Origin of the sequence: Phyllobacterium sp. 22229, from assembly GCF_052056495.1 — a bacterium.
Taxonomy (GTDB): domain Bacteria; phylum Pseudomonadota; class Alphaproteobacteria; order Rhizobiales; family Rhizobiaceae; genus Phyllobacterium; species Phyllobacterium myrsinacearum.
The window spans coordinates 1-111,315 of the sequence record NZ_JBQEPA010000018.1 but is presented as its reverse complement, the minus strand read 5'-3'; the positions used below and the strand labels follow the sequence as shown (position 1 = coordinate 111,315).

At 60.8% G+C, this 111,315-nt stretch carries 115 protein-coding genes and 3 tRNA genes (1 of these 118 only partly in view); 60 read left to right on the top strand and 58 right to left on the bottom strand.

From position 1 onward, the window contains the following. The 6 genes from prmC to ACTJJ7_RS20775 form a co-directional block, all read right to left on the bottom strand. Positions 1-613 carry the 5' portion of a peptide chain release factor N(5)-glutamine methyltransferase gene (gene prmC, locus ACTJJ7_RS20800; protein ID WP_440968687.1) on the bottom strand. The gene continues 251 nt to the left of window position 1, outside the view, so the window shows 613 of its 864 coding nt (coding positions 1-613); its start codon is at positions 611-613; its stop codon lies beyond the left edge, outside the window. Positions 614-618: 5 nt separating this feature from the next. Beyond that, entirely contained in the window at positions 619-1,698 is a 1,080-nt protein-coding gene (gene prfA, locus ACTJJ7_RS20795) for a peptide chain release factor 1 (RefSeq protein ID WP_105734571.1), read from the bottom strand. Between the two features lie 24 nt (positions 1,699-1,722). Continuing rightward, positions 1,723-3,963, bottom strand: a complete 2,241-nt coding sequence (gene ptsP / locus ACTJJ7_RS20790; RefSeq protein WP_105734570.1) for a phosphoenolpyruvate--protein phosphotransferase — start codon at positions 3,961-3,963, stop codon at positions 1,723-1,725. Between the two features lie 153 nt (positions 3,964-4,116). Beyond that, positions 4,117-5,370 carry an aspartate kinase gene (locus tag ACTJJ7_RS20785; protein ID WP_105734569.1) on the bottom strand — a complete coding sequence of 418 codons (1,254 nt, stop codon included), beginning with the start codon at positions 5,368-5,370 and terminating at the stop codon, positions 4,117-4,119. Positions 5,371-5,556: 186 nt separating this feature from the next. Continuing rightward, the gene (locus ACTJJ7_RS20780; protein ID WP_440968686.1) at positions 5,557-5,868 is read right to left on the bottom strand and encodes a type II toxin-antitoxin system RelE/ParE family toxin; all 312 of its coding nucleotides are present in this window, start codon (positions 5,866-5,868) and stop codon (positions 5,557-5,559) included. Between the two features lie 3 nt (positions 5,869-5,871). Further along, on the bottom strand, positions 5,872-6,132 hold the full coding sequence (locus ACTJJ7_RS20775) for a type II toxin-antitoxin system ParD family antitoxin (protein ID WP_130270777.1): 261 nt from the start codon (positions 6,130-6,132) through the stop codon (positions 5,872-5,874). 156 nt (positions 6,133-6,288) lie between these two features. Here ACTJJ7_RS20775 and ubiG point away from each other — a divergent pair, with 156 nt between their 5' ends. Continuing rightward, a complete protein-coding gene (ubiG, locus tag ACTJJ7_RS20770; protein ID WP_105734653.1) occupies positions 6,289-7,032 on the top strand; it encodes a bifunctional 2-polyprenyl-6-hydroxyphenol methylase/3-demethylubiquinol 3-O-methyltransferase UbiG in 744 nt (247 codons plus the stop codon). On the opposite strand, the gene ACTJJ7_RS20765 is transcribed toward ubiG, so the two are convergent. The 5 genes from ACTJJ7_RS20765 to ACTJJ7_RS20745 all read right to left on the bottom strand — a co-directional run bounded on the left by ACTJJ7_RS20765 (position 7,022) and on the right by ACTJJ7_RS20745 (position 10,372). Continuing rightward, on the bottom strand, positions 7,022-7,921 hold the full coding sequence (locus ACTJJ7_RS20765; RefSeq protein WP_440968685.1) for a DMT family transporter: 900 nt from the start codon (positions 7,919-7,921) through the stop codon (positions 7,022-7,024). The genes ubiG and ACTJJ7_RS20765 overlap by 11 nt on opposite strands. Before the next feature lie 58 nt (positions 7,922-7,979). After that, positions 7,980-8,393 (bottom strand): DUF1178 family protein, encoded by a 414-nt coding sequence (locus ACTJJ7_RS20760; RefSeq protein ID WP_105734567.1) that lies wholly within the window; start codon positions 8,391-8,393, stop codon positions 7,980-7,982. Beyond that, entirely contained in the window at positions 8,390-9,259 is an 870-nt protein-coding gene (locus tag ACTJJ7_RS20755) for a carbon-nitrogen hydrolase family protein (protein ID WP_440968684.1), read from the bottom strand. The genes ACTJJ7_RS20760 and ACTJJ7_RS20755 overlap by 4 nt, the downstream gene beginning before the upstream one ends. Before the next feature lie 10 nt (positions 9,260-9,269). Further along, a complete protein-coding gene (grxC, locus tag ACTJJ7_RS20750) occupies positions 9,270-9,539 on the bottom strand; it encodes a glutaredoxin 3 (RefSeq protein WP_105734565.1) in 270 nt (89 codons plus the stop codon). 77 nt (positions 9,540-9,616) lie between these two features. Next, complete coding sequence (locus ACTJJ7_RS20745; RefSeq protein ID WP_130270785.1) at positions 9,617-10,372, bottom strand: ComF family protein; 756 nt, start codon at positions 10,370-10,372, stop codon at positions 9,617-9,619. A 64-nt stretch (positions 10,373-10,436) separates the two neighbouring features. On the opposite strand from ACTJJ7_RS20745, the gene ACTJJ7_RS20740 reads away from it, so the two are divergent. After that, complete coding sequence (locus tag ACTJJ7_RS20740; RefSeq protein ID WP_440968683.1) at positions 10,437-11,327, top strand: methyltransferase domain-containing protein; 891 nt, start codon at positions 10,437-10,439, stop codon at positions 11,325-11,327. A 9-nt stretch (positions 11,328-11,336) separates the two neighbouring features. Here ACTJJ7_RS20740 and ACTJJ7_RS20735 read toward each other — a convergent pair whose 3' ends face one another. From ACTJJ7_RS20735 to ACTJJ7_RS20715, 5 genes are all read right to left on the bottom strand, one after another. Continuing rightward, complete coding sequence (locus tag ACTJJ7_RS20735; protein WP_440968682.1) at positions 11,337-11,657, bottom strand: hypothetical protein; 321 nt, start codon at positions 11,655-11,657, stop codon at positions 11,337-11,339. 114 nt (positions 11,658-11,771) lie between these two features. Then, positions 11,772-12,188, bottom strand: a complete 417-nt coding sequence (gene mutT, locus ACTJJ7_RS20730) for an 8-oxo-dGTP diphosphatase MutT (protein ID WP_105734561.1) — start codon at positions 12,186-12,188, stop codon at positions 11,772-11,774. Beyond that, a complete protein-coding gene (locus tag ACTJJ7_RS20725; protein ID WP_440968681.1) occupies positions 12,185-12,865 on the bottom strand; it encodes a GNAT family N-acetyltransferase in 681 nt (226 codons plus the stop codon). The genes mutT and ACTJJ7_RS20725 overlap by 4 nt, the downstream gene beginning before the upstream one ends. 20 nt (positions 12,866-12,885) lie before the next feature. After that, positions 12,886-14,127, bottom strand: a complete 1,242-nt coding sequence (gene argJ, locus ACTJJ7_RS20720) for a bifunctional glutamate N-acetyltransferase/amino-acid acetyltransferase ArgJ (RefSeq protein WP_440968680.1) — start codon at positions 14,125-14,127, stop codon at positions 12,886-12,888. Positions 14,128-14,291: 164 nt separating this feature from the next. Next, positions 14,292-15,212, bottom strand: coding sequence for a peptidylprolyl isomerase (locus ACTJJ7_RS20715; RefSeq protein WP_440968679.1), 921 nt, complete (start codon positions 15,210-15,212; stop codon positions 14,292-14,294). A 267-nt stretch (positions 15,213-15,479) separates the two neighbouring features. Between ACTJJ7_RS20715 and secA the strand changes: the two genes are divergently transcribed. The 3 genes from secA (at position 15,480) to bspF (ending at position 21,028) form a co-directional block, all read left to right on the top strand. Beyond that, entirely contained in the window at positions 15,480-18,197 is a 2,718-nt protein-coding gene (gene secA / locus ACTJJ7_RS20710; RefSeq protein ID WP_105734558.1) for a preprotein translocase subunit SecA, read from the top strand. Between the two features lie 135 nt (positions 18,198-18,332). Beyond that, entirely contained in the window at positions 18,333-19,745 is a 1,413-nt protein-coding gene (locus ACTJJ7_RS20705) for a lipopolysaccharide biosynthesis protein (protein WP_440968678.1), read from the top strand. After that, positions 19,745-21,028 carry a type IV secretion system effector crotonyl transferase BspF gene (bspF, locus tag ACTJJ7_RS20700; RefSeq protein ID WP_105734557.1) on the top strand — a complete coding sequence of 428 codons (1,284 nt, stop codon included), beginning with the start codon at positions 19,745-19,747 and terminating at the stop codon, positions 21,026-21,028. The genes ACTJJ7_RS20705 and bspF overlap by 1 nt, the downstream gene beginning before the upstream one ends. A gap of 18 nt (positions 21,029-21,046) precedes the next feature. Here bspF and ACTJJ7_RS20695 read toward each other — a convergent pair whose 3' ends face one another. From ACTJJ7_RS20695 to ACTJJ7_RS20670, 6 genes are all read right to left on the bottom strand, one after another. Continuing rightward, complete coding sequence (locus ACTJJ7_RS20695; protein WP_105734556.1) at positions 21,047-21,400, bottom strand: CAP-Gly domain protein; 354 nt, start codon at positions 21,398-21,400, stop codon at positions 21,047-21,049. A 48-nt stretch (positions 21,401-21,448) separates the two neighbouring features. Next, a complete protein-coding gene (locus ACTJJ7_RS20690; protein WP_105734555.1) occupies positions 21,449-21,685 on the bottom strand; it encodes a BrnA antitoxin family protein in 237 nt (78 codons plus the stop codon). Positions 21,686-21,717: 32 nt separating this feature from the next. Next, a complete protein-coding gene (locus ACTJJ7_RS20685; RefSeq protein ID WP_440968677.1) occupies positions 21,718-22,971 on the bottom strand; it encodes an adenylate/guanylate cyclase domain-containing protein in 1,254 nt (417 codons plus the stop codon). Positions 22,972-23,170: 199 nt separating this feature from the next. Further along, positions 23,171-23,860, bottom strand: coding sequence for an alpha/beta hydrolase (locus ACTJJ7_RS20680; RefSeq protein WP_130270796.1), 690 nt, complete (start codon positions 23,858-23,860; stop codon positions 23,171-23,173). Between the two features lie 446 nt (positions 23,861-24,306). After that, on the bottom strand, positions 24,307-24,582 hold the full coding sequence (locus ACTJJ7_RS20675) for a hypothetical protein (RefSeq protein WP_440968676.1): 276 nt from the start codon (positions 24,580-24,582) through the stop codon (positions 24,307-24,309). Between the two features lie 696 nt (positions 24,583-25,278). Then, positions 25,279-25,363, bottom strand: a tRNA-Leu gene (locus tag ACTJJ7_RS20670). Positions 25,364-25,646: 283 nt separating this feature from the next. Here ACTJJ7_RS20670 and ACTJJ7_RS20665 point away from each other — a divergent pair. Continuing rightward, positions 25,647-26,237 carry a YqaA family protein gene (locus ACTJJ7_RS20665; RefSeq protein ID WP_105734551.1) on the top strand — a complete coding sequence of 197 codons (591 nt, stop codon included), beginning with the start codon at positions 25,647-25,649 and terminating at the stop codon, positions 26,235-26,237. A gap of 34 nt (positions 26,238-26,271) precedes the next feature. Beyond that, on the top strand, positions 26,272-26,778 hold the full coding sequence (locus ACTJJ7_RS20660) for a disulfide bond formation protein B (protein ID WP_105734550.1): 507 nt from the start codon (positions 26,272-26,274) through the stop codon (positions 26,776-26,778). Positions 26,779-26,812: 34 nt separating this feature from the next. On the opposite strand, the gene ACTJJ7_RS20655 is transcribed toward ACTJJ7_RS20660, so the two are convergent. Together ACTJJ7_RS20655 and ACTJJ7_RS20650 are read right to left on the bottom strand one after the other, a co-directional pair. Continuing rightward, entirely contained in the window at positions 26,813-27,370 is a 558-nt protein-coding gene (locus tag ACTJJ7_RS20655; protein ID WP_105734549.1) for an HNH endonuclease, read from the bottom strand. A gap of 109 nt (positions 27,371-27,479) precedes the next feature. Next, positions 27,480-28,124 carry a DNA-3-methyladenine glycosylase family protein gene (locus ACTJJ7_RS20650; RefSeq protein ID WP_105734548.1) on the bottom strand — a complete coding sequence of 215 codons (645 nt, stop codon included), beginning with the start codon at positions 28,122-28,124 and terminating at the stop codon, positions 27,480-27,482. Between the two features lie 73 nt (positions 28,125-28,197). Between ACTJJ7_RS20650 and gluQRS the strand changes: the two genes are divergently transcribed. Beyond that, positions 28,198-29,073: a tRNA glutamyl-Q(34) synthetase GluQRS gene (gene gluQRS, locus ACTJJ7_RS20645; protein WP_440968675.1), complete on the top strand. Its 876-nt coding sequence runs from the start codon at positions 28,198-28,200 to the stop codon at positions 29,071-29,073. Between the two features lie 74 nt (positions 29,074-29,147). Next, the gene (locus tag ACTJJ7_RS20640; RefSeq protein WP_105734547.1) at positions 29,148-30,032 is read left to right on the top strand and encodes a DMT family transporter; all 885 of its coding nucleotides are present in this window, start codon (positions 29,148-29,150) and stop codon (positions 30,030-30,032) included. Here the strand turns inward: ACTJJ7_RS20640 and ACTJJ7_RS20635 are convergent. After that, positions 29,999-30,853, bottom strand: a complete 855-nt coding sequence (locus tag ACTJJ7_RS20635) for a YihY/virulence factor BrkB family protein (RefSeq protein ID WP_105734546.1) — start codon at positions 30,851-30,853, stop codon at positions 29,999-30,001. The genes ACTJJ7_RS20640 and ACTJJ7_RS20635 overlap by 34 nt on opposite strands. 101 nt (positions 30,854-30,954) lie before the next feature. Here ACTJJ7_RS20635 and ACTJJ7_RS20630 point away from each other — a divergent pair, with 101 nt between their 5' ends. The 11 genes from ACTJJ7_RS20630 to ACTJJ7_RS20580 all read left to right on the top strand — a co-directional run bounded on the left by ACTJJ7_RS20630 (position 30,955) and on the right by ACTJJ7_RS20580 (position 40,771). Continuing rightward, positions 30,955-31,788, top strand: coding sequence for an SDR family oxidoreductase (locus ACTJJ7_RS20630; RefSeq protein WP_440968674.1), 834 nt, complete (start codon positions 30,955-30,957; stop codon positions 31,786-31,788). A gap of 28 nt (positions 31,789-31,816) precedes the next feature. Then, on the top strand, positions 31,817-32,014 hold the full coding sequence (locus tag ACTJJ7_RS20625; protein WP_105734544.1) for a twin transmembrane helix small protein: 198 nt from the start codon (positions 31,817-31,819) through the stop codon (positions 32,012-32,014). 14 nt (positions 32,015-32,028) lie between these two features. Next, positions 32,029-32,610 (top strand): cob(I)yrinic acid a,c-diamide adenosyltransferase, encoded by a 582-nt coding sequence (locus tag ACTJJ7_RS20620; RefSeq protein ID WP_105734543.1) that lies wholly within the window; start codon positions 32,029-32,031, stop codon positions 32,608-32,610. Between the two features lie 17 nt (positions 32,611-32,627). After that, positions 32,628-33,389, top strand: coding sequence for a rhomboid family intramembrane serine protease (locus tag ACTJJ7_RS20615; protein WP_440968673.1), 762 nt, complete (start codon positions 32,628-32,630; stop codon positions 33,387-33,389). 188 nt (positions 33,390-33,577) lie between these two features. After that, positions 33,578-34,327 carry an electron transfer flavoprotein subunit beta/FixA family protein gene (locus ACTJJ7_RS20610; protein ID WP_105734541.1) on the top strand — a complete coding sequence of 250 codons (750 nt, stop codon included), beginning with the start codon at positions 33,578-33,580 and terminating at the stop codon, positions 34,325-34,327. Positions 34,328-34,348: 21 nt separating this feature from the next. After that, entirely contained in the window at positions 34,349-35,278 is a 930-nt protein-coding gene (locus ACTJJ7_RS20605) for an electron transfer flavoprotein subunit alpha/FixB family protein (protein WP_440968672.1), read from the top strand. 100 nt (positions 35,279-35,378) lie between these two features. Then, the gene (locus tag ACTJJ7_RS20600; protein ID WP_105734539.1) at positions 35,379-36,260 is read left to right on the top strand and encodes a 3-hydroxybutyryl-CoA dehydrogenase; all 882 of its coding nucleotides are present in this window, start codon (positions 35,379-35,381) and stop codon (positions 36,258-36,260) included. Between the two features lie 186 nt (positions 36,261-36,446). Then, positions 36,447-37,487, top strand: coding sequence for a TerC family protein (locus tag ACTJJ7_RS20595; RefSeq protein WP_105734538.1), 1,041 nt, complete (start codon positions 36,447-36,449; stop codon positions 37,485-37,487). A gap of 21 nt (positions 37,488-37,508) precedes the next feature. Further along, positions 37,509-38,147 carry an exopolysaccharide biosynthesis protein gene (locus tag ACTJJ7_RS20590; protein WP_105734537.1) on the top strand — a complete coding sequence of 213 codons (639 nt, stop codon included), beginning with the start codon at positions 37,509-37,511 and terminating at the stop codon, positions 38,145-38,147. A 2-nt stretch (positions 38,148-38,149) separates the two neighbouring features. Next, positions 38,150-38,626 (top strand): YaiI/YqxD family protein, encoded by a 477-nt coding sequence (locus tag ACTJJ7_RS20585; RefSeq protein ID WP_105734536.1) that lies wholly within the window; start codon positions 38,150-38,152, stop codon positions 38,624-38,626. A gap of 210 nt (positions 38,627-38,836) precedes the next feature. After that, positions 38,837-40,771 carry a DEAD/DEAH box helicase gene (locus ACTJJ7_RS20580; RefSeq protein WP_440968671.1) on the top strand — a complete coding sequence of 645 codons (1,935 nt, stop codon included), beginning with the start codon at positions 38,837-38,839 and terminating at the stop codon, positions 40,769-40,771. Between the two features lie 611 nt (positions 40,772-41,382). Here ACTJJ7_RS20580 and tlpA read toward each other — a convergent pair. Further along, positions 41,383-42,063 (bottom strand): thiol:disulfide interchange protein TlpA, encoded by a 681-nt coding sequence (gene tlpA, locus ACTJJ7_RS20575; RefSeq protein ID WP_440968670.1) that lies wholly within the window; start codon positions 42,061-42,063, stop codon positions 41,383-41,385. A 46-nt stretch (positions 42,064-42,109) separates the two neighbouring features. Between tlpA and argH the strand changes: the two genes are divergently transcribed. From argH to ACTJJ7_RS20555, 4 genes are all read left to right on the top strand, one after another. Next, complete coding sequence (gene argH / locus ACTJJ7_RS20570) at positions 42,110-43,510, top strand: argininosuccinate lyase (protein WP_130270818.1); 1,401 nt, start codon at positions 42,110-42,112, stop codon at positions 43,508-43,510. Positions 43,511-43,589: 79 nt separating this feature from the next. Then, the gene (gene lptM / locus ACTJJ7_RS20565) at positions 43,590-43,778 is read left to right on the top strand and encodes an LPS translocon maturation chaperone LptM (protein WP_158531337.1); all 189 of its coding nucleotides are present in this window, start codon (positions 43,590-43,592) and stop codon (positions 43,776-43,778) included. Positions 43,779-43,789: 11 nt separating this feature from the next. Beyond that, positions 43,790-45,055 carry a diaminopimelate decarboxylase gene (gene lysA / locus ACTJJ7_RS20560; protein WP_440968669.1) on the top strand — a complete coding sequence of 422 codons (1,266 nt, stop codon included), beginning with the start codon at positions 43,790-43,792 and terminating at the stop codon, positions 45,053-45,055. Positions 45,056-45,184: 129 nt separating this feature from the next. Beyond that, the gene (locus ACTJJ7_RS20555) at positions 45,185-47,734 is read left to right on the top strand and encodes a TIGR02302 family protein (protein WP_440968668.1); all 2,550 of its coding nucleotides are present in this window, start codon (positions 45,185-45,187) and stop codon (positions 47,732-47,734) included. 10 nt (positions 47,735-47,744) lie between these two features. Here the strand turns inward: ACTJJ7_RS20555 and hpt are convergent, their stop codons facing one another. Both hpt and ACTJJ7_RS20545 read right to left on the bottom strand, forming a co-directional pair. Beyond that, complete coding sequence (hpt, locus tag ACTJJ7_RS20550) at positions 47,745-48,281, bottom strand: hypoxanthine phosphoribosyltransferase (protein ID WP_105734529.1); 537 nt, start codon at positions 48,279-48,281, stop codon at positions 47,745-47,747. A gap of 114 nt (positions 48,282-48,395) precedes the next feature. Continuing rightward, the gene (locus tag ACTJJ7_RS20545) at positions 48,396-48,740 is read right to left on the bottom strand and encodes a hypothetical protein (protein WP_440968667.1); all 345 of its coding nucleotides are present in this window, start codon (positions 48,738-48,740) and stop codon (positions 48,396-48,398) included. Positions 48,741-48,965: 225 nt separating this feature from the next. Here ACTJJ7_RS20545 and ftsE point away from each other — a divergent pair, with 225 nt between their 5' ends. The 4 genes from ftsE to ACTJJ7_RS20525 all read left to right on the top strand — a co-directional run bounded on the left by ftsE (position 48,966) and on the right by ACTJJ7_RS20525 (position 52,255). Beyond that, positions 48,966-49,589: a cell division ATP-binding protein FtsE gene (gene ftsE / locus ACTJJ7_RS20540; RefSeq protein WP_245421113.1), complete on the top strand. Its 624-nt coding sequence runs from the start codon at positions 48,966-48,968 to the stop codon at positions 49,587-49,589. Further along, positions 49,582-50,580, top strand: a complete 999-nt coding sequence (locus tag ACTJJ7_RS20535) for a cell division protein FtsX (protein WP_440968666.1) — start codon at positions 49,582-49,584, stop codon at positions 50,578-50,580. The genes ftsE and ACTJJ7_RS20535 overlap by 8 nt, the downstream gene beginning before the upstream one ends. A 68-nt stretch (positions 50,581-50,648) precedes the next feature. Further along, positions 50,649-51,401, top strand: coding sequence for a YdcF family protein (locus tag ACTJJ7_RS20530; RefSeq protein ID WP_245421101.1), 753 nt, complete (start codon positions 50,649-50,651; stop codon positions 51,399-51,401). Between the two features lie 68 nt (positions 51,402-51,469). Next, positions 51,470-52,255 (top strand): lysophospholipid acyltransferase family protein, encoded by a 786-nt coding sequence (locus ACTJJ7_RS20525; protein ID WP_440968692.1) that lies wholly within the window; start codon positions 51,470-51,472, stop codon positions 52,253-52,255. 3 nt (positions 52,256-52,258) lie between these two features. Here the strand turns inward: ACTJJ7_RS20525 and ACTJJ7_RS20520 are convergent, their stop codons facing one another. Continuing rightward, on the bottom strand, positions 52,259-52,786 hold the full coding sequence (locus tag ACTJJ7_RS20520) for a gamma-glutamylcyclotransferase (protein WP_440968665.1): 528 nt from the start codon (positions 52,784-52,786) through the stop codon (positions 52,259-52,261). 64 nt (positions 52,787-52,850) lie between these two features. On the opposite strand from ACTJJ7_RS20520, the gene ACTJJ7_RS20515 reads away from it, so the two are divergent. Continuing rightward, positions 52,851-53,870 (top strand): DUF2125 domain-containing protein, encoded by a 1,020-nt coding sequence (locus tag ACTJJ7_RS20515; RefSeq protein ID WP_440968664.1) that lies wholly within the window; start codon positions 52,851-52,853, stop codon positions 53,868-53,870. 26 nt (positions 53,871-53,896) lie between these two features. Here the strand turns inward: ACTJJ7_RS20515 and ACTJJ7_RS20510 are convergent, their stop codons facing one another. Both ACTJJ7_RS20510 and hisC read right to left on the bottom strand, forming a co-directional pair. After that, positions 53,897-54,829 carry a prephenate/arogenate dehydrogenase family protein gene (locus ACTJJ7_RS20510; protein ID WP_105734522.1) on the bottom strand — a complete coding sequence of 311 codons (933 nt, stop codon included), beginning with the start codon at positions 54,827-54,829 and terminating at the stop codon, positions 53,897-53,899. Between the two features lie 3 nt (positions 54,830-54,832). Further along, complete coding sequence (gene hisC, locus ACTJJ7_RS20505) at positions 54,833-55,939, bottom strand: histidinol-phosphate transaminase (RefSeq protein ID WP_440968663.1); 1,107 nt, start codon at positions 55,937-55,939, stop codon at positions 54,833-54,835. On the opposite strand from hisC, the gene ACTJJ7_RS20500 reads away from it, so the two are divergent. The 3 genes from ACTJJ7_RS20500 to metW are packed head-to-tail and all read left to right on the top strand — an operon-like array spanning position 55,938 to position 57,930. Next, positions 55,938-56,135 carry a hypothetical protein gene (locus tag ACTJJ7_RS20500; protein WP_440968662.1) on the top strand — a complete coding sequence of 66 codons (198 nt, stop codon included), beginning with the start codon at positions 55,938-55,940 and terminating at the stop codon, positions 56,133-56,135. The genes hisC and ACTJJ7_RS20500 overlap by 2 nt on opposite strands. Continuing rightward, positions 56,132-57,319: a homoserine O-acetyltransferase MetX gene (gene metX / locus ACTJJ7_RS20495; RefSeq protein WP_162800221.1), complete on the top strand. Its 1,188-nt coding sequence runs from the start codon at positions 56,132-56,134 to the stop codon at positions 57,317-57,319. The genes ACTJJ7_RS20500 and metX overlap by 4 nt, the downstream gene beginning before the upstream one ends. Beyond that, entirely contained in the window at positions 57,316-57,930 is a 615-nt protein-coding gene (metW, locus tag ACTJJ7_RS20490; protein WP_440968661.1) for a methionine biosynthesis protein MetW, read from the top strand. The genes metX and metW overlap by 4 nt, the downstream gene beginning before the upstream one ends. A gap of 2 nt (positions 57,931-57,932) precedes the next feature. Here the strand turns inward: metW and ACTJJ7_RS20485 are convergent, their stop codons facing one another. Next, on the bottom strand, positions 57,933-58,685 hold the full coding sequence (locus ACTJJ7_RS20485; RefSeq protein WP_105734517.1) for a class I SAM-dependent methyltransferase: 753 nt from the start codon (positions 58,683-58,685) through the stop codon (positions 57,933-57,935). Positions 58,686-58,796: 111 nt separating this feature from the next. On the opposite strand from ACTJJ7_RS20485, the gene gloB reads away from it, so the two are divergent. Together gloB and ACTJJ7_RS20475 are read left to right on the top strand one after the other, a co-directional pair. Further along, entirely contained in the window at positions 58,797-59,567 is a 771-nt protein-coding gene (gloB, locus tag ACTJJ7_RS20480) for a hydroxyacylglutathione hydrolase (RefSeq protein WP_105734516.1), read from the top strand. Continuing rightward, positions 59,567-60,001 (top strand): cupin domain-containing protein, encoded by a 435-nt coding sequence (locus ACTJJ7_RS20475; RefSeq protein ID WP_440968660.1) that lies wholly within the window; start codon positions 59,567-59,569, stop codon positions 59,999-60,001. Before gloB ends, ACTJJ7_RS20475 begins: the two co-directional genes overlap by 1 nt. Here ACTJJ7_RS20475 and yddG read toward each other — a convergent pair. Together yddG and ACTJJ7_RS20465 are read right to left on the bottom strand one after the other, a co-directional pair. After that, positions 59,998-60,831 carry an aromatic amino acid exporter YddG gene (yddG, locus tag ACTJJ7_RS20470; RefSeq protein ID WP_440968691.1) on the bottom strand — a complete coding sequence of 278 codons (834 nt, stop codon included), beginning with the start codon at positions 60,829-60,831 and terminating at the stop codon, positions 59,998-60,000. The genes ACTJJ7_RS20475 and yddG overlap by 4 nt on opposite strands. Positions 60,832-60,904: 73 nt before the next feature. Further along, the gene (locus ACTJJ7_RS20465; RefSeq protein ID WP_105734513.1) at positions 60,905-61,708 is read right to left on the bottom strand and encodes a DUF3108 domain-containing protein; all 804 of its coding nucleotides are present in this window, start codon (positions 61,706-61,708) and stop codon (positions 60,905-60,907) included. Positions 61,709-61,976: 268 nt separating this feature from the next. Here ACTJJ7_RS20465 and rpmB point away from each other — a divergent pair, with 268 nt between their 5' ends. Further along, positions 61,977-62,276: a 50S ribosomal protein L28 gene (gene rpmB, locus ACTJJ7_RS20460; protein ID WP_105734512.1), complete on the top strand. Its 300-nt coding sequence runs from the start codon at positions 61,977-61,979 to the stop codon at positions 62,274-62,276. An 88-nt stretch (positions 62,277-62,364) separates the two neighbouring features. Further along, positions 62,365-63,015 (top strand): VUT family protein, encoded by a 651-nt coding sequence (locus tag ACTJJ7_RS20455; protein WP_440968659.1) that lies wholly within the window; start codon positions 62,365-62,367, stop codon positions 63,013-63,015. Here the strand turns inward: ACTJJ7_RS20455 and ACTJJ7_RS20450 are convergent. The 4 genes from ACTJJ7_RS20450 to ACTJJ7_RS20435 form a co-directional block, all read right to left on the bottom strand. Next, on the bottom strand, positions 62,988-64,004 hold the full coding sequence (locus tag ACTJJ7_RS20450) for an esterase-like activity of phytase family protein (protein ID WP_440968658.1): 1,017 nt from the start codon (positions 64,002-64,004) through the stop codon (positions 62,988-62,990). The genes ACTJJ7_RS20455 and ACTJJ7_RS20450 overlap by 28 nt on opposite strands. Before the next feature lies 1 nt (position 64,005). After that, positions 64,006-65,904, bottom strand: coding sequence for a cobaltochelatase subunit CobT (gene cobT / locus ACTJJ7_RS20445; RefSeq protein WP_440968657.1), 1,899 nt, complete (start codon positions 65,902-65,904; stop codon positions 64,006-64,008). Positions 65,905-65,917: 13 nt separating this feature from the next. After that, positions 65,918-66,904 (bottom strand): cobaltochelatase subunit CobS, encoded by a 987-nt coding sequence (cobS, locus tag ACTJJ7_RS20440; RefSeq protein WP_105734508.1) that lies wholly within the window; start codon positions 66,902-66,904, stop codon positions 65,918-65,920. Between the two features lie 94 nt (positions 66,905-66,998). Continuing rightward, the gene (locus ACTJJ7_RS20435; protein WP_105734507.1) at positions 66,999-67,652 is read right to left on the bottom strand and encodes a J domain-containing protein; all 654 of its coding nucleotides are present in this window, start codon (positions 67,650-67,652) and stop codon (positions 66,999-67,001) included. 143 nt (positions 67,653-67,795) lie between these two features. Here ACTJJ7_RS20435 and ACTJJ7_RS20430 point away from each other — a divergent pair, with 143 nt between their 5' ends. Further along, a complete protein-coding gene (locus ACTJJ7_RS20430; RefSeq protein ID WP_223613568.1) occupies positions 67,796-68,098 on the top strand; it encodes a BolA family protein in 303 nt (100 codons plus the stop codon). An 8-nt stretch (positions 68,099-68,106) separates the two neighbouring features. Here ACTJJ7_RS20430 and ACTJJ7_RS20425 read toward each other — a convergent pair whose 3' ends face one another. From ACTJJ7_RS20425 to ACTJJ7_RS20410, 4 genes are all read right to left on the bottom strand, one after another. Then, positions 68,107-68,631 carry a TerB family tellurite resistance protein gene (locus tag ACTJJ7_RS20425; RefSeq protein WP_440968656.1) on the bottom strand — a complete coding sequence of 175 codons (525 nt, stop codon included), beginning with the start codon at positions 68,629-68,631 and terminating at the stop codon, positions 68,107-68,109. A 74-nt stretch (positions 68,632-68,705) separates the two neighbouring features. After that, complete coding sequence (locus ACTJJ7_RS20420; RefSeq protein ID WP_105734504.1) at positions 68,706-69,995, bottom strand: HlyC/CorC family transporter; 1,290 nt, start codon at positions 69,993-69,995, stop codon at positions 68,706-68,708. Continuing rightward, positions 69,992-71,107, bottom strand: a complete 1,116-nt coding sequence (gene aroB, locus ACTJJ7_RS20415; protein WP_440968655.1) for a 3-dehydroquinate synthase — start codon at positions 71,105-71,107, stop codon at positions 69,992-69,994. Before aroB ends, ACTJJ7_RS20420 begins: the two co-directional genes overlap by 4 nt. Beyond that, positions 71,104-71,691 (bottom strand): shikimate kinase, encoded by a 588-nt coding sequence (locus tag ACTJJ7_RS20410; RefSeq protein WP_425350463.1) that lies wholly within the window; start codon positions 71,689-71,691, stop codon positions 71,104-71,106. The genes aroB and ACTJJ7_RS20410 overlap by 4 nt, the downstream gene beginning before the upstream one ends. 155 nt (positions 71,692-71,846) lie before the next feature. Here ACTJJ7_RS20410 and ACTJJ7_RS20405 point away from each other — a divergent pair, with 155 nt between their 5' ends. From ACTJJ7_RS20405 to ACTJJ7_RS20385, 5 genes are all read left to right on the top strand, one after another. After that, a complete protein-coding gene (locus ACTJJ7_RS20405; protein WP_130270850.1) occupies positions 71,847-72,008 on the top strand; it encodes a histidine kinase in 162 nt (53 codons plus the stop codon). Between the two features lie 4 nt (positions 72,009-72,012). After that, positions 72,013-72,939 carry a site-specific tyrosine recombinase XerD gene (gene xerD / locus ACTJJ7_RS20400; RefSeq protein ID WP_440968654.1) on the top strand — a complete coding sequence of 309 codons (927 nt, stop codon included), beginning with the start codon at positions 72,013-72,015 and terminating at the stop codon, positions 72,937-72,939. 35 nt (positions 72,940-72,974) lie between these two features. Continuing rightward, positions 72,975-73,520 (top strand): hypothetical protein, encoded by a 546-nt coding sequence (locus ACTJJ7_RS20395; RefSeq protein ID WP_440968653.1) that lies wholly within the window; start codon positions 72,975-72,977, stop codon positions 73,518-73,520. A 212-nt stretch (positions 73,521-73,732) separates the two neighbouring features. Next, positions 73,733-74,686 (top strand): acetyl-CoA carboxylase carboxyltransferase subunit alpha, encoded by a 954-nt coding sequence (locus tag ACTJJ7_RS20390; RefSeq protein ID WP_105734499.1) that lies wholly within the window; start codon positions 73,733-73,735, stop codon positions 74,684-74,686. A 212-nt stretch (positions 74,687-74,898) separates the two neighbouring features. After that, positions 74,899-74,975, top strand: a tRNA-Arg gene (locus ACTJJ7_RS20385). 113 nt (positions 74,976-75,088) lie between these two features. Here ACTJJ7_RS20385 and ACTJJ7_RS20380 read toward each other — a convergent pair. Then, positions 75,089-75,217 carry a hypothetical protein gene (locus tag ACTJJ7_RS20380; protein ID WP_280952408.1) on the bottom strand — a complete coding sequence of 43 codons (129 nt, stop codon included), beginning with the start codon at positions 75,215-75,217 and terminating at the stop codon, positions 75,089-75,091. Between the two features lie 256 nt (positions 75,218-75,473). Here ACTJJ7_RS20380 and ACTJJ7_RS20375 point away from each other — a divergent pair, with 256 nt between their 5' ends. The 3 genes from ACTJJ7_RS20375 (at position 75,474) to ACTJJ7_RS20365 (ending at position 78,557) form a co-directional block, all read left to right on the top strand. Beyond that, the gene (locus ACTJJ7_RS20375; RefSeq protein WP_440968652.1) at positions 75,474-76,409 is read left to right on the top strand and encodes a hypothetical protein; all 936 of its coding nucleotides are present in this window, start codon (positions 75,474-75,476) and stop codon (positions 76,407-76,409) included. 215 nt (positions 76,410-76,624) lie between these two features. Then, the gene (locus ACTJJ7_RS20370; protein WP_091879951.1) at positions 76,625-76,774 is read left to right on the top strand and encodes a DUF1127 domain-containing protein; all 150 of its coding nucleotides are present in this window, start codon (positions 76,625-76,627) and stop codon (positions 76,772-76,774) included. Between the two features lie 217 nt (positions 76,775-76,991). Beyond that, entirely contained in the window at positions 76,992-78,557 is a 1,566-nt protein-coding gene (locus ACTJJ7_RS20365) for a VOC family protein (protein WP_440968651.1), read from the top strand. Between the two features lie 47 nt (positions 78,558-78,604). Here the strand turns inward: ACTJJ7_RS20365 and ACTJJ7_RS20360 are convergent, their stop codons facing one another. Beyond that, on the bottom strand, positions 78,605-79,558 hold the full coding sequence (locus ACTJJ7_RS20360) for a ring-cleaving dioxygenase (RefSeq protein ID WP_105734496.1): 954 nt from the start codon (positions 79,556-79,558) through the stop codon (positions 78,605-78,607). A gap of 168 nt (positions 79,559-79,726) precedes the next feature. Here ACTJJ7_RS20360 and ACTJJ7_RS20355 point away from each other — a divergent pair, with 168 nt between their 5' ends. After that, positions 79,727-80,701 (top strand): LysR family transcriptional regulator, encoded by a 975-nt coding sequence (locus ACTJJ7_RS20355; RefSeq protein WP_440968650.1) that lies wholly within the window; start codon positions 79,727-79,729, stop codon positions 80,699-80,701. Between the two features lie 171 nt (positions 80,702-80,872). Then, positions 80,873-81,148: an HU family DNA-binding protein gene (locus ACTJJ7_RS20350; RefSeq protein WP_091880272.1), complete on the top strand. Its 276-nt coding sequence runs from the start codon at positions 80,873-80,875 to the stop codon at positions 81,146-81,148. 34 nt (positions 81,149-81,182) lie between these two features. On the opposite strand, the gene ACTJJ7_RS20345 is transcribed toward ACTJJ7_RS20350, so the two are convergent. Together ACTJJ7_RS20345 and ACTJJ7_RS20340 are read right to left on the bottom strand one after the other, a co-directional pair. Beyond that, on the bottom strand, positions 81,183-81,725 hold the full coding sequence (locus ACTJJ7_RS20345) for a GNAT family N-acetyltransferase (protein ID WP_130270862.1): 543 nt from the start codon (positions 81,723-81,725) through the stop codon (positions 81,183-81,185). Continuing rightward, on the bottom strand, positions 81,718-82,170 hold the full coding sequence (locus ACTJJ7_RS20340) for an SRPBCC family protein (RefSeq protein ID WP_105734493.1): 453 nt from the start codon (positions 82,168-82,170) through the stop codon (positions 81,718-81,720). Before ACTJJ7_RS20340 ends, ACTJJ7_RS20345 begins: the two co-directional genes overlap by 8 nt. A gap of 319 nt (positions 82,171-82,489) precedes the next feature. Here ACTJJ7_RS20340 and ACTJJ7_RS20335 point away from each other — a divergent pair, with 319 nt between their 5' ends. Both ACTJJ7_RS20335 and ACTJJ7_RS20330 read left to right on the top strand, forming a co-directional pair. Then, a complete protein-coding gene (locus ACTJJ7_RS20335; protein WP_130270864.1) occupies positions 82,490-83,761 on the top strand; it encodes a L,D-transpeptidase family protein in 1,272 nt (423 codons plus the stop codon). 33 nt (positions 83,762-83,794) lie between these two features. Beyond that, positions 83,795-84,019, top strand: a complete 225-nt coding sequence (locus tag ACTJJ7_RS20330; RefSeq protein ID WP_105734491.1) for a sulfurtransferase TusA family protein — start codon at positions 83,795-83,797, stop codon at positions 84,017-84,019. Here the strand turns inward: ACTJJ7_RS20330 and ACTJJ7_RS20325 are convergent. Together ACTJJ7_RS20325 and ACTJJ7_RS20320 are read right to left on the bottom strand one after the other, a co-directional pair. Continuing rightward, on the bottom strand, positions 84,016-85,176 hold the full coding sequence (locus ACTJJ7_RS20325; protein WP_440968690.1) for a CobW family GTP-binding protein: 1,161 nt from the start codon (positions 85,174-85,176) through the stop codon (positions 84,016-84,018). The two genes, ACTJJ7_RS20330 and ACTJJ7_RS20325, sit on opposite strands and share 4 nt — an antisense overlap. A 34-nt stretch (positions 85,177-85,210) precedes the next feature. Beyond that, a complete protein-coding gene (locus ACTJJ7_RS20320; RefSeq protein ID WP_440968649.1) occupies positions 85,211-86,326 on the bottom strand; it encodes a D-alanyl-D-alanine carboxypeptidase family protein in 1,116 nt (371 codons plus the stop codon). Positions 86,327-86,505: 179 nt separating this feature from the next. Between ACTJJ7_RS20320 and ACTJJ7_RS20315 the strand changes: the two genes are divergently transcribed. Together ACTJJ7_RS20315 and ACTJJ7_RS20310 are read left to right on the top strand one after the other, a co-directional pair. Beyond that, complete coding sequence (locus tag ACTJJ7_RS20315) at positions 86,506-87,675, top strand: M20 aminoacylase family protein (protein WP_130270870.1); 1,170 nt, start codon at positions 86,506-86,508, stop codon at positions 87,673-87,675. Positions 87,676-87,764: 89 nt separating this feature from the next. Continuing rightward, positions 87,765-87,841: transfer RNA gene (locus tag ACTJJ7_RS20310), tRNA-Arg, on the top strand. A gap of 15 nt (positions 87,842-87,856) precedes the next feature. On the opposite strand, the gene ACTJJ7_RS20305 is transcribed toward ACTJJ7_RS20310, so the two are convergent. From ACTJJ7_RS20305 to ACTJJ7_RS20285, 5 genes are read right to left on the bottom strand one after another with little or no spacing between them, the layout of a single operon-like run. Further along, a complete protein-coding gene (locus ACTJJ7_RS20305) occupies positions 87,857-89,005 on the bottom strand; it encodes a glycosyltransferase family 4 protein (RefSeq protein ID WP_440968648.1) in 1,149 nt (382 codons plus the stop codon). Beyond that, positions 89,005-90,246: a glycosyltransferase family 4 protein gene (locus ACTJJ7_RS20300; RefSeq protein ID WP_440968647.1), complete on the bottom strand. Its 1,242-nt coding sequence runs from the start codon at positions 90,244-90,246 to the stop codon at positions 89,005-89,007. Before ACTJJ7_RS20300 ends, ACTJJ7_RS20305 begins: the two co-directional genes overlap by 1 nt. Then, positions 90,243-91,019 (bottom strand): polysaccharide deacetylase family protein, encoded by a 777-nt coding sequence (locus ACTJJ7_RS20295; RefSeq protein ID WP_130270926.1) that lies wholly within the window; start codon positions 91,017-91,019, stop codon positions 90,243-90,245. Before ACTJJ7_RS20295 ends, ACTJJ7_RS20300 begins: the two co-directional genes overlap by 4 nt. Continuing rightward, positions 91,012-92,340: an O-antigen ligase family protein gene (locus ACTJJ7_RS20290; protein ID WP_440968646.1), complete on the bottom strand. Its 1,329-nt coding sequence runs from the start codon at positions 92,338-92,340 to the stop codon at positions 91,012-91,014. Before ACTJJ7_RS20290 ends, ACTJJ7_RS20295 begins: the two co-directional genes overlap by 8 nt. Before the next feature lie 17 nt (positions 92,341-92,357). Continuing rightward, positions 92,358-93,836, bottom strand: a complete 1,479-nt coding sequence (locus tag ACTJJ7_RS20285) for a GumC family protein (RefSeq protein ID WP_440968645.1) — start codon at positions 93,834-93,836, stop codon at positions 92,358-92,360. A 158-nt stretch (positions 93,837-93,994) separates the two neighbouring features. Here ACTJJ7_RS20285 and ACTJJ7_RS20280 point away from each other — a divergent pair, with 158 nt between their 5' ends. After that, complete coding sequence (locus tag ACTJJ7_RS20280; protein ID WP_440968644.1) at positions 93,995-95,302, top strand: lipopolysaccharide biosynthesis protein; 1,308 nt, start codon at positions 93,995-93,997, stop codon at positions 95,300-95,302. A gap of 113 nt (positions 95,303-95,415) precedes the next feature. Then, positions 95,416-96,516: a GNAT family N-acetyltransferase gene (locus tag ACTJJ7_RS20275; protein ID WP_440968643.1), complete on the top strand. Its 1,101-nt coding sequence runs from the start codon at positions 95,416-95,418 to the stop codon at positions 96,514-96,516. A gap of 2 nt (positions 96,517-96,518) precedes the next feature. Here the strand turns inward: ACTJJ7_RS20275 and ACTJJ7_RS20270 are convergent, their stop codons facing one another. From ACTJJ7_RS20270 to ACTJJ7_RS20260, 3 genes are all read right to left on the bottom strand, one after another. Then, positions 96,519-98,684 (bottom strand): glycoside hydrolase, encoded by a 2,166-nt coding sequence (locus tag ACTJJ7_RS20270; protein ID WP_440968642.1) that lies wholly within the window; start codon positions 98,682-98,684, stop codon positions 96,519-96,521. A 33-nt stretch (positions 98,685-98,717) separates the two neighbouring features. Beyond that, positions 98,718-99,716, bottom strand: a complete 999-nt coding sequence (locus ACTJJ7_RS20265) for a glycosyltransferase (RefSeq protein WP_440968641.1) — start codon at positions 99,714-99,716, stop codon at positions 98,718-98,720. Positions 99,717-99,801: 85 nt separating this feature from the next. Next, the gene (locus ACTJJ7_RS20260; RefSeq protein WP_440968640.1) at positions 99,802-100,926 is read right to left on the bottom strand and encodes a GNAT family N-acetyltransferase; all 1,125 of its coding nucleotides are present in this window, start codon (positions 100,924-100,926) and stop codon (positions 99,802-99,804) included. A gap of 146 nt (positions 100,927-101,072) precedes the next feature. Here ACTJJ7_RS20260 and ACTJJ7_RS20255 point away from each other — a divergent pair, with 146 nt between their 5' ends. The 3 genes from ACTJJ7_RS20255 (at position 101,073) to ACTJJ7_RS20245 (ending at position 103,981) form a co-directional block, all read left to right on the top strand. Further along, positions 101,073-102,269, top strand: a complete 1,197-nt coding sequence (locus ACTJJ7_RS20255) for an FAD-dependent oxidoreductase (protein WP_105734476.1) — start codon at positions 101,073-101,075, stop codon at positions 102,267-102,269. A gap of 99 nt (positions 102,270-102,368) precedes the next feature. Further along, positions 102,369-102,743 (top strand): YciI family protein, encoded by a 375-nt coding sequence (locus ACTJJ7_RS20250; RefSeq protein WP_440968639.1) that lies wholly within the window; start codon positions 102,369-102,371, stop codon positions 102,741-102,743. Continuing rightward, entirely contained in the window at positions 102,740-103,981 is a 1,242-nt protein-coding gene (locus ACTJJ7_RS20245) for an RNA polymerase sigma factor (protein ID WP_440968638.1), read from the top strand. The genes ACTJJ7_RS20250 and ACTJJ7_RS20245 overlap by 4 nt, the downstream gene beginning before the upstream one ends. 30 nt (positions 103,982-104,011) lie before the next feature. Here ACTJJ7_RS20245 and ACTJJ7_RS20240 read toward each other — a convergent pair whose 3' ends face one another. After that, on the bottom strand, positions 104,012-105,061 hold the full coding sequence (locus ACTJJ7_RS20240; protein ID WP_440968637.1) for a DUF475 domain-containing protein: 1,050 nt from the start codon (positions 105,059-105,061) through the stop codon (positions 104,012-104,014). Between the two features lie 180 nt (positions 105,062-105,241). Then, on the bottom strand, positions 105,242-106,459 hold the full coding sequence (cbiE, locus tag ACTJJ7_RS20235) for a precorrin-6y C5,15-methyltransferase (decarboxylating) subunit CbiE (RefSeq protein ID WP_440968636.1): 1,218 nt from the start codon (positions 106,457-106,459) through the stop codon (positions 105,242-105,244). Between the two features lie 139 nt (positions 106,460-106,598). Between cbiE and cobG the strand changes: the two genes are divergently transcribed. Genes cobG through cobJ form a run of 4 tightly spaced genes read left to right on the top strand, consistent with a single transcriptional unit; the run spans position 106,599 to position 111,070 of the window. Further along, positions 106,599-108,017: a precorrin-3B synthase gene (cobG, locus tag ACTJJ7_RS20230; protein ID WP_440968635.1), complete on the top strand. Its 1,419-nt coding sequence runs from the start codon at positions 106,599-106,601 to the stop codon at positions 108,015-108,017. Then, positions 108,010-108,636 carry a precorrin-8X methylmutase gene (locus tag ACTJJ7_RS20225; protein WP_105734470.1) on the top strand — a complete coding sequence of 209 codons (627 nt, stop codon included), beginning with the start codon at positions 108,010-108,012 and terminating at the stop codon, positions 108,634-108,636. The genes cobG and ACTJJ7_RS20225 overlap by 8 nt, the downstream gene beginning before the upstream one ends. Further along, the gene (locus ACTJJ7_RS20220) at positions 108,636-109,376 is read left to right on the top strand and encodes a precorrin-2 C(20)-methyltransferase (RefSeq protein WP_440968634.1); all 741 of its coding nucleotides are present in this window, start codon (positions 108,636-108,638) and stop codon (positions 109,374-109,376) included. Before ACTJJ7_RS20225 ends, ACTJJ7_RS20220 begins: the two co-directional genes overlap by 1 nt. Further along, the gene (cobJ, locus tag ACTJJ7_RS20215; RefSeq protein ID WP_440968633.1) at positions 109,373-111,070 is read left to right on the top strand and encodes a precorrin-3B C(17)-methyltransferase; all 1,698 of its coding nucleotides are present in this window, start codon (positions 109,373-109,375) and stop codon (positions 111,068-111,070) included. The genes ACTJJ7_RS20220 and cobJ overlap by 4 nt, the downstream gene beginning before the upstream one ends. The last annotated feature ends 245 nt before the right edge of the window (positions 111,071-111,315 follow it).

Below are 111,315 nucleotides of genomic sequence, written 5' to 3'. Positions count from 1 at the left end.
AGTTCGCGATATCGTTCGACCGGATATAGGGCGGATTGGAAATTATCATGTCAAATCCGCCAGTTACCTCAGCAAACCAGCTGGAATGCAGCGCGGCGAACCGATTGGACACACCATTAAGATGGGCATTGTCACGTGCCGTTACAAGGGCACCGGGTGCAATATCCACCCCGACGGCACGCAGATGCCTGATCTGGCCCAGCAAGGCAATGGCAATAGCGCCTGTGCCTGTTCCCAGATCAATGAGATCGGCAACCCCGTTCTCCGCCACCCGTTGCTGCAGGAACGGCAGCGCAAGTTCGACCAGCGCTTCCGTGTCCGGCCGGGGCTCCAGCGTATCGGCGGAAAGCGAGAATTCCAGCCCGAAAAAGGCGCGCCGCCCAATGATCCGGTGCACTGATTCGCCGTTGATTCGCCGGTTAAGCACCGCATCAAGCCGGGCCAGGACATCTGCCGCGATGCCACCATGCGGATTACGGATCGTTTCAAGCCGGTCAAACCCGGTGACCCACTCCACCAGAAGCCGCGCATCCAGCTCCGCATTTTCAATCCCGGCCGTGGTCAGCAGGGATCGCGCATGACGGTGGACGTCAGCGAGACGGGCCTCAGCCATTACGATCAGTACCCGTCATTCATCTGGGCCAGAAGAGCTGTCTGGTAATCGGAAATCAGCGCGCCGATCAGTTCGTCCAGATCGCCCTCCATGATGCGGTCGAGCTTGTACAGCGTCAGGTTGATGCGATGGTCCGTAACGCGGCCCTGCGGGAAATTATAGGTGCGGATTCGCTCCGAACGGTCGCCGGAGCCAACCTGGCTGCGCCGCGCTTCCGAACGCTCGCTGTCGGCCTTCTGCCGCTGCATGTCAAACAGCCGTGACCGCAGCACCTGCATGGCGCGGGCGCGGTTCTGGTGCTGCGATTTTTCCGCCTGCACCACGACGATGCCCGAGGGTATGTGGGTGATGCGCACCGCCGAGTCCGTCGTATTGACGTGCTGGCCGCCCGAACCCGAGGCACGCATCGTGTCGATGCGGATGTCTTCGGGACGGATATCGATGTCGATTTCTTCGGCTTCCGGCAGAACGGCAACGGTGGCGGCGGAGGTATGGATGCGGCCGCTCGCTTCCGTATCCGGCACACGCTGCACCCGGTGCACGCCCGACTCGAATTTCAGCTTGGCAAAAACCCCCCTGCCCGAAACCATGGCGATGACTTCCTTGTAGCCGCCGGCCTCGCCGTCGCTGGCCGAGATCAGCTCGACCCGCCAGCCATTGGCCGATGCGTAACGCTCATACATGCGGAACAGGTCGCCGCCAAACAGTGCGGCTTCCGAGCCGCCCGTTCCCGCGCGGATTTCCAGAATGGCATTGCGCTCGTCGGCAACATCCTTCGGCAGGAGCAGGACCTGAATGTCCTGTTCCAGCGCTTCGATGCGCTCGTTGATATCAGGCAGCTCCGCCTCGGCGAGATCGCGCATATCCTTGTCGGTCGCCGCATCGTTGAGCATGGTTTTCAGATCGCCGGCTTCGCTGCGCGATGCCACGAGATCGCGAATCTTGGCAACCACCGGCTCCAGCTCCGAATATTCCGACGCGAGCTTCACATAGGTATCGGAATCCGGATTGCTCGCCATTTGTGTTTCAATCATGGAAAAGCGCTTCAGCAGCTGATCCATACGATCCTGCGGAATGGACATCATTTCAGTGTGCTACCTCTGCAGATTTCACAGCGCAACGCCTGTACGCTCTGCGAACTTGTTCAGGACATGCCGCAGCGAACCGGTATCGCCGTGATTGTCGATGGCATCGGTCAATTGCGCATGCAGTTCCCCGACATCGAGTGTGCCCAGCATCGCCTTGATCGGACCGATGGACGCCGGCGACATGGAAATGGAGCGGAAACCCAGCGCGATCAGGGCCATGGCCGAAAGCGGTTTGCCGGCCATTTCCCCGCACAGCGTCACGTCGGTATTGTTGCGCACACCGGCCTGCGCGATCTGGCGCAGCACCCGCAGGAACGGCACCGACAGATTGTCAAACCGATCGGTGATCATCGAGTTGCCGCGATCAACCGCCATGACGAACTGGAACAGGTCGTTGGACCCGACCGAAACGAAATCCACCACCGACATCAGCTCATCGAGCTGCCAGAGCAGCGACGGCACTTCGACCATCGCGCCGATCTTCACCCGCGTCGGCAGGTTGTGGGCAAAGCGCGAGAGGTGCTGCACTTCACGATTGATCAACTCGCTCGCCTTGCGCACCTCAGCCACTTCCGTGACCATCGGGATCATCAGCCGCAATTCGCGCCCGCCAGCGGCCTTCAGCAGGGCGCGCACCTGCGTGCGCAGCAGACCCGGACGGTCGAGCGTCAGGCGGATCGCCCGCCAGCCCATGGCCGGGTTTTCCTCATTCACATTGCTGCGGAAATAGGGGAGAACCTTGTCGCCGCCGATATCGAGCGTGCGGAATGTCACCGGCCGGTCGCCCGCCGCATCGAGCACCGAACGGTAAAGCCGCTCCTGCTGCTCGGCCCGCGGGAAGGTCGACGCCACCATGAATTGCAGTTCGGTGCGGAACAGGCCAATGCCCGCCGCCCCGGCTTCCGCCAGCTGCGGCAAGTCCACGAGCAGCCCGGCATTCATCAGCAGCGAAATCGCCACACCGTCCTTGGTCACCGAAGGCTTGTCGCGCAATTCGCGGTAAAGCGCCTGCCGCTTGGCGCGGAAGCGGACCTTTTCCGAATAGGCCGCCTCGACATCCGCCTGCGGCCGCAAATGCACCCGGCCATCATCGCCATCGACAATGACCGCATCATTGTTTTCAGCCATGGACACCACGCCCTTGACCTGTCCCGCCACGGGAATACCCATGGCGCGGGCCACGATCACCACATGGCTGGTCGCCGCGCCGTCTTCAAGAACCAGGCCGCGCAGGCGTTCGCGCGGATAATCCAGAAGTTCGGCAGCCCCCATGGACCGGGCAATGATGATGGCATCCTTGGCCAGCGAACCGGCCATCGTCTTCACGTCGCGGCCCATCAGCTGACGCAACAACCGGTTGGCAAGATCGTCGAAATCGCTGAGGCGCTCGCGCATATAGGGATCGGTCAGATGCATCATCCGCGCGCGGGTGTCGCTCTGCACCTTCTCCACGGCCGCTTCCGCCGTCAGGCCGTTGCGGATTGCTTCTTCAAGGCGCCGCACCCAGCCGGTGTCATGCGCGAACATGCGATAGGCTTCCAGCACTTCACGGTGCTCGCCCTCGAACGCCACATCGCGGCGCGACAGCATGTCATCGATGGAAATACGCAGCGACCCGAGCGAACTCTCCAGCCGGTCGATTTCCGTATCGATGTTTTCGTTGAAAAGATTGGTGACGACGATGCGCGGCTCGTGCAGCACGACATGGCCAAGACCGACGCCATCATTGAAGGCGCTGCCGGAAAAGCTCATCGGCTTGCCGAGATCAAGCTCGACACCCGGCCGTGCCAGACGGGTCAGGCTACCCGCGGCGACCATTTCCGCCAGCACCATCGCCGTGGTTTCCAGCGCTTCGACCTCATCTTCGCGATAGACGCGCTTGGTCCGGTTCTGCACGACGAGAACGCCGAGCGTGCGCCCGGCCCGCAGGATCGGCACGCCGAGGAAGGAGTTGTAGATTTCTTCGCCCGTTTCCGGCAGGTAGGCGAAGGCGGGGTGGGTCTGGGCATCCGTCAGGTTGAGCGGCCGGGCGCTCGAGGCAATCGTCCCGACAAGGCCCTGGCCAAGCCGCAACTGCGCCAGGTGAACCGCGGACGGATTCAAACCTTCGGTTGCATAGAGTTCGAGAACGCCGTCCGAGCGCAGGACGTAAAACGAGCACACTTCCGCGACCATGTTCTGCGCGATCTCGCGAACGATCCGGTCAAGCCTCTCCTGCGGCTCAAGAGCCTCCGCCATCAATTCGCGGAGGCGCTTCAGCATGACACGAGGACCTGATATCTGCTCGCGCGTGGGCACCCATCTGCTCCATATTATTATTGGCAAGACCGGAATGGTCTTGCCAATCAACTCTTTGATTCATCATGTCAGTCGAGACGTTCACCGACAAACAGAATCTCTGTCTTAGATCGTAAATTAATGCTTATCCAGACCGTAGACAGAATGCAAAGTCCGAACCGCAAGTTCCGCATAGGGGCCATCGATCAGAATGGAAATCTTGATCTCCGACGTGGTGATGGCGCGAATGTTGATGCCCTTGTCCGCCAGCGCGCGGAATGCCGTTGCCGCAACGCCCGCGTGGCTTCGCATACCGATGCCGATCACCGAGACTTTGACCATGCCGGCTTCCGACTGGATCACGTCGAAACCGATATCGGCCTTGACCTTTTCCAGGACGACCAGCGCCTTGTCGAGATCGCCCGAGGGAACCGTAAAGGTCATGTCGGTCTTCGACCCGTCCTCGGAGATGTTCTGCACGATCATGTCGACATTGATGTGGGCTTCGGCCAGCGGGCCGAAAATGCCGGCGGAAATACCGGGACGGTCTGCAACACGGCGCAAGGAAATCTGGGCTTCGTCCTTGGCGTAGGCAATTCCTGTGACAACCTGCTGTTCCACGATTTCTTCCTCGTCGCAAATAAGTGTACCGGGCGGATTGATCAGATCACCCATGCCCGGCGCATCGGGGTCTTCGAAACTGGATCGCACAAATGTGCGTACTTTGTGCACCATCGCAAGCTCGACGGACCGCACCTGCAGAACTTTCGCCCCTAGGGACGCCATCTCGAGCATTTCTTCAAATGAAATGCGTGACAGTCTGCGGGCTTTCGGTTCCACGCGGGGATCGGTGGTGTAGACACCGTCGACATCCGTGTAGATGTCGCAGCGATCGGCCTTGACCGATGCTGCAATCGCCACGGCGCTCGTATCCGAGCCGCCACGGCCGAGCGTCGAAATGCGATTGTCCGGGCCAATGCCCTGGAAACCGGCGATAACGGCAACCTGGCCTTCCCTGAACCGTTCGATCAGGAAAGAACCATCGATATCGACAATGCGCGCCGCGCCATGGGCATTGTCGGTCTTGATCGGGATTTGCCAGCCTTGCCAGGACCGTGCATGCACGCCCATGTGCTGCAGGGCAACCGCAAGCAGTCCGGCAGTCACCTGCTCGCCGGAGGCGACGATGGCGTCATATTCGCGTGCGTCGTGCATCGGCGAGGTCTGACGGGTCCAGGCGACGAGTTCATTGGTTTTCCCTGCCATTGCGGAAACGACGACTGCGACTTCGTGCCCTGCATCAACTTCACGTTTGACATGCCGGGCCACATTACGGATGCGGTCGATATCGGCCACCGAAGTGCCGCCGAATTTCATCACAATGCGTGCCATGGGAAATACCGTTCTGGAAAGGCCTGAAAATGGGATCGAAAACGATCCGCCCTGTCGAAAGCGGAGCGCGGTTTCCCATAACGAAATTATGACGCAACTGCAAGAACGCGAGATCAAGCCCGTCAGGTTTTTGGACGCAGTCTATCGTTGAAGGTCACTTGGTTCTCCGACAACGAAACGTGAAATTCAATCACGATTCTGCAAGAGATCGGCGGTGATGTCGCGCCCACCATAGAAAACGCCCAAAATCAGCACACTGTCCGATGTCACCGCAAACGCGATGCTGACGCTGCGCCTGTACCCGATGATGCGCACGCCCGCCATGATATCGTCCCGAACGCTGCCGCGTTTGGGAAAGGTCGCCAGCCCAAGACACCAGTCCCGGATACCGGCCAGAACCGCTTGCGCACGCTCGGGGTTGGCATTGGCGCGGATATAGTCGTAAAGCTCAACCAGTTCCTGCTCGGCCCGTGGATGAAATACGACCTTGTAATCCATGGGCTATCTGGCTTTCACGCCACGGCCCCGTGCCTCGAGAGCAGCGAAGACCTTCTCGGCAGGAATACCCATCGCCGGATCCTTTTGCAGTTCCTGCAGACGGTTGGGAATTTCTTTGCGCAGCCAGTTTTCCCGCGCCTCTTCAAAATCTTCCAGCATACGCAGACCTGCCCGCACAACCTCACTGGCATTGTTATAACGGCCGGTTTCGAGCTGTTTCCTGATGAAACGCTCGTAATGGTCCCCGAGTGCAATGCTTGTCATGGCATCCATTCCTCAACGCTGTCGTGACCATAATGGGCACATCATTTGATAACAATAGATACTAATGGATAACATACTGGCTCGGGAAGCGGAATTTGCGTCTTGACATTTTTTGCCGGAAGGGGCCACTCCAAGGGCAGCAAAAAGGACGTTGCCATGACCGAAGCCCAACGCAGCACGATCGATGCCGCCGAAGTAGACCGTTTTTCGCGCATGGCGGCCGAGTGGTGGAATCCGCAGGGCAAGTTCCGCCCCCTGCACAAGTTCAATCCGACGCGCCTTGCCTACATCAAGGAAAAGGTCTGTGCCCATTACGGCATCGATCCGAACAGCCCGCGGCCGTTTGCCGGTCTGCGCCTGCTCGATATCGGTTGCGGCGGCGGTCTTTTGTGCGAGCCGATGGCGCGCCTCGGTGCTGCCGTTGTCGGCGCCGATGCCAGCGAAACCAATATCGAGGTGGCCAAAATTCACGCTGTTCAAAGCGGGCTCGCTATCGATTACCGTGCCACCACAGCCGAAGCGCTGGCAGCGGCCGGGGAGCAGTTCGATATCGTCCTCAACATGGAAGTGGTCGAACACGTCGCCGATGTGGAGCTTTACCTCACCGCCTGTGCGCAGATGGTCAAACCGGGCGGCGTGACCTTTGTCGCCACCATCAACCGGACATTGAAAGCACTCGGCCTTGCCATTTTCGGCGCCGAATATGTCTTGCGCTGGTTGCCGCGCGGCACCCACCAGTACGAAAAGCTGGTGCGCCCGGAAGAGCTTGAGGGCCCATTGACACAGGCCGGGCTTGAAATCACGGAAAAGGTCGGTGTCACCTACAATCCGCTTGCCGACAGCTGGAACCGTTCGAGCGATACCGACGTCAACTACATGGTACTGGCAATCAGGCCGTGACCTTTGCCGCCATGCGCTGTGCCTTGGTGGTCATCAGCACGCCGATGGTGATGATGACCGCACCGGCCCATGTCGCCAGCTGGTAGCTCTCGCCGAGAAAAAGCGTTCCGGCGATCAGCGCCACTGCCGCGCCGACATAACCGATCTGGCTGAGATAAACCGGACCGCCAACCGCCTGCAGACGGAAATACAGCGCAAACATGCAGGTGGAAGCGAGGACCTGCGCCACGACCAGCCACGGCACATTGCCGAGCGGCTCCACCGCAAAACTGCCGCTGGCGTAGAAAATAACCGGAATCAGCAACAGGGCTGTCGTCAGGTGGCTGCCTGCGGCAAGCTCGGTCGGATCGGCGCCTTGCGGCCAGTCGACGGTGCGGTAGACATTGCCAAGCGCCAGCAGGACCGGAATGAGCAGGCCGACGACAACCCAGAAGGGTTCGGCCGGCTGCCCCACCTGCCCCCGGGTGAAGCCGACGAGCACGGCCCCGGCGAATCCCGTGAGAATACCGAGCAGCCCCAGCATATTCGGCCGCTTGATCTTGAAGAGCATCGACAGCAACAGGGTGAAGACAGGCGAGAGCGTATACATGATGCCGGTGAAGCCTGACCCGAGATGCGGAATGGCCGACAGCGTCATCAGGTTGGGGATGGCGTAGGAAATCAGCGCCGTGACCAGATAATACCGGGCCATGCGCCCATTGAGCAGCGGCCGCTTGCCCATGACCAGAAACGCCAGCAGGAGCACGACGCCAGCACCCGTCGAAATCACGAAGGCCCAGACCGCCGGGGTTATTCCGGCGCCAAAAGCCAGCTTGCCGAACGGCAGCGTCAATCCGAGGAAGGCGCCGGTCAAGACGAGCAGCGCTGGAGCAGAATTCAGAAATGGCATGAAGGCGACCCGGCAGGACAGTTAGGATTGCCGCACCTTAGAGCCTTTTCCGGCAAGATCAATTGTGGTCGTCGGGAAAGGTCGGCAACGGCATGATGTCGACGCCGTCTTCCAGCAGCGACTGCACCTCGTCACCCGAGGCTTCGCCGTAAATCCCGCGCTGTTCCGCTTCGCCGAAATGGATTTTGCGGGCTTCCTCGGCAAAATCAGCGCCGACATAATCGGCGTTCTCGCGCACCTTCCGGACGACTTCCTTCAGTTCGCTCACCATTTTGCTCATGGCAACGGCCGTCTTCTCCTTCTGCCGTGCGGTGGTCACGGAAGGAGCCATCAGCGCCTTTTCCACCTTGTGCGAACCGCAGACCGGACACGTGACCAGCCGCTTCTTCGACTGGGCGTCGAAATCGTCATTGCTGCGGAACCACCCCTCGAATTCGTGGTCCTGCGCGCAGTGAAGAGAGAAACGGATCATGATGCAGCCGATTGCCTCTCGCTCTGGCCGTCATCCGACTGAATGACCAGACCAAACGGGCGGGCATTTTTAAGATTGGGGACCTTCGACCGGGCTGCCGCACTCAGGGACGGATCGATATCGGCGACGATCACCGCCGGATCCGCATGGCCAGCTTCCGCCAGAATCTCGCCCCAGGGCGCAACGATGATCGAGTGACCGAAGGTTTCGCGGCCATCCTCATGCACACCGCCCTGTGCCGCCGAAATGACAAAGGCGCCATTCTCGATGGCGCGGGCGCGCTGCAGAATGTGCCAGTGCGCCTCGCCGGTCTGGCGCGTGAAGGCGGCGGGAGCCGTCAGAACGGAGGCGCCGGCCACAGCCTGCGCGCGGAACAGCTGCGGGAAGCGCACATCGTAGCAGATGGCAAGACCCAGCCGTGCAAAGGGGAGTGCGGCGACAACGGAATCCGAACCTGGTGCGTAAACGGCCGATTCGCGCCAGCTCTCGCCATTGTCGAGATCGACGTCGAACATGTGGATTTTGTCATAGCGCGTGATGATCTTGCCATCCGGTCCGAACAGAAAGGCGCGGTTGGCGATCTTGCCGTCTTCGCGGGCAATGGCGGTCGAGCCGATATGCAGGTGAATGCCGTGTTCTGCCGCCAGCTCCGAAGCGGTGCGCACGATGATATCGTCTTCTTCCGCCCGCAGGACATCGGCGAGCGCCTTGCGGTCGCGCTGCAGCGCACCCGTCATCTCGGGCGTCTGCACATAAACCGCGCCCTTTCCTGCGGCTTCGGCCACATAACCGGCAAGATCGGCAGCATTGCGCTGGGGATCGACGCCGGAGCGCATCTGGATGGCTGCTGCACGAAATGAGCTCATAATCTGTTCCCTATGCCAGTGCGCCGGTCTTTAGCAGCGGGTCGAGACGACCCTGCTGTTCAAGCGCGTAAAGGTCATCGCAACCGCCGACATGCACGGTGCCTATGAAAATCTGCGGAAAGGTCGTGCGCCCGTTGGCGCGCGCCAGCATGGCCTGCCGCGCTTCGGGTTCCGCCGTCGCATTGTGCTCGACGAAAGCCACACCCTTCTTGTCCAGAAGGCCCTTGGCAGCCGTGCAATAGCTGCAGCCATTGCGCGTATAGATCGTAACATCAACCATCATCATACTCCACTTATGGGTCTATATAAGCACCGGCAATCAAAGCGCAAAGACCCGTTTTTTCCGCAAAACAACCATTAGACAGATAATTCTTTCGACAGAGCCCGCCCGAAGGTCAAGACATCGACGCTGGACGCACCGCCGCGCAGCAAGGCGCGGGTTGCAGCCTTTACGGTTGCGCCGGTTGTATAGACATCATCGATCAGGAGCACCCGGCGTCCGCGCACCTTGATATCCTGGTTTTCCGGCACCTTGAACGCCCCCCTGACATTCGCCGCGCGCTCCAGGGCGCCAAGCCCGACCTGCTGCCGGGTCGGTTTGACCCGCTTCAGGGCGCCGGGCTCGAACGGCTTGCCGCTGATCCCGCTGAGATGGCGGGCGAGTTCGGCGGACTGGTTGAACCGGCGCAGCCAGAACCGTCGCGCATGCAGGGGCACAGGCACGATGACCTCGCATTCGGCCAGCAATTCGCTGCCGGCCCGCGCCATCCACCGCGCCATCCACGGGCCAAGGTCGGTCCGGTCGCTGTATTTCAGCCGGTGCACCATGGTGCTGATCGCCCCCTCATGGACGGCAACGGAACGGGCCCGGCGGAACGGCGGCGGATCGGCGATCGCTTCGGCCGAGAGGATTTCCGCGCCGAGGTCATGGCTGAAGGGAATGCCGAGCACCGGACAATAGGGCTTTTCGATAAAGCGGACTTTTGACCAGCAGGCCGCGCAAAGGCTGCCCGGCTCGCAGACAAGGCTCTGACATTCCGCACAAACCGGCGGGAACAGCAGCATGAACAGGCGATTTGTCACGATGCGCGCAAAAGCGCGGGCGGTTTCCATTGCAATTCCATCCGGGGCAACGCATTTAGCGGGAAGAACTATACATTGATCAGAGAAATTCGGAATGGACCAGCACAGGATCTTCGATCGGAATTTGCTGCGGCACAGGCGCTTGCGCGCGCTGCGCCAGCACGGGATGACAGGCGATTTCCTGCTTGCCCGGGCCGCGGACGATCTGGAAGAGCGCCTGTCCGCCGTCGAACGCAGTTTCGACGTCGCCGTCGACCTTGCCAGCCACACCGGGCTGGCGGCAAGGGCGATCGAACGCTCCGGCAAGGCCGATACAATTGTCCGGGTTGAACAGGATGCCCGTTTTCTCGATGCGGCGTTTCCATCCATCGTTGCCGATGAGGAAATGCTTCCCCTGAAACCAGCGGGTGCCGGACTGATCGTTTCTCTGTTGTCGCTGCACCTGACCAACGATACCCCCGGCACGCTGCTGCAGATCAGGCGCGCGCTCAAGCCGGATGGCCTGTTCCTCGGCGCCATGGCCGGCGAGGCCACCCTGTCGGAGCTGCGCGAGGTTTTGCTGGCCGCCGAAAGCGAAATCAGCGGTGGCGCCTCGCCGCGCGTCGCACCCTTTGCCGATGTGCGCGATGTCGGCGGCCTGTTGCAGCGGGCGGGCTTTACCCTGCCAGTGACCGATATCGAAACCTACACCGTGCGCTACGATTCCCTGTTCGCACTCATGCGCGATCTGCGCGCCATGGGCATGCAGAACATTCTCTTCGGGCGGTCGCGCAAGCCGGTAACCCGCCGCTTCTTCCTGCGGGCGGCTGAACTCTATGCGGAACGCTTCAGCGATCCGGATGGGCGGATCCGGGCAACCTTCTCATTTATCTGGATGTCGGGCTGGGCGGCGCATGAATCGCAGCAGAAGCCATTGAAGCCCGGCTCCGCCAAGGCATCGCTCGCCGATTTCCTCAAAGATGTCGAAACTCTGGAAAAGAAATAGCCGGCAGACTCAGCAGTCGCCGCTTTTGGTGCCGTTGGCATTGAGGATGCAGACCGAATCGGGAGACTTCTGCAAGACACTGCGGCGGATCGTGTATTCGGACGGCACCGCCTTCTTGATCGAGCCTGTCGACATCGTGTCGATGGATCGGCTCGAGGCGTAGTCCACAACGGATTTGGACTTGCGGTCGGCCAGCGGTGCAACAACCAGTGCGAGGGCGATTGCAGCAGAACCAAACAAAAGGGTTATGCGCAAGATACCAGTTCCCGCACCCAGGAATGTCCTGGTCTGCGCAGCAGCCTCGTCGAGATTGTCGAATTTATAACCCATGCGCCACCTGGAAAAATTGATCCGTCTTTGATTAAAAGTCGCCCATTCGCGTGAAGGATCGATTAACGATTTGGGTTAATTTGACGGTGATGAAATCTTAACCACGATTTGCCGTCAGAGAAGATCGATCAGGAACGGGATCAGCGGGATATCGGCTGGCGGCATGGGATAATCGCGCATGTCTTTCGGCCGCACCCATTTCAGCGTCTGGCCTTCCATGGAGCGCGGAATGCCCTCATAGCGGCGGCAGATGAACAACGGCATCAGCAGATGGAATGTCTCATAGGTGAAACTGGCAAAGGTCAGCGGCGCCAGGCATGCCGGCTTGACGGTGATCCCCAGTTCCTCCTGCAGTTCGCGGATCAGGCTTTCCTCCGGCGTTTCGCCGGGCTCCACCTTGCCGCCGGGAAACTCCCACAAGCCGGCCAGCGACTTGCCCTCCGGCCGCTGGGTCAGCAACACACGCCCGTCGGCATCGACAAGCGCACAGGCCGTTACAAGCAGGAGGGGGTGTTTGGGTGTGCCGCTCATGCGTCTGGCGCCTGCCGGTAGGCGTAACGGTATGCTTCGGTAAAGCCGATCTTTTCATAGAGCCCGATGGCACCGGCATTACCGGCCTCCACCTGCAGCCAGCCTCGCTTGGCGCCGTGCTGCACGGCCCATTTGATGGCAGATTTGACGATCATCCGTCCATGCCCCTTGCGGCGGCTGGCCGCCAGCGTGCCGATGTTGAACAGGCCCTTGGCCGGACGAATGGCGTCGATGACCTCGACCAGACCGGGCTTCAAGGCTGGATTGTCCTGTTGCACCGCAACGGCGGCATCGACATACCGGCCGGTATCGCGCAGGGGAATCTGGTCAATGGCATCGGACAGATCGATGCTTGCCAAATCCGCCACCATGACCAGTGACTCGTCAAAGCGCGACCAGCCCGATGCATCGAGATAGGCGTCCAGCGCCTCGGGCGCGAGCGGCGACAGGCGGAACACCGGCGGTCTGCCATAGGCGCGCAAGCGCTGAACAGCCCGGGCAACGCGCTCTTCCATATTGTCCGTATCGCCCGGATCGAGCGGATTGACCGAGTTCAGGCGCTTGGACGGGTGGCATGCCGTCATGCGGATCGCCCAGCTGCCGTCGTAGTGAACCGACGCGGCGGGCCAGGCCCTGAACCCGACAGCCTCGATCTGCCGGATCTGGGCCAGCGGCATCGTGCTCCGATCCAGGTCCATCAGCTGCGGTAATCGCCGTTGATCGTCACATATTCCTTGGTGAGGTCGCAGGTCCAGACCGTCGCCTTGCCTTTACCAAGCCCGATATCGACCTTCACGGCGATGTCTTCGTTCTTCATGTAGGCCGAGGTCGCTGCTTCCGAATAATCCGGGTCGCGCTCGCCATGGCGGGCAACGCGGATGTCACCGAACCAGATGGCGAGACGGTCACGATCCGCCGGCTCGCCGGCCTTGCCGACCGCCATGACGATGCGGCCCCAATTAGCGTCCTCGCCCGCCGCCGCTGTCTTGACCAGCGGCGAATTGGCAATCGACAGGGCAATACGCTTGGCCGACCGCGACGATGTCGCGCCCGTCACGGTGATCTCGAGCATCTTGCGCGCGCCCTCGCCGTCGCGCACGACCTGCAGGGCGAGGTTTTTCAAGACGCGGTCGAGCGCCTTGGCAAAGGCTTTCAGGCGTTTGTCCTTTTCCTTCGTCACCGGTTCCGCCCCACGTTCGGCAGCAGTACCCGTTGCGAACAGCAGCAATGTATCGGATGTGGAGGTGTCGCTGTCGACCGTCACGGAATTGAAGCTCTTGCCGACCGACTTGGACAGGAGTTTCTGCAGGATATCGGAGGCGATCGGCGCATCGGTGGCCACGAAGGACAGCATTGTCGCCATGTCGGGGGCGATCATGCCCGCACCCTTGGCGATCCCGTTGATGGTCACCGGCACACCGCCAAGCAGGACGGTTTCGGTTGCAACCTTCGGGAATGTATCGGTTGTCATGATGGCGCTGGCCGCGTCCTGCCAGCGCTCGGATGTGGCGCTCTTGGCCATATCGCCGAGCAGGTGGCTGAACTTGCCGGCATCCAGCGGTTCGCCGATGACACCGGTGGAAGCGAGAAACACTTCGCCGGGCTTGCAGCCGATTGCCTTGGCGGCAGCGGCGGCCGTTGCCTTGGTCGATTCGCGGCCCTTCTTGCCGGTGAAGGCGTTGGCATTGCCGGAGTTGACGACAACCGCGCGGGCCTTGCCGCCGCTCAGGCTGTCACGGCAGAAATCCACCGCCGCCGACGGGCATTTGGACCGGGTGAACACACCGGCTACCGCCACCGGCTTGTCGAATACAACAAGGAGAACGTCTGTTCGGCCCTTATATTTGATCCCGGCTTCAGCGGTTGCGATCCTGACGCCGCGGATTTCGGGCATGGCCGGGACATGTTTGGGAGCCAGGGGAGAGACAGACGTGGACATCGGGTACCTCGAAAAGGTGTTTGACAAGGTTCAGTGCGGGCATATTCCAAAAGGAAGAAACAGGGCCGGGACCGAAATCCCGGGCTAGTGGTCCTTTGATTCTGACATTTGCCTGAACGCCTGTATCGACGGGATGCAAATGTCAGAATCGGACCACCGGGATATTACTGTTCCTGGGCGTCCGTCGCGGCCTTCATGGCCTTTTCGGTTTCCGGATCGGTGTACTGGATCTTCAGATCGGCGCGTTCCTTCTTGACCAGTTCGACATAACGCTCACGGATGAGGATCGACTTCACCTGATCCTTGACCTGATCGAATGCCGGCGGCTGCTGCACGCGCTTGTCTTCGAGCTTGATGACGTGGAAGCCGAACTGCGTCTGGACCGGTTCCTTGGTGTACTTGCCGACATCCAGCGCCATTGCCGCCTTTTCGAATTCCGGGACCATCTGTCCGGCGGAGAAATAGCCGAGATCGCCGCCCTGCGCTGCCGATCCGTCGGTCGACTTCGCCTTGGCAACGTCTTCGAAGGAAGCGCCACCGTCGAGCTGCTTGATGATCGCTTCGGCTTCTTCCTTGGTCTTGACCAGGATATGACGGGCGCGAACTTCGTTCTGCGGCGGCATTGCTGCCATTTCCTTGTCATAGCGGGCGCGCACATCGGCATCGGTGATCTTGTCGACAACCTGCTGCTTGAAGAAATCATTGTGCAGGGCGCGATCCTTCAGGAACTGCATGCGTGCCTTGAATTCCGGCGTGGCATCCAGCTTCTCGGCTTCCGCCTTGGCGGCCAGGGCCTTGATGTCGATGATGGCGGCCAGAGCGGCCAAACGACGCTGTTCGTCCGGAAGACGGGCAAACTGCGGATCAAGATCAGCGGAAATCTGGTCAACATCCTTGGAGGTGATCTTGGCGCCGTTGATCGTGGCAAGCACCTTGTCCGGATCGGCCTTGACCGCATCCGCCTTGGCGGCGTCCGGCTTTGCAGCCCCGGCTTTACCGGCGTCCTGGGCCATGGCCACGGAGGAAATACCGGTCAAAAACACAGCAGCAGTCATGAATGAAAGGGTTTTACGCAATTGGTTCATAGGTCAATTTCTCCTTAGGAGGACCGGTACGGGCTATGATTACGGCGGAATTTTGCCTTGACGAAGCGATCAACTGCGTGCTGCTTCAACATTGACATCATTCGAGCCCCCTCTTATCTGTCCATCGGCTTTGCGTCCAGATAGCTTGGCAACAGATAGGCTTATACATTTGACTCAGTGTCCGTATTGTATCAGGCATTCTCCATGCCGGGCTTCGGACCCTAAAAGCTAGGTTTTCCTAGCGAAACGAACAAGAGAGGACCAGGGATGGTCAGTTTCGGCGGCCTCGCCCGCAAGATTTTCGGCTCTTCCAATGAGCGTCGTGTCAAAGGCTTCAAGCCGCGCGTTGAACAGATCAATGCGCTCGAAGCTGAAATGTCGTCACTCACTGACGAAGAATTGAAGGCAAAGACGGTTGAATTCCGTGCAAGCCTTGCCAGCGGAACCAAGCTTGACGATCTGCTCGTGCCGGCCTTTGCGGTTGTGCGTGAAGCGGCCAAGCGCGTTCTGGGCATGCGCCCCTTTGACGTGCAGCTCATCGGCGGCATGGTCCTGCACGGCGGCGGCATCTCGGAAATGCGCACCGGCGAAGGCAAGACGCTGGTTGCAACGCTGCCGGTCTACCTCAATGCGCTTGAGGGCAAGGGCGTTCATGTCGTCACGGTCAACGACTATCTCGCCAGCCGCGACGCCCAGTGGATGGGCCAGCTCTACAACTTCCTCGGCCTCAGCTACGGCATCATTGTGCATGGCCTCGATGACGAAGAGCGCAGCGTCGCCTACGCCGCCGACATCACCTATGCGACCAACAACGAACTCGGCTTCGATTATCTGCGCGACAACATGAAATATGAACGCGCGCAGATGGTGCAGCGCGGTCATAACTACGCGATCGTCGACGAAGTGGACTCGATCCTGGTCGACGAAGCCCGCACACCGCTGATCATTTCCGGCCCGCTTGATGACCGCTCGGATTTCTACAATCTCATCGACACGTTCATTCTGCCGCTCGAGCCGGCCGACTATGAAATCGACGAGAAGCAGAAAACCGCGATCTTCACCGAAGAAGGCACGGAAAAGCTGGAAAACCTTCTGAAGGCTGCCGGCCATCTGAAGGGCGAAGGTCTCTACGACATCGAGAACGTTGCCGTGGTTCACCACGTCAACAATGCCCTGCGCGCTCACAAGCTGTTCCAGCGTGACAAGGACTATATCGTCCGCAATGACGAAATCGTCATTATCGATGAATTCACCGGCCGCATGATGCCGGGCCGCCGTTTCTCGGAAGGCCTGCACCAGGCGCTGGAAGCCAAGGAACATGTGACGATCCAGCCGGAAAACCAGACGCTGGCCTCGATCACCTTCCAGAACTATTTCCGCATGTACAAGAAGCTGGCCGGCATGACCGGCACGGCATCGACGGAAGCCGAGGAATTCGGCAATATCTACGGCCTCGAGGTCACGGAAATCCCGACCAACAATCCGGTCAAGCGTATTGACGAGGATGATGAGGTCTACCGGACGGTCGAGGAAAAATACAAGGCGATCGTTCGCGACATCCACGAAGCGCGCGCCAAGGGCCAGCCGGTTCTTGTCGGCACCACGTCGATCGAGAAATCGGAGCAGCTGGCCGAGCGCCTGCGCAAGGAAGGCTTCAAGGACTTCCAGGTCCTCAACGCCCGCTACCACGAGCAGGAAGCCTATATCGTCGCCCAGGCCGGTGTCCCCGGCGCCATCACCATTGCCACCAACATGGCTGGCCGCGGTACGGACATTCAGCTCGGCGGCAATTTCGAGATGCGTGTCAAGCATGAGCTTGCTGACATGCCCGAGGGCGAAGAACGCAAGTCCAAGGAAGCGGCCATCCGCGACGACATCGCCCGCCTGAAGGAAAAGGCGCTTGCCGCCGGCGGTCTCTACGTTCTGGCCACCGAGCGCCATGAAAGCCGCCGTATCGACAATCAGCTGCGCGGCCGTTCCGGCCGTCAGGGCGATCCGGGCCGGTCAAAATTCTTCCTGTCGCTGCAGGACGATCTCATGCGCATTTTCGGCTCCGAGCGCATGGACGGCATGTTGCAGAAGCTGGGCCTCAAGGAAGACGAAGCCATCGTCCATCCCTGGATCAACAAGGCCCTGGAAAAGGCGCAGAAGAAGGTCGAAGCCCGTAACTTCGACATCCGCAAGAACCTGCTGAAATATGACGACGTGATGAATGATCAGCGCAAGGTGATCTTCGAACAGCGCCTCGAGCTCATGGACGGGACGGATCTGAGCCAGACCACCGCGGAAATGCGCGAAGACGTGGTCGACGACCTCATCCAGCGCCATGCCCCGGAAGGCGCCTATGCCGAACAGTGGACCGTCAAGCAGCTGGACGAGGATGTGCGCACCATCCTCAACCTCGACCTGCCGGTCACTGAATGGGCGAACGAAGACAATATTGCCCCGGAAGATCTGCGCGAACGGCTGTTTGAAGCCGTTGAAAAAGCTGCTGGCGACCGTGCCGAGCGTTTCGGCCCTGAAATCATGGCCTATGTCGAGAAGTCGGTCATCCTGCAGACCATGGACGCGCTGTGGCGCGAGCATCTGGTCAATCTCGACCACCTGCGCTCGGTGGTCGGTTTCCGCGGCTATGCGCAGCGCGATCCGCTCAACGAGTACAAGACTGAAGGTTTTGAACTCTTCCAGACCATGCTGACCAATCTTCGCCAGAACGTGACGACGCAGTTGATGCGTGTCGAGATCGTTCGCGAGGCTGCCGAAGCACCGTCGCCGGAACTGCCGCCCATGGAAGTCCATCACTTTGACGGTCTGACCGGCGAAGATGATTTCGGTGATACGGCCGTGCTCGAGGACCTGCGCGTCGTGAGCCCGGAGGAACGCGATCCGAACAATCCGAAGACCTGGGGCAAGATCGGCCGCAACGAGGCCTGCCCCTGCGGATCGGGCAAAAAATACAAACATTGTCACGGCTCCTTCGCCTGACACCCGGACAAGGGCCGCGTTAAACGACGCGGCCCTTTGCTTTTTTCCAACCTGCAGCAACTCTCCGTCTGGCCGAACCGTTTTTAAACGTTTACGGACTATATGTCCTTGGAATGCCAACAGGTGGAGCTGCGCGTGCGATTTTCTGCGGTAACGACTGCAGACCGAATTTTACCGGAAAAGCTGTCACTGCGTCTTCGTCCCTGGTTGTCACGCCTGGATCAGTTGCTTGACGGCTCGAACGAACACGCCGTTGCCCAGCGCGTCTCGCTGATTGCTTTCCTCGTCCGCGTGATCAGCGCGGGCCTGGCGCTGATTTCCCAGGTGATCTTTGCCCGCTGGATGGGCCCTTTCGAATATGGCATCTTCGTTCTCGTCTGGGTGACGGTCGTCATCCTCGGGAACCTGTCCTGCCTTGGCTTCCAGACCACCGTCATCCGCTTCGTACCGGAATATCTGGAGCGCAGGCAGTATGACCTTTTGCGCGGGATTCTGTTCACCAGCAAGACATTCGCGGTCGGGATGACCACCTGCATTGCCCTGGCCGGCGCCGCACTCATCTACGCCACACGCGACCTGATCGAGACCTATTACGTCGCGCCATTCCTTGTCGGGCTGATATGCCTGCCCATGATCGCTCTCGGCGATACGCTTGACGGAACGGCGCGCTCGCGCTCCTGGGTGCTGGTTGCCCTCACCCCGACCTATATCATCCGTCCTGTCCTTACCCTCGTGGTCATGAGCATCGCCCATATCAGCGGCCTGGCGCCGACGGCCATGACGGCCCTCGGCTCCGCTGTTGTTGCGACCTATGTGACATCGGTTCTGCAGTTCTTTGCCGTGCGCAAGCGTTTCAGCGGCGTCGTGCCGTCCGGCCCGCGCGCCATCCATTTCCGCGACTGGCTTGCAGTCTCCCTGCCGATTTTTCTGGTCGAGGGTTTCTTTTTTCTTTTGACCAATGCCGACGTGCTGATGGTCGGGCGTTACATGGACCCGGACAAGGTCGCCACCTACTACGCCACCGTCAAGCTGCTCGCCCTGGTGCATTTCGTCTACTTCTCGGTGAAAGCGGGTGCGGCCCAGCGCTACGCCGAGCTGATGCAGAATTTCGACCATGCCCGGCTTGAACAGTTCGCCCGGGACACGGCGCGCTGGACTTTCTGGCCGTCCCTGACCATGGCCATCATCCTGCTGGTTCTGGGCAAGCCGTTGCTATGGCTGTTCGGGGCGCAGTTCACCGACGGTTATCCGCTGCTGTTCATCATGGTGATCGGCGTGGTGGCGCGCGCTTCGGTCGGACCGGCCGAAAGCCTTTTGAACATGGCAGGCAAACAGAAAATCTGCGCCATCGTTTACGCCATCACTTTGGCCGTTAATATTTGCCTCAGCATTCTCATGATACCACTATACGGCCTCGCGGGCGCTGCCTGCGCCACGGCCGCCTCGATGGTGTTTGAAGCGCTTGTTCTGGCGTTGACCGTTTACAATCGTCTCAACATCACAATGTTTGTTTTCGCCGGCAGGAGCCCTGCCAAGGAAGAGATCTGATGGCTGCAATACCGCTACTCGAAGAACTGGCTGGCGGCCCGTCCTCGCAGATCATTTCGCAGCTCGCAGGCTTTGAATCGCGCGATGCCGCCAAGCAGATCGAGGAAACCCTGGGAAGCCGCGGCGTGCCGCGCAAGCTGTCGGTCTATTCCGCTTCCGCCGGATTTGATCTTTCCGAAGAGCTGGAATATCTCGCCTACCGGACCATCGAACCGAACGTCTTCTTCAATCCGCGTTTCCTTGCACCGGCCATGCCCCGCCTCGACGACCGTCAGGTGCGCTTCATGGTTGTGCGCGACGAGAACGACGTCAAGAGCCGCCTGCGCTTCCTGATGCCCTATACGGTCGAACGGCCCGGCTTCACCTTCTCCGCATCGATTCTGCGGGCCTGGGCCACGCCGTTCGGGCCGCAAGGCACCCCGCTGATCGACCGCGATGATCCCGTCGGCGTCCTCAACGACCTCTTCGATATGCTCGCGCGCAAGCATCTCAAGTTTCCGGACGTTCTGGTCCTGCCCGATCTTCTCCTCAACCGTCCCGTCGCCCAGCTGTTCCGGGCGGTCGCACTTGACCGCAACCTGCCCACGACCACCATCGGCACCGTAGAACGGCCATTTCTGGAGAGCACGCAGGACGGTGAGGTCTATCTGCGTGAAGCGCTGGGAACGCGGCACGCCAAAGAATACAGGCGGTTGTGGCGGCGCCTGTCGGAACAGGGCAAACTGACCTACACGGTCAGCCGTACCGAGGACGACATCCGCGCGCGGCTGGAGGATTTCCTCGCCGTGGAAGCCAGCGGCTGGAAAGGCCAGCGCGGTTCGGCCATGGCGGTCGACCGGTTCCGCGCGGCATTTGCCCGCGAAGCCGTCAACAATCTCGCGGGCCGCGATCTCGCCCGCATCCACACGCTTGAGCTGGATGGCCGGACGATTGCCGTTCTGGTGGTCTTTGTCGAGGCCGGACAGGCATGGACGTGGAAAACCGCCTATGATGAAAGTCTTGCCGCCTATTCGCCGGGCGCTCTCCTGATGATCGAGATGCTGAAGAACCATCTGGACGATCCGAACATCCAACGTACGGATTCCTGCGCCGTACCCGACCATCCCATCGCATCCCGCCTGTTTCAGGAGCGCGAAAGCGTCGGCACGCTGGTGATCGGCCTCACCCCGGCATCGGACCGGGCCGCCCGGCAGGCCGCCTCGCAGATCCATCTCTACCGGCGCACCCAGAACATCGCGCGCATCGTCCGCGAACGTTTGCGCGGATTGACCGGCCGGAAATGATGCAAGCCTGCGCGAGGCTTACACCTTTTCCTTCTTTTTCACCGGTGCAGGCTTTTCCGGCTCGACCGGCGCATCCGGCTTGGGCGCCAGCAGCTTGCGCAGGGAACCGATCTTGTCCTTGACCAGCGGACGGAAGCGCGTCGCGCGATAGGGCATGTCAGCCGCGCCATAGCCCTCCGGGCCATCATCATTGCCGCGGTGGATTTCCTCCACCTTGATGCCGACAAACTCACCATCGACATAGTGCTTGTACATGCCGACCCAGCGCACCGTGTAAATCTGACCCTTGCGGATCAGCTGATCGATGCTGACATTCTTGAATTTGTCATCAATGCAAACGACCTTCTGGCCAATGTAAAAATCATTCATCATCACACCTTGATATCCGGTTTGGCAAATGGCGTGTACCGCGTGCCGGTTTCAGGTTTTCTTTTGAACGGCAGCCCTCAAGACATCATTGATGCGATCCTGCCATCCGGGGCCGTCCGCCTGAAAATGCTCCAGCACGGCGCGATCGATCCGGATGGAAACGAGCTCCTTGGCATGGGGCACGGCCGGTGTCTCACGCACAGGGAGAACGATTTTTTTGGCAACCGGCTTGAACAGTGCTTCGGCGGCTGCCATCGGGTTTACCGGCCGGCGCGGGGGATTGGCCATGTGAATTCTCCTCGTTATGTCCAATCACCACGTCAGGCTGGAATCTCAGCCACAGTAAGGCAATCGCCGGAGAAGGCAAAGACATCAATGGGCTCATCGAGCCCGCGAAGCGTATAGGAGCCGAGATTCTCCATATTGCATTCAACCCCGGCCAGATCGACGAAGGCCTTTGACAAAAGAACCGGCCGGTGGACCTGTTTGGTCAGGCTTTCCAGCCGGGAGGCAATGTTCACGGCGGGCCCAATGACAGTAAAGTCCAGCCGCTTGCGTGAGCCTATATTGCCGTACATGACATCGCCGACGTGAACGCCAATGCCATACCCCAGCGGTTTGCGGCCTTCCTTGATATGGTTGGCATTCAACGCGGTCATGGCCGCCTGCGCCTCGGCGATGGCATGCAGCAGATCGCTGCAGGCCTTGGGGTTGCTCAGCGGGAAGATGGCCAGGAGGCCATCGCCCATGAATTTGAGGATTTCGCCGCCGTATTTTTCAATGGGTTCGGACATCGCATCGAAATAGCCGTTGAGCAGTTCGATGACATTGTCGCGCGGCCAGGCATCCGAGATGGCGGTGAAATCGCGCAGATCGCAGATCAGGATCGCTGCGCCCACGGTCACGCCGCTGCCGCGGGTGGTGGCACCGGCAAGAATCTGCTCGCTCGCATGCGGTCCGACATAGGTTTCCAGCAGCGTGCGGGCGAAACGGTTCTTGAGCCTGATCTCGCTGACCAGGGCCAGGGCCGGCAGCAAATCCGCCAGGACAGCCATATGGCCGTCGCTGAAGCCGCCCGGCCGGTCCGTGGCGAAGGTCACCACATGCCGCTTGCCAAGGGTGTGTTCCAGCGGCCAGGCGACGTAATCCGTCAGCCCCTCGGCGCGCAGCTCGCCCACCACCGAATATTCCGGTCCGGCGTCGCTCGTCTCGTCAAAGTGCAGCCGGACTTCATCGGCCCCTTCGGAAATGTCGTTGAGCGGACTGTTGAGATATTCGGCCGTCTGCTCCGCGCCATAGTCGAATGTGCGGATTTCCGCCTCAGCGGCACCGCGCCTCCACAGGATGCGGGCGCCGCGCCATTGCGGGTGCTGTATCCTCAGGTGGAGCGACACCCGGGCAACGGGCACCCCCGCATCCACAAGCCGTTCACCCATCTCGACCAGGATATTGTCGATGAAACGCTGGTTGCGCGTCTCGATCATCAGCCAGTCAAGCAGTTCGCTGCGTTGGGCCGGCCATACGCCGCCGCCCGTACCGGGCGAGGCCACTTTCAAATTTACCAAAGATTGCATTGCAACACCCCGTCATGATCACGTCTGCACACGACCTGGAATGAAGGCACCATGGCAAGGCTGCCAGATCGGAACGTCAAGGCTTATGTGGTTCGTCTATGCATGGATTATAAGGGGTTAGAACAGCCATGCATAGAATGCAAAAAAAGCCCCCGCATTCCCACGGGGATGCGAAGGCTCCCGGGCATGAGAATACCGGCTATTGATAGGTGGCAGCCTCGTTGATGAAGGCCGCAACCTCGACCGGCTTCGACGCCAGCGATGCATGGCTTGCCTTGAGCGTGATCACCTTCTTTGCACCGAGACGGCCGGACATCCACTCCTGATTGGCGGGATGAATCATGTGGTCGTCGCTCGAAATCTGGTACCAGCTGTGCTTCGCCTTCCACGCCGGATTGGTGATCTCGTTGCCGAACGTGCTGGCGAGCGGCGCCTTCTGGGTTACGCCCATCACCAGCCCCTCATCCGCCGTCAGATCCTGGCAGAAACTTTCATGGAACTTGTCCTGCTTGACCCAGAGATAGCCGTCGCTGTCGGGGGCAAGATTGGCGGCAGCGAGCGGCGGATTCTTCTGGGTGATCCCGCCGGGGCTCTCGCCGGCATCCGGCGCAAAGGCGGCGATATAGACCAGACCTGCCACATTCGGATGGTTGCCTGCTTCCGTAATGACAGCCCCGCCATAGGAATGGCCCACCAGCAGCACCGGACCGCTTTCCTGCGCGATCATCTTGCGGGTGCGCTCGGCATCATCAGCCAGGGACGTCAACGGCAATTCAACGGCTTTCAACGATGTATGGCCAAGCCGCGTCAGTTCTACAATGACTTTGCTCCAGTGGGCAGCCCCACCCCAAAATCCATGCACGAGAATGATTGTCGGAGTCTGTGTCATCAGCGTTCTCCCTTGATTCAAAAAGCAATCAAAAATGGCACGCCGAGCCAAAGTTCAACGTCCGGTCGACGCCTGCGGACCTAACCATATTCCGCCGGGTGCAACAATTCCGTGACGCTTCACTTTGTATTTATGCCGATGAAGCGGCGGGACGCAGACATGCCATGTCAGTGATTTTGACCATGAGACTTATCCTCTGCTCCGGTCAATCTGCAGAACCGGAGCAGCCATATGTGCTATTTTTGAGGGATCAATACTGACAGGAGGAAATAGGCAATGGCCGCAGTTATGACGGCGACCACCATCATGGTGGGATACCCGTAACCAACGCGACCCATGATGTTCCCGGCCCCCGAACCAATGCCTGCCCCTGCAGAAGCTATTAGTCGTCTTTTTGTTTCGGTTGACACGTTGAGAACCGCCACCTGCCCGCGCATTGTCATTATCTATCTACGCCAAACCCAATTAAAAGCGATGCCGATGCAGCAGCTCACCAGGACGCCTGCTGCGATGCCAATCATCAGATTATGAAAAATGAAGGATGCGCTTAAGCTGCCCGCCAGTGCACCTACGCCCCCGCTAATTCCATCGAATATACGATTTTGTTTCTCGTTATCCCTTTTCTCGACGGGTGGTTCCTGCATGTAATACCCTTCGATTGTCCCGGCTGCTTCTTTCAACGGATGGATAATCGTTGGAACAACCATCGCCGGACTGATCACTTTTTCATCATGTCAATTTGAAATATCATTGATAATGTAAAACAAATCGCGAGTGACATAGATGTTATGACAAGAATATCACTAATAGACATACTCGGATTCCAGATAAAAATACAAAGTGCACATGTAGCTAAAAGTGAATTTAAAATCGATTTTACCACATAATAAATATTAGAATAATGTGGCAATCTTTTAAAATACTGTAAATACAATCCTGACATAACGCATAGAGGCAACATGATTATCTTAAATATTATTGTTTGCCACGTTCCGCCAAATAGAAATATTAACAAAATATAGCAAATAATACTCGCCGCATCGCAGGTTATTTTCACGACGTTGAATTTCATATCAAGTCCGATGATTTTCAATCAACTGAACCTTTCGGATAAATCCGGAAGGTGTTCAGCCGCCTTTACCCATGTTTGCTGCAACACCCTCGCGCGGGCTGATACTATATGTCCCTGGGTATGAAGAAATATGATGCAGCCACTCAAGATAACCACGGAAATCGCACGTTTTCTATGCGTATGACTACGTATGGCCTGCTATCGAAATTCGTTCGTCAGCTTCATGGAATTCAGGCAAACAACCCTTGCTCGTAGGAAAGCAGATGCACGGCTTATGCTGGAGCAAATCGAGGCTTCCAAAAGCCCAGCTCAAAAGCGCGGTAAAAACAATGGGTGATTTTTGGGATGGTGCCCCCTGCCGGAATCGAACCAGCACTCCTCTCGGAACCTGATTTTGAGTCAGGCGCGTCTACCAATTCCGCCAAGGGGGCGCACAATGTGCAGCGGCCGCGGGCGAACCACAGCCGTCAAAGCCAAATACAGGCAGTCCCCACGCCGGTCAACTCCATTCCAGCACTTTCTGCCGGGATAACATCTCTGTGTGTTGCGAAGGCCGGCACCGCCCGCTACAGCCGGATTTGCAGCCTTGGAAAGCCCGGCAGCAGCATGTGAGATCGCCAACCGCACACAAATTCCACAGAAACGATTCCGTTTTTCCCGGTCATGGGGTAAGGATCGCCAGCTTTATCGAACCGACACCCACAGGAATCACCCATGCTGCGAAGACTTTATGATTGGACAATGTCACTGGCCGCGCGCAAATCGGCTGAGGTCTGGCTGGCGTTCATTGCCTTTGTCGAAAGTTCGGTCTTCGTCGTTCCCGCTGACGTGCTCTACCTGCCCATGGCGCTGGCCCGGCCTGAACGCGCCTATCGCTATGCTCTCGTCGCCACGATCTTTTCGGTACTGGGCGGCATCGCCGGATGGTTTCTCGGCCACTACGCCTATGAAGCCCTGGCCAAGCCCGTGCTCGAATTCTACGGCAAGCTCGATGCCTTCGAGCAGATGCGCGGATCGACCAGCGCCGACATGATCCTCCTGCTGCTGATCACATCGGGCCTGGCACACCTGCCGCCGATGAAGATCGTGACGATCCTGTCCGGCGCGGCCAACGTGAACATCTGGCTGTTCATCGTTTCCGCCGTGATCACGCGCGGCGCCCGCTTCTTCTTTCTCGCCTGGCTGTTGCGCCGTTACGGCGAGCCGATCCGCCATTTCATCGAAAAGCGTCTTGGCCTGATCGCCGCGGCGGCCGCCGCCGTCCTGATCCTGCTTTACGCCATACTGCACTATTACAGCTCCTGAACGATTCAACCCGAATGAGGATGTCAGACCCATCATGACGACGACCCGCCCTTCGCCGCATCTCAAGACAGCTGTTTTCCTGCTCCTTGCCATGATCGTCACCGTGGGCTCGGCGCTTGGTTTCCAGTATATTGGCGGCTATCTGCCGTGCAAATTGTGCCTGGAACAGCGCTTTCCCTATTATGCGGGCATACCGCTGATGGCACTGGCCGTGCTTGCGTCGGCGTTTCGCTGGCCCGCTGCGCTTACACGCACACTTCTGGCGCTCGGCGGCATCCTGATGCTGATCGGGCTGGGCCTTGCGGTGTTCCACGCCGGTGTCGAATGGAAGTTCTGGCCGGGACCGACCGATTGCACGGCGGTCAGCATGTCGATCACCACCAATGCCGGCAATCTCTTGAATGACATGAATGCGATCCATCCGCCCGCATGCGATACGGCGGCCCTGCGCGTTCTTGGCCTGTCCTTCGCCGGCTGGAATGCGATTGCCAGCCTGATCCTCGCGCTCATCGCTTTTCGCGGTGCAAAAAAGGCGGCCTGAAGCCGCCTTTGCAAACCATCCGGAACTGGGGCTGTTACGGCTCCAGTTCGACATCCCAGTAGAGATAATCCATCCAGCTTTCATGCAGATGGTTCGGCGGGAACAGCCGGCCATTGTTGTGCAGATCATGCACCGTCGGCGCATAGGGCTTCTGCCGCGGCCACATCTTGGCTTTGTCCGGCATCAACCCGCCCTTGCGCAGATTGCAGGGTGAACAGGCCGCAACGACATTTTCCCAGATCGTGGCGCCACCGGCGCAGCGCGGAACCACGTGATCGAAGGTCAGATCATCCTCCGACCCGCAATACTGGCATTCGAACCGGTCGCGCAGGAAAACATTGAATCGCGTAAAGGCAGGGGTGCGCGACGGCTTGATATAGGTTTTGAGGGAAACGACGCTCGGTACCCGCATTGCGAACGAGGGAGAGGAAACCTCATGCTCGTATTCGGCAACGATATTCACACGGTCAAGAAAGACCGCCTTGATCGCGTCCTGCCAGGACCATAGCGACAAGGGATAATAACTGAGCGGACGATAGTCCGCATTGAGTACCAGGGCCGGTAACCCGTCCGGCGAGACGGCTATTGTCAAGGAATCACCTCCCAGTCCAACCATCAGGCCCTATTATTGTAAGCTTGAGGTGACAGGAATGTGAAGCGGCATTGCATCGCAGGCTGCGAAAAACGCCGTTATTTCAGCTTCATCCAACCGGTGTGCCATCCCGGCCACGGGTTGCGGCGTAATAAGCCCAGAAAAGCCGGGCTGCGACACCCCTCCACGGCGACCAGCGCTCCGCCAAAAGGCGCAGGGATTTCGAATCAGGTTTCACTGATTCGGCATAGGCATGGGCATAGGCGTGCTGCAGGGCAACGTCGCCCGATGGGAAGACATCCGCATGTCCGGCCGAAAACAGGAGATAGACCTCTGCCGTCCACGGACCGATCCCCTTCACATTGGTCATCACAGCCATGGCCTCGTCGACCGGCCGGTCGCACAGGTCGAAGAGGTCCAGTTCCCGGGCGATGATCGCTTCGCTGATCCGGGCGAGCGTCGCCTGCTTGGCGCGCGACAGGCCCGCCAGGCGCCAGGCCTCCTCTCCTGCCCTCATATAATTTTCCGGGGTCAGCGGATCGACGTGCTGGATCAGCCGCTTCCAGATCGAATCGGCGCTGGCCTTCGATACCTGCTGCGAGACGATGACCGAGGCGAGGCTCGCAAAACCGGGCGCCTGCCGCCGCAGCGGCAAGGGCCCGGCCCGCTCGGCAATGGCCGCCAGTTCGGGGTGCGCCGCAAGGAGGGCCGTCAGCCCTTCCGCAACATCATCAAGCGTGTCTATTCTGCGCATGGAACCGTTCACTTTTCATCTCAAGACAAACACCGTATCAATCGACAAGGTCCTCACGCAAGAATCCCAGTTCATGGCTGTCCCGGTTTTCCGCTTTGCTCCCAGTCCCAATGGCCATCTGCATCTCGGCCATGCCTATTCCGCCCTGCTCAACCGGCAGATGGCGCGGGCGTCAGGCGGGCGGCTTCTGCTGCGCATGGAGGATATCGACCGCGAGCGCTGCACACCCGAACTTGAAACCGCCATGCAGGAGGATTTGCACTGGCTGGGGCTTGACTGGGAAACGCCGGTGCGCCGCCAGTCCGAGCATTTCGGCGTCTACCGCGATGTGCTCGACCGCCTGATCCGCATGGACCTGGTATACCCCGCCTTCCTCAGCCGCGGCGACATCAAACGGGAAATGCAGAAGGCCACCGCCAAGGGGCTGATATGGCCGCACGATCCGGATGGCGCAGCGCTTTATCCAGCAATCGACCGTACGATTTCCAAACGGGAGCGCCAGCGGCGGATGGACGGCGGACAGCCGTTTTCATGGCGGCTTCATATGGACCACGCGCTTGAGCAGGCGGGGGAGCCGCTGTTCTGGCACGAAACCGCGGATGGCGGGTCCGATATCGCAGCCCGGCCACAGGATTGGGGCGATGTCATCATCGCCCGCAAGGACATGCCGACCAGCTATCACCTCTCCGTCGTCATCGATGACGCGCTGCAGGGCATCAGCCATGTGGTGCGCGGCAGGGATCTGTTTCATGCCACCGGCATCCACCGCCTTCTGCAGCATATTCTCGGACTGCAACCACCGGTCTATAACCATCACAGGTTGATCCTCGATCACGACGGCCAAAAGCTGTCCAAAAGCCGCCGGGATACCTCGCTGCGTTCCCTGCGTGCGGCAGGGATGACCCGCGACGGCGTCGTCAGCCTGGTCGGATTGACACCACAACCTTAAAACAACATCTGGCTGCAAGACCGGTGTTCGTATAAACCTGCATCACAACTCGTCCCGTGATCCGGTCACCCATCATGCCCGTCCGTTACTTTCCCGCCCTGTTCGTCCTCCTGTGGGCCACCGGCTTCATCGGCGCCCGCTATGCCATGCCTTATATGGAACCGTTCCTGTTCCTCACCGTCCGGTTCGCCATTGCCGCGGCCATTCTCGGCACATGGGTCGTCGTGGCCGGCAACCATTGGCCGAGCGGGCGCGGCGCCATGCACGCCATCATCGCCGGCTGCCTGATCCACGGTGTCTATCTCGGCGCCGTGTTCTGGGCCATCCATCGCGGCCTGCCTGCGGGCATGTCGGCACTGGTGGTCGGCCTGCAGCCGCTAATCACGGCACTGATTGCCGGAGTGGTTCTCGGCGAGAAAATCCAGCCGCGTCACTGGGCCGGACTGGCGGTTGGCTTTATCGGCGTCGCCATGGTGCTCTGGCCCAAACTGTCGATTGCCGCCGATGGCATCACGCCGGCAACGGTCGGCGCGTCGATCCTTTCGGTCCTCGCCATCAGCGCCGGAACCGTTTGGCAGAAACGCTTTGTCGGCACCATTGACCTGAAGGCTGGCACAACCCTGCAATATATCGGCGCCGGAGTGCTGACCGGTCTCTTTTCGCTGCTGTTCGAGACCCACACGGTGATCTGGGCCGCGCCTCTCGGCTTCGCGCTGTTCTGGCTGGTCTTCGTGCTGTCGATCGGCGCGGTGCTGCTGCTGATGGTGCTGATCAATCAGGGCGCCGTGTCGAAGGTTGCTTCGCTGTTCTATCTCGTGCCCGGCGTGACCGCGCTGATGGCCTATATGCTTTTCGGCGAAACGCTGACGCTGTTCCAGCTGTGCGGCATGGTGGTGGCAACGCTTGGCGTCGCGTTGTCAACCGGTCAGAAGCGCTTGGCGACCCTGCCCTCGCGGTAGTGGATGATGGCGGCATTGACCTCGGCGCCGATGATGAAAATCGCGGCGATGATATAGAGGAAGACGATCGCCGCCATGATCGAGGCCAGCCCCGCATAGGTCGACACGTAGGATGCGAACGTCTCGAGATAGCTCGCGAAAATCGATGCACCGACGATCCACGCCAGCAGGGTCACAAGAATGCCCGGCAGGATATCGATGAGCTTGCGCCGCCCCGCCGGCAGCCACAGATGCGCCACCAGCAGCCCGACGATCAGCACGGCGGAGGCAATGCAGTAGCGCCAGAAGCCGATGGTGCCGGACAGAACGTCAAGCTCGGGAACCCATTTGCTGGCGATGCGCACCGCCAGCGGCGCCAGCACCAGGAGAAAACTGATGGCCATGATGCCGATGGTGGCCACAATCACGTAGCCGAGGCTCTGCAAACGGCAATAGATGATCGAACGTGTGTCCACCACCCGGTAGGCACGGTTGAGCGCGATGCGCAGCGCTTCGATGCCGTTGGAGGCAAAGTAGGCGGCGGCGATCACGCTGATGGTCAGAAGCCCGCCGCGCTGGACGTTGAGAACATTGCGCACCTCCTGCGCGATCGGCCGGGCGATGACCTCCGGCCAGGTGTCGAACACCACATGCACCGCTGTATCGGTAAAGGCGCTGGCACCGAGAAAGCTGGCAAGGGAAGTGGCGAAAATCAGGAAGGGAAACAGCGCCAGGATGCCCGAAAGCGCCACGTGGCTGGCCAGAGCCCAGCCGTCATCCGTGCTGAAATGCCTCAATGTATCGAAGGTCACCCGCCGGAGAAAAACATATACTCTACGCATCGAAAATGGTTTGCCCCTTTGGCTCGTGACATTGCAAGGCACAGGCGAATATGTGAAGTCTTTTTTTGATGTCCCGTTCGGTTTGCAGCAATCGGAAAAGAATGACCAGTTCCAGAACGATTTTGATCACAGGATGTTCCAGCGGCATCGGCGCGCACTGCGCCCGCGCGCTCAAGGTGGATGGCTGGCAGGTCTTTGCAACCGCGCGGCAAAACGAAGATATCGCCGCCCTGAAAGCCGATGGCCTGTCCGCCCATTATCTCGATTATCGCGAGCCGGATTCCATCAAGGCGCTGGTTGACGACGTGCTTGCCGCGACCGGCGGCACGCTCGATGCGCTTTACAACAATGGCGCCTACGCGCTGCCGGGTGCCGTGGAAGACCTGCCGATCGAAGGCTTGCGCGAACAATTCGATGCCAATTTCTTCGGCTGGCATGAACTGACCCGGCACATCGTCCCCGTCATGCGCCGCCAGGGCCACGGGCGGATCGTGCATTGCTCGTCAATTCTCGGGCTCGTGCCGATGAAATGGCGCGGTGCCTATGTCGCGTCGAAATTCGCGCTGGAGGGCCTGATGCTGGTCCAGCGCATGGAACTTGAAGGCTCTGGCATTCATGTCTCCCTGATCGAGCCGGGACCGATTGCCTCGCGCTTCACCCATAATGCGCTGCAGCAGATCGGGAAATATATCGACGTCGAGAACTCGGTGCATCGCGCGGACTACCAGAAGCAGATCGCCCGCCTGTCGCAGGGCGGCACCAAGTCCCGTTCCAAGCTTGGTCCGGAAGCCGTCTACACCGTGCTGAAGGACGCGCTGGAAAACCCACGTCCCAAACCGCATTACCTCGTCACGCGACCCGCGAAATTTGCGGTTTTTGCCCGCAGATTTCTGTCATCGCGTGCGCTATACCGCATGCTTGCCGGCCAGTCCTGAAAGCGCTCCGGCTAGAAAAGGAAAAACCATGGATATCATCTTCAAGTTCCTGGCAGTCGTTGCCATTGCCGCCGTCACCGTCGTGCTTCTGATCGGCCTGCGCAACATGATGAAGGGCGGCGATGCCAATTTTTCCAACAAGATGATGCAGCTGCGCATTTTCCTGCAACTGGTGGCGATCATTCTCATCGTCGGCGCGATTTACTTCCACCGCGCAGCCAGCTGATCGCGGGGGGCGCCATGGTCAAGCTCAACAGGATTTACACGAAGACCGGCGATGACGGCACCACCGGGCTCGGCAGCGGCGAGCGCCGCCTCAAGCATGACCTGCGCGTCGAAGCCTATGGCACGGTCGACGAAGCCAACGCCTGCGTGGGGCTGGCGCGGCTGCATACGGTGGAGGAGTTTCCGGAAATCGACGCGATGCTCGCCCGCATCCAGAACGATCTCTTTGATCTCGGCGCTGATCTGGCCACGCCCGATACCGGTGAAAAGCTGGAATACGAGCCGCTGCGCATCATTGACAGCCAGGTTGCACGCATCGAAGCGGACATCGATCGCCTGAACCAAAAACTTGCGCCGCTGCGCTCCTTTGTCCTGCCGGGCGGATCGGCGGCCTCCGCTGCCCTGCATCTGGCGCGCACCGTGGCAAGGCGTGCCGAACGGCACATGGTGGCGCTGGCGCAAAGGCCGGATGAGGCCGTCACACCAGCCGCGCTCAAATACATCAACCGCGTTTCCGATTTTCTCTTCGTCGCAGCACGGGCCGTCAATGACAACGGCGCGAAGGACGTGTTATGGGTGCCCGGTAAGAACCGCTGAACGGGGGAACGGCGCCGATGTTCATTCCACTCTACGACGCCAACAGCCTCAAATACATCAAGCTGCAATATGTCACCCTGGCGCTGATCGCGCTCAACCTGCTGATCTTCGGCCTGACGAGCCTTGCCGGTGCGGACGCAAAGACCGCCTCCATCGGCTTCGGTTACATCCCGTCCGTGGCACACCACATGTCGGTCCTGCCGCCGCAATATGATTTCGTGCCGCCCGCTTTCACCTATGTCACCTATGCCTTCCTCCATGCCGATATCTTCCACTTGGGTGGCAACATGCTGTTCCTCTGGGTTTTCGGCGACAATGTCGAAGACGCCATGGGCCATATCAAGTTCCTGGTTTTCTACCTGCTCTGTGCCGCCGCCGGCGCTTTCCTGCACGGGACGCTCGACCCGTCTTCCGAAGGGCCGCTGATCGGCGCATCCGCCGCCATTGCCGGCGTGATCACCGCCTATCTGATGCTGCATCCGCGTGTGCGGGTCTGGGTGCTGGCTTTCGGCCGGATACCCCTGCGCATTCCCGCGCTCTATCCGCTCGTCCTCTGGATCGGGCTCCAGTTCGTGATGCTCGTCACGCATGGCGAAGACCGCATTTCCTGGGCCGGCCATGTCGGCGGCATCATTGCCGGCGCCCTGCTCCTCGTCCCGTTCAAACGCCGCAGCGTGCCGCTGTTTGACCGGGCGATTGTCTCGCCGCGCGCCGTTATCGTCGACAAGCAGCCGCCGCAAACACCACCCGAACCGCCCTCACCCCGGTGGGGCCGCTGAACGCGCAAGTTTCAATCGTTTAAGATCGGATAAGCGCAATCTCAATGATTGACCTTTACGTTACTCATATTTACGGTCCCGCACGACGTCAGCGTGTCGTTTTTTTTACCTCAATGTCGGCATCCGGCAAGCGGGTGCCATTGCCCGGCAGTTAAATCTGTCTGCAGTTCTTATGAGAGGGAGTCCCCATGAAAGTCCTCGTACCGGTAAAGCGGGTAGTCGATTACAATGTGAAGATCAGGGTTAAGGGCGACGGTTCGGGCGTTGAGCTTGCCAACGTGAAGATGTCGATGAACCCGTTCGACGAAATCGCGGTCGAGGAAGCCTTGCGCCTGAAAGAGGCTGGCAAGGTCGAGGAAGTCGTTGTGGTCTCCATCGGACCTGCACAGGCGCAGGAAACCATCCGCACGGCGCTCGCCATGGGTGCCGACCGCGGCATTCTGGTCAAGGTCGACGATATCGTCGAGCCGCTTGCCGTAGCCAAGATTCTCAAGGGCATTGTCGAAGCAGAACAGCCGCAGCTGGTCATTCTCGGCAAGCAGGCCATCGACGACGACGCCAACCAGACCGGCCAGATGCTGTCCGCTTTGCTCGGCTGGAGCCAGGGCACTTTCGCCTCGAAGGTCGAGCTCGGCGGTGATGCCGCCAAGGTTACGCGCGAAGTCGACGGCGGCCTGCAGACCATCGAAATCAAGCTGCCGGCCATCGTCACGACGGACCTGCGCCTCAACCAGCCGCGCTACGCTTCCCTACCGAACATCATGAAGGCAAAGAAGAAGCCGCTGGATGAAAAGACCGCAGCCGATTACGGCGTCGACACCAAGCCGCGCCTCAAGGTCCTGAAGACCGAGGAGCCGGGCGGCCGCAAGGCGGGTGTCAAGGTCAAGGACGTTGCCGAACTCGTCAGCAAGCTGAAGAACGAAGCCGGCGTTCTCTAAGGATCAGGAAAGGAATTTACCATGGCTATTCTTCTTTTTGCCGAACACGATAACGAGACCCTTTCCGACCAGACCGCCAAGGCGCTGACCGCAGCGCTCGCCATCGGTTCCGACGTGCATGTCCTGGTTGCCGGCAAAGGCGCCAAGGGCGTTGCGGACCAGGCCGCCAAGCTTGCCGGTGTCAAGAAAGTCCTGCTTGCCGACAGCGACGATCTGGCCAACCGCCTGGCGGAAGCCACCGCGGCGCTGATCGTTTCGATCGCCGGCAATTATGACACGATCATTGCCGCCGCAACCACCAACGGCAAGAACATCCTGCCGCGCGTGGCTGCCCTGCTCGACGTCATGCAGGTGTCTGATATCATCGAGGTCATCGCGCCCGATACGTTCAAGCGTCCGATCTATGCAGGCAATGCCCTGCAGACCGTCCAGACGACCGATGCCAAGCGTGTCATCACCGTGCGCACCGCCACCTTTGCGGCGGCCGGCGAAGGCGGTTCGGCTCCCGTCGAGACGGTCTCGGCTGCTGCCAATCCGGGCCTGTCCACCTTCATCGAAGCCAAGCTGTCCGGCGGCGACCGTCCGGAACTGACCTCGGCCAAGATCATCATCTCCGGCGGCCGTGCCCTCGGCTCCAATGAGAAGTTCAAGGAAGTCATCCTTCCCGTGGCCGACAAGCTCGGCGCTGCGGTTGGTGCTTCGCGCGCCGCCGTCGATGCGGGCTATGCACCAAATGACTGGCAGGTTGGCCAGACGGGCAAGGTGGTTGCCCCTGATCTCTACATCGCCGTCGGCATCTCCGGCGCGATCCAGCATCTGGCCGGCATGAAGGACTCCAAGGTCATCGTTGCCATCAACAAGGACGAGGAAGCACCGATTTTCCAGGTTGCCGATTACGGCCTGGTCGGCGATCTCTTCGTCATCCTGCCGGAACTCGAAAAAGCGCTTTGAATTTCATCGCAAGATTGAAATGAATCTGCATGGCCGGGGTAGACGAACGCTACCCCGGCCATTTAGTTTGGTGCTGCAAAGAAAAGAAACGGATGGAAACATGGCTGGCTCGATCAAAACTGTAGGCATTGTTGGCGCGGGACAAATGGGCGGAGGCATTGCTCACGTCTGTGCACTGGCCGGATATGATGTTTTGATCCATGACCAGTCCGCCGACCAGCTGGAAAAGGCCATCGCCACCGTCAACGGCAACATGGCCCGGCAGGTTTCCCACGGCAAGCTTGAGGAAGCCGAGCGCGTCAAGGGCATGTCCCGCATCCGCCCGGCCCTGCGCATGGAAGACCTCGCCGGTGTCGATCTGGCCATCGAGGCGGCAACGGAAGATGAGACGGTCAAACGCAAGATTTTTGCCCAGCTCTGCCCCAATCTCAATCCGGAAGCGATTCTTGCAACCAATACCTCCTCCATCTCGATCACGCGGCTTGCCGCCACCACGGACCGGCCGGAACGCTTCATTGGCATCCACTTCATGAATCCCGTTCCGGTGATGAAACTGGTCGAACTGATCCGCGGCATCGCCACGGAAAACGTCACCTTCGAGATTGCGCGCGAATTCGTCACCAGCCTCGACAAGACGCTGACAGTCTCCGAGGATTTCCCGGCCTTCATCGTCAACCGTATCCTGCTGCCGATGATCAACGAAGCCATCTACGTGCTCTATGAGGGCGTGGGCTCGGTCGAAGCCATCGATACGGCGATGAAACTGGGCGCCAATCACCCGATGGGCCCGTTGCAGCTTGCCGATTTCATCGGCCTCGACACCTGCCTGTCGATCATGCAGGTGTTGCACGACGGCCTGGCGGATTCGAAATACCGCCCCTGCCCGCTGCTGGTCAAATATGTCGAAGCCGGCTGGCTGGGACGCAAGGCCGGGCGCGGCTTCTACGACTATCGCGGCGAGAACCCGGTTCCGACCCGCTGACGGGGGCAAAGGCCCGTTCGATCCGGCGGCCGCAGATTATTTATTTCCGTCAAACCCTTGCATTGATCCCTGCCCCTCCCCAATTGAGGCAGAATTGCAGCACCGGGCCCCTCTGGCGAGAGTTACCGGCTCTCTCGTGATGTCGGAGCTGTAATATGGAACCGATGCCGGCGGATCATTTTTCACATGGAGCTTCTGTTTGTTGATGCCATGGGCAAGCCCCTATGGATGTGGCTTGGCTTTTTTGCCCTTGTTCTTGTTCTTCTCGTCCTTGATCTGGGCGTTCTCAACCGAAAAAATCACGATATAGGCATGCGCCAGAGCCTTTTGCTCTCGGCGTTCTACATCAGTCTCGGCGTCGCCTTCGGCGGCTTCATCTGGTGGGAGCTGGGCAGCGAGTCCGGCATGCAGTACCTCACCGGCTTCGTTGTCGAGAAGAGCCTGGCGATGGACAATATTTTCGTCATCGCCATGATTTTTGGCTATTTCGCCATTCCCAAGCAATATCAGCACCGGGTGCTCGTCTACGGTATTCTCGGCGTTGTCATCCTTCGCGGCATCATGATCGCGGCGGGTGCGGCCATTGTCGAACAATATGAGTGGGTCCTCTATCTCTTTGCCGCGTTCCTGATCATCACCGGCATCCGCATGCTGATGGCCGGCGACGACGAGTTCGATGTCTCGGCCAATCCGGTCTTCAAGTTCATGCGTAAGCGCTTTCGCGTTACCGAGGAACTGCACGGCCAGAAATTCATGATCCGGCGCACCGACCCGCACACGGGCAAGTCGAAGACCTGGATTACCCCGCTGCTCCTTGCACTCGTCATGGTGGAGCTGGCGGATGTGATCTTCGCGGTGGATTCCATCCCGGCCATTTTTGCCATCACCACCGATCCCTATATCGTCTTCACCTCGAATATCTTCGCGATCCTTGGCCTGCGGGCGCTGTATTTCGCCCTTGCAAGCCTCATCCATCGCTTCGTCTACCTGAAATATGCGCTGTCTCTCGTGCTTGTGTTCATTGGCGGAAAGATTTTCGTGGCCGACGCTTTGGGACTGGCTAAGATACCGCCGATGTGGTCACTCTCGATCACGCTCGGCATCCTTGCGGCCGGTATTTTCAGCTCTCTCTGGAAAACCCGCAACGACGAACCGCACACTGAACCAACGATGGATGGAAAGGCCGCCGCGGCCCCGTCTGTCGCCGAGACAACAACGAAAGCATAGTTGCATCGATGGAGGACCTGTATGAACGCTGACGGAAAACCGTATCCCTGGGACCCTTCGGGTGACCCCGCAGAACGGCGCCTGTCCAGCATTCTGGTCCAGATCGGCGAAACGGATGCGGACAGGGTGTCGTTTGACGATATCCTGTCCGCGCTTTCCGAACGCAGCTTTGGCGCGCTGCTGATCCTGTTTGCGGCGCTCAACCTGGTGCCGCTGCCGCCGGGGTCTTCGACGATCTTCGGCATTCCCCTCATCCTTCTGTCCCTGCAAATGCTGATCGGCCTGGAAAATCCGTGGTTTCCGGCCTTCCTGCGCAGGAAGTCCCTCAGCACGGCAACCTACCGCCGTTTTGTCGGAAAACTCGAGCCGCTGCTCATCCGCTTCGAACGGCTGGCCCGCCCGCGCTATTGGCTGCTGCCGCAAATCATCATGGAGCGGATCGTCAGCGTGGCCGCGCTTGTCATGGCGCTCATCGTCGTTCTCCCCGTCCCGCTGATCAACCAGCTGCCTGCGCTCAGCATTATCCTGCTCAGCATTGGCCTTGGCGAACAGGATGGCGTATGGCTTGGCACCGGCTTCCTGGTGGCTGCACTCGCCATCGGCTTTGCCATCGGCCTGGCCGCTTCCGTCGGCCTTGCCGCCCTTCACATCTTCGGTTGAGCATGAACGAGCAGAAAACCATCGCCATCTATGTCGACGCCGACGCCTGTCCGGTGAAAGCCGAGATCTACCGCGTTGCCGAACGCTACGGCGTCAAGGTCTATGTCGTCGCCAACGCCTTCATGGCCATTCCGCGCGATCCGATGATCGAGCGCGTTATCGTCAGTGACGGTTTCGACGCTGCCGATGACTGGATCGCTGAACGGGTATCGCGCGGCGACGTGGTGGTGACCGCCGACATTCCGCTGGCCAGCCGCTGCGTGAAGGCCGGCGCCGATGCGATCTCGCCGACCGGCCGTGCTTTCACCGAGGCCTCCATCGGCAACACGCTGGCCACGCGCAACCTGATGGACGAGCTGCGCTCGGCCGGCCAGATCACGGGCGGCCCGCGGCCCTTTTCGCCCAAAGACCGCTCCAGCTTCCTGTCCGCGCTGGACCTTGCCATCGTCCGCCTGAAACGGGCAGGGTTTGCTGTCTGACATTGTTTGGGCGCAGGCGGGATACGTCATTGCCGGGCCTACCCACAACGAATTTGCAAGGCTCCCCTGCACCGGCTTCCCACGCCCTGCCATTGACGAAATGAGCGATAACCTCTACGAGAGCGCAACAAAGCTATATGCGTGCCGCTCGTGCCCCAACATATGCCGAGCCGAAAACACCAGCCCAAACACGTACTTGAAAGTTCATTAATGACTATTTTCGATTCTATCGCCCCGGCGCTGTCCGGTGCATTGGCGGCCCGTGGTTACGAGACCCTGACGCCTGTGCAGACAGCCGTGCTTGCTCCGGAAGCGAACGGCGCGGACCTTCTCGTCTCCGCCCAGACCGGCTCCGGCAAGACAGTTGCATTCGGTATTGCCATTGCGCCGACGCTGCTTGAAGGCGAAGACCGCTTCACCTCCATCGGCGCACCCTATGCGCTGGTGATTGCCCCGACCCGCGAGCTTGCCCTGCAGGTGCGCCGCGAGCTGGAGTGGCTCTATGAGAAGACCGGCGCCCGCATTGCCTCCTGCGTCGGCGGCATGGACATGACCAAGGAGCGCCGCGCATTGCAGGGCGGTGCCCATATCGTTGTCGGCACGCCCGGCCGTCTGCGCGACCATATCACCCGCGGCTCGCTCGACATGACCGAACTGCGCGCCGTGGTGCTCGACGAAGCCGATGAAATGCTCGACCTCGGTTTCCGCGAAGATCTCGAATTCATCCTCGGCGAAGCGCCGAAGGACCGCCGCACGCTGATGTTCTCGGCCACGGTTCCGAAACCCATTGCCCAACTGGCAAAGCAGTTCCAGAACGATGCGGTGCGCATCACCGCGACCAGCGAAAAGTCCCAGCACAGCGATATTGAATATCACATCATGCCGGTAGCGCCGCGTGAGCGCGAAAATGCGATCATCAATGCGCTGCTGTTTTACGATGCCCAGAACACCATCGTGTTCGGTGCGACGCGCGAAGCGGTCAAGCATCTGACCAGCCGCCTGTCCAATCGCGGCTTTTCCGTTGTTTCGCTCTCCGGCGAACTCAGCCAGGCCGAACGCACCAATGCGCTGCAGGCCATGCGTGACGGCCGCGCCCGCGTCTGCGTGGCCACCGACGTCGCCGCGCGCGGCATCGACCTGCCCAATCTCGATCTCGTCATCCATGCCGACCTGCCGACCAACCCAGATACGCTGCTGCATCGCAGCGGCCGCACGGGCCGCGCGGGCCGCAAGGGCGTCTGCGTCCTGATCGTGCCGGCATCACGCCGCCGTTCGGCCGAGCGGCTGCTGCAGATGGCCAAGCTCAGCACCACGATGGTGCCGCCGCCAGACGCCGCTGCCATCAACAAGCGCAACCACGACCGCATCCTCAACGACCCGTCGCTGACCGAAATGATGACCGAGGAGGAAGGCGAACATGTGCGCGAGCTTCTCGGCCTGCATTCCGCCGAGCAGATTGCCGCCGCCTATCTGCGCCAGCAGATGGCTGCGCGCCCGGCACCGGAAGAACTGTCGAACACGCCGGCCCACGTTCTCGAGCCGATCCGCAAGGGCAGCTATGACGACCGGCCCGGCCGTGGCGACCGGGGTGACCGCGCCGAGCGTGCGCCGCGTTCTGACCGTTTCGAACAATTCGAAAGCGGCGCCTGGTTCTCGCTCAGCGTCGGCCGCAAGCAGCGCGCCGAACCGCGCTGGCTGCTGCCGCTGATCTGCAAGGCCGGTGACATCACCAAGACCGATGTCGGCTCGATCAAGATTCTCGAAACCGAAACCCGCTTCGAGATCACGGCGAGCAAGGCCGACGCATTTATGGCCCGCATCAAGCAGTACGGCACCGGCGAAAAGGGCGTGAACATCACGCGCAGCGAGGCTGCGGGCTTTTCTTCCCCGCGCAGCGATTTCAAGCCGAAGAAAAACTTTGGCGAGAAGCGCGAATGGGATGACCGCAAGCCGCCGCGCGACCGTGACGACAAGCCACGAGCCGACTGGGCGGCCAAGCCCGCCAAGGCCAAGCCGGAAGGCTGGACCGCGGAAAAGCCTGAAAAGGTGAAGAAGCCCAAGGAGCGCAAGCCCGGCGATCCCTCCGGCTTCGACAAGTACAAGGCCAAGAAGGCCCGCAAGGCCGCTGCCGGTCAGGCGGAATAATCCGGTCTCTTGATTCTTAACATAAAAACCCGCCGCGGATGAAAATCCCGGCGGGTTTTGTTTTTTGGCAAGAATATTGCCACACCCCCCTCTGTCCTGCCGGACATCTCCCCCACAAGGGGGGAGATCAGCTGTCATTGCTGTTTCAGCTAATCTTCAACATTGAAAACAACGCAAAAGCGTTGATGCCAATGTGATCTCCCCCCTTGTGGGGGGTCCGAAGGACGGGCGAGACCCGTGGCTCGCCCCGGAGGGCGGCAGCCCAGAGGGGGGTGAAATGTCATTTGGATAAAACTTATCCACGTTCTCCCATCCTCGCTTATTCTCATTCCTGTCCTTTCCGGCGGGAATGCTTCCGGAAACCTTCGAAAGTCGGGAAAGGATCGGCGCTTCGGCCATGCAGGGAGGAAAACCTGTGCGGCCGGGGAGGTTTGGCTCAGTGGTGAAACATTGGGCAAAACCTTGAAAACGCCGGGGCGGGTGGTCCTTGGATCGCAAGCATCGCATACAGCATACCCCAAGACCCGCGTTCCAAGGACCGCCCGTCATTCTCCTCTCTCAACAGCCAGACGCAAAAGCGGGCGTGGCAACGGCCCGCCGCATTTCAAAAATTACTGCGCCGCTATGGCCGCATCGATGAGGCGAGCGGCATCATCGCTCTCCCACGGGGCCGGGCCGTTCATGGCAGCGATCTGGCAGCCCTCCTTGTCGACGATCATCGTCACGGGCAGGCCGAAGGCCAGGTTCTTGCGTTTCAGGTCGTTGAACACGCCCATGGTCGGGTCGCGATAGAGCGCCAGTGATTTCACCCCGATATCCGCCAGGAAGCCCTTCGGCTTCTGGTCGTCGCCCGTGTCGATATTGATCGCCACGACCTGGAAATTGTCGCCGCCCTTCTTGGTCTGCAGTGCATCGAGCGCCGGCATTTCTTCACGGCAGGGCGCGCACCATGTCGCCCAGAGATTGACGAGGACGGTCTTGCCCTTGAAATCCGCCAGCCGCATCGGCTTGCCATCGGGACCGGTGAAGGAAAGCGCGGACATGGATTGCGGTTTCTCGGCGCCGCGCATGGCAGCCACAGCGCCGGTGGCGGCGGCGTCGATCTTCTTCGCCGTATCGGTCTTGGCCGTGCATTGATCGGTCGAGTTTGTTCCGGCAACAATATTGCCAGAAGGCCGCTCCATCACGTATACCCCAACCGCACCGGCGACTATGCCTGCGAGCGCGGCAAGAACAATAATTTTCCTGCTGCCGCCTGAAGTGGTTTTCTGTGTTTCGTTGCCGTTGTCCATATCTTACACTTTCCGTCTATCCACCCCGGTTCACCCAAGGCTTACAATGTCCGACAAGAAAAACAGCAACGAAATGTGGGGAGGCCGTTTCGCCTCAGGTCCGGCCGCCATCATGGAAGAAATCAACGCTTCCATCGGGTTTGACCAGAAACTCTATGCCCAGGACATTCGCGGTTCACTTGCCCATGCTGCCATGCTTGCGAAAACCGGCATAATCGCGGCGGACGACCACGACAAGATCGCAAAGGGCCTGAACACGATATTGTCAGAGATCGAAAGCGGAAAGTTCGTTTTCTCACGCAAACTTGAAGACATTCACATGAACGTCGAGTCGCGCCTTGCCGAACTCATCGGCGCACCGGCCGGCCGCCTGCACACGGCGCGCTCGCGCAACGATCAGGTTGCCGTCGATTTCCGCCTGTGGGTCAAGGAAGAATTCCAGCGCACGGCAACCGCGCTCAAAAAGCTGATCGAGGCTTTCCTGAAGCGCGCCGAGGAACACGCCGCGACCCTCATGCCCGGCTTCACCCATCTGCAGACCGCGCAGCCCGTCACCTTCGGCCATCACTGCATGGCCTATGTGGAAATGTTCGGCCGCGACCTCAGCCGGGTGAAGGACGCCATCGAGCGCATGGATGAATCGCCGCTCGGCGCCGCCGCGCTCGCCGGAACCGGCTTCCCCATCGACCGGCACATGACGGCGAAGGAACTCGGCTTCCGCGAACCCACCCGCAATTCGCTCGACAGTGTCTCCGACCGCGACTACGCCCTGGAATTCCTGTCGATGGCCGCCATTGCCGCCACGCATCTCTCCCGGCTGGCCGAAGAAATCGTCATCTGGTCGACGCCGCAATTCGGCTTCGTGCGCCTGTCCGATTCCTTCTCCACCGGCTCGTCGATCATGCCGCAGAAGAAGAACCCCGATGCCGCCGAACTGGTGCGCGCCAAGACCGGCCGCATCACCGGCTCGCTCGTCGGCCTGCTGACCGTCATGAAGGGCCTGCCGCTGACCTATTCCAAGGACATGCAGGAAGACAAGGAAGCCGTGTTCGACGCGGCTGAAACCCTTGAACTCGCCCTCGCCGCCATGACCGGCATGGTCGGCGACATGACCGTCAACACCGCAGCCATGAAGAAGGCCGCCGGTTCCGGCTATTCCACCGCCACCGATCTGGCGGACTGGCTGGTGCGCGAACTTGGCCTGCCCTTCCGCGAGGCCCACCATGTCACCGGCCGCGCCGTCGCGCTGGCGGAAGAAAAGAAGAGCGAACTCGGCAAGCTGACGCTGGATGACCTCAAGGGCATTCATCCGGGGATCACCGATGCCGTCTTCGGTTACCTTACCGTGGACAAATCCGTGCGCAGCCGCAAATCCTATGGCGGCACGGCCCCGGAACAGGTGCGCAGGCAGATCAAGTTCTGGCAAAAACGCATCACGAAATCGTAAGTCCGACGATGGGGGATGCAAAGCGTTCCTCCATGCGTTAGACAGGACAACATACTTTCGGACGACAGGATCAAAATCTATGACAAGCCGTTCCTACCTCACGACAATTCTGATGGCGGTTGCCATCGTCAGCGCCGTGTCGGCCTGCGGCCGCAAGGGCCCGCTCGAACTGCCGCCCGCATCGGTGACCACACCGGCACCCGGCGAGCCGAAACCGGCACGGCCACCCGTTCAAGACAAGCGCTTTTTCCTCGACTCAATCATCTAGGCTGATTTTTCGTGAACCATTTCGATTACAAGGACGGCGTTCTCCATGCCGAGGACGTCAGCATTCCCGATATCGCCAGGGCGGTCGGCACCCCCTTCTACTGCTATTCGACGGCAACGATCGAACGGCATTACAAGGTCTTTGCCGCAGCCTTTGCCGAAATGGACGCGCTGGTCTGCTATGCCTTGAAAGCCAATTCCAACCAGGCCGTCCTGAAAACCCTGGCGCGTCTCGGCTCCGGTGCCGATGTGGTGTCGGAAGGCGAGCTGCGCCGCGCCCTGGCGGCTGGAATTCCCGCAAGCAGGATCGTCTTTTCCGGCGTGGGCAAGAAGCCGGGCGAAATGGACTTTGCACTGGCAGCGGGCATTCACTGCTTCAACGTCGAATCCGAGCCGGAACTGGAGCTTCTCTCCAGCCGTGCCGTCGCAGCGGGCAAGATTGCGCCGGTGTCCCTGCGCATCAATCCCGATGTCGATGCCAAGACCCACAAGAAGATTTCGACGGGAAAGTCCGAGAACAAGTTCGGCATTCCGCTGGCCAGGGCACGGTCCGTCTATGCCCATGCGGCGCGCCTGCCCGGCCTGAAGGTCGCCGGCATCGACATGCATATCGGCAGCCAGATCACCGATCTGGAACCGTTTGACGATGCCTTCGCCCTGCTCGCCAAGCTCGTCGGCGACCTCAAGGCCGACGGCCACGACATCAAGCATGTCGATCTCGGCGGCGGCCTCGGCATTCCCTACCATTTCGACAACAATCCGCCGCCGCTGCCCGATGCCTATGCGGCGATTGTCGCCAAGCATATCAAGCCGCTCGGGCTCAAGACCATTTTCGAGCCGGGCCGCCTGATCGTCGGCAATGCCGGCATCCTCGTCAGCGAAGTCATTTTCGTCAAGGAAGGCGACGCGCGCAATTTCATCATCGTCGACGCGGCGATGAATGACCTCATCCGCCCGACGCTCTACGACGCCTTCCACACGATCCGCCCGGTCAAGGAGCCGTCGGCGTCGCATCCGCGCATTCGCGGCGATGTCGTCGGTCCCGTCTGCGAGACCGGCGACTATCTCGGTCTCGACCGCGACCTGCCGCGCCCGGCCCCCGGCGACCTCATCGCCATCGGCACAGCCGGTGCCTATGGCGCGGTTCAGTCGGGAACCTACAACACGCGCCTCCTGGTGCCGGAAGTGCTCGTCAGCGGCGACCGCTTCCATGTGGTGCGCCCGCGCGCGACCTATGACGAACTGATCGGTCTTGATTCCATACCAGAGTGGCTCTGAACGGGCCGGCACACAGAACGGTGAACGGCTTTTTGCGCCAAGGCCTCGCCTTTGCCACGATGAGTGGTATTCTTGACCGGCGTCAATGCGGTCATGATGGAATCGCAGGCTTGACGAGATGGAGCAGGGATGACCGGTCAACACCCCGATGAGCGGGACGCTGAAAGGGTCAGGTTCGATATTTTCAAGAGTATCGATCGCCTCCGCTTGTCCGCATGGCTGACCCTCGCATTCGAGCGGCTGTGGCCCCGGATCCTGCCGCTTCTGCTGGTCTGTGCCCTGTTCGTGATCTTCGCCTGGTTCGGCCTGTTCCGCATGATGCCGGATCTTGCCCGGCTCGGCCTGCTGACACTGTTCGTCCTGTCGCTTCCGGTGTGCCTCTATACCCTGCTGAGATTCCGCCTGCCGGAACACGCCGATGTCAGCCGCCGTCTCGAAGACGTCAACACGCTCGATCACCAGCCGATTGCCGTGCAGTCGGAAATTTTGGCGACCAGCACGGATGATCCCTTCGCGCAGGCCCTGTGGGATGAACACCGCAAGCGCATGGCCGAGCGCATCAGGGGCCTGAAGAGCGGCCTGCCCCGGACAAATATCCCGGAAATCGATCCATGGGGCCTGCGGGCCGTGGTCGGTCTCTTTCTCGTCATCGCCTTCGCCTTTTCCGGCAGTCCGCTCGGCGGACATCTCGGCGATGCATTCCGGAGCCATAGCAGCAGCAATGCGCTGCCGCCCCGCATCGATGCCTGGGTGACACCGCCGCGTTATACGGGCCGCCCGCCGGTCTTCCTCACCTCGGCGGCCAATGACCAGGAAAAACAGTTCACCGTCCCGCAGAACAGCACGCTGACCATCCGCATCATCGGCGGCAACGGAACCGAACGGGTGACGCGGACCCCGCCGGATGGCAAGCCCGCCGATATCCCGGTCAAGGAAGAGACGAAGGCGGCAGACGCAGCCCCGGCGAAAGACCAGCCGCGCAATTTCGAACTGACTCTCGATACCAGCGCCACGGTCGGGCTGATCGACAGTGGCACCGTGCATTCCGAATGGGCCTTTGCCGTGTTGCCGGACCAGCCGCCCACCATCCGCTTCACCAAGGAACCGTCGAGTGCCGTCAACGGCACGATGGAGCTGGCCTATGAAATCAAAGATGATTACGGCGCAGCCAGCGCGCAGGCGAAGGTCGAGCAGATCCAGCCGCCGGCAAAGGATGCGAGGCCGCTGTTCGATGCCCCGGAAATCCCCCTCAGCCTGCCAAAACGCGGCGCGGACGGCGGCGAAACCAAGACGACGCGGGACCTGACCGAGCACGTCTGGGCCGGGTCGGAAATCCGCATGACCCTTGTTGCGGTTGACGATGCCGGGCAGGAAGGCCGGAGCGAGACCAAGACCCTCGTCATGCCGGAGCGCCCCTTCGCCAATCCGCTGGCACGTGCCGTTGTCGAGCAGCGGCGCATGCTGGCGCTGAACGCCAATGCCAAGCCGGATGTGCTGAACATGCTGGATGCCATAACCCTGTGGCCGGAGGAGACGATCCGGAATCCCGCCCATTATCTGGGTCTGCGCAGCATCCGTTCCCGGCTGAACCTTGCGAAGAGCGATGACCAGCTGCGCGATGTCGTCGCCTATATGTGGCAGGTGGCGCGGGGCATCGAAGACGGCGCCCTGTCCGATGCCGAACGCAGCCTGCGCGAGGCCCAGGAGGCGCTGCGCCAAGCGATCGAGCAGAATGCCAGCCCCGAAGAAATCGACAAGCGCATGGCCGACCTGCGCAAGGCCATGAACAAATATATGCGCGAGCTTGCCCAGCAGGCCCAGCGCAATCCCAACATGGCGCAGGCGCCCGATCCCAATGCCCGCGAATTGCGGCAGGAGGATATTGACCGCATCCTCAAGCAGATCGAGGAACTGGCCAAGCAGGGTTCGAAAGAGCAGGCCCAGCAGCTGCTTTCCCAGCTCAACGACATGCTGAACAATCTGCAGATGCGCCAGGCCCAGGGCAAGAATGGCCAGGGCGACCAGATGAAACAGCAGATGGACAAGCTGGGCGACCTGATGCGGCGCCAGCAGAAAATGATGAACGAGACCCACCGGCTGGAACAGCAGCGCCAGAATGGCATGATGCAGGACAATGGCCAATTCGGCGGCCAGACGGGACAGGACGGCCAGCAGGGCCAGATGTCAGAGGACGATATCGCCAAGGCGCTGAAGGGCTTGCAGGAGGGCCAGGGCAAGCTGCAATCCGACCTGCAGCAGCTGATGGACGATCTGAACGGCCAGGGCATCACCCCCAACAAGGATTTCGGCGACGCCGGAAAATCCATGGGAGACGCCCGCAAATCCCTTGGCGAGGCCGATGGCGGACAGGCGCTTGACCAGCAGAGCAATGCGCTGGATTCCCTGCGCAAGGGCGGACAGGACATGATGAAACAGATGCAGGCCATGGGCCGGACCGGCAAGCCGGGCGGTCCGCAGCAGACTGACCGCGATCCGCTGGGACGGCCGTCCAAATCCAACAACGGCACCGATTTCGGGCCGGACCGCAACATGCTGCCCGGGGAAGCCGATATCCAGCGCGCCCGGCAGATCCTCGATGCCATCCGCGAGCGGCTCGGCAATGCGCTGAGCCCGCAGATGGAAAAGGACTATCTGGAACGCCTGCTGAAATTCAACTGAGGCGAGAGAATCAGTCCCGGACGACACCGACATAGGGCAGCTGCCGGAAGGAATGCCCGACATCCATGCCATAACCGACGACGAAATAGTCGGGGCATTCGAACCCCTTGAAATCCGCTTCGATATCGGTTTTGCGCTTCACGCTCTTGTCCAGCAATACGGCGATGGAGACGCTGCGCGCGCCGCGCTCCAGCATCAGTTCGCGCGTGAATTTCAGCGTCTTGCCCGATTCCAGTATATCGTCGATCAACAGCACGTCGCGGCCGTGCACGTCGCTGTCGATGTCGCGCAGCAGCCGCACTTCCTTGCTCTCGGTGCCCTTGCCATAGCTGGACACGGTGATGAATTCCACATCAGGCTCGGCGCCCGCATCGTGCATGGCGCGGATCAGGTCCGCCGCGAAGATGAATGACCCCTTGAGGATCGAGATAACCAGCAGATTGTCGAACCGCTTTGCGACAATGTCCTGCGCCAGTTCCAGATTGCGCTTGGCGATCTCCTGCGCGCTGAACAGAACATCGATATTCTTCTCGCCAACTTTCGGCATGCAACTCTTCCTGATTTTCCGGTAAGCAAGGCTCCCGGAGCCTTTCCTGTTTGAAAGGCTCTATAGCCCGATATCGGCCCGAAAAGCAAAGCCCAGGCATTTCCCGCCCGGCAATCAGCGCCCGGTCAACGGATCGCGCTGTTCCCCGGGCGCGGACACGCTCGCGCCCGGAGCATGGGGACCGGCCGCATGCCGCGGGCTGAAAAGCACATGCCCGCCGCAGATCCAGAACGTCGACGCCGCCACGAGGAGCACCAGCAGCCAATAGGCAAAGCCCGGCATGCGGGCCTGTGCCTCCTGCGACTTTTGGAGAATTGTCATGCGCGCGTTTACAGGGAAGTGTGCGTCCAGATTGGGATGGGAGGACGGGGGTGACATGGATTCATAGATTGCGTCTTCCGCTCCGCCCTTGTCGAAGTGGAGCGCAGGGCCGATATGCGAAACAGTTTCGCCGCTCATTGTTTTAAACCGTGCAATCACGCGTTTTCCGGCCGTTCTGCCATGTTGCAGTCATGATCCTCCGACTCATTATGGCAACCTATCGCTTAATAATTAATGTTTCGGCGAACGGATGCGGCGATTGATGGGTGGTCAAATCCGTCCGCGCTGAATAAAACACGCCTGCACGAGAAACTTGGAAAGTCACGCTTGATTCGTTTTGAGAATGTCGGTTTGCGATACGGGATGGGCCCGGAGGTTCTGCGTGATGTCAGCCTCCATATTTCACCCCGTTCGTTCCAGTTTTTGACCGGCCCGTCGGGCGCAGGCAAGACATCGCTGCTGCGCCTGCTGTTCATGACATTGAAGCCGACGCGCGGCCTTATCACGGTTTTCGGCAAGGATATTGCGACGATCTCGTCCAAGGAAATGCCGCTGCTGCGCCGCCGCATCGGCGTGGTGTTCCAGGATTTCCGCCTGCTCGACCACATGACGACCTACCAGAACGTGGCCCTGCCGTTGCGGGTACGCGGCAAGGAGGAAGCCACCTATCGCGCGGAAGTCGAGGAACTGTTGCACTGGGTTGGCCTGGGCGAGCGCATGCACGTGCTGCCGCCGGTGCTTTCAGGCGGCGAGAAACAGCGCGCCGCGATTGCCCGCGCCCTGATCGACCAGCCGGAAATCCTTTTGGCCGACGAGCCGACCGGCAATGTCGATCCGCCCCTTGCCCGGCGTTTGCTGCGCCTGTTCGGCGAGCTGAACCGCTCCGGGACCGCCGTGGTTATCGCCACCCACGATCTTACCCTGATGGATCAGGTCAATGCCCGCCGCATGATTCTCGATCAGGGGAGGCTCGACATCTATGATTGACGCCGCCCGCCTCAGGGAACTGGCCGCGGATCTGACCGGTCGCGCCATCCAGCTCGTGCGCGGCCGGAGCGGACAGGCACCCATCGTGCCAGCCGGCAATGTCGTCGGCCACGCCCTGATGATCGTGATCGCCATCATGACCTTTCTCGCCTGCCTGACCATCGGCGCGGTCAGTCTCGTGCAGTCGACCGCCGCCACATGGCAGAGCCAGATATCGACCGAAGCCACCATCCAGATCCGCCCGGTCGAGGGCCAGGACATGGAAGCGCTGCTTGTTCAGGCGGGCAAGCTCGCGCAGGGCTTTGCCGGGGTCAAATCCACCCGCGTCATCGACCGGGCAGCCACGGCCCGGCTGCTGGAACCGTGGCTCGGCACCGGGCTGAACATCGATGAATTGCCGGTGCCGCGGCTGGTCGTCGTCACGCTCGACGAAGCCTCCCCGCCGGATTTCGCCCTGCTGCGCAGCGAACTGGTGAAAAATATCCCGGGGGCCAGTTTCGACGACCACCGCACCTGGGTCGACCGGCTCGTGTCCATGGCCCGTTCCACCGTACTGATCGGCATGACGGTGCTCGGACTGGTGATCGCCGCGACGATTCTCACGGTGATTTTTGCCACGCGCGGCGCCATGGCCGGTAATGGTCACATCATCGAAGTGCTGCATTTTATCGGCGCGGAACAGAAATTCGTCGCCCGGCAGTTCGAGCGGCACTTTTTCTGGACCGCCCTGAAAGGCGCATTGTGCGGCGGCGCGCTGGCCATCCTGATCTTTCTGATCATCGGCTGGTGGTCGTCACGCAATCTGGCAACGCCGGAAGCCGATCAGGCCACCGCCCTGTTCGGCAATTTTTCCATCGGGTCAGGCGGCTATACCGGCGTCGTACTGATCATCCTCGCAGTCAGTGTTTTGACCATGATTACAACACGAATGACAGTCATAGCGCATTTGCGCCAGGTCGACGGGCGCGCAGGCGACAGCCATGATGCCTGAGCAATTTCGATTCAATTTGACGCCATAAAATTCACGGGAGGTTTGCCGGCAAGGCTTATACACTCCCGGTGACCCTACTCTCGAACAAGGCAACGCGTGATCCGAAAATGGACGGCACGGACGACAGCAGCAACCAACCGCCGGCAGGCCCCGAAGCCCGCCCGCGCGGACTTGTGTCTGCGCTGCGCAAGCGCGTTGCCCGGCCGTTCTTTCTGCTCGGGGTTCTGGCGCTCGGTCTCTTTCTCGGCGGCTTCATTGTCTTCAGCGATCATGTCAGCACCATGCAGACACCGGATCTGGTGGAACCGGCTGACGGCATCGTCGTCCTGACGGGCGGTTATTCCCGCATCGAGGGCGCGCTCGACCTGCTGAAGAACAAGCGCGGCGAACGGCTCTTCATCAGCGGGGTCCATCCTTCGACCAAGCGCGGCGAACTGCAGCGCGTGACGCGCGGCGATGCCACGCTGTTTGAATGCTGCGTCGATATTGACCGCTCGGCGCTCGACACGATCGGCAACGCCTCCGAAAGCATCAAGTGGGCCAAGGCCAACCATTACACGCGCGTCATCGTCGTCACCAACAATTACCACATGCCGCGGACACTGGTTGAATTGCGGCGCGCCTCGCAGGAGATCGAGTTCATCCCCTATCCCATCGTCAACAGCGACCTGCGCAATGGTGACTGGCTGGCGCGCGGCCAGGTGGTGCGCGTGCTTGTCGTCGAATATGTGAAATATCTGGGTGCCGTCATACGCTCGGCCCTGCCCGACAGCCTTTCGGCGGGAACACAAACATTCGTTCGATGGATCAGGGGCGGCTGATTGGGAGTTCACGCCGCGGGCAAGTTGGTATAACGAAGGCCTGACCAACCGCCATGACCGGGACCCCGATGACGATCATCCGATCCATTGTCTTCAATATCGCCTTCTATCTCAACCTGATCATTCAGATGATCATCTTCACACCCTATTACTTCCTCAGCTCCCGCAAGAATGCCTGGAGCGTGCCGAAGAACTGGGCGAGGTCCAACCATTGGTTGCAGAAGGTTCTCGCCGGGACGGATCACGTGATCGAGGGGATCGAGAACATTCCCGATGGCCCCTATATCTGCGCACCCAAACATCAATCGTTCTGGGATGCCTATGCCTTCCTGCCTGAGATCACCGATCCCGTCTATATTCTCAAACGCGAGCTGATGTGGATTCCCTTGTTCGGCTGGTACATCCTCAAGATGAAGATGGTGCCGATCGACCGGGGCAAACGCTCTGTCGCCATGAAGACGGCGATCCGCGGGGCACGGGATGCCGTTTCCCAGGGCCGCCAGCTCATGATCTATCCGGAAGGCACCCGCACCGCGCCGGGTGCGCCGCCCGCCTACAAATACGGCGTGGCGCATATCTATACGGAGCTTGGCGTGCCGGTCCTGCCGATCGCCCACGTGGCCGGGCTGTACTGGCCGCGCCGCAAGTTCCGCCGCTTTCCCGGCACGATCCGCTGCCGCATCCTGCCGCCGATCCAGCCGGGCCTCGACGCCGAGACATTCCTGAAAAAATTGCAGGAAGTGACGGAAGCCGCCTGCGATGAGCTGCTGATCGAAGCGGCCCGGTCAAAAAACCCGCCGCCCCTGCCGCCAACGGCGGTGCAGCGGCTGAAGGAGCTGGGGGTAACGGTCTGATCCCTAGCCGGGATTGCGGTCGATGGCGGCGACCAGGGTCTCGAACCAGTGGTCGCGGATATTCATCTTGCGCATGTGCTCCAGCGTATTGTGCACGTAATCCTCGTTGCGGCCGGACTGGCCGACCGAGCCGCGCACGGTGGCAGCAGCCTGTTCGACGGTCAAGGCCCCCGCATACTGCACGTGCCTGCGGTCGACCACATAGGTCAGCGCCTCCACCCTGCGGCCATCCCGCAGGCGGACGGCCAGCCGCCTTTCCAGATAGACATTGGTGACCAGTTCCCGCTCACGCAGATAGGCAACGACCTCGTCTTCAAGCTCGCCGGGAACCCGGAAGGCCAGGCCGAGGCACGAACCGCCATGATCGAGACCGAGGACAAGCCCCGGCCGTTGCGGCGTGCCGCGATGCACGTAGGAATGCACGCACAGCGCCCGCCGGTAGCCGTGCAGGCGCGCATGCATGGTTTCAACATGTGCAAAGCCTGGCTTCCACATCAGAGAACCGTAGCCAAAGACCCAAAAATCGCCCATATCCGTCCTGATAGCTGTACTGCAATGCCAAGCTTCTTCCCTGACCGATAGCGAGACCCGGACCATGACGTCAAGCACTGCCGACAAACCTTACAATGCCGGACGGCGTATCCGCTTTCTGGCCGCCGGTATCGTCCTCGTCGGCCTGCTCTATACCGGCGGGTGGTATTACGTGGCCAACATGCTGGAAACGCGGGTCGCGGCGAATATCGCCGGCCTGCAGGCCAAGGGCATCAACGCCGCCTGCGACAATGCGGCGGCCAGCGGCTACCCGTTCCGCCTCGGCCTCAACTGTTCCAAAGTGTCGTGGGTCGACCAGGCCAAAAATGTTTCCGTCAATGCCGGAGCCTTCCGCTCCGCCGCGCAGGTCTATGCACCTTTCCACATCGTCAGCGAGATCGACGGCCCGGCCGCCGTCAGCGTGCCCGGCATGCCGCCGCTCGATCTGAACTGGGACAACCTGAAATCCAGCGTGCGGCTCGACAAGCCCATTCCGCAGCGCCTGTCGGTGCAGGGCCGCAATATCGTCGTCACCCAGCACAACCCGTCCGGTGCCGGCGCGCCGTTTGCCACCCTGAAGGACGGCCAGCTGCATTTCCGCGCCATGGAGCCGGTCATGGATATTGCGCTGTCCTTCAGCAGCCTGAAGATTGCCGACAACACGCTCTACGACAAGCCGCTGCCCGAACTGACCGGCGCCGCCGATATCCAGATGGCAAACGGCTTTGCGCTGATCGGCAAGACGGAACGCGATCTGAGCGTCCTGCGCGGCCAGTCCGGCCTGCTGCGCAATGTCGATCTCGCCCTGCCCGATGGCAGCGGCATCGCCATATCGGGGCCTTTCTCGGTGGCTGACGACGGACGCATCAGCGGCGATTTCAAGATCACCCTGCGCAACCCGGAAAGCGTTGCCAATACGGCAAAGAGCATCTTCCCCGGTCAGGACAAGATCATTTCATCCGTCGTGCAGGCCATGGCCTTCGTGCCGAAGGATGCCAGCGGCGCGCCGACACTTCCCGTCTCGGTCAAGAACGGCAAGATGTCGGTCGGCTTTATCAGCATTGGCCGCCTGCCCTCGCTGTGAGGGCAGATACAGCCAGCGCAGTGCTGTCAGGCGCTCTTGGCACCCGCCTTCTGGCGTCCGAAATCGGGGGCATCCACTTCCTGACCCGCATCGATGATTCCGCGCCGGACGGCACGGGTGCGGGTGAACAGGTCAAACAGCGCATCGCCATCGCCCCAGCGGATTGACCGCTGCAGCGAGGCGAGATCCTCGGAAAACCGCGCCAGCATTTCAAGGATCGCATCCTTGTTGTGCAGGCAGACATCGCGCCACATCGTTGGGTCCGACGCGGCAAGGCGGGTGAAGTCGCGAAAACCGGAGGCGGAATATTTGATCACTTCCGAATTGGTCACTTCTTCCAGGTCGCTGGCCGTGCCGACGATATTGTAGGCGATGATGTGCGGCAGATGCGAGACGATGGCGAGCACCCGGTCATGATGCACCGGGTCCATCGTATCGAGCCGCGAGCCGCAGGCCTCCCAGAATTTTGTCAGCCGGTCGAGGGCGGCGGGGTCCGTGCCATCAAGCGGCGTCAGAATGCACCAGCGGTTGGCAAAAAGCTCGGCGAAGCCCGCATCGGGTCCCGAATATTCCGTACCGGCGAGCGGATGGCCCGGAATGAAATGCACGTGGGCGGGCAGTTCCGGCTGCATCTGCGCGATGACCGACCCCTTGGTCGAGCCGACATCGGTGACGATGGCGCCGGCTTTCAGCGATCCGGCAATGTGCCGGGCAACATCGCCGGACGAGCCGACGGGCACCGAGATGATCACCAGATCAGCATTTTTGACCGCTTCCGCACTGTCGAGGACATAGCTGTCGCCCAGCCCCAGCGCTTCGGCACGTTTCAGCGTGCTTTCGCTGCGGGTCGAGATAACGATGTGATCTGCCAGGCCTTCGCGTTTGATGACGCGCGCCAGCGATGAACCGATCAGGCCAATGCCGATCAGCGCAATGGTTTCGAAATGGATTTTGGACATTGTTTACTTCAAGAATTCGGAGAGTGCAGCGACTACGCCGCGATTGGCTTCCTCGGATCCAATGGTAAGGCGCAACGCGTTGGGGAATCCGTAGCCCGCAACACGGCGCAAAATATAGCCCCTGCCCGTCAGATAGGCGTCCGCCTTGTCAGCCGATTTCGCCGCATCATCCGGGAAATGGATCAGCAGGAAATTGCCAACGGACGGCGTGACGCGCAGGCCCAGCGCCGACAGCTGCTCTGTCAGCCACGCCAGCCACGTATCATTGAAGGCGACAGCCTTGTCGACATGCGCACGGTCGCGGATGGCGGCAGCACCAGCGGCAATGGCGGCGGAGTTCAGGTTGAACGGTCCGCGGATACGGTTGACCGCGTCGATGACATGCGCCGGCGCGAACATCCAGCCGATCCGCAGGGCGGCAAGGCCGTGGATTTTCGAGAAGGTGCGGGTCATCACGACGTTTTCGAACGACGAGACAAGCTCGACACCGGCTTCGTAATCGTTGCGGCGTACATATTCCGCATAGGCGGCGTCGAGAACCAGCAGGACGTTCTTCGGCAGGCCCGCATGCAGGCGGCGCACTTCCTCGAAGGGAATGTAGGTGCCGGTCGGATTGTTCGGGTTGGCCAGAAACACGATTTTGGTCTGCGGCGTAACGGCGGCGAGAATGGCATCGACTTCCGCCTGCTCATTCTTTTCCCTGGCCACGACAGGCGTCGCACCGGCCGCCATGATGTAAATCTTGTACACCATGAACCCGTGCTCGGTGTAAACAGCCTCATCGCCGGGTGACAGGTAAGTCTGGCACAACAGGCCGAGCAGTTCGTCCGAACCATTGCCGCACAGAAGGTTGTCGGCGTTCAATCCATGCACCTCGGCAATCGCCTGCTTGAGCTGGGTGGCCTGGCCGTCCGGATAGATTTCAAGGCGTGCGGATGCGGCATGATAGGCCTCGGTCGCGTGCTTGCTCGCGCCCAGAGGGGTTTCATTGGAAGAGAGCTTGTAGACCTTGGCAACACCGGGCGCCGATTCCTTGCCGGGGACATAGGCGGCAATGTCGAGAACACCGGGTTTTGGGGTGGGGCGCGTGTCTTTCAATGTCGTTGTCATGATTCACAAGATCCGTAACATCGTTGAAATCGATGGTCATCGCAGGCAATGGCTCAAGCCACGGGGCATAGCTGCCAACAGGCGCGATGTCGAGCCAAACTTGCGGCGCGAGGCCCGGAAAATCAAAGAAACCATTGACTTTGCCGGTTGCGCGACCATAGCTACCGCCCACAAAGCTAAAATCGCGCAAAAATGACGACATTCAGCAGCCCGTCCGCCAGTCCCGATCAAAGAAGCCAGGAAGCGACAAATCCCCACAGCCCCGTGGTGGAGTTTGGCGCCGGCAAACCATTGCGTCTCGACAGCGGTGTCGTGCTTTCCCCGTTCCGCATCGCCTATCAGAGCTACGGCACGCTCAATGCCGACAAGTCGAATGCCATCCTGATCTGCCATGCGCTGACCGGCGACCAGCACGTTGCCAATGTCCATCCGGTAACCGGCAAGAACGGCTGGTGGGAAACCCTGGTCGGTCCGGGCAAACCCATTGATACCAACCGCTTCTTCGTCCTGTGTTCCAATGTGCTGGGTGGCTGCCTCGGCTCGACCGGCCCGGCTTCGATCAATCCCGAAACCGGCAAGCCCTACGCGCTCGACCTGTCGATCATCACCATCGCCGACATGGTGCGGGCGCAGGCCATGCTGGTCGATCATTTCGGCATCGATCAGCTCTTTGCCGTCGTCGGCGGCTCCATGGGCGGCATGCAGGTTCTGGAATGGGCATCCAGCCATTCCGGCCGGGTTTTTGCCGCCGTTGCCATCGCCACGGGCGCGCGCCACTCCTCGCAGAACATCGCCTTCCACGAAGTGGGCCGCCAGGCCGTCATGGCGGACCCTGAGTGGCGGGAGGGCCGTTATCTGGAAGAAGGCACCATCCCGCGCAAGGGCCTGTCCGTGGCCCGCATGGCGGCGCATATCACCTATCTCTCGGAAACCGCCCTGCACCGCAAATTCGGGCGCAACCTGCAGGACCGGCAGAATGTGACCTTCGGCTTCGACGCGGATTTCCAGATCGAAAGCTATCTGCGCCATCAGGGCATGTCGTTCGTCGAGCGCTTCGACCCCAACTCCTACCTCTACATGACCCGCGCCATGGATTATTTCGATCTGGCAGCGGAGCATGAGGGGCGGCTGGCCGATGCCTTCGCCGGATCGAAGACACGGTTCTGCATTGTCTCCTTCACCAGCGACTGGCTGTTTCCAACCAGTGAAAGCCGCACCGTTGCCCATGCGCTGAATGCCGCAGGCGCCTCCGTCTCCTTTGTCGAGATCGAGACGGACCGGGGCCATGACGCCTTCCTGCTCGACGAGCCGGAAATGTTCTCGGCCATCAACGGGTTCATCCGCTCGGCGGCCCGTGCCAGGGGACTTGTGCAGCCATGAGCGTGAATACCGCTTCGCGCGTCGACTTCGATGTCATCGCCTCACTGGTCAATCCCGGTGCGCGGGTACTCGACGTCGGCTGCGGCGATGGTGAACTGCTCGAACTCCTGCAGAACACCAAGAATGTCGATGGACGCGGTGTCGAGCTGTCGCAGAAAGGCGTCAACGAATCCGTGGCGCGCGGTCTCTCGGTCATCCAGGGCGATGCGGACAGCGACCTGAAATATTATCCCGATGCGGGCTTTGACTATGTGATCCTGTCGCAAACGCTGCAGGCCACGCGCAACCCGAAGAATGTTCTGACCGAACTCCTGCGCATTGGCGAAAAGGCCATCGTCTCCTTCCCGAACTTCGGCCATTGGCGCATGCGCGCCTCGCTGCTCGTCAACGGCCGCATGCCGGTGACGGAAGAACTGCCCTACAGCTGGTATGACACGCCCAACATCCATTTCTGCACCATCAACGACTTTGTCGACATGACCAGGGAAATCGGCGCGCAGGTGGAAAACGCCGTGGCGCTCAATGCCTTCGGCCAGCGAATCGGCTTCAACATGCCCTGGGGTTTCTGGAACCTTTTCGGCCAGCAGGCGGTGTTCCTGCTGCGGCGCTGACTTCAATTCCCGTCCGGTCCATCCCGCCGCATGGCCGTGCCTTGCGGCGAGAGCACCGGCACGAAAACACGCCGCGATGACCGCTGGGCAACCGGCAGCCCCTGATAAATGCGCTTTTGCGCCTCCACGATGAGCACGCCCGAGAAAACCGGCCAGAAGCGCCGGCCCACCCGTTCGAACAGGCTGGACGGGCGCATGATCCAGCGCCGCGACGATGGCGGGAAAAACAGCGCTTCGGCCCATGGTCCCGGCGTGAAATTGGTTTCACGCAAGAGCCGGATCAATTGTCCGCGGCTGTAAGGCCGTCCGCTGCCGAAGGGGGTATGCTCGAAGCGCGCCCACAGGCCGCGCCGGTTGGGTACGACGATGACGAGCCTCCCGTTGGGAGCCAGAGCCCGCCACATTTCCTTAAGCGTTTCGCGCGGGTCTTCCGCATGTTCCAGCGCATGCACCATCAAGATGCGGTCCACCGCCGAATCCGGCAGCGGCAGGTCTTCCTCGAACACCAGCGCCGTCGCCGAGGCCTCCGCCGGCGGCCAGCTCGCCGCGCCCTGCCCGGCAGGCATGAAGGCGAATGTCCGCTCCGTATCGCCGCGAAACCGGTCGAGATAGGGCACGACATAGCCAAGCCCGACAAGCCTCTCGCCCGGCAGTTTCGGCCAGATCGGCGCAAGCGCCATGGAAATCGCCCGCTCGGTCAGGTGGCCGAGGGTGGAAGCATAAAAGGCGCGAAGGTCGATGATATCGAGATGCATGCGGCCAACCTAACACGGCAAATCATAACATCAAGAAAATGGCTTGGAGACGGGTTGCGCCTGTCCGGCAGCTGGCTATCCTGACGGCAAAGTTCAAACCGGACAGGCCCCATGTCAAATCTGCAGATAGAACAGTTCACCGCGCTCAGCGACAATTTCGGCGTGCTGATCCACGACCCCGACGCCAACCTCACCGCCTCCATCGATGCCCCGGAGGAAAGGCCGGTGCTTGACGCGCTCAAGCGCCGCGGCTGGACGCTGACCCATATTTTCTCGACCCATCACCACAATGATCATGTCGGCGCCAACCTTGCGCTGAAGAAGCGGTTCAAGCTCGAAATCCTCGGCCCGGACGCGGAAAAGGCCAATATACCCGGCATTGACCGCACGCTGAAACATGGCGACCGCTTCCGCTTCGGCAATTTCGACGTGTTTGTCATCTCCACGCCCGGCCATACCGCAGGCGAGATTTCCTATCACATCCCCGAGGCCAAGGTTGTTTTCACCGGCGATACGCTGTTTTCGCTCGGATGCGGACGGCTGTTCGAGGGAACACCGGCAACCATGTTCCGGTCGCTCAACCACCTGATCAAGCTGCCGGTCGACACGCAGATCTATTGCGGGCACGAGTACACCGAAAGCAATGCGCGGTTTGCCCTGTCGATTGATCCGGACAATTCGGCGCTGAAGGAACGGGCCAGGGAAATCTTTGCCCTGCGCGAGGCTGGCCTGCCGACATTGCCCACCACTTTGCTGCGCGAAATGGCAACCAACCCGTTCCTGCGCTGGCATGACCCGGCAATACGCCGCAACCTGAAGCTGGAGAACGCCAGCGACGAGGCCGTGTTTACCGAAATCCGCAAGCGCAAGGACAATTTCTGATGACATTGACCGCAGATGATATCCGCAGGGAGCTCGGGCTGCAGCCGCACCCCGAGGGCGGCGCCTATATCCAGATGTTTCGCGACAACCAGAGCGGCTGGCCGGTGGGCGGGCGCGGCCATTCCACGGCCATCTATTTCCTCCTTGAAAAAGGCGAGATTTCCGCCTGGCACCGGGTGAAAGACGCCGCCGAGGTCTGGCACTGGTATGGCGGCGCGCCGCTGCAACTGACCATGGCCACCGAAGGCGCGCCGCATGAAGTCCACCGGCTCGGCATGGATATCATGGCAGGCGAGCGGCCGCAGGGCATTGTCCCCGCCGGCCATTGGCAGACAGCCAAATCGCTCGGCGACTGGACGCTGGTCGGCTGTACGGTTGCGCCGGGTTTCGACTTTGCCCAGTTCGAACTGGCCGCACCGGGCTGGGAGCCCTAAACCGGCCGCTTCCGGAAAATCATTTCCTTGGCGGCAAGCACAGCGCCAAGGGTGATTAGCAGGCAGGCCAGCAGGACGCGCATCGTCGGTTCGGCCGCGCCTGCCGCGATCAGCACAAGCGTCGACAGCAGCGGCGCCGCATAGCTCGACGCACCCAGCACCTGGATATTGCCGCGCTTGACGCCAAAATCCCAGGCATAGAAGGCCGCGCCCACCGGGAAAAGACCGAGCCCCAGCACCGCCAGCCACTGCGTCAGCGATTCGGGCCAGACGGTCTGCTCCAGCGCCAGATGCGAAATCAGCGACAGAACCGATGTCGCCACGCAGAAGCCGGTCACCGCATCGGTCGGCACGCTGGCAAAACGCCGCGACAGCAGCGAATAGGCGGACCAGGTCAGGGCGCAGAGCCCGGCCATGGCGTAGCCGAAGGCATATTGCGCCTCGAAGCCGACACTGCCGCCCTTGGTAACGATCAGCACCGTGCCCGCCAGCCCCAAAAGCGTTCCCAGCACGTGGAACCAGCGCAGGCGCTCGCCCGGCATCAGCGCCGAGCCGACCACGATGAACAGCGGCCAGAGATAGGCGATGAGGCTGGCATCAACCGCCGGGGCGTTGCGCAGGGCGGTGAAATACAGGAAGTGATAGCCGAACAGGCCGACAACGCCGAGAAGCCAGACCTTTGCCGGCTGGCGCAGGTGCTGTGCCGCGCCCGGCCGCCAGAGCCAGGACAGCAGGCCAAGACAGGCGCCGATGGCGAAGGTCATGGCCGTCAGCTGAAACGGCGGCACCTTGCCCGACACGTCGGTGAACAGCGCGAGCATCGCCCACATGATAACAGCAAGAAACCCGACAGATGTAGCCACGCGCCGCCCCCATTTAACAAGAGCGGCGCCCCTGCCGCTTCTATTGCATCTTTTCAAAACGGGTCGCGTAAACGGTCACCGTTCCGATCTGCGTGCCGATCTTCGCCTGCACCGGCGAATAGATACCGGACTTGCCGAGGGATGCAAAGGTGAGACTGATCTTGCTCTTGTTTTTCAGATATTCGATCGCGTCGCGCCCCGCCTGATAGCCGCCGACCGGAATGAACTTGACCGAACAGGTGATCGTATCGCCCTTGAAACCCTTGGTGGAAAATGGCTTTGGGCTCCCGGATGGCGAGAGCTGAAGGTCCGCCCGGGTCTGTCCGTCGTAGAGATGCAGGGTCTGCGTGCAGACCTGTCCGATGCTGTCCGCCGCAACCATGACGCCGGAGATCGGATCCGTCACGCCCTGCAGCGCTGCGGGCTCAAGCTCCACCCATTTGTCCTTCTTGCGGACCGGCGGGACATTGGTCGTATCCGTCACATTGCCGTTGGCAAAGGCAATCGAGGTGCTTTTGTCCTTCTTGCCGTGCCGGTACTTGACGAGATAGGAGTTCGGCAGCGCGCCGGTTTTGCCGAACTGGCCCTTCACATCGATATTGCCCTTGGTGTCGTCAAAGACGGTCACGAGCCCGGAGCTTCTCAGGCCGCCGGTCACCGTATAGGCGCCGCCCGAGACACTGGTTGAAAAATTCGCCTTGGCAATCGTCAGTCCGAGCAGCGAAACCCGGTAATCGGATTTGTAGATTTCCTCGGCGCGCGCCGGGAGCGCACCGGCAACGAGCAATATCCCTGCGGCAATCGCAGCATATCCGCAGCCGGGCCGCCGAATGAGACCAGTCATGTCCCGCTCCTTCAAATTGCATCACGCATGTGTGAATTGCCTGTGGTGAGACCGTACAAAGCAGGCAAAGTTGTGTTAAACATTGCGACAAGTCCGTTAAATACACAAAACCGGAGCAGAAGCACACTTGACGCGCGCGGCTCATATCACTATAGAAACGCGACTTCCCAATAGGCCGCCTGTCCGATATGCGCGCCGCTGCACGGCGACGTGTGATGGTAACAAGAACATTCGGGCTATAGGTAATGAATTTTGAAGGTGAGACCCAATGTCCCGCACATGTGAATTGACCGCTAAATCGGTACAGTACGGCAACAATGTGAGCCACGCGAACAACAGAACGCGCCGCCGCTTCCTGCCGAACCTCTGCCACGTTACGCTGATCTCCGAAGCTCTCGGTCAGAGCTTCCGTCTGCGCGTTTCGGCCCATGCCCTGCGCACCGTTGAACATCGCGGTGGCCTGGATGCATTCCTGGCCAAGGCTGACGAGAAGGAGCTGTCGCAGCGCGCCCGTCTCCTGAAGCGCCAGATTGCCAAGAAGTCGGCTGAAGCCCCTGTTGCTGCCTGACCGGCCAGCACGGTTCTGACATCCTAATCGCTTGAGGCCAGCGCATGCTGGCCTTATTGTTGCTGGTTCCATTACCCAGGATAAAAAAATGCCGCTTTCGCGCGCCTATTCCCTGCCGGATTTCATTTTCCCCGTCCTCGCCATGTGCCTGGTCGTGGCTGCGTCCAATATCCTGGTGCAGTACCCGTTCAACCATCTCGGACTGGGCGAAATCCTGACCTACGGGGCCTTCACCTACCCCGTCGCCTTCCTCGTCAATGACCTGTCGAACCGCCGTTTCGGACCGCAATTCGCCCGTAAGGTCGTCTATGCCGGGTTCGTCATCGCCGTTATTCTGTCAGTCTGGCTGGCAACCCCGCGCATCGCCATCGCCTCGGGCTCGGCCTTTCTCTGCGCCCAGCTGCTGGATGTTACCGTCTTCGGCAAGCTGCGCCAGCTGACCTGGTGGAAGGCGCCGTTCGCGTCCGCCGTGTTCGGTTCGTTGCTCGATACGCTGCTGTTTTTCTCCATCGCCTTTGCCGCGCAGTTTGCCTGGATCGATCTGGCAACCGGGCGCGCCGACTCATCGCTCGCCATGCTGGTGCCTTTCCTCGGCAAGGATATCCCGCTGTGGATGTCGCTCGGCTTCGGCGACCTGATGGTGAAGATTGTCATGGCCGTGGTGATGCTGGTGCCCTATGGCGCCATTCTCGCCATCTTCGCGCCGGCGATCTATTCGGCCAACCGGAATTCCAGATAGAGATTTCTCTGCAGGATCGAGTTGTTGTCATCCGATATCATCGAGATGCGGGTTGAACCATCCTCGGCCTGCCAGACATCCAGCCCTTCCATATTGTCGATCTGATCGCGCATATCCGCCTCGAGGATGAACGGGCCGTCGACTGTCGCGCCCGGCTTGATATCGCCAGCCGCGATCCGGCGGATGCGTAGCCTGATGCCGCTGGCAAGGCTGAAACGCCGCTCCAGCAGCAGGAGATCGCCATCAGGCAGAAAAGCACCGTCGCTGATGTCGAAACTGTCCAGCCGCTTGACGAAGAAGATGCCCTTGCCCGGCCCCTCCAGCACAGCGGCGTAGATATCGCCCGCCCTGTTGATGCTTTTCTCAGTTACCGCAACCCGCGCACCCTTCAACGGGCTTGTTGCAGGCGCATAGGCCAGCGTCTCAAACCCGCGATTGTTGCGCAATTCGCTTTTCGGCACCGGCAGCGGCAATTCCCGCGGCCGCGACGCAAAGCTCTTCAGGTCAAGGTCGAACTCGGCAATGCGATGGACCCGCTCGAAGGACACCGTGACCGTCCCGCCCGCCACGGCCATCCCTTCCGCATCCGCATTGCGCTTGCCTTGGACGGCGTTGCCGTCCGCATCCTGGATCGGTGCCAGCCGGAAATTGCCGACCGATACCGGCACGCCCTTAATGTCCCGCCGCATGACCCCGGCATACCAGAAGCCCGTATCGGTTATGCCGAGAAAGCTCTGGCCCGCATCGAGATAGCGGAACGCCGACATGCCGCCGAAATCGGGATTTCTGGAACGCAATTCCAGCCCTCCGACAAATTCGAGGCTGCCGAACCGGGTCTGGGCGGAACCTATGCGGAAATGCGAAACAAGCCGCGCGGTAATGACCGCTGGCGCAACGCCATCGGTCTGCGCCTGGGCAGGCGGCACAGGGAACAGAGCCAGAAGGAAAATGAACCGTATGCGCCAAACAAGCAGCGCCATACGGTTCATGTCAGTGTTTCCGGGCGGCAGATTTGCCCGCGGCGCGGCGTTGTTCCTGTTCTTCAAACAGCGATGCCAGCTGCTCGGTCATGGCGCCCGCCAGTTCTTCGGCATCGACAATGGTCACCGCCCGCCGGTAATAGCGCGTCACGTCATGGCCGATACCGATGGCGATCAGCTCAACGGGCGAGCGCGTCTCGATCTCTTCGATCACGGCGCGCAGATGCCGTTCGAGATAGTTGCCCGGGTTGACCGACAGGGTGGAATCGTCGACCGGCGCACCGTCGGAAATCATCATCAGGATCTTGCGCTGCTCCGGCCGCCCCAGCAGACGCTGATGCGCCCAGATCAGGGCCTCGCCATCAATGTTTTCCTTCAGCAGCCCTTCGCGCATCATCAGCCCAAGATTGCGCCGGGAGCGGCGCCACGGGGCATCGGCACGCTTGTAGACGATGTGGCGCAGATCGTTGAGGCGGCCGGGATTGGCAGGCTTGCCGCGCTCCAGCCACGCCTCGCGCGCCTGCCCGCCCTTCCATGCCTTGGTGGTGAAGCCAAGAATCTCGACCTTCACGCCGCAGCGCTCAAGCGTGCGCGCCAGAATATCGGCGCAGGTCGCAGCGACCGTGATCGGACGGCCGCGCATCGAGCCGGAATTGTCAATCAGCAGGGTGACGATTGTGTCGCGGAAATCCGTATCGCGTTCCTGCTTGTAGGACAGGGGCTGCGTCGGATCGATGACCACGCGCACGAGACGCGCCGAATCGAGATAACCTTCTTCCAGGTCAAAATCCCACGAGCGGTTCTGCTGCGCCATCAGGCGCCGCTGCAGGCGGTTGGCCAGACGGCCGACGACACCGGAAAGATTGGCAAGCTGCTTGTCGAGGAAGGCCCTCAGGCGCTCCAGCTCCGCATCGTCGCACAGCTCTTCCGCATCGGTGGTTTCGTCGAATTCCTGGGTGAAGACCTTATAGCCGCTTTCGCTGCCGAGATTGGAAAACGGCTGGTTCGGACGGCGCGCCTCGCCGGGCATTTCCGCATCCGTATCCGCATCGTCATCGATCTCGTCAGAGGAGGCATCGGCCGCTTCGGTCTCGCCCGACTGGCTGTCGTCGCTGGAGCTTTCCGAATCATCATCCTCGGATGCATCGCTGCCCTGGTCTTCGTCGGACCCGCCTTCGTTGTTCTCTTCGGGCTCCGGCGCGTCCTCGTTGTTTTCCTGGTCCTCGTCCTGCTCGCTCTCCTGCGACAGCTCTTCGGCCATCTCCATGGAAGCCAGCATTTCGCGGACAACGCGGGCGAAGGCGTTCTGGTCGTTGATCTTCTCGCCGAGATGTTCGAGGTCGGCGGCCGCCTTTTCCTCGATCCAGTCACGCCAGAGGTCGACGACATTGCCGGCGGATTCGGGCGCCTTGCGGCCCGTCAGCTTCTCGCGCACCATCAATGCGACGGCTTCTTCCAGCGGCGCTTCGGCCTTGTCGGTGATGGCCGGGAAATTGGCGCGGGAATATTTGTCCGCCAGCATCGAGCTGAGGTTCTCGGCCATGCCGTCCATGCGCAGGGCACCGATCGCCTCGACACGTGCCTGTTCGACCGCATCGAAAATCGCACGCGCCTGCTTGCCCTCCGGCGCCAGCGTCGCATGGATGCGGTCATTGTGGCATGCCTTGCGCAAGGCCATGGAATCGCCGATGCCGCGGGTAACCGCGATATCGGTGGCCGTCGGGCGTTTTGGCAGATCGGGCAGACGCGCCCGATGTCCCGTCAGGGCCGGACGATCATTGCCAAACCCGACTTCCATTTCATGATCGCCGGCAATGGCCCGCATGCAGGCCGTAACCGCGCGCTTGAAAGGCTCGGAATCAACCGGGCCTTTCGGATTTGTGCGTGAATTGTCTCCCGGTCCCGCCATGCTCTGATGACGCTCAGCCTATGACCACATTGGCCGTCGACTCCGGCAGTTCCTTGCCGAACGCACGCTGATAGAACTCGGCAACGATCGGACGTTCCAGTTCATCGCACTTGTTGAGGAAGGTCAGGCGGAAGGCAAAACCGACATCCTTGAAGATATCGGCATTTTCGGCCCAGGTGATGACCGTACGCGGGCTCATCACCGTGGAGAGGTCGCCATTGATGAAGGCGGCACGGGTCATGTCGGCAACGCGGACCATCTTCGAGACGATCTCCTTGCCTTCCTTGTTCTGGTAGTGCTTGGCCTTGGCCGCAACGATGGCGGCTTCATTGTCATGCGGCAGATAATTGAGCGTCGTCACGATGGACCAGCGGTCCATCTGCGCCTGGTTGATCTGCTGCGTGCCATGGTAGAGGCCGGTTGTATCGCCGAGACCGACAGTGTTGGCCGTTGCGAACAGGCGGAACGCCGGGTGCGGGCGGATCACGCGGCTCTGGTCGAGCAGCGTCAGGCGGCCGGACGATTCAAGCACGCGCTGGATGACGAACATCACATCCGGACGGCCGGCATCATACTCGTCGAACACCAGCGCCACATTGTGCTGATAGGCCCATGGCAGGATACCGTCGCGGAATTCGGTGATCTGCATGCCTTCCTTGACGACGATGGCATCCTTGCCGACGAGATCGATACGGCTGACATGGCTGTCGAGATTGACGCGCACGCACGGCCAGTTAAGGCGGGCGGCGACCTGTTCGATGTGGGTTGATTTACCTGTTCCGTGATAGCCGGACACCATGACGCGCCGGTTGAAGGCAAACCCGGCCAAAATGGCCAGCGTGGTCTGCTTGTCGAACAGATAATCCGGATCGGTCTCCGGCACATATGCATCGCCCGCCTTGTAGGCAGGGACCATCATGTCGGTATCAAATCCGAACAGCTTTGCGGCAGAAACCGTAGTATCCGGCAAATTCGCAATATCGCGATCAACCTTATTCATCATGCCTCCAGCGCGACTGCACGCGCAGACGCAATAAGATAGTCACACCCATGAAGCCTCGACGGGAGGCTTCGAATTCAGCCAAACATGGTCCTTAGCAAAAACCAGCCTGTTTGAGCAATTGATAAGCCTGGATAACGTCGCGGAAACGATCCTCGGAAGCCCGATCACCGCCGTTTGCATCGGGATGATGGCGCTTCACCAGTTCTTTATAGCGCGACTTGATGTCTTCGCCAGTGGCTTTTACATCAAGACCGAGAGTATCCAGCGCTTTTGCCTCCAAAGGCTTGGCCTTGCGCAGGCGCGCACTCGGCCGTGCATCCCCGAACACGCTGTTCGGATCACGGAAGCGGTTCTGATAGGCGGCCCGGCCCGAGCGCAGCTTGGAAAAGTCCGGCGACGTCTTGGCACCGCCGGATGCGGCAGCCGCGGCACTGGCGCCAGCGCCGCTGCCCGGAAGGCCCGCGACGGTCCAGGTCGGCCGGTCGCCGGTCAGGGCTTCCTTCTGATAGCGCGCGACTTCCGCGTCGGAGAGACCGGAAAAATAATTGTAACCTTTGTTGTATTCACGGACATGATCGATGCAGAAATGAAAGAACTCGCCTTCCTTCATGCGTCCAACCGGCGCACGGTGCGGACCCGGCTTGTCGCAGCCATCCCACTGGCACACGGGAATGCGCGATTTCTCCTCTTCCACCTTTTTCGGGCGGATGCGGATGCTGTCAAAATATTTCGAATTTGAGGTCATTGCGTACGATTATCAACGGATTGGTTTACAAGACAAGAATTGACAATTGCCCATGGATCAACCTAACGCCTGAAATGGCGGTAAATTTGTGATCATGTACGGATTTGCCAAATGAAACTACCATATGGGCGCAGGAGAACGAAATGTCCACTCAGTCAGCGATCGAAAACAAACTGACGCAGGCTTTTCATCCTGTTTCATTGACCGTCATCAACGAGAGTCATCTTCATGCCGGCCACCATCATGAAGACAGCGGGCATCATGCCACATTTGACGGTTCGGGTGAAACGCATTTTCGCGTGCGCATTGTCGCAGAAGCTTTTGCGGGCCTGTCGCGCGTTGCACGCCACAGGGCGATCAACGAGGTCCTGAAGGACGAGCTGGCGGGCAGCGTCCACGCACTTGCGCTGGAACCGGCAGCACCGGGCGAAGCGACACGCCGCTAAGGCCCGGCCTAACCATCCTCGCCTTGCATCAATTGCCGTTGCAGGCGGCCGATCATCAGCGCCTGCAGCTCGCTCTCCCCGCCATAGGCGCCGGCCGTCTGCCGCAGCATGCCGATCAGCTGAAAACGCTCGTCCACGCTCAGGCGTGCCCGCAGCATCGGCACCATGTCGTCAGCCATCGCTGGGAACGAACCCCGGCGTCTGGTATAGCGCCAGGCTTTGCGGAACATCGCATCCGGATCGCCGATCCCCAGCGGACCGCCGACCAGCGCGATGATCTGTTGTCTTTCGTCCTGGGTCAGCGGCGCACCGGTGCGCACAAGCTGAATCATCAGCACGGTTGCCGCCAGCCGCGGATCACGGATCCGGCTATGGCGCGAACCGACGAGACGGTCGAACGCCCGCCTGCTCCTGTTTCTCAGAAGAGGCGTATTTCTGTCCAGATCCCGAATGGAACGAGCCGCCCATTGCAGCCGGAACATCCAGTAAAAAATCGCGGCAATTCCACTTAAAATGGCAATAACAATATGCATGCAGCCTCTAGCTTAGGTGCAGGAAAGCGTCTGAAAAAACAATATCTTAAAATTATCGAACCAGTGGCGGCAGCTTAACCGGTTTTGCCCTTTTCGTCATCCTCCAAAGGTCGAATACGCAGCCGGGTAATGCGGTTTTTTTCCCGCTTCAGCACGGTGAAGCGCTTGCCGTGGAAGGTGAATGCCTGTTTTTCCGTCGGGATGCTCTGGGTTTCATGGATGACGAGGCCAGCAATGGTTGTGGCCTCCGCATCCGGCAGGTTCCAGTCGAGCGCCCGGTTGAGGTCGCGAATTGGAACGGAGCCATCGACCAGCACCGACCCATCCGGCTGGGGGCGGCAGCCCTGAACGTCAATGTCGTGCTCGTCGGCGATATCACCGACAATCTCTTCCAGAATGTCTTCGAGCGTGATCAGCCCCTGCACGTCGCCATACTCATCCACGACAATGGCGATATGCGCCTTGCGGCGCAGGAAGGCATTGAGCTGGTCCTGCAGGGTCGTCGTATCGGGCACGAACCAGGGCTTGGTCGCCACCTTCATGATGTTGATCTTGGAAAAGTCGCGGTTGGAATCGCGGATGGCCCGCACCAGATCCTTGGCATGCACGACACCGACAATATTGTCATTGTCGCCGCGCCAGACGGGAATGCGGGTGTGGTGGCTCGCCAGAATCTGGCCGATGATCTCCTCGATGGGATCATCGGCATTGATCGAATCCATATCCGTCCGGTGGATCATGACGTCATAGACTTCAAGCTCGCGCAGATCGAGCAGGCCGCCGATCTGGTCACGGTCGCGCTTCACCACCGAGCCCTCCCGGTGCAGGAGATCGACGGCGCCGCGCAGTTCCTCCTGCGCCGACAGCATGGATGTCACCGAACCGAGATCGATGCCGAACAGGCTAAGGATACGGCGCACGATCCAGTTGATGAGGTCCGACAGCGGCCCGAAGATGAACACGGCAACCTGTGCGAACCGCACCAGCGCCAGCGCATTGCGGTCGGGGCTCGAAATCGCCCAGGATTTTGGCAGCACCTCGGCAAAAATCACCAGAAGTACCGTCATGATCGCCGTGGCATAGGCCACGCCCGCCTGGCCGAACAGATTGAGCAGCATGCTCGTGGTCAGGGAGGAGGCGAGGATATTGATCAGATTGTTGCCGATCAGCATGACGCCGATCAGACGGTCGCGTTTTTCGATGAGACCTTCGACCACCGTCGCACGGTCGTCGCCGCGTTTGGAAAGCCGGTGCATCCGGGCGCGCGACACGGCCGTCAGCGCGGTTTCGGATCCTGAAAAGAGACCAGACATCAGGATCAGAAGGAAAATGATTCCGCAAAAGATCCAGAGTTCCAGGTTCATTTTGGGTGTTTCTCCTGCAAGAAGCTGAGAACCGCCGATGGCGGCACATCCCTGGCGATAAAGGACCGGCCGATACCGCGGGTGAGAATGAAGGTCAGCGCACCGCGCGTCACTTTCTTATCCTGGGCAATATACTCCATCAGCGCCTCCGCTGGCGGCAATGCACCGGGAATGTCGCTGATGGAAACCGGCAGCCCGACCTGCCGCAGATGCGCTTCAACCCGTGCGGCATCGTCGGCGCTCGCCAGATTCATCCGGACCGAAAACTGGTGGGCGAGAACCATGCCGATGGCAACGCCCTCTCCGTGCACGAGCCGGGCGGAATCGTAGTGCGTGGCGGTTTCCAGTGCGTGGCCGAACGTGTGGCCGAGATTGAGCAGCGCCCGGTCGCCGGTTTCGCGCTCGTCGCGCGCCACGACATCGGCCTTTGACTGGCAGGAGACGGCAATGGCGCGGGTGCGCTCCGGCCCGCCGGTGAAAATGCCCTGCCAGTTCTTCTCCAGCCAGGCAAAGAAGTCCGGCCGGTCGATCAGCCCGTATTTGGCGACTTCCGCATAGCCGGCGCGAAATTCGCGCGGGCTGAGCGTGTCGAGCACATCCGTGTCGGCCAGCACCAGTTGCGGCTGATAGAAAGCACCGACGAGGTTCTTGCCATGCGCCGTGTTGATGCCGGTCTTGCCGCCAACGGACGAATCCACCTGGGCCAGCAGCGAGGTCGGTATCTGTACGAAGCCCATGCCGCGCCGGGCAATGCTGGCGGCAAAGCCGGCGAGATCGCCGATCACGCCGCCGCCGAAGGCGATAACGATATCGCCCCGCTCCAGCCGGGCGGCCAGGATGGCATTGGTGACGGTTTCGAGCGTGGCAAAACCTTTCGACTTTTCACCGGGGGCAACGAGAACCGGTGTCGATTCGATGCCGCCAGCCTTCAGGCTGTCCGCCAGGCGCTGCAGATGCAGCGCGGCAACATTCTCGTCGGTGACGATGGCCACCCGTCCTGCGCCGGTGCGCCCCGCAATCTCCTGCCCCGCACGCTCGATCAGGCCCGCGCCGATGAGAATGTCGTAGGAACGGTCTCCGAGTTTGACCGGAACTGTCGTCAGGGCGCTCATCGCGGGGATTCCTTGTTGTCCAGATGCTGCGACACCGCCTGCATCGCTTCAAGCGCGATGATCTCTTTCTTTTCCTCGCGCGAGAGAATGGTCAGATCCGCCTGCGCATAGACGGGATAGCGCTCGCTCATCAACCGCTCCATGACGGCGCGCGGATTGTCGCTTTTGAGGAGCGGCCGGTTCTGCTTGCGCACGACACGGTTCATCAGCACGTCGAGTTCGGCATTGAGCCAGATCGATATGCCTTCGGACGCAATCGCTCCGCGCGTCTGCGCGTTCATATAGGCACCGCCGCCGGTGGCCAGAACGATGGGCCCATCTTCGAGCATGCGCGCGATAACCCGGCGTTCCAGATCACGGAACTCCGCTTCACCATAGGCTTCGAACAGTTCCGGAATGGTCATGGTCGAGACTTTTTCAATCTCGTTGTCGGCGTCGAAAAACGGCAATTCGACCAGCGAAGCCAGTTTTTTACCCACGGTGGATTTGCCTGCGCCCATCAAACCGACGAGCACAATAGACCGGTGCCCCAGGCGTTCCCGGATGGATCGGGCCAACTCCGGAACCTGGGCTGTGCCAAGAATATCGTCAATGCTGTTCATAAATGCGTTTCGACAGGAAAACCGGGCTTTCGTCAAGCAAAGTGTGGGCTTGTCCTTGTGTCTGGCCTTCATCAATTCATAAGAGTTTCCGTTGCAAGATTATGGAACATGGAAAGCCAGCTTGCAAAGTCGATTTGATGCCCACACTGACCCGATTGATCATCACCCTCGCGGTTCTCGCCGGGCTCGTCTACGCGGGGATGCTGGCGCTCGTGACCTTCGTGCACCCGACACAGACGGAACTGACCATCCGCATTCCCACAGAAAAGCTCAATCCCAAACCCGGCAATCCGAAGTAGAGCCATGCGCACAGCAGCAGCGATAGAGACATTTCTTGAGATGATGAGCGCCGAACGCGGCGCGGCGCAGAACACGCTTGAGTCCTATCGTCGCGACCTCGAGGATGCGGCGGGTTTTGCCAGCGCCACCGGCGTACAGCTGACCATGGCCGAGCCCGCAACGATCCGTGCCTATCTCGACGATATCGCCGGACGCGGCTATGCCGCAACCTCGCAGGCACGGCGGCTCTCGGCGCTGCGCCAGTTCTTCCGCTTTCTCTATACGGAAAATATCCGCACCGACGACCCGACGGGCACGCTGGATGCGCCCCGGAAGGACCGCTCTCTGCCAAAAATCCTCAGCGAGGCGGATGTCGAGAAACTGCTGGGACGTGCCGAACTGGAAACCCTGGACACCACCGCCCCGGCGGGCGACCATCTGCGCGCCCTGCGCCTGCATGCGCTGCTGGAAATTCTCTACGCGACGGGGTTGCGCGTTTCCGAGCTGGTCGGCCTGCCGGTGACGGTTGCCCGGTCCGATCACCGCTTTCTGATGGTGCGCGGCAAGGGCTCGAAAGACCGCATGGTTCCGCTCTCCAGCAAGGCCCGCGCGGCCATGACAACCTATCTCGCCGTGCGCGACGCACTGCCCAACCTTGCCGGCAATCCCTGGCTTTTCCCGGCCATCTCCGAAACGGGCTTTCTGGCGCGGCAAGTTTTCGCGCGCGAACTGAAGGGGCTGGCCGCCCGTGCCGGACTTGTGACTTCTGCAATCTCGCCCCACGTGTTACGGCATGCCTTCGCCAGCCATCTCCTGCAGAATGGCGCGGACCTGCGGGCGGTGCAACAATTGCTGGGTCATTCGGATATTTCAACGACCCAGATTTATACCCACGTCATGGAGGAGCGGCTGCACCGCCTTGTCACGGAGCACCACCCTCTGGCAGACTGAACCCATCCCCCCGCGAAACAGGCGGGACCACGGACTTGACGGGACTCTCTATGTGGCGGCTGTTGAAAAAGCTGTTTTCGAGACCAGAACCGGCGCCAGTCGAAGCCGATAGCGAAGTGATGCGCTTCGACGAAACCGGGTTCACGCGGTCCAGCCAGCTGATCCGCTCCATGGGCTGGCGCGAACATTGGGACTGGGGCGAGATCGACGGTTTCGGCTTCTCGTTCAAACAGGCCATGTTTCCCGATCCCTGGTTCGGCGACTATATGGAGAGCGAATGGTTCATCATCGTTGACAACCAAAGCGCACCCGAACACATCTATTTCCATGCGGACTGGCTGAACATCGACCATCTTCCGCCCGCCCTTCTGCAAAACATGCCCGGTCTTGACATCGCCGAGCTGCGCAAGGGCCTGAACAATGCATCGCAGGGTTTTCACTATTACGAGGGCGAAGGCGAGTGGATCGGCTGGCAGCGCCCAAAACCCGCCAAGCGGGCGAGACCGGCGAAGAAGGCAGCACCGAAACGCAAGACGGCACCGGCCAAGCCCCGCGCACCGGCCAAGAAGCCGGATGCATAGGCCGCAGGCCGCCACGCTTTCACCAAACGCGCCACGGGACAAGGCCCTGAGCTTGGCTCTTATCCACGGCTTTCCACCACACCTTCGCCGGAATTATCCCTATAAGTGGCGCCATGAACGCGCCTTGTCGGCCATGCTTCCTTGACATGAGCGTCCGCAACAGCCAGTTAGGTCGTGAAAAATCCACCGTTATGCAGGCAGACACGTCGTCCATGTACAACTATCTCGATTTCGAAAAGCCGGTCGCTGATCTCGATGGCAAGATTCTCGAACTGAAGAAGCTTGCGGAAGAAGGCGGCGCACTCGACACCAATGACGAGATCGCCCGCCTGGAAAAGCGGTCGGCCGAAGCGCTGCGTGATCTCTACCGCAAGCTGACGCCCTGGCAGAAGGCACAGATCGCCCGCCATCCGGACCGTCCGCACTGCATCGATTACATCGGCAGGCTGTTCACCGATTTCACGCCGCTCGCCGGTGACCGCAACTTTGCCGAGGACGAAGCCATCCAGGCCGGTCTTGCCCGTTTCAACGGCCAGGCCGTCGCCGTCATCGGCCAGGAAAAGGGCAACGACACGAAGTCCCGCCTCAAGCACAATTTTGGCATGGCCATGCCCGAAGGCTACCGCAAGGCCGTGCGCGTCATGGACCTGGCCGACCGGTTCAACCTTCCGGTGATCACGCTCGTCGATACGGCCGGTGCCTTTCCGGGCATCGCGGCGGAAGAGCGCGGACAGGCGGAAGCCATCGCCCGGTCCACCGCGGCATCGCTGAACCTGAAAGTGCCCATGGTTTCCGTCATCATCGGCGAAGGCGGCTCCGGCGGCGCCATCGCCATTGCCACGGCGAATCGGGTCTACATGCTCGAACATGCGATTTATTCGGTGATTTCGCCGGAGGGTGCGGCATCGATCCTCTGGCACGATTCCACCCGCGCCAAGGATGCGGCAACCAATATGCGCATCACGGCGCAGGATTTGTACGAGCTGAAAATCATCGACGGCATTATTCCCGAACCCACGGGCGGCGCCCATCGCGGCAAGGATGCGGTGATCGAAGCGACGGGCAACATCATCAACGTCGCCCTGAAATCCATGGCATCGATGGACGGCGAAGCGCTGAAAAAAGACCGGCGTGACAAGTTCCTCGCCATCGGGCGCAATCTCTAAGACATGACAAAGGCCCGGACATCCTCCGGGCCTTTTCATTTCCGACGGAATGCCGCGCATACGCACGGCGGGAAAGGCACTAAGCCGCCGAATAAACCGGGGTGCGACGTTCCGGCAAAAAATTGTTGCGGTTTTTTTGCCAAAGCTGCTTGCAATTCACAGCCCAACCGATTACGAACCGGCCTGCGCAGACGAACGCGCAGATGTGGCACGCGCCCGTAGCTCAGCTGGATAGAGCACCAGACTACGAATCTGGGGGTCAGAGGTTCGAATCCTTTCGGGCGCGCCATTCCTTCCCGACAAAATCGATATCCCTGTTTGCGCGGCCGGCCTTGGCCGATGACGCGGCAATCCCATGCACATTTGCGCCAGATGACGGGACAGAAACTGGGGGCCCTGATTCTAGGCCAGGGAATGGCAGACTTCGCAGATCAGCACGGCGATCCCGACGACGACACCGAAGGCCAGCAGATGCACCCAGACCGGTGTCGTATAATGCAGGTGCTGTTTGTCGTCATACTCGTCGTACACGGCTTCGTTCTCGCGTGGGATTCAGGAGCCCGATCTTGACCCAAGGCCCGGCGAACCGACAGCAAGGCCATGCTCAATGCAGCTTCAATCGGGGATTTCGATTTGCCGTTGCCGCCGCGGCGCCGAAAAGTCTGCCAGCAGGCGGCGTCCCCATGCCCAGAAAATGGGCTTTTTCGCGATCAACAAACTTAACAACTTGTAACTGTATTCCGCTCAAAACCGGGTGTATCCGTTTGCCAGATAACGTGAGACACGCATGGCAAATCACCTCCTCATCGCGGGTACAGGCCGGGCCGGAACGAGCCTTCTCGTCCGCTATCTCAATGCCTTGGGACTGACCACGCACATCAGCAAATCCAATGGACAGACCCATCTGATCGAGGACGCCAATGCCGGTTTGGAGGATCTGATTCTCCATGGCGGCGAGAACCTTCCCTACGTCGTCAAATCTCCCTGGCTGTACCAGTTCATCGATGAGGTGCTCAAGCGCGCCGACATTACGATTGACGGCGTCATCATTCCCATACGCAATCTGGCGGAAGCGGCAAGCAGCCGGATCATTCTCGAATTGCAGCGGCTCCATCACACCCAGGAATGGATGGCTGACGAGGCAAGGACCTGGGACCACTGGGGAGAAACGCCCGGAGGCGCCGTGTATGCGCTCGATCCCGTCGATCAGGCCCGGCTGCTGGCCGTGGGATTTCATCATCTCGTCGAGCGGCTGACACGGGCGGGGATACCGATTTACCTCGTCGCCTTTCCGCGTTTCACCCAGGATCCGGAATACCTTTTTTCCACGCTCCGGGGATGCCTGCCCGCCTCGGCAAACCTCTCATCCATTCAGGCGCTGCACCACAGCCTGATAGAACCTGAGAAGGTCCGGGTGGAATCGGAAATTGCCGTTCAAACCCTGCCAAGACTCCCGGCGGCGACATCGGATGATTTTCCGTCGCTCGAGCAGCTCGACAACATTGCCCTGCGGCGCGAGATCAAGAAGGTGAGGCTTCTTCACGCCGCAGCCATGGACAAGGGCAATCAGGACCGGAGCGCGCTTGAGCAAAAATCACGCGAACAGGATCAGATCATCCTGCGGCTGCAGGGGGAGCTGAGCGCGATCCGATCAAGCACCTCCTGGCGGATGACCCAGCCGCTGCGACACGTGGTTCAAAGGGTCCGCAATCAGCGGCCGTGATAAGCCGGACAATGGCTGAAAAAAGCGGATTTTTGCACCTCTTCCCGGCCGTTCTGATTGACGTGATTCCACCCGCCCCAATTTGGCCATCCACTCCGCAGTTCCTGCAAAGCAGCTATGCATTCTTGTCACTGCAAGTTTGACCGGGCATCGACTATATGCAGCTCACGATCAAGAAATGATCCAACAAACAATAAGTTACCAAGGTGAGTGAAATGAACCTGATCCGCTCTTACAACAACTGGCGCCGTTATCGTGACACTGTCACCGAACTGAACCGCCTGTCCGCACGTGAACTGAACGACCTCGGCATCTCCCGTGGCGATATCGCCTTTGTTGCCAAGAAGGCCGCAGCTGCGCGCTAATCGAATTCAAAGTTGACGTTCGGGATGACCTCCTCCCAGGTTCCGAACGTTCGAAGGCCGGCACTCCTCCTCCCAGCCGGCCTTTACAAATAGCACCCACCGCACCTCCTCCCGCGGTGGGTGTTGTTTTTTCAGGCCCTGCCTGATTGCCGCCCGCCGGCTTTCCCCGTATTGGTCGCTTCCTCTTGGTTGCACGATCCACAGGCGGAGGAACTTCATGACAAGTGGTATCCATCACATCACCCTGATCACCCGCAGCGTTCAGGCGAATGTGGACTTCTACGCCGGTTTTCTCGGTCTTCGCCTGGTCAAACGCACCGGCGGCTATGAAGACGCGACCCAGCTTCACCTCTTCTATGGCGATGCCGCTGCAACCCCCGGTTCGTTGATCACCTTTCTCGTCTGGGAAGACGGATCGCTCGGCCGGGTCGGTTACGGCCAGCCAAGTGAAATTGCCCTGGCCATTGCCCCGGAGGCCATCGGTTTCTGGCTGACCCGCGCCCTCCAGCACAATATTGCCGTCACCGGCCCCGCACAGGAATTCGGCGAAACCGTCCTGCGGCTGAAAGACCCCGATGGCGTGATCGTGAAACTCGTTGGAACATCCGGGGTCACGGGTGCCGCGCCGTGGACCGTCAAGGACATTGCCGAGGCTGATGCCATCCGGCGCATCCGCGGCGCCACTGTCCTCACCGAACAGCCGCAAGCCACCTGCGCCTTTCTCGAAACCTATTTCGGCTTTCACGCCGGCGAGCGCACCGACACGATCGTGCGGATGGTTTCGGCCTCCGGCGATTGCGTCGATGTGCGCGATGCCAGCGGCTTCTGGAGTTCCGCGCCCGGCACAGGAACGATCGATCACATCGCCTTCCGTGCGCCCGATATCGCCCATGCCCAGGCGACCTATAACAGCCTGATCAGGGACGGGTCGGACGCGACCGCCATGCATGACCGCAAGTATTTCCATTCGATCTATGTGCGCGAGCCCGGCGGCACCCTGTTCGAGATGGCGACCGACGGTCCCGGCATGCTTGTGGACGAGACGCTGGAAACACTCGGAACGCGCCTGTTCATTCCGCCGCATTTTGCTGAAGAGGCCGGCAATCTCACGGTGATGCTGCCGCAGTTCGGCCTGCCCGGCGAGGAGCGGTTCCTCTACCGCGAACTGCCTTTCGTGCATCGTGTCTATACGCCCGAACATGCCGATGGCCTGACACTTGTGCTTTTGCATGGCTCCGACGGCAATGAGACCACGCTGCTGCCGCTTGCCGCCAATGCCGCGCCGCATGCCACCCTCATTGGTTTACGCGGGCGCAGCAATGAGGAGGGCATCGGCCGCTGGTTCCGCCGCTTTGGCCCCCTGAGTTTCGACCAGCAGGACATCCGCTCGGAAGCCGAAGCGCTGGCGGCGTTCATCGAAGGGGCCGCCGAGGCCTATCGCCTTGATCTCGAGCGCACGGTGTTTCTCGGCTATTCCAACGGCGCCAACATGCTGGTGGCAACCATGCTGCTGCATCCCGGCCTTGTCAGGAATGCGATTCTCCTGCGCGCGACGAATGTTCTTGAAGAGACACCGCAGACGGATTTGAGCCATGCGAAAATTCTGATGGTCAATGGCGACCACGACCTGTTCGGCGCCAAGACGCCCGATCTCGAAGCACTGCTGCGGCAGGCCGGAGCGGACCTTGCCGTCCAGCGTGTCCATGCCGGGCATGAAACCGGGCAGCATGACATCGATGCCGTGCAGCTATGGATTGAGGCCAACCTTTCCCGCACGGCTTGAGATGCAAGAAGGCCCGGCGCTTATGCGCCGGGCCTCCTTCATTCCGGTTAGACCAGAGGCTTCAGATTTGCTTCGATGGACGCCCGCTTGCCCTCGAGGAACGGCGGCAGGGACAATCCTTCGCCCAGCGTTTCCAGCGGTTCGTCAACGGTGAAGCCAGGACCATCCGTGGCGATCTCGAACAGGATGCCATTGGGTTCGCGGAAATAGAGCGAGCGGAAGTAATAGCGCTCGACCTCGCCGCTGGATGGCATGCGGAAACTTTTCAGCCGTTCCGTCCATTCGTGCAGCTGCTGCACATCCGGCGCCCGGAAAGCCACGTGATGCACCGCACCCGCACCCTGACGGGCCACGGGAAGATCCGGCTGGACCGCGACGTGCAGTTCGGCAGCCGGTCCGCCCTCGCCCATGGAAAAGACATGGACATGACCGGCGCCGTCGGGAGACGGATAGGTGCTGGTCTGGCGCATGTTCATCACGTGCAGGAGAATGGCTTCCGTGTTGGTGATGTCAGGCACGCTGATCGTGATCGGGCCAAGACCGCGGATCTGGTGTTCGGCCGGAACCGGGCTCCTGTCCCAGGGATGTGACGGGCCTGCGCCGCCATCATCGATCAGACGGAACCGCTGGCCTTCGCCATCCTCGAAATCGAGCGACTCACGCCCGCCGGTTTCGCTGATTTCGCCCGACGTGACACCGAGTTCGTCGAAGCGTGCCTTCCACCAGACAAGGCTGGCCTTGCTGCCGACGCGCAGACCCGTGCGCGCAATGCTGTGCGTGCCGCGCCGTTCCGGGCCGACCGGCCAGTCGAAGAAGGTCAGATCGGTGCCGGGCGTTGCCTCGCCATCGGCGTAGAAAAGGTGATAGGCGCTGGTATCGTCCTGGTTGACCGTCTTCTTGACGAGCCGCAAACCGAGGGTCTGCGTGTAGAAACGCAGGTTTTCCGGGGCATTCGCCGTGATGGCGGTCAGATGATGGATACCTGTCAATTGTAGGGACATGGAAGCCTCCTGAATGGGGTTGCCTGGCGCTCATGCGCCGTTGGGGTGAATATCTGCGCTGCCAGCACCGATATAAAGCCCGCTTCGATGCAACCCATGTTCGTTAAAACAGAACGATTTCTCCTAAAACGTCTTTTTCATCGGCACATTGTCCTCTATAAGAGAACCATGAAATGGCGTTTCGATGACCTTGTGACTTTTCTCGACGTGATGGAGACCGGCAGCATCACCATGACTGCCGCCCGGCTCAACCTGTCGAAATCCGTGGTGAGCAAGCGCATCACCGATCTGGAAGCGGCACTCGGCACGCAGCTGTTCCAGCGCTCGCCGCGCAAACTGCTCGCCTCGGACAATGCCCGCGCCTTTGTCGAGCGCGTCCGGCCGCTCGTGCGTGAGATCATCGAGGCGGCCGACACGGTCGGGGAGCGCTACAGCGCCATTCGCGGCACCTTGCGCATCACGGCGCCGATGACCTTCGGCACGTTTTACCTGAGCCGCCTGATTGCCGATTTCGCCCGGCAATATCCCGATCTTGAAATCGCCGTGGAACTCGACGACCGGATGGTCGATCTCGTCAAGGGCGGCTTCGATACCGGCATCCGCATCGGCATTCTCAAGGATTCCAGCCTGATCGCGCGCAAACTGTGCACGGATCCGCGCGTCATATGCTGCAGCCCGGCTTTTGCCGCGGCCAACGGCCTGCCGCAAAACCTCGGCGAACTCGGCTCTTACGCGTGCATCGACTACTCCAACGTCAACACCAGCCAGCTCTGGCAGTTCGAAAACCCGGCAGCCTCCGGCGAACCCATTTCGGTTGCCATGCACGGGCGCATCGTGGCCAACAATGGCGAAGCCATGCGCGACATGGCCATCGCCGGACTGGGGCTGGTGCTCCTGCCCATGTTCATCGCCGCCGAAGCGCTGCGGCGCGGCACGCTCATCAAGGTCTTGCCGGAGGCGAGGCCGCTGCCCTACAGGATCTATGCCGTCTACCCGCCGACCCGGCATGTCTCGGCCAAGGTGCGCGCCTTTATCGACCACGTCGCGCGCCACATCGGCGACCCTCCGATCTGGCAGATGCCTGACGCTCTGCAGAGCGGCGGACGCGAAGCGATGGAATCACGGGCCGAATCACCCGGCTGAATTTGCGGGCGTCATCCGGCTCCGATCGGAAAAATCATAGCCGGTTTTGCAAAAAACCCTGTAAACACTGGGTATAAACCCCGAAAATGCGCTCTATTCCTGATGACAGAGGCGGCAACGCATGCCATACAGACGCCTTCGATCAACGAATATACTGAGGAAACCGCCAACATGAATACGTCCGATCTTATCGAGAAGCTCGTCGCTGATCAGGGTCTTACAAAGGTTCAGTCCAAGGCGATTGTTGATAGCGTTCTTAAGGGCATCACCGATGCCGTCGTCGCAGGCGACGAAGTTTCGCTGCCAGGCTTCGGCAAGTTCAAGGTACAGTCGCGCGCTGCTCGCGAAGGCCGTAACCCTGCAACTGGCGCAACGATCAAGATCGCAGCCTCCAAGAAGGTTGCCTTCCAGCCTGCAAAGGCTCTGAAGGACGCCCTCAACGGCTAATTGCCGTTTGTGCTGATTTCACAAAAGGCGGTGCTCAGGCACCGCCTTTTTTATTGTCGTTGCTGCCGCGTTCGAACCGGAAAAGAATAACGCTGTCGCCATCCTCTTCAAATTCGTCAACCGGCCGAAAGCCTGCCGCTTCCGATGCCCTGATCGCATCGAGATCGCCCGCCTCGTGGGTAATATAGGCGAACCGTTCATCGGAAAAATGCGGGAAGGCGACCTGCGCAAGATATTCCCTCAGCATCAGCGAACCGAGGCCGCGCCCGATATAGTCCGGCTCACCGATGAACAGATCGACGCTGATGCCGTGGTCAAGCGCCGGCAGCTCGTCCTCATAGTCCGCATTGCGGTAGCTCTGCAGATAGCCGAAAGGCAGCTCGCCATAATAGGCGATGTGACAAATATCCGGCGTCTCGCCGCTAAACAATGGCCCGTACTCCTCCGCCACCTCTCCCGGGCTTATCGGGTCCGGCTGGTAGGAATCGCGCATATGCGGCATCATCAGCCACTTCGCCATCAATGGCAGATAGGACAGCGACGCCGGACGGAAGGTGATTGCGGAATGGTCAGTCACGATGGTTCACCGCTTGTTGATTGATAAAGTTTTCGAGACTGTCGAGAGCACCGCTCCAGCCCTGCCTGTGACGATCTCGCGCTGCCTCGTCGTAGAACTTCTCATGGATGAGTGTCAGCAATGTGCCGTCATCCACCCTCTCCAGCACGAGCGTTACCAGCGACTCCCGGTCCGGCAGGGTAATCCAGACCCAGGTGAAGGCAAGGCGCTCTTCAACCACCACCTCGCAATAGACGCCGCTGACATCATGCTGCTCGCCGTCCGGGGTGACGAAGACGACATGATACCTGCCGCCAAGGCGCGGATCGGCTTCAGCCCTCAATGTTTTGGCCCCTGCCGGCCCCCACCAGCGCACGATCATTGAAGGATCGGTCCAGGCGGCCCACACCAGCCGTGGCGGCGCCTTCAAATGGCGTTTGAGCGTCAAAAAGGGTGCAACTGCCATTGTGTTCCTCCATGCATGACTGATGAAACGGGCACGCAACGCGGCCGCTCAGGGGCCGAACACCAACAATTGATGAGGACGCTTGCTTCCTGTCAATGGCGTATTACAGGGCAAGTACGTGTTGCAACGGATGGATCATCTTGGGAAAACAGTGTATTTCGCCATAAATCCGCCCTGTCTTCATTGCAGGTGACAATTGTATGATTGAGCAATTTGACTCATTGCAGTAAGGCTTTATCAACTATACCGGGTGCAAATAGGGGGTTGTGGATACCAATCCACACAATTTCGGCGAAGCGAACTGGTACCAGCTGCGAAGATGAAAATACCGACACATATCCTTGCTCCGTTATTGCTGACCCTGTTTCTGGCGGGTTGCCAGGGCGCGTCGGTATCCGACCTTGCGCCAAAATCCGAAAAGCAATTGTCCGAAAAACTGGTCAAGCTGATGAAGACCAAGGGCATGACCATGACCGCGCCGATCATGGTTCGCATCTTCAAGGAAGAGAGCGTTCTTGAAGTCTGGAAGCGCAAGGACAACGGCCGCTACGATATCGTCACGAGCTACCAGATCTGCAAATGGTCCGGCAAGCTCGGCCCGAAATTCATCGAGGGCGACCGCCAGGCACCGGAAGGCTTCTATGCCGTTCGCCCGGCGCAGATGAACCCGAATTCCAGCTATTACCTGTCCTTCAACACCGGCTTTCCCAACGCGCTTGACCGGGCGCTTGGCCGCACGGGCGCCAATCTGATGGTGCACGGCGCCTGCTCGTCGTCCGGCTGCTATTCGATGACCGATGCCCAGGTTCAGGAAATCTACGCCTTTGCCCGCGACGCGTTCAAGGGTGGCCAGGACTCGATCCAGCTCCAGGCCTTTCCATTCCGCATGACCGCAGCCAACATGGCGCGCTACAAGGATGATCCGAACTATCCGTTCTGGAAAAACCTGAAGGAAGGCTACGATCACTTCGAGATTACCAAGGTCCCGCCGAAGGTCGACGTGTGCGAGAAGAAATACGTCTTCAACAACACCACCGACCCGAACGCTCCGATTGCCGCCACCGCCACATGCCCGCCCATGCAGCAGCCTGAAACGCTGAAGATGGCCTATCAGAGCTATCAGACCAATTACGAGGCCGCATTCTCCTCCATGGTCGGCAAGGGCAGCATCCAGGCGCCGAGCCGTTCCATCCAGGGCCTCAACGAAGCCAAGATCATCGCCGAATGGAGCGCCCGCCGCGCCCGTGGCGAGCGCGTGACCCAGGAGCCGCCGTCCCTGTCGCCGCAGGACAAGGACGCCGCGCTGAAGCCGCAGGTCATGGTCCGCCTTGCATCCGCTGTCGCTGCCGACAAGGCCCGTGACGAGCGTGAGGCCGGCAAACGGCACCGCATGACGGTTGCTTCCATCCCGGCGACGGCACCGGCTTCCACCGCCAACCAGGTCGCCGCCAATGTCGTTGCCCCGGCCCGGCAGACAACCGCTCCGGTACCCGCGCCGGCAGCAGCGCCTGTTCAGGCACCACAGGACGTGACCGCCACGGTGGCGGAACAGCCGGCGAAAAAGGCCTGGTGGAAAATCATCGGCAATTGAGCCGCGCACGTTTTCCTGCCTGGAGGGCCCGCCATGTCGGCTGATATCTATGATCTGCGTGGCCTGAATTGCCCGCTGCCGGTATTGAAAACCCGCAAACGTCTGGAAACCATGCCCGGAGGCAGCCGCCTCTGGGTTGAAACCAGCGACCCCCTCGCCGTCATCGACATGCCGAATTTCTGCCTGACCGACGGCCACCGGCTGATCGAGACGGTGACCATCGAGGGCGGCCACCGCTTCCACATCGAGCGCGGCTAGACTTTCAATCCCGGGATTGCCAGCGGATTGTCGAACAGCGCTGCACGGTCCGGCGTATCGACCTTCGGTTCGTTGAGGAAGGCGCTGAACAGCTGTGTCACATAGCTTTCCGGCAGATCCTTGACGATCAGAACCAGCCGCGTCTCGCGCCGCCCTTCCGGCCATGCGGCAAGCCGCGCAGGCGGATGAAAAATCTGCTGCACGCCGTGAATGACCAGCGGACGCTCCGGATCATCGGCCAGCTGCACGATGCCTTTCATGCGCAGGAGTTTTTCGCCATGGGCCGAACGCAGCAGATCGAGAAACATCTCGAAACCGGCGCGCGGTACCGGCGCATCATGCGTGAGGGAAAACGACCGTATCGCCGCATCATGGCGGTTTACATCGTGGTGATGGTGGTCATGGTCGTGATCATCATGCCCGTCATGGCCATGATGGTGATGCGCATGATGCTCGGCTTCTTCCCGTTCATGCTCACGATCGCGATAGGCTTCCGCCTTCAGCCAGCGCTGCACATCGATGGTTTTGGTCTCGGGATTGTAGACACCGCACTCGAACAGCGCGGCATAGCCAGTGCGCGCATCGCCGACATCGATGATATCGGCACCGGGATTGAGCGCGGCCAGCCGGGCACGCAGCGCCGGCAGACCCTGCGCCGCTTGCGGCATGTCGGTCTTGGTCACGACGATCCGGTCGGCGACCGCCGCCTGCTTGACCGCTTCCTCATGCGCATCGAGCGTTGCCATGCCGTTGACCGCATCGACCGTCGTGATCACCCCGTCCACCCGGAACGCCTGCAGCAGCACGGGATGCCCCATGATCGCATGCAGGACGGGCGCAGGGTCGGCCAGCCCGGTCGTTTCGATGATGACCCGCTTGAGCCGCTTCAACTGGCCGGTCTGCAGACGGTCGATCAGGTCGGCCAGCGTATCGACGAGTTCGCCGCGGACCGTGCAGCACAGGCAGCCGTCGGAAAGCTCGATGACGCCTTCGCTCGCCGTCTCCACCAGGAGATGGTCGATGCCGACATCGCCGAATTCGTTGATGATGACGGCCGTGTCGGCCAGCGCCGGATCTTTCAGCAGGCGGTTCAGCAAGGTGGTCTTGCCCGACCCCAGAAATCCCGTGAGTACAGAAACCGGAATGGGGGCGTTCAGGCCACTCATGATGACATCCTATCGTGCGTTGTTGTTAATTCACTGCTTTTGCCGTGTTGGCCGCATCGGTGATCGAGGCGCGGTCGGGCCGCGGAATCGGGATCGGGATGCGGCTCATATCCTTGCCCTTCGCATTGGTCTTGGAGGGAAGCAGGGCAACGAGTTCCGCCTGCGGTTGATGATCCATCCGGTACATGTAGGGCGAGCCCTGGATGATATGGCCTTCTGCGTCCTTGCCGTCCCAGCTGTCGGAGGCGGCTGCCTCCTTCGAGCAGACGGTCGGACGCATGTTGACGGCGACATCGCGCGCGGCCGGGCCATAGGGCTGCAGGGCCTCCAGTGTCTTGCCGGTTCCGCGGGTCTCAAACCCCTTTGCCAGCAGCTCGGCCGCCTTCGTCGCGCGCCCCTGCTGCTTCAACTCGCCCAGAACGACGGTGATGATGTTGCGGCCATCGCGGGTGGCCGAGCCGACGAGATTGAAACCGGACGGGCAGACAAAGCCGGTCTTCATACCGTTTGCGCCCTGGAACCGGCCGATCAGTGCATTGAAATTGGCCTGGATCTTGTTGCCGGAATCGATCGCCTCAATATCGAAATAATGCATGTATTGCGGGAATTCACGCCGCATCTGCACCGTCAGGATCGCCAGGTCGCGCGCTGTCGTATAGTGATCATCCGAATGCAGGCCATTGGGATTGACGAAATGCGAGCCGTACATGCCCAGGCGCTTGGCTTCGGCATTCATCAGCACGGCGAATTTTTCCGATGAGCCGCCGAGGGTCTCGCCAATCGCCATCGCCACGTCATTGGCCGATTTGACCATGATAATCTTCAACGCGTTATCCAGCGTCAGCTGCGAGCCGGGCTTGTAGCCCATTTTGCTCGGCGGCTCCTTTGCCGCACGGGCCGTCATCTTGATGGGCGTGTCCAGGGTGACCTGGCCTGATTCGATCATGCGGAAGGCCACATAGGCCGTCACCAGCTTGGTGAGGGACGCCGGATACCAGCGCTGGAACGCATCTTCCTGCGACAAAATCTCGCCGGTACCCACATCCACAGTGATGTTCGGACCCGCAAGTGCCGCCGTTGCCAGACCCGCAGTGGTTGACACCACGCAGCCCGAGAGAAAGAGTGCTACAGTTTTCCGCATTCCAGATATCCAGCCTGTCTGTATAAAGAACCAGGGAAATGGCCTTGTGATTTCATTGCCGGGCTTCCCGCCGGGTCGCAATGGCCTTATCTATCCTATGTGGCAGGCAAAAGGCAAAACACCTTTAAACTGTTCACTGAATTGTCAGCTATAGCCCGCACGTTTGGAGTTTCAACACCATGCCCTTGCTCAACCGCGCCATCGAAATGCAGGAAGAAGTCTCCCGGTGGCGCCGCCATCTGCATGAGAATCCGGAGCTGATGTTCGATGTCCACGAGACCGCGAAATTTGTCGCGGACAAGCTGCGGAGCTTCGGCGTCGACGAGGTTGCCACCGGCATCGGCCGGACCGGCGTTGTCGGCATCATTCGCGGCCGCCATGGCGAAGGGCAGACGGTTGGCCTGCGCTCCGACATGGATGCGCTGCCCTTGCATGAAATCACCGGCAAGCCCTATGCATCGAAAACCCCCGGCAAGATGCATGCCTGCGGCCATGACGGCCATACGGCCATGCTGCTCGGTGCCGCGCAGTACCTCGCCGAAACCCGCAATTTCAAGGGCTCGGTCGCGGTGATCTTCCAGCCGGCGGAGGAAGGCGGCGGCGGCGGCCGCGAAATGGTCAAGGAGGGCATGATGGAGCGCTTCTCGATCTCCGAAGTCTACGGCATGCACAACACGCCCGGCCTGCCCGTCGGCCAGTTCGCCATCCGCAAGGGGCCGATCATGGCGGCAACCGACGAATTCAACATCACCATTGAAGGCCGTGGCGGTCACGCGGCGCAGCCGCACCGCACGATCGACCCGGTTGTCATCGGCGCCCAGCTTGTCAATGCGCTGCAGACCATCGTCTCGCGCGGCACCGATCCGCTGGATTCGGTCGTTTTGTCCGTCACCAAATTCCATGCGGGCGATGCACACAACATCATCCCGCAGAAGGCCGAGCTGGCAGGCACGGTGCGCACGCTGCGCTCCGAAATGCGCGATTTCGCCGAGAAGCGCCTGCGCGAAGTGGCCGAGGGCGTGGCGACGGCTCTCGGCGCTGTCGCGAGGATTGACTACGACCGCAATTACCCCGTCACCTTCAATCACGACCAGGAGACGGAATTTGCCGCGCGCACGGCGCAGAGCGTTGCCGGCAGCAATGCCGTCAATCTGGAGGTCGCCCCGATGATGGCGGGGGAAGATTTCTCCTACATGCTGGAAGCGCGCCCCGGCGCCTTCATGTTCATCGGCAATGGCGAGAGCGCCTCGCTGCACAACCCGGCCTATGACTTCAATGACGACGCCATTCCCCACGGCATCAGCTATTGGGTGCAACTGGCCGAAAGCGCCCTTCCCGCCGCATCCTGACATTTTGAGGCGCGGCCCCTGAAGATGCGTGCATTTCACGCATCTTCAGACTTGGCGTTGCCGCGGAAAAACAGTATGTCTGGCCGCATGGTCCCGTAGCTCAGTAGGATAGAGCGACAGATTCCTAATCTGTAGGCCACTGGTTCGAATCCAGTCGGGATCACCACTTTTCCCTAAGAGATCAGGGTGCCTTGCGTTTCAAAACCGCGTTGTAAACGTCAAGCGTCTGGTCCGCAATGTTCATCCAGCCATATTGCTCCGCCACAAGGGCACCCTGCTCCGCCGCTTTGCGCGGATCGAACGGCACGGCGAGCTTTGACCGCATGGCCGCAGCCAATTGCTCGATGTCGCCAAGCGGGAAATAGTCCTGTGCGGGCAGCCCGATTTCCAGATTGGCCGTGATGTCGCTGGCAAGCACCGGCAGTCCCGCGCCCATGGCTTCGAGCAAAGCAATCGGCATGCCTTCATGGCTGGAAGGCAGCACGAACAACCCGGCATTCTCATAGAGGATGGAAAGATCGTCGCCCGTCTGCATGCCGGCAAGGATCACACCGGGAACATCAGCGGCACGTGTTTCGATGTCCTGCGAATACTGCGCCATGTATTCGGCCGAGCCGACCAGAACCAGCCTGACCGTGGGATCGGCCAGTTTGGCAAATGCCGCGATGAGATCGTGCTGGCGCTTTTCCGGCACGATGCGGGCAACCAGCATGATATAGCGCCGCGGCGTCAGCCCAAGTTTCCCGAGAATGCCCGTATCCGCCTGGCTCCGGCGGATCGTCACGCCATTGGGCACATATTGCACCGGCACGCCGTAACGGCTTTCCATTGTCCGCGCGATATCGTTGGACACGGCAATGCGGCCGCTGGCAAAGCGCATGCCGGCCTTCTCGCCCAGTTTCAGCATGAGCTTGGCAAGGCCGCCCCATTTCTGCCGGTCGTAGTCATAACCATGATGGGTAACGACGACCTTCAGGCCAAGGAGGCGCGCCAGCGGCGTCAGCAGCGCCGGGCCGATGGCATGGATATGCAGAATATCCGGCCGATGATAGGCGGCGAACAACACGCCAAGCGCCGTATGGGCGATTGCCTCGAATTTCACCGAGCCGGGCGACCACAGCGGATGCACTTTTACCCGCTTCCACGTATAGGGATCGGGTGTCAGCAGATAGCGCCTGCGGCCGAGAACCGTGACATCCCAGCCCTTGTCGACAAAATGCCGGCTGAGTTCCTCGACATGTTTTTCCACGCCGCCCTGCACCTCCGGGATGCCGCGCAGGCCGAGCATCATCACCGTGGGCTGCCTTGCTGCCCCGCGTCCATCCGCCATCACGACACTCCAAGCGTGGCATAGAGCCCGGCCATACGGTCGCGATAGGCAGCCGCCGAGAAGTCGCGGGCGATCCAGTCGCGGCCATTCATGCCCATGCGCGAACGCGCCGCCGGCGTCAGTCCGGCCATGGCACCGATGGCGCGCGCCAGATCGTCCGCATCGCCGGCAATGGCGGTCATGCCCGTTTCGCCCTCGCGGATCATTTCCGGAATGCCGCCGATGGCCGCGCCAATCACCGGCCGGCCCAGCGCATAGGCTTCCAGGATGCTGACGGGCGCGTTTTCATACCATTCGGAAGGCAGGACCAGTGCCTTGGCTTCGCCGATCAGGCGGCGCAGATTCTCACCCGAAACATATCCGGCGAACGTGACATCCGCGCCCAGTACCGCAACAAGGGCCTTGAGCATGGCCTCGTCCGGGCCGGTTCCCGCAATCACCAGCCGCTGCTTTGCCAGCGCCGCAGCGCGGATCAGCGTAACCAGTCCCTTCTCCGGCGCAAGGCGCCCGGCAAAGACGAAATAGTCGCCCTCGTTCCAGCCGGTGGCGAATTCCTGCGTATCGACAAAGTTCGGGATGTAGACGAGCTGTTCCGCCGGCCAGCCCCATTCGATCAGCTTCTCACGGTAGAACCGGCTCGGTACAACGAACCTGTCCACCTTGTTCCGGTAAAGCCCCAGCCCGCGATGCACGATGGTCTCCAGGAAGACCAGGCCGCTGAGGGCGAGCGAGCCCTTGATGCAGCGGTGCCGGACGACATTGTAGATCCGGCCGCCGCGGCACTCCTCGCAGACATGGCCGTCAACCAGCATCTTGTAGGCGGGACAGGCGAGCTTCAGGTCATGCACGGTCATCACGGTCGGGATACCCGCCTTTTTCAGCGTGGCAAAGATCGAAGGCGAAAGATGATGATAGACATTGTGGGCGTGGGCGATGTCGGGCCGGGCCTGCCCGATCAGCGCTTCGATGCTGCGCTGCGCTTCAAAGGAGTAGATGATCTTGCCGGCCTGGGCGACCTTGGTCAAAAGGCTGCTTTCCCGCCCATATTCGATTTCAGAAACAAAATGCTCCGACCACGCAGAGGCGTCATTGTCCGGATGCTGCATGGCAAAGGGAATGACCTCCCAGCCGATCCCGGTAAAGAGCTGCATGTGCTCGAGAAAGATCGCTTCGGCACCGCCGCGCCGGTAGAAATAGTTGTTGATCGCCAGCAGGCGCTTCGTGTGGGCGGATGCTTTCACGACGAATGCCTTTCCGCGCTGAACTGTTCCAGCGCGTCGCGTACCGGCAGGACCGTGCAGCCGCGCGCCAGCGCATAGGCAACGAGACGTTCGAATGTGTCCGCCGTGCAGCCAAACGGCGTCGGCTGCGGCGCGATATCATGCGTGAAAAAGATGAGCCAGCCAGGCTCCGCGATCAAAGTATCGATCCAATGGGTCAAGCCGAGCGCATGGCTTTCCGGCTGGCGGATTTCCACGCCCCAGAGAAAGGCCGGATTGACGGCACCGCGATTGATGCGTTCGCCGCCGGCGCGGCAGGTTTCAAAGCGGCTGCCGAAAATGCCGCGCCCCCGGAACGAGCCGGCATTGTAGGGATAGGCGAAATTGCGGCGATGCTCCTGCGGCGCAAGGCCGTCGAGATAGGCCTTGTTGCGCTGCAGATCGGCGGCAAGCCGCCGGTTGCCCATATGAGACACCTTCGTGTGGGAAAATGTGTGGCAGCCGATCTCATGCCCCTGCTGCGCCAGGGCCCGGCATCCGTCGCGGGAAATGAGCCTGCGCCCGGGTTCAATCTGTCCTTCCAGCGACCCGGCGATGTAGAACGTGCCGCGCACGCCATGGCCTTCCAATATCCGTGCGCCGTTGGTCAGCGCCGTGTCAGGCACATCATCGAAGGTAAAGGACACGACCGGGCGCGACACGGGTATGTGCAGGCGCGGCCCCGGCATCCGGCGCATCAGCCTGTCGGTGATCCGGTCCGACCAATAGTCCAGCTTTTTCAGAATGTCAGGCATGGGCGACCGTCAATTTACCTTGCGAGGATGGTGGGCTGACAATGTTCGCATTGGCTTGCAGGCGCAGGCCGAACACGGCGAAGAGGAATGCAAACCATAACGGGCTGCCACTCTGGAAGAACATGCTTTCCACGCAGGCCGTATAGATCCCGTAAAGCCAGATGCGAACAAAAAGCCGTGTGAGGGCCGAATTGTTGGATGTCGCATCCGCCCTGCCTATGTCGCGCAGCGGCAGGAAAAGCAACCATATAAGCGTGAGAACCAACCCCGGTATCCCGGTTGTCAAAAGTGTATCCAGATAGCCGTTATGGCCATTATAGGCGGCAACGGCCCATGTCTCGAGCTTGCCGCCACTGTAGACCAGTTCCTCGGTCTGCCAGAACGACTGGAATCCATACCCCGTAAAGGGCTTTTGGGCGATGGCGGAAAAGGCAAAACGCCAGATGTCCGTCCGGTTGGTGAAAGTCGCGTCGATGCCGGCAGCGGTGATGAGAGACCGTATCGGTTCAAACACCGCCGATCCGACGGCAAGAATATTGAACACGGCAATCCCGCCAATACCGATCAGCGCCCGGGTCCACTTCCAGCGCTCGAATATCCAGGCAAGGATGAGAACACCCGGCAATGCGGCGGTGGATGTCTTGCCGCCGGTGTGCAGCAGAAACACCACCGAGAGGACGATGATGGCAATACCCGCCAGTCTCTGGCCCGCGCTATGGACAAACAGTCCGAAGAACACCGCCATCACCATGACAGCCGCCGCGACGTTCTTGTGGGGAAATTGACCGCGCCAGAAACCCGCATTCATCGGCTCGCGGATTTCCGATGCCTGGTGAATGGCCCGCGTGGGAAGGGCGATGACGCCAAAATAGGCAAAGCCCAGCATAATGAGCGTCGCGAGGCCGAGCAGCTTGCCAAAATGCCGGTCGGACTGCGGCAACAGCAGGAAGATGCTCGCGTTCACGCACACCAGAATGGCAAGGACGATGCGCTTGAGGGCGATATCCGGATGCGCGGACAGTGCGGAGACCAGAATGAACCAGGCGAACAGCAGAACGATCAGCGCGCGCGGCTGCATGATCGTCCGGCGCATCGGGCTGCTGAGCCCGTAGCCGATCAAGCCTGCCGAGAGAACCAGCGTGACGAGCTGATTGACCAGATTGGAGTTTCCAGCGCTCGGATCGACGGAAGCGTCACCCGTCAGATCGACATAGGGCGTTGTGGTAATCCAGAAAAACAGAAAAATCGCCACAAACAGCAATGCGCCGACACCACCCGCAGCAGTGGTCGTGGGCGCAGTTCTGGTTTCGATTGTTCCCATAAAAGAACGTATCCTGCTTACCTGTTCTTTGCCTTGCGCTCGGCGCGCATGACCCCAAGCAGGCCGGTGGCCACGGCAAGGAAAGCGCCCAGGCCCAATCCGGCGAATGCTCCGCCACCGGCAAGCAGCGCCGTGCGCGGCGGCCAGCTGCGGCGCAGCGGCGGTATGGCGGACGAGATCACCCGGATATTGGTGCTGTTGAGCTGCTGGCGCTCCGTCGTTTCGCCGGCCCGGGTCAGGAAGGTCTGGTAGATGGCGATTTTCGTCGCCATATCGCGCTCCAGATCGTTCAGCCGCACCTGTGCGTCATTGTCCATGGAAACGGAGGAGCGCGCACTGGCCGCCTGCTGCTTCAGCGCATCGACGACGGATTTTGCCTGATCCAGATCGACCTGGGCGGCCCGCAGGATGCGCCCGGTTTCCTGCGATATCTGCTGCTCAAGTCCACCCAGCTGCGATCTGGCGCGGATCAGCCCGGGATAACGCGGCCCGTAGGTGATCGACATGGAATCGACCGTCTGCTTGACCGTCGCATATTGGGCGCGCAGGCTGGCGAGCGTGGGCGACTGCAATGTCGCCGACGGGCTTGTCTGGCTGGGTGTCGAGGCCGTCAGTTCATTGTAGCGCGACTGTGCTTCGACCAGCCGGGCATTGGCATCCACCAGCTTCACGTTGATCTGTGCCATGGACTGCGAGCTGATCAGTTCGCCGGCGCTGGTCTGGAGACCGTGATCGCGCTTGAATTCGGCCACCTTGGCTTCCGCATCGGACGCACTCTGTTTCAGCTCCGCCAGGCGGTCGGTGAGCGCCGAGGCCGCGCGTCCGGCGCCATCCGCCTCCGCCTGGGCGACTTCCTCCTGAAAAGCTTTCGCCAGGGCATTGGCAATACGGACCGCCATATCGGGATTGTTGGCCCAGGCCGCGATGGTGACCATGTAGGAACGCTCCTGGCGGCGGGCGGTTATTCTCTCGGACAGGCTGCGCATGGCCGCCAGCGTCTTGTCGGCAACCGCCGGCTTGCCGCCGAACAGCGACCCGAGACTGAGGCCGGGACCATCGGTACCGACAAATTCCGGATCGCTGGCAAGGCCAAGCTCGCTGACAACGCGCCGCAGCACATTGCCGGAGGTCAGCACCAGCATCTTGCTTTCAACGTCAAGCAGCTGCGTGTCGCCCTGCTGGTTCTGCACGTAGATGTCGTTCGGCAGGACCTGGAGATTGGCCGGCGGCACGAGCAGGTCCGTATAGACGGTATAACGCGGCTTCGCGCCCATCCCGTAACCGATGCCGATCAGCGCACCGACGACAGCCCCGATCAAAACCCAGTACCACCGGGCAAGCAGCCAGGAAATCAGCACGCTTACGTCGATTTGCGGCAGAGAGAAGGAAGTGGCAGGGGCTGGTTTGCGCGCGTCACGCACGGGAGGTTCGACGACAGGTCCCTTGATAGGAGCTGCCGGCTGCAGTTTGCCCGTCGCGTCACGCAGTTTGTACATTCAGCAATACTCTGTAAGCATCAATCAAACCGTAACGGTTTAATGGTAATGTATATCTAAACGATAGATTGCAAATTTTGGTTAATAAATGGCTATCTCCTTTTGGTCCGCTGAACAATAAAGATGAAAATGTCAGCCCTCCGCCCAGGTTTCAGAACATGAAGAAGTTGAATGCTGCGGAGATCATCGGCGGATTGCCGCGGCTCCTGCCGATGATCATGTCCTATGCGGCGTCGAGCGGCAGCCTGCTGATCGCCAATGCGGCGCAGCTGGTGACATTCGCCATTCTTGCACGCTCCTTTGGCGCCGTCGAATTCGGTGTCTTCGTTTCCGTGACGGCGGTCACCAGCATTGCCGTGCATCTGTGCGGCCTCGGCGCCTCGGAATGCCTGGTGCGGCGGGTGGCGCGCGACCACGCGATGTATCCCGTCATGATGGGGCACAACCTCATCCTGACGCTGACGAGCGGCGTCGTTTTGGTGCTGCTGGGGATCGCCATCCTGCCCTTCTGGATGAAGCTTTCGCCCGATCCTGTCGAGAATGTCATCGCGATCCTGCTGATCCTCATCACCAACGTCATCCTGGTCCGCATCATCCTCCTGACCGAACAGATTTTCATCGGCCATTCGCAATTTGCCGCCGCCAACCGCTCCGTGGTCGGCTTCGCCTTTGCCCGGACCGCCGCCGCGGCGCTTGCCTGTCTGGTATTCGGCGTGACCAGCCTGGTTGACTGGGCCATATGGCAATTCACGGCCCATGTGCTGGTCCTCATCGCCTATATGTGGTCACTGCGCAAACTCGGCCGGCCGCAATACCGGATCGTGCGCGAGGAAATCCGCCTCGGCATTCTGTTTGCCACGCCCTTCATCTTCCGCGCCATCCGCCAGAACGTCGACCTTCTCATGCTCGGCATCATGGCCAATCCCGAGGTCGTCGGCAGCTACGGCGTCGTGCGCCGTATCGTTGACAGCAGCTATCTCTCCATCGATGCCATGAACCGCCTCGTCTATCCGGGTCTTGCCCGCCTGAGCGTCGACGGCATTCACAACGCGATCGGACGGACCAAGAAAATATTGCTGGCCGCCCTCGGTATCGGCATCGGCTCGGCTCTTGCAATCTTCATTATTGCCCCGTTCCTGCCCATCCTCTTCGGCAGCGAATATGTGTCATTGGTCTCGTTCTGCCGGATTTTGAGCGGAACGGTGGTCTTCGTTGCCATCTGGTCGGTCGCTGTCGATGCGCTTGGGGCGGCGGGATATCACGGCCCCCGGGCGGCGATTCTCAACACCGCCAATGCGCTTGGTGCGGGACTGATCGCCTGGGCCACCTGGGTCGCGCCGCCGCTCGGAACCTTCATCTCGATTTATGTCATCGAAATCGCCATCATGATCGCCGCATGGATCGTTCTTCTTCGTCTGGCGCGCAACAGCCGTATTGCCGCACAGGAGAGATCGTTTACCACGTAAAATTTCTTCCCGTCAGAATTGAAAAATCGCGTCTTGGTTGCATTGACTAAGGGCTTCGATCATCGAGATAGTGCGGACTATTAGTCGCAACAATAATCTGCATGGGGATGGGGATGGAACGGGGAAGACAGATACGTCCGATGACGGTGGACGATATTCCTCAGGTCGGACGGCTGTTCTATAAAATCTTCCGCAAGCGCACCATCAGTTCAAGCAACGCTTTCAACGATTATTTTGAACAGCTGTTTTTCGGCAGCCCGATCTACCAGCAGCAACATGGCAGCATTGTTCACGAGACACCGTCCGGCCAGATAAGCAGCGTCATCTCGGCCGTGCCGATGCAGTATGTGGTCGACGGCGAGATTGTAACGGCACGTCTCCTCTGCGCTTTCATGACCGATCCCGACATGCGCTGCCATGGCGCTGCCGAGCTGGCGCTGATCCTGCGGCCGCGCAATCAGGACCTCTGTTTTACCGACAGCGCATCTCCCGCCAGCGCCGGAGCGTTCAAGGCGGCACGCGCGGCGCTGTTGCCGGTCCACGGCCTGGACTGGTGCCGGATTTTTCAGCCTGCCGCGTTTTTTGCCCAGCTGGCCGCCAGACGGTCAACCCTTGGCCGCTATGCTGCGCGCCTGCCGATAGCCCGCCCGCTCGACCATATCGTCAGACGCTTGACACCGGCGCTGCATGTCGAGCCCGGCACGGGAATACATGACGAGGCGATGTCCACGGACCTGTTCGTGTCCGCCGTTCAGGACTTTCTGTCCGCCTACCCGGTTCGCCCCGTCTGGTCACCGGCTGAATTGAACTGGATCCTGGATATTGCCAGACAAAATACGGGCCTTGGAGACCTGAACATCCGTTCGGTCTGGAACCGGAATGCCGAGTTGATCGGCTGCTTCATCTATTTCGGCCGCCCCGGAATGATTGCCCAGGTGTTGAACGTCTTTTCCCGCAAGGGGGAGGAGGCGGTTGTGATCAACCGCATGATGTATCATCTGGAACAGTCCGGGCTTGTTGCCGCACGCGGCCATGTGCAGCCCGGGCAACTCGATGCCCTGTCCCGCCAAAGAGCGATGGTGTACAGGCACCGCGCCCACACCTGCGTCAGCACACGCCATCCCGGTGTGCTCAACGCCATCAACCGCAACGATATATATGTCGGCGGACTGGCGGGCGAATCCTGGAGCCGGCTTGTGTCGGACTTCTTCTGATACTATTGCCGCTCGATGAGAAAATAGGTGGTGGGTCCCTTGGGCCCGGCGTTGGAAAGCCGTGTTGCGACGGCACCGCTGCCCCGGGCAACCGCTGGCTGCACCCTGCCGTCCAGTCCGACCGGCGAGATGGTCCAGCGCCCTTTCCCCGGCAGGGAGAAGTCGACACTGCCCGCCTTGATCCGGACAGGCAAGCGGCCATAATCGGCGATAACCCGTTCTTCCCTGTCCGAAAACCGCATGGCGGTGTTTTGCGCATCGGTCGCGTAGATCACCAGCAGGCGGCGGCTGCTGCCGATCGGCTGGCCATCCAGCGCTGAAACGGCAAACAGGCCCCTGCCCGCGGCATTGCCGACGGTCAGATTGGCGAGCGTGACCGTATCGGTGAGATCGGCAAAGGCAATCGCCTCCGTCCGCCCGGTTTTCACCGTCATGCGCAACTTGTTCCGGTCAAGGCTGATCTCATTCGTGACGCTCTCAAAAATGCCCTTGCCCGCGTCCGTGCCGTTTTCCGGGTCGAGCAGCTTGCTGTCGCGCAGAGCGGAGAGGATCGTGGCAGCGGCCGCGGGATCGCGGGGCGATGCCACCGCCAGCGCACTGGCCGGGGCCGATGGTGCATCCTTCTGCAGCCCGATTGCCGCCAGCAGGGCAAGCGCCGTCAATGCATCGGGTTCCCGCTCATACATGTTCTGCGTCAAATCCTCCACTCCGCGCATGCGGAAGGGGATGGACGCCGGTGAGCCCAGCACATCGCCGCGCCGGTACAAGAGGGCGGCCAGGGTTTCGCCCGCCCGCGCAACCGGATCAAGCGCAATGGCATAGGGGAGCATCTGGCGTTTATGGGCAAAATCCTCGCCATAGGCCAGCACGATGGGTCCGTGCCCATGGCGGCACAGCAGGTCCCAGTTCTGCAATGCCGCGTAGGCAGGCATGACAATGCCGGCTTCGTAGCGGTAACGGCTCCAGAAAAGATGGTCGTACTCCGTGACCATGAACGGACGGCCCAGCCAGCGGGCCCCAGCCAGCATCCGCATATAGGCCGCCCCGTCGGCAAGCGAACTCTTCTGCTCAAGCGAACGGCCCGGCTCATACCCGCCGATCCAGTCCTGATAGGTGTTCATCGCCACCGCCTGCTGTCCCGCCCGCGACAGGCTCGTCTGGACACCCGGCCAGTTGTTGTAGGGCGCCACCACGCCCCTGAAGCCGAGGGCGCGAAGCGCTGCCGTCATGCGTTCGGCGGAGCGTATTTCCACGTCGATGAAAAAGGCCTGCAGGTCGCGCATGCGCGGCGTCTTTTCATAACGACTCGCCGGCAGGCCGATCGTTGCGTCCTCCAGCCGCTCGCCCGCCGCGACCCCACCCCACGCCTTGGACAGCTCCGCCGTGGTCCCATAGCGCTTTTGCAACCATGTATTGAACACCGGTTGCAAAAGCCTGGAATATTGCGGCTGGCCCTCGCGTTGATGCAGGACACTGTCAAACTCGATGCTGTTTTCGTTGAACGGAATGATCGCCACCAGAGCCGGATCGCGGATCGGCGCGATCCCCGTATAGGGATTGACCGTTGCCAGCACCAGCTGCTGGAATTTCAGCCAATGCTGAAAGGTCTTTTCGTCGATCTGGACCTCAAGCTTCATCTCACCGGCGAGATTCCAGCGATCGTCATAGCCGCCATAGGCGCCGCGGGTGGAACTGAGACCGTCCATCATCCAGTAAATGCCGTTGCGCTTCAACGCCGCCATCAGGTAGCGGAACCGGTCCATGGTTTCCGGATCGAAATCGAAATCGGCGGTACGGCCGAACATCAGCGCGGCATCGACAAAATGAAAACGCGCGATGTTGTATCCATGCATTTTCAGTTGCCGGGCATAGCGGTCAGCCCCGTCATGGTCGGGAAAGCCGCCCGAAGCAGGGCTCCAGCCCAGCGACGCACACAGGAAACGCTGGGGATTGGCCGGCGCGTCCGCACGGGCCAGGCGTCCGGCTGCGTTGATGACGATCCGGCTCTGCTCGTTGATCGGCGGATTGGGCAGCAGCGCGGAAAAATCGAGCGGGCTGCCGCTTTGCAGCTCGAGCGAGACCTCGCGCACCGGCAACCAGACATCGTCAGCCCGGGACGCCCCGGTAAGCAGCAGGAAAGCGAGAGCAAGGGCGGCCAATCTCAGCATGATGCGGTGCATTCCTATGTCTTTATCGGCAGCCTAGTTGTCCTTGGAGACGACCTGGCTCTCGATCCAGTCATCGGGCTGGCGGCGGGGATGGAAAAAGCCGAGCGGCAGGGCGGCGGCATGGAAACACCAGGCGACAACGGCATAGACGCCCAGCGACAGGCTGCGCTGCTTCAGGCTCATCGCGGCAATGACGAGGATGATCAGGGCCGCATCGATCAATAGGGCTATCGTCTTGTCGGGCAGGAAAACCAGAAGCCCGATCATCACCAGCCACCACAGATACACCCCGGCCCACAGGCGAAGTTCCGGCAGCTCGTGCACCAGCTTGTTCCAATGGGGACGGCCAAGCGCGGCGCGCAGCAATTCGCCGACGCCCCGCAGATATTTCGAGCGCCAGCGCCGCACCAGCAAGGTGTAGGCATTGATGGAATGGCCGAAATGCGCGACGAAACGGCGGTCAAGCCGGTGCAGCTCCCACCCGAGCGACCGCAGGCGCACGCCCAGGTCGAATTCCTCATAGCCGTGCAGATTGCGGTCGGAGAAATAGCCGGCCTCCGCAATGGCAGCACGGCGGTAAAGGCCACCGCCATTCATGCGGTCAATCGATCCCGTCCGGTTTTCCGGCGACACGCGGCGCACCCGGCGGGTGAATTCGAGATTGTCGACATTCATTTCCACCACATGTCCCGTCACCCCCGCAACCCGGGGATTGGCATCGAGAAACGCGATGGCCGCGCCAAGGAAATCCTTGTCGAGCAGCATGTCACCATCCATGAGGCAGACGAGATCGTGGTGACTGTACTGGAAGCCCAGTTGCGGACCGATGCCGCAGCTGGGTTTGGCCGGATTAACGATCTGCGCCACGGTCACCGGATACTGCATGGCGATTTCGACCGTCCGGTCGGTGGAACCGCTATCGGCCACGATGACTTCGACCGTGCCGCCCGGCAGGGCCTGCAATGCGCTTTCAATCGCCGCTGCAATGCGTTTTTCTTCGTTCAGCGTTTTCATGATAATCGATACGGCCATCAATCAAGTCCTGCCCCAGTCTGGAAACCGCTACAATGCACCGCCATCCCGCAATGGCGCATTCAATATGTTATCTCTTATGGCATCAGCGCAACGCGCGTAAGGCTTTCCACTTGAGCGGCCTGAGTTTCTGCCACAGGGGCGTCGCACGCAGCCTCTCCATCACGCGCAACCGCGTTGCGATGACCCGCCCGCGTGCTGTGCGGACAAGCGTCATCTTTTTCAGGTCGATGGTGACGTCGCAACAGTTCAGCTTCCACGGCTCGTCGCCGATGCCAAGATCCAGGCAATCATAGCCGCCATCGAGCAAATGGCGCAGCAGCAGGTAATGCAGCACCCGCCCCGGAGAATATTTCGACCATTCGCCGGATTCGAATGTGAAGACGAGCCCGTAATAGTGCCTGCCTTCGACCAATCCCCACATCGCCGCGATAACCTGGCCGTTCACCACAAGCGCGGACAGGTGCAGCGCATTTGCTGCGGCGAAATTGTCCGTTCCCAGCGTAAAGAAGCTCTGTTTTTCCGGCTCCTTGTCGAAACCCGGCACCTGCGTTTCCTCAAACCGGCGCTGTTTCTGGGCAAGCAGCGTCTCAAGCACAAAGGCGCGTTCTTCCGCCGTCGCCGCAATCAGCAGCCGGCATTCGCCCAGCCGTTCCAGCGCCCGATGCCGGTTCCTCAGGTTTTTCGACCCCGGCTGCGACTGATCGATCTCCGGCCAGCTGCGCTTGAGGTTCGTCAGATGGCACGACTCGCCGTTCATCTCGCCGGCCAGCAGGAACAGCGGATTCGTGCGGTCGCGGATTTGCTCCGGCATTTTATCGAAGATCGCCATGTCAAACGGCGGCAGGGCCTCTGCAATCCGGCTCCACAGCCGTTCCGCCGCTGTCCGTGTCCACTCATCGCCGTTGGGGAAAAGGATTGGTGCATTGTAATCGGCCACGCCATCATCGACGAAGGTAAGGATGCGCCCGCCATGCCGCGACGAGATGCCGAGCGGCAGAAAGCACAGCGGATTTCCGGAGAGATCCCAGACTTCAACCAGGCAAAGCCGGTTGCCCGGCCGGGTACCGTAGGATGCCAGCCAGGTCCGCAGGAATGTCGTTGTCTGGAAAATATACTGCCGGGCATCCGTGACCGCTCCGGCCGCCGGCCATTGGGGCGAGAGCTGATCGGGATGGCTGTAAACCCGGATATCATAGTCTGGAATCACAAACGCTTACCTCTTCAAGACACACGCAGACGTGAACACTGTATCCACAACCAGCATAATCGATTGTTTAACATACATCTTATTTACGCTGTATTATCCGGCTTCACGTAGACTGATCGAGCGGTCTACAGGTCTGCGGAGCATGCATGGTTGAACGGGAATTGGCAATTCAAGGGACGGAGGCACAGCCCATCCAGACCGACGTGGTGATCATCGGAGGCGGGCTGGCAGGGGCCAGCGCCGCCACCGCCCTGTTCCGTCAAGGCTACGACGTCACCCTGATCAGCAGCCATGACCGTCATCCGCCGGACTTTCGCGCCGAGAAAGTCGCGCAAACCCAGATGGACCTGTTCGAGCGCATCGGTCTCGGCGATGTCGTGCGGGCCGAAGTGACCGCCTTTGACGGCGTATGGCTCTACAGGTTCGGCCGGTTCGAGCGGACCACAACGCGCGAATATGGCGGCGATTATTCCGATCTGGTCAATACCTTGCGCCGCGCCATTCCTTCGGGCGTGCGCTCCCTTGTCGGCCGGGTCGATGACATCGCGACCAGCGAAAACCTGCAGGACGTGACATTATCCGATGGCAGAAAATTCACCGCGCGGCTCCTGATCGTTGCCACCGGCCTTGGCGATACGATCCGCAAGAAACTCGGCATCGAGCGCGACATCATAAGCCCGCAGCATTCGCTGTGCTGCGGTTTCGACCTGGTACAGCCGCCATCGCACTTTCCCTTTCCATCTCTGGTCTGGAACGGGGCTAAATTCAATGACCGCGTATCCTACCTCACGCTCTTTCCCATCGGGGATAAAATCCGCGCCAATTTCTTCGTCTACCGGAAGTCGTCGGAGGAATGGACCCGCTCATTCCGCGATCAGCCCGAGCAGGGCCTGCGCGCCTTGATGCCGGGACTGGAAAAGACCTTCGGCGAACTCACCATTACCGGCCCGGTCATCGCCCGCCCCATCGATCTCGTGCAAGTGCGCAATCACAAACAGGATGGCGTCGTTCTCATCGGCGACGCCTTCTGCGTTGTCTGCCCGATCACCGGCACGGGTATCGAAAAGGCCCTCACCGACGTGGACCGGCTGTGCAACACCTATATTCCGCGCTGGTTCAAGAGTGCCGGCATGTCCAAGGCGAAAATCGGGGAGTTTTACGCCGATCCCGTCAAAACGGCGCGGGACGCTTCGGCGATGAAGATGAGTTTCAATGCCAAGAAGATCAAAACCGATCTTGGCATGCGGTGGAAACTGCGGCGGTTGCGCAGCAACACGCTGGGCCGTGCGCGCTACGTGGTGCGCGCCACCGTCAAGCAGCTGCGGTCACCGGCGCCGAAATAACGCCCCGCAAAGCAACGCGATGCACGCTTGCAATTTTTCTCGATCTCCTGTCGGGATCGGCCATAGTGGTTCGTCTTGAGGAAGAAGGAGTGCATCCGGATGCTATACGCCGTGCTTTGCTACAATATGGAAGACGTTGTCGGTTCCTGGACAAAGGAGGAAGACGACCTCGTGATGGAACGGCTTGGCGCCGTGCAGGACAAGCTCGCCAAATCAGGCAAGCTGGGACCCGTTGCCCGGCTTCTGCCCACAACAGCCGCGACAACGCTGCGCAAATCCCGCGGCGAACCTCTGGTCATCGACGGCCCGTTCGCCGAGACGAAGGAACAGTTTCTCGGTTTCTACGTCGTTGATTGCGAATCGCTGGACGAGGCGCTCGCCTTCGCCCGCGATCTGGCGCAGGCCAATCCCGGACAGGGTTCCTACGAGATCCGCCCGATCGCCTTGTTCAGACCCGGATCGGGTTCCCAATGACGGACCCCTCCTGGATCGATGGCGCGCTGGCCGCCGCACGCCCGCAGGCCGTGGGTGCCCTGCTGCGCTATTTCCGCAATCTCGATACGGCGGAAGAAGCCTTCCAGGAGGCCTGCCTGCGCGCGCTCAAGCACTGGCCGAAGAACGGCCCGCCGCGCGATCCCATAGCGTGGCTGATCTTCGTTGGCCGCAACAGCGCCATCGATACCGTGCGGCGGCAGGCCAAGCAGCAGCCGCTGCCGCCGGAAGACCTGCTGTCCGACCTTGGGGATGCCGAAACAGCCATCGCCGAGAAGATAGACAGTGCCGACTATCGCGATGACATCCTCCGGCTGCTGTTCATCTGCTGCCATCCCGATCTTCCGGCCACGCAGCAGATCGCTCTGGCGCTGCGCATCGTTTCAGGACTTTCGGTCCGCCAGATCGCCCGGGCGTTCCTTGTGGGTGAAAGCGCTATGGAACAGCGCATCACCCGTGCCAAGGGCCGTATTTCCTCCGGTGAAATCCCGTTCGAGACGCCCGACGCCTTCGAGCGGGCCGAACGGCTTTCGGCCGTGAGTGCCATGATCTACCTGATCTTCAACGAGGGTTACTCCGCCGGCAGCACCGAAGTGGAGGCACGGTTTCCACTCTGCGACGAGGCGATCCGGCTGGCGCGGCTGCTCCTGCGCATCTTCCCGGCGGAGCCGGAGATCATGGGCCTGACCGCATTGCTGTTGCTGCAGCACGCCCGCGCCAAGGCCCGATTCGACGCGGAAGGCGCCGTCGTTCTCCTCGACGATCAGGATCGCAGCCTGTGGAACCGCACGATGATTGCCGAAGGCCTCGCCCTGATCGACAAGGCCATGCGCCACCGGCAGCCGGGCGCCTATCAGATACAGGCGGCCATTGCCGCCCTGCATGCGCGGGCCCTGCGCCCGCAGGATACGGACTGGCTGGAAATCGATCTGCTCTACGCCACGCTTGAAAGGCTGACCCCTTCACCCGTTATCACGCTGAACCGCTCCATCGCCGTGGCAAAGGTGCATGGCCCCGAAGCGGCGCTGCTGCTGATCGAGCCGCTGGAAGACAGGCTGTCCGGCTATTTTCACTTTTTCGGCGTCAAGGGCGGCCTGCTGATGCAACTTGGCCGCAGCCGGGAGGCACGCATTGCCTTCGACCGCGCGATAGCCCTTGCCAATACACCGGCTGAAGCCGCCCACATCCGCATGCATCTCGACCGGCTCAGCCAGAACTGATTACAGAAAAAGCCGGGGTCTGTGCACGGATCAGGCGTGCTCCGCCTCATCCGGATGCCGGCGCCGGTAGCGGATCGACGACCAGAGCGAGAAGATGATGAGCGCCGCGCCGATAAGACCGGTGACCACTTCGGGAATATGGACCAGGGTCTGGCAGTACATGATCACCGCAAGGACGAGGATCGCATAGAATGCCCCATGCTCGAGATAACGGTACTGGCCGAGCGTCTGCTTCTCCACCATCATGATGGTCAGCGCACGCACATAGAACGCGCCGATGCCGAGACCGATCGCAATGACAAACAGATTGGTCGACAGCGCGAATGCGCCGATGACGCCGTCGAACGAAAAACTTGCATCGAGCACTTCCAGATAAAGAAACGCGCCCAGCCCGCCCTTGTGCACCGTGTCCATCTGTTCCTGCGAGGCATCGAGAAGCGCGCCGAGCCCTTCCACCACGAGGAAGGTCAGCAGGCCGTAGATGGCCGATGTCAGGAACGTCACCGATTCCGCACCGTCGAGCTGCCTGGAGAAGAAGATGATCAATGCCAGGACCACGCCGACCTCGATGCCCTGCACCGAGGCGAAGCGGGATGCGCGGCTTTCAACGACGCGGATCCAGTGCACGTCCTTCTCATGGTCGAAGAAGAATTTGAGGCCGACCATCAGGAGGAATGTACCGCCGAAAGCGGAAATGCCGACATGGGCATCCTGCATGATCCGCGCATATTGCTCCGGATTTGAAATGGCCAGCTTCAGTGCCGAAAGCGGATCGATCCATGCGGCAATCGCGACAATCGCCAGCGGGAAGATGATCCGCATGCCGAACACCGCAATGATGATGCCCCATGTCAGAAACCGGCGCTGCCAGACCGGCGTCATGTCCCGAAGAATCCTGGCGTTCACAATCGCATTGTCAAACGACAGCGAAATTTCAAGAATGCCCAGCACCGCACAGATGAAGAGGACGGATAATGTGCCTTCAACCGTCCCCGAATAGATGAAGCCTATCCACGCGCCGAGCGCCAGTCCAACCGCCGTGAACAGAAACGGCCAGGTGAAGTACTTGTAAGTTGCCATATTTAATTCCTGCTAGAGTCTCCCAGATTGCTATCGGGGCCGGAAATCAAAACGGCGGTCACGACCGAGAGATCGGAACTGATGGACCGGTTGAATATGAATTCGCGCGCAATAGCAATCACCCGCTCCCCTTAGACTGCATAATCCTGTCGCAATCCTGTCGCGCAGCCGCTCCGGCTGTCAATCCACGGGTTTGCGGACGGAATAGATCACGACGGGCAGGGCGGAGCGCCACGCATCGAAGGAACCGAGCGGCTGCGCCTGGGCAACGGAGAGTTTCGTCAGCTCGCCGCCAAACCTGCCGCGCCAGCCAATCAGCGCCGCCTCGCTCTGCAGGGTCACGGCATTGGCCACAAGCCGCCCGCCCGGTTTCAGCGCGTTCCAGCAGGCGTCCATCACACCGTCATCCGTGACGCCGCCGCCGATGAAAATGGCGTCGGGCGCGGCCAGGCCGGAAAGCGCTGCGGGGGCCTCACCCCGGACAAGCTGCAGATCCGGAACGCCCAGTGCCCGCGCATTGCGCTCGATGACGCCTTGCCGCTGGTCATTGGCCTCCACGGCGATTGTCCGGCAGGAAGGATCGCTGCGCATCCACTCGATGCCGATGGAGCCGCATCCGGCCCCCACATCCCACAACAGCTCTCCCGGACGCGGCCCGAGCCGCGCCAGGGTGACAGCGCGGACATCCCGCTTGGTCAACTGGCCGTCATTCTCATAGGCCTCGTCAGGCAGGCCCGAAAGGATGGAATAGGACCGCGCTTCCGGTTCGGCCGGTCCGCAATCCACCGCGAGAACGTTGAGATCGGCGCCGCGCGGATGAAGCCAGCCCTTGGCCGATCCCTCGACGCGGCGCTCCGCCGCCCCGCCCATATGTTCGAGCACCGTCAGCCGGGCCGAACCAAAACCATTGGCCACCAGCATCTGCGCCACCTGCGCCGGTGTGCCGCCATCATTGCTGAGGATCAGCAGCTTTGCCCCTGATGTGAATGATCTGAACAGCGTTTCCACCGGCCGCCCGTGCACACTGAGCAATTGGACATGCTGCACCGGCCAGCCCATGGCGGCCGCCGCAAGGGAAAACGACGATGGCGCGGGCAGAATGCGCATTTCACTCCGGTCAACGAACCGCGTCAGCGTTGCTCCCATACCGAAATGCATGGGATCGCCGCTGGCGAGCACCACCACATCAGTGCCGCGCAAGGCCGTCAGGCTGGGATAGACATCGGAAAAAGGCGTCGGCCATGCGATCCGCTTTGCTGCAACTGTTTCCGGCAGGAAGTCGAGGTGCCGCTTGCCGCCGAAAACCGCCGTGGCCTGTTGCAGCGCCGCGCGGGCATTGGTGCCAAGCCCGCCATAGCCGTCCTCACCAATCCCGATAATCGTCAGCCAAGGCGTCATGTCATGTCCCGTTGATTGCAGAGGCTATGCATGCCCGAAAGCGCCGGAAGGGTCAACGAAGCTCACGCGGCGCGGCCCGGAGCACTTGCGGATCATATGTCTTTCCTCCGCCACGGCCATCCTGTAAAACCCTGATCCGATGAGCCAGTTAAGCACCATGGACGCAGTCCCGAGCAGAATTGAAGACCGGCGGTCCGCCTGCCCCGGATTGTTCCGCATGGCCAGGGCGCTTGACGGCGCGATATGCCGCGTCAAATTGACGTTCGGCAGCCTCAGCGCTGAACAGGCGCACCGCATTGCCGATGCAGCCCGGCAGTTCGGCAACGGCGTCATCGAGATCACCAACCGCGCCAATCTGCAGATTCGCGGCGTGCGGCCCGATACGGAAAATCCGTTGATCGCAGCGCTGCTGGCTGCCGGGCTTGGCCCTTTGACCGACCGGGGCGACGATGTGCGCAACGTCATGGTCAGCCCGATCGCCGGTGTCGTGCCGGGCCGATTCGACGTGCGGCCGCTCGCCTTGCAACTGCTCGAAATCCTGCAGACCAATGCCTCCTACCAGCGCCTGTCGCCAAAGTTCTCCATTCTCGTCGACGGCGGCGAAAGCGTTGCCATGGTGGAGCATCCCCATGACATCTGGCTCAGCGCCATCGGCGCAGACAGCCCCCGGTTTGCCCTGGGTGTTGCCGGCATACCGCCGACGCGAGCGGATGATACGCCCGCTCTCGGCAGCGCCGGCGCGTCCCGGGCCATGCATCTGATCACAGCGATTCTCGATGTGTTCATTGACTGGAATGCCGCCAATCCGGCGGCGTCGCGCCTCCGCCATATGATCGCGGCCATCGGGCGCGACACCTTCATCTCGCGTCTGGAAGCACGCCTGAATGTCCCGGTGCGTGACGAGAACGCCAATGCATGGCGCAGAACGTTACCCCGTGCGCATGGGCATCTCGGCCTGCTGGCGGAACGCGGCGCAAATTGCCGCCTCATCGGCGCCATGCCGCCGCTCGGGCGGCTTGACCCGGACAGGCTGGACGCCGTCGCCGTTCTGGCGGCAAAGAACAGCAAGGGAAAGCTGCGGGTCACCCCGTGGCAGAGCCTGTTGCTGCCTGAGGTTGCCGAGCCCGTGATAGCGCAAACCATGCGCGAAATCGAAGCACTCGGTTTCGCCGCCCGGCCGGACGATCCGTTTGCAACCATGATCAGCTGCTCCGGCTCCGCCGGCTGCGGATCGGCGCTCGGCGCAACGCAGGCCGACGGATTGAAGCTCGGCGCGCTGCTCCACGGCAAGGCTCCCGAACTGGCGGTTCACCTGACCGGTTGCGCCAAATCCTGCGCCTCGCCCTCGGCCAAACCGGTCACGCTGGTTGCGCGCGAACCGGGGTACTACGACATATTTCTGCGTGCGACCAATGGACCGTCGCGTTTTGGCAAGCTATTGGCTGCACATGTCACTATCGAGGAAGCTGCCGAATGGATCGGCAACCTTCCGTTGAATTCCCGGCCATTGACCCAAAGGCCGCTCACTTCCGGCTCTGGGGGGCCACCGCATGCTTGACTATATCCGCGACGGTCAGGCGATCTATGATCGCTCCTTCGCCATCATCCGCTCCGAGGCCGATCTTAGCCGTATTCCCGCCGATCTGGAAAAGCTGGCCGTGCGCGTCGCCCATGCCTGCGGCATGGTCGACGTGATCGGGGACCTCGCCTTTTCCGAAGGCGCTGGCGCAGCGGGTGTTGCCGCCCTCGCCAGGGGCGCACCCATCCTGTGCGATGCCCGCATGGTGCTCGAAGGGGTGACGCGCGCGCGCCTGCCCGCCAACAATGACGTTATCTGCACGCTCTCGGACCCGTCCGTCGCCGCTCTCGCCCGCGACATGGGCAATACCCGTTCGGCGGCGGCGCTCGAACTGTGGCGTCCGCATCTCGCCGGTGCCGTGGTGGCCTTCGGCAACGCGCCGACCGCCCTGTTCCGTCTCCTCGAAATGCTCGATGAGGGCGCACCGAAACCGGCGCTGATCCTCGGCTTTCCCGTCGGCTTCGTCGGGGCGATGGAATCGAAGGCGGCGCTGGCCGAAAACAGCCGCGGCGTTCCCTTCGTCGTCGTGCACGGACGGCGGGGCGGCAGCGCCATGGCCGCGGCTGCGATCAACGCACTTGCTTCGGAGAAAGAATAATGCCGCAGCCTGGACGGCTTTTCGGACTGGGCGTTGGTCCCGGCGATCCCGAACTCATCACGCTCAAGGCCCTGCGCCTGCTGCAGGCGGCGCCCGTCGTTGCCTATCACGCGGCCAAGGGCAAGAAGGGCAATGCGCTGACCATCGTCGAGACCTATCTCAACGACAGCCAGCTGCTTGTGCCGCTGATCTATCCGGTCACGACGGAAAAGCTGCCGGCGCACATGAATTATGAAGCCATCGTCAGTGATTTCTATGGCGAGATCACCGAAATTCTTAAAACGCATCTGGATGCGGGCAAGGATGTCGCCGTCATTGCCGAGGGCGACCCGTTCTTCTACGGCTCCTTCATGTATATCCATGACCGGCTGGCCGGACAGTATGAGACGGAAGTCGTGCCCGGCGTCTGCTCCATTCTGGGTGGCGCCGCCGTGCTGGGTGCACCGCTCGTGTACCGCAACCAGACATTGACGGTGCTCTCCGGCGTGCTTCCGGCCCATGAGCTGAAAACCCGCCTCGCCGCGACGGAAGCGGCCGCCATCATGAAACTCGGCAAGAATCTGGCGAAGGTGCGCGATGTCATCGCCGAACTCGGGCTGATGGACCGTGCCCTCTACGTCGAGCGCGCCACCATGGACGCGCAGCGCATCGTCCCCTTGCGCGATGTCGATCCGGAATCCTCACCCTATTTCTCGCTCATTCTCGTGCCCGGCGAGAAATGGCAGGGTGGCGGCGAATGACAGCCCCGCTTGTCCTGATGGTTTTGAGCGCGCAGGGCATGGAGACGGCTCTGCGCATAAAAGCCGGCCATCCCGACGCGGTCATTCATGGACTGGAAGGCCGCGTGCAGGGTGCCGACCAGACCTACAGCAATTTCGGCGAAACGCTGCGCGCGCATTACCGCAGCGGCAACGCCATTGCCGCCCTGTGCTCCGCCGGCATTACCATCCGCGCGCTGGCACCGCTTCTGGAGAACAAGGGCGGCGAACCGCCGGTGCTGGCCATTGCCGACGACGGCAGCGCCGTGGTGCCACTGCTTGGCGGAACCACCGGCGTCAACGTGCTGGCACGGCAGCTCGCCGCAATTCTCGGCGTATCGCCCGCAATCACCACGTCGGGCGAATTGCGTTTCGGTACCTGCCTGCTCAATCCGCCAGCGGAATTCCATTTGAAAAACCCCGAGGATGGCAAGCGTTTCATCGCCGATCTTCTGGCCGGCAAGGCGGTGCAGATCGACGGTCCGGCGCCCTGGCTGGAGGAGGCACGCCTGCCGGTCGACGACAACGGCACGATGCATATCCGCATCACGCCGTCGGACATTGCCCCGCAGAAAAACGAACTGGTCTTCCACCCCAAGGTAGCGGTTGCCGGCATTGCGGGTGATATCGGCGCTGAAGAGGTGCGGGCCGCGCTGGCAGCGGAAAACATCGCGCTTGCTTCCATCGTCTGCCTCGCCGCCAGCGAAGAACACAGTGCAAACGCATCCCTGCATCATCTTGCGGCTGAGCTTGGCCTGCCGCTGCGGCTGCTTCCGGCAAACGGACGCAGCGCGCGGGATATCGTTTCGGCTTTCATCAAAAAGCCGGTCAGCCAAAGCGGCAATGAAAAATTTGCCATCGCCATCGCAGCCACACCGGATGACGTGACATTGGCCGGGCATCCCCGCGGCCGCCTTGCAGTCATCGGGCTTGGACCGGGCGATCCGGACTTCATGATTCCGGCGGTGAAACACGAATTGCAGCGGGCCGAGGATATTCTCGGCTATGAGACCTATGTGCGCATGGCCGGGTCTTTCCGCCCCGACCAAATCATTCACATGACCGACAATCGCGAGGAAATGCAGCGGGCCCGCCACGCCTTCGATCTTGCCGCGTCAGGCCGCTCGGTCGTGATGATTTCGTCGGGTGATCCCGGCGTGTTCGCCATGGCTGCCGCCGTGGTCGAAGCCCTGCACGAATCCGATAATCCCGCCTGGCATGGCGTCGATCTGCAGATCCTTCCCGGTGTCTCCGCCGCGATGGCCGCCGCCAGCCGCAGCGGCGCACCACTCGGCCATGATTTCTGCATCCTGTCGCTGTCCGACAATCTGAAACCATGGGACATCATCGAAAAACGTATCGCGCTGGCGGCCGAAGCGGATTTCGCCATGGCCTTTTACAATCCGATCTCCAAACCGCGCCCCTGGCAATTGCCGCGGGCCATCGAAATCCTGCGCCAGCACCGGACGCCGCAAACGCCCATCGTGCTTGGCCGCGACATCGGCCGTCCGGCGGAAACCCTGCGCGTCATCACCCTGGCGGAGCTTGCACCCGAGCAGGTCGACATGCGCACGGTCATTCTCGTCGGATCGTCGCTCACCCGGAGCTTTGACCGGGTGGATGGCGGCCAGTGGGTCTACACCCCGCGCTGGTACGGAACCAAGCCTGCCGGTTGAAGGGAATCTCATCGCCCGGTGACGAAAGATCATTTGACCGGGCGGCTGAATGCCGGAAAAAGGACTGAGCGCTTCGCATTTGTGTCGACGCGCGTCAGCCGCCGTCACTATGATCCCGGTCCATTGCCGCTCGTATCTCTGGAGTTTCCCATGCCAAACAAGAACTATGTCCTCACCCTGTCGTGCGAAGACAAGCCGGGGATCGTGGCATCGGTGACGACGGAGCTTGCGGGGCTGGATGCCAA

Bases quoted from the DNA above. Each gene is read 5' to 3' on its own strand.
- argJ (WP_440968680.1), bottom strand. From the start codon at position 14,127: ATGTCCACGTCTGTCTCTCCCCTGGCTCCCAAACATGTCCCGGCCATG.
- prfA (WP_105734571.1), bottom strand. From the start codon at position 1,698: ATGATGTCCATTCCGCAGGATCGTATGGATCAGCTGCTGAAGCGCTTT.
- ACTJJ7_RS20785 (WP_105734569.1), bottom strand. From the start codon at position 5,370: ATGGCACGCATTGTGATGAAATTCGGCGGCACTTCGGTGGCCGATATC.
- cobJ (WP_440968633.1), top strand. From the start codon at position 109,373: ATGACAGCCCCGCTTGTCCTGATGGTTTTGAGCGCGCAGGGCATGGAG.
- metX (WP_162800221.1), top strand. From the start codon at position 56,132: ATGACGACATTCAGCAGCCCGTCCGCCAGTCCCGATCAAAGAAGCCAG.
- lptM (WP_158531337.1), top strand. From the start codon at position 43,590: ATGACAAGCCGTTCCTACCTCACGACAATTCTGATGGCGGTTGCCATC.
- ACTJJ7_RS20590 (WP_105734537.1), top strand. From the start codon at position 37,509: ATGAACGCTGACGGAAAACCGTATCCCTGGGACCCTTCGGGTGACCCC.
- ACTJJ7_RS20665 (WP_105734551.1), top strand. From the start codon at position 25,647: ATGCTGCGAAGACTTTATGATTGGACAATGTCACTGGCCGCGCGCAAA.
- ACTJJ7_RS20280 (WP_440968644.1), top strand. From the start codon at position 93,995: ATGAAGAAGTTGAATGCTGCGGAGATCATCGGCGGATTGCCGCGGCTC.
- ACTJJ7_RS20255 (WP_105734476.1), top strand. From the start codon at position 101,073: ATGGTTGAACGGGAATTGGCAATTCAAGGGACGGAGGCACAGCCCATC.
- hisC (WP_440968663.1), bottom strand. From the start codon at position 55,939: ATGACAACGACATTGAAAGACACGCGCCCCACCCCAAAACCCGGTGTT.
- ACTJJ7_RS20485 (WP_105734517.1), bottom strand. From the start codon at position 58,685: ATGCATCTCGATATCATCGACCTTCGCGCCTTTTATGCTTCCACCCTC.
- argH (WP_130270818.1), top strand. From the start codon at position 42,110: ATGTCCGACAAGAAAAACAGCAACGAAATGTGGGGAGGCCGTTTCGCC.
- ACTJJ7_RS20425 (WP_440968656.1), bottom strand. From the start codon at position 68,631: ATGCATATTGTTATTGCCATTTTAAGTGGAATTGCCGCGATTTTTTAC.
- ACTJJ7_RS20220 (WP_440968634.1), top strand. From the start codon at position 108,636: ATGCCGCAGCCTGGACGGCTTTTCGGACTGGGCGTTGGTCCCGGCGAT.
- ACTJJ7_RS20695 (WP_105734556.1), bottom strand. From the start codon at position 21,400: ATGATGAATGATTTTTACATTGGCCAGAAGGTCGTTTGCATTGATGAC.
- ACTJJ7_RS20775 (WP_130270777.1), bottom strand. From the start codon at position 6,132: ATGACAAGCATTGCACTCGGGGACCATTACGAGCGTTTCATCAGGAAA.
- ACTJJ7_RS20725 (WP_440968681.1), bottom strand. From the start codon at position 12,865: ATGCCGCTGGCCCAGATCCGGCAGATCGAGGCTGTCGGGTTCAGGGCC.
- ACTJJ7_RS20520 (WP_440968665.1), bottom strand. From the start codon at position 52,786: ATGGGCGATTTTTGGGTCTTTGGCTACGGTTCTCTGATGTGGAAGCCA.
- ACTJJ7_RS20535 (WP_440968666.1), top strand. From the start codon at position 49,582: ATGATTGACGCCGCCCGCCTCAGGGAACTGGCCGCGGATCTGACCGGT.
- ACTJJ7_RS20225 (WP_105734470.1), top strand. From the start codon at position 108,010: ATGCTTGACTATATCCGCGACGGTCAGGCGATCTATGATCGCTCCTTC.
- ACTJJ7_RS20355 (WP_440968650.1), top strand. From the start codon at position 79,727: ATGAAATGGCGTTTCGATGACCTTGTGACTTTTCTCGACGTGATGGAG.
- ACTJJ7_RS20580 (WP_440968671.1), top strand. From the start codon at position 38,837: ATGACTATTTTCGATTCTATCGCCCCGGCGCTGTCCGGTGCATTGGCG.
- ACTJJ7_RS20640 (WP_105734547.1), top strand. From the start codon at position 29,148: ATGCCCGTCCGTTACTTTCCCGCCCTGTTCGTCCTCCTGTGGGCCACC.
- ACTJJ7_RS20420 (WP_105734504.1), bottom strand. From the start codon at position 69,995: ATGAACCTGGAACTCTGGATCTTTTGCGGAATCATTTTCCTTCTGATC.
- ACTJJ7_RS20680 (WP_130270796.1), bottom strand. From the start codon at position 23,860: ATGACACAGACTCCGACAATCATTCTCGTGCATGGATTTTGGGGTGGG.
- ACTJJ7_RS20625 (WP_105734544.1), top strand. From the start codon at position 31,817: ATGGATATCATCTTCAAGTTCCTGGCAGTCGTTGCCATTGCCGCCGTC.
- yddG (WP_440968691.1), bottom strand. From the start codon at position 60,831: ATGTGGGCGATGCTCGCGCTGTTCACCGACGTGTCGGGCAAGGTGCCG.
- ptsP (WP_105734570.1), bottom strand. From the start codon at position 3,963: ATGCTGAAGCGCCTCCGCGAATTGATGGCGGAGGCTCTTGAGCCGCAG.
- ACTJJ7_RS20290 (WP_440968646.1), bottom strand. From the start codon at position 92,340: ATGGGAACAATCGAAACCAGAACTGCGCCCACGACCACTGCTGCGGGT.
- ACTJJ7_RS20315 (WP_130270870.1), top strand. From the start codon at position 86,506: ATGCCCTTGCTCAACCGCGCCATCGAAATGCAGGAAGAAGTCTCCCGG.
- ACTJJ7_RS20285 (WP_440968645.1), bottom strand. From the start codon at position 93,836: ATGTACAAACTGCGTGACGCGACGGGCAAACTGCAGCCGGCAGCTCCT.
- ACTJJ7_RS20350 (WP_091880272.1), top strand. From the start codon at position 80,873: ATGAATACGTCCGATCTTATCGAGAAGCTCGTCGCTGATCAGGGTCTT.
- cbiE (WP_440968636.1), bottom strand. From the start codon at position 106,459: ATGACGCCTTGGCTGACGATTATCGGGATTGGTGAGGACGGCTATGGC.
- metW (WP_440968661.1), top strand. From the start codon at position 57,316: ATGAGCGTGAATACCGCTTCGCGCGTCGACTTCGATGTCATCGCCTCA.
- ACTJJ7_RS20650 (WP_105734548.1), bottom strand. From the start codon at position 28,124: ATGCGCAGAATAGACACGCTTGATGATGTTGCGGAAGGGCTGACGGCC.
- ACTJJ7_RS20370 (WP_091879951.1), top strand. From the start codon at position 76,625: ATGAACCTGATCCGCTCTTACAACAACTGGCGCCGTTATCGTGACACT.
- ACTJJ7_RS20630 (WP_440968674.1), top strand. From the start codon at position 30,955: ATGACCAGTTCCAGAACGATTTTGATCACAGGATGTTCCAGCGGCATC.
- ACTJJ7_RS20740 (WP_440968683.1), top strand. From the start codon at position 10,437: ATGGACCAGCACAGGATCTTCGATCGGAATTTGCTGCGGCACAGGCGC.
- ACTJJ7_RS20765 (WP_440968685.1), bottom strand. From the start codon at position 7,921: ATGCCATTTCTGAATTCTGCTCCAGCGCTGCTCGTCTTGACCGGCGCC.
- ACTJJ7_RS20515 (WP_440968664.1), top strand. From the start codon at position 52,851: ATGACGTCAAGCACTGCCGACAAACCTTACAATGCCGGACGGCGTATC.
- grxC (WP_105734565.1), bottom strand. From the start codon at position 9,539: ATGGTTGATGTTACGATCTATACGCGCAATGGCTGCAGCTATTGCACG.
- ACTJJ7_RS20330 (WP_105734491.1), top strand. From the start codon at position 83,795: ATGTCGGCTGATATCTATGATCTGCGTGGCCTGAATTGCCCGCTGCCG.
- ACTJJ7_RS20305 (WP_440968648.1), bottom strand. From the start codon at position 89,005: ATGGCGGATGGACGCGGGGCAGCAAGGCAGCCCACGGTGATGATGCTC.
- cobG (WP_440968635.1), top strand. From the start codon at position 106,599: ATGAGCCAGTTAAGCACCATGGACGCAGTCCCGAGCAGAATTGAAGAC.
- ACTJJ7_RS20245 (WP_440968638.1), top strand. From the start codon at position 102,740: ATGACGGACCCCTCCTGGATCGATGGCGCGCTGGCCGCCGCACGCCCG.
- ACTJJ7_RS20585 (WP_105734536.1), top strand. From the start codon at position 38,150: ATGAACGAGCAGAAAACCATCGCCATCTATGTCGACGCCGACGCCTGT.
- ACTJJ7_RS20360 (WP_105734496.1), bottom strand. From the start codon at position 79,558: ATGTCCCTACAATTGACAGGTATCCATCATCTGACCGCCATCACGGCG.
- ACTJJ7_RS20465 (WP_105734513.1), bottom strand. From the start codon at position 61,708: ATGACTGGTCTCATTCGGCGGCCCGGCTGCGGATATGCTGCGATTGCC.
- ACTJJ7_RS20635 (WP_105734546.1), bottom strand. From the start codon at position 30,853: ATGCGTAGAGTATATGTTTTTCTCCGGCGGGTGACCTTCGATACATTG.
- ACTJJ7_RS20555 (WP_440968668.1), top strand. From the start codon at position 45,185: ATGACCGGTCAACACCCCGATGAGCGGGACGCTGAAAGGGTCAGGTTC.
- ACTJJ7_RS20745 (WP_130270785.1), bottom strand. From the start codon at position 10,372: ATGGAAACCGCCCGCGCTTTTGCGCGCATCGTGACAAATCGCCTGTTC.
- ACTJJ7_RS20595 (WP_105734538.1), top strand. From the start codon at position 36,447: ATGGAGCTTCTGTTTGTTGATGCCATGGGCAAGCCCCTATGGATGTGG.
- ACTJJ7_RS20430 (WP_223613568.1), top strand. From the start codon at position 67,796: ATGTCCACTCAGTCAGCGATCGAAAACAAACTGACGCAGGCTTTTCAT.
- ACTJJ7_RS20545 (WP_440968667.1), bottom strand. From the start codon at position 48,740: ATGAGCGGCGAAACTGTTTCGCATATCGGCCCTGCGCTCCACTTCGAC.
- ACTJJ7_RS20615 (WP_440968673.1), top strand. From the start codon at position 32,628: ATGTTCATTCCACTCTACGACGCCAACAGCCTCAAATACATCAAGCTG.
- hpt (WP_105734529.1), bottom strand. From the start codon at position 48,281: ATGCCGAAAGTTGGCGAGAAGAATATCGATGTTCTGTTCAGCGCGCAG.
- ACTJJ7_RS20760 (WP_105734567.1), bottom strand. From the start codon at position 8,393: ATGATCCGTTTCTCTCTTCACTGCGCGCAGGACCACGAATTCGAGGGG.
- ACTJJ7_RS20265 (WP_440968641.1), bottom strand. From the start codon at position 99,716: ATGGCCGTATCGATTATCATGAAAACGCTGAACGAAGAAAAACGCATT.
- rpmB (WP_105734512.1), top strand. From the start codon at position 61,977: ATGTCCCGCACATGTGAATTGACCGCTAAATCGGTACAGTACGGCAAC.
- ACTJJ7_RS20365 (WP_440968651.1), top strand. From the start codon at position 76,992: ATGACAAGTGGTATCCATCACATCACCCTGATCACCCGCAGCGTTCAG.
- ACTJJ7_RS20525 (WP_440968692.1), top strand. From the start codon at position 51,470: ATGACGATCATCCGATCCATTGTCTTCAATATCGCCTTCTATCTCAAC.
- mutT (WP_105734561.1), bottom strand. From the start codon at position 12,188: ATGAGCGGCACACCCAAACACCCCCTCCTGCTTGTAACGGCCTGTGCG.
- cobS (WP_105734508.1), bottom strand. From the start codon at position 66,904: ATGAATAAGGTTGATCGCGATATTGCGAATTTGCCGGATACTACGGTT.
- ACTJJ7_RS20250 (WP_440968639.1), top strand. From the start codon at position 102,369: ATGCTATACGCCGTGCTTTGCTACAATATGGAAGACGTTGTCGGTTCC.
- ACTJJ7_RS20475 (WP_440968660.1), top strand. From the start codon at position 59,567: ATGACATTGACCGCAGATGATATCCGCAGGGAGCTCGGGCTGCAGCCG.
- xerD (WP_440968654.1), top strand. From the start codon at position 72,013: ATGCGCACAGCAGCAGCGATAGAGACATTTCTTGAGATGATGAGCGCC.
- gloB (WP_105734516.1), top strand. From the start codon at position 58,797: ATGTCAAATCTGCAGATAGAACAGTTCACCGCGCTCAGCGACAATTTC.
- ACTJJ7_RS20685 (WP_440968677.1), bottom strand. From the start codon at position 22,971: ATGCAATCTTTGGTAAATTTGAAAGTGGCCTCGCCCGGTACGGGCGGC.
- ACTJJ7_RS20500 (WP_440968662.1), top strand. From the start codon at position 55,938: ATGATTCACAAGATCCGTAACATCGTTGAAATCGATGGTCATCGCAGG.
- cobT (WP_440968657.1), bottom strand. From the start codon at position 65,904: ATGGCGGGACCGGGAGACAATTCACGCACAAATCCGAAAGGCCCGGTT.
- bspF (WP_105734557.1), top strand. From the start codon at position 19,745: ATGGCTGCAATACCGCTACTCGAAGAACTGGCTGGCGGCCCGTCCTCG.
- ACTJJ7_RS20375 (WP_440968652.1), top strand. From the start codon at position 75,474: ATGGCAAATCACCTCCTCATCGCGGGTACAGGCCGGGCCGGAACGAGC.
- ACTJJ7_RS20390 (WP_105734499.1), top strand. From the start codon at position 73,733: ATGTACAACTATCTCGATTTCGAAAAGCCGGTCGCTGATCTCGATGGC.
- ACTJJ7_RS20610 (WP_105734541.1), top strand. From the start codon at position 33,578: ATGAAAGTCCTCGTACCGGTAAAGCGGGTAGTCGATTACAATGTGAAG.
- ACTJJ7_RS20780 (WP_440968686.1), bottom strand. From the start codon at position 5,868: ATGGATTACAAGGTCGTATTTCATCCACGGGCCGAGCAGGAACTGGTT.
- ACTJJ7_RS20340 (WP_105734493.1), bottom strand. From the start codon at position 82,170: ATGGCAGTTGCACCCTTTTTGACGCTCAAACGCCATTTGAAGGCGCCG.
- ACTJJ7_RS20275 (WP_440968643.1), top strand. From the start codon at position 95,416: ATGGAACGGGGAAGACAGATACGTCCGATGACGGTGGACGATATTCCT.
- ubiG (WP_105734653.1), top strand. From the start codon at position 6,289: ATGACCGAAGCCCAACGCAGCACGATCGATGCCGCCGAAGTAGACCGT.
- ACTJJ7_RS20240 (WP_440968637.1), bottom strand. From the start codon at position 105,061: ATGGCAACTTACAAGTACTTCACCTGGCCGTTTCTGTTCACGGCGGTT.
- aroB (WP_440968655.1), bottom strand. From the start codon at position 71,107: ATGAGCGCCCTGACGACAGTTCCGGTCAAACTCGGAGACCGTTCCTAC.
- ACTJJ7_RS20620 (WP_105734543.1), top strand. From the start codon at position 32,029: ATGGTCAAGCTCAACAGGATTTACACGAAGACCGGCGATGACGGCACC.
- ACTJJ7_RS20735 (WP_440968682.1), bottom strand. From the start codon at position 11,657: ATGGGTTATAAATTCGACAATCTCGACGAGGCTGCTGCGCAGACCAGG.
- ACTJJ7_RS20660 (WP_105734550.1), top strand. From the start codon at position 26,272: ATGACGACGACCCGCCCTTCGCCGCATCTCAAGACAGCTGTTTTCCTG.
- ACTJJ7_RS20335 (WP_130270864.1), top strand. From the start codon at position 82,490: ATGAAAATACCGACACATATCCTTGCTCCGTTATTGCTGACCCTGTTT.
- ACTJJ7_RS20405 (WP_130270850.1), top strand. From the start codon at position 71,847: ATGCCCACACTGACCCGATTGATCATCACCCTCGCGGTTCTCGCCGGG.
- ACTJJ7_RS20295 (WP_130270926.1), bottom strand. From the start codon at position 91,019: ATGCCTGACATTCTGAAAAAGCTGGACTATTGGTCGGACCGGATCACC.
- ftsE (WP_245421113.1), top strand. From the start codon at position 48,966: ATGGGCCCGGAGGTTCTGCGTGATGTCAGCCTCCATATTTCACCCCGT.
- ACTJJ7_RS20605 (WP_440968672.1), top strand. From the start codon at position 34,349: ATGGCTATTCTTCTTTTTGCCGAACACGATAACGAGACCCTTTCCGAC.
- ACTJJ7_RS20510 (WP_105734522.1), bottom strand. From the start codon at position 54,829: ATGTCCAAAATCCATTTCGAAACCATTGCGCTGATCGGCATTGGCCTG.
- gluQRS (WP_440968675.1), top strand. From the start codon at position 28,198: ATGGCTGTCCCGGTTTTCCGCTTTGCTCCCAGTCCCAATGGCCATCTG.
- ACTJJ7_RS20435 (WP_105734507.1), bottom strand. From the start codon at position 67,652: ATGACCTCAAATTCGAAATATTTTGACAGCATCCGCATCCGCCCGAAA.
- ACTJJ7_RS20690 (WP_105734555.1), bottom strand. From the start codon at position 21,685: ATGGCCAATCCCCCGCGCCGGCCGGTAAACCCGATGGCAGCCGCCGAA.
- ACTJJ7_RS20755 (WP_440968684.1), bottom strand. From the start codon at position 9,259: ATGAGCTCATTTCGTGCAGCAGCCATCCAGATGCGCTCCGGCGTCGAT.
- ACTJJ7_RS20270 (WP_440968642.1), bottom strand. From the start codon at position 98,684: ATGCTGAGATTGGCCGCCCTTGCTCTCGCTTTCCTGCTGCTTACCGGG.
- tlpA (WP_440968670.1), bottom strand. From the start codon at position 42,063: ATGGACAACGGCAACGAAACACAGAAAACCACTTCAGGCGGCAGCAGG.
- ACTJJ7_RS20320 (WP_440968649.1), bottom strand. From the start codon at position 86,326: ATGCGGAAAACTGTAGCACTCTTTCTCTCGGGCTGCGTGGTGTCAACC.
- ACTJJ7_RS20715 (WP_440968679.1), bottom strand. From the start codon at position 15,212: ATGAACCAATTGCGTAAAACCCTTTCATTCATGACTGCTGCTGTGTTT.
- secA (WP_105734558.1), top strand. From the start codon at position 15,480: ATGGTCAGTTTCGGCGGCCTCGCCCGCAAGATTTTCGGCTCTTCCAAT.
- ACTJJ7_RS20600 (WP_105734539.1), top strand. From the start codon at position 35,379: ATGGCTGGCTCGATCAAAACTGTAGGCATTGTTGGCGCGGGACAAATG.
- ACTJJ7_RS20450 (WP_440968658.1), bottom strand. From the start codon at position 64,004: ATGAACCGTATGGCGCTGCTTGTTTGGCGCATACGGTTCATTTTCCTT.
- ACTJJ7_RS20455 (WP_440968659.1), top strand. From the start codon at position 62,365: ATGCCGCTTTCGCGCGCCTATTCCCTGCCGGATTTCATTTTCCCCGTC.